This is a genomic window from Saccharomonospora sp. CUA-673 (assembly GCF_001942305.1).
Lineage (GTDB): Bacteria > Actinomycetota > Actinomycetes > Mycobacteriales > Pseudonocardiaceae > Prauserella.
This window is the reverse complement of the sequence record NZ_MKKE01000006.1, coordinates 1-115343: the sequence shown is the minus strand read 5'-3', so window position 1 is coordinate 115343 and position 115343 is coordinate 1. Positions and strand designations below refer to the sequence as shown.

Here is a 115343-nt window from a genome sequence, read left to right as displayed (position 1 = left end):
TGGTATCCGCCGCCGATGAAGTGCGCTCTGATCTTGGTGAGTTCGTAGAGATCGACCCAGACGCGGGTGGTGCAGCCCCAGCGGGTGCGGCGCATCATGAGCCAATCCGCCCCTGCCGCGTATGTCGTGACCGTCATCGGAGCGGCCATCAGTAAGGCGCCACCGATGATGATGACCCACATTTGCCAAAATCCTAAGATTTCTACCGGGTTGTTTCCCATTATGATTTGGGCGAACATGAGGCCAGCAATGAGAATTGCAGCGGAGAATGCAATTCTCATGATGCGTCCTCGTGTGCTGGGCATGCGCCAGGCGAGGACGGGGCCGTAGCCGGGTGGCGGTTCGGGTTTGCGGGACAGGCGTGTCTCCCGATTGGGGTCGTGCTCGGGCGCGCCTGTGTCCGGGATTCGAAGAACGACAGGCCGTGGGGAGGGAAAGGCTCTCCCGTCTCACGGTCCGGACGCGGCGGCAGTTCGCTGCTGCCCCGGCCCAACAGCTCGTCCTCGTTGTGATCACTGGTCACGGCTTCTCCGGGATGCTTCCTTCGCGCAGGGCTGCTTACTCTGGAACGATGACATCGACGATCTTCTGCGCGCCGATGCCACCCACTATTGCGCCGGCAGTTCCGGCGATTGCGGCTCCCCATGGCCCTAGCGGTGCTCCGTAGGCCGCGGCCGCGGCAGCAGTCGTCCCCGCCGCACCCAGGGCGCCGCCGGCGAGGGTTCCACTCGTGTCCGCCGCGGCCTTTCCCCAGCTTTGCTCGCCTTGCATCGCACCTGCTGCTTCAGTGCCCACTGTGATGAGGCCGCCCGCCCAGGGCATTCCCCTGAGTATGCTTCGTCCCGTTTTGAGCGCCCGGGAAGAATTGTCGTCCAGGTTGTCCAGTTTTCCTTGTCCGGGGTAGCTGGCAATGCTTTCCCGCATGTCAGGCGGGATCTTCGACAGGTACTTCTCGTACTGGGTTGCCTTCATCTCGTATGCCCTGGCGTTCTCGCGGGCATTTCGGGCACCGTAGTCCAGCAGGTCCATCTGTCGACTGTTAATGCTCGGCAGGGTTCCCTTGGAGAAGCTGGAGAAGATTGCTCCTTCTGCCCTCATTATCGCGGCTTTCCTCATGTTTTCTGCGAAATTATCGGCGTGGACGTGCCGCATTTCGCTGATGAAGCTGACCGCTGCGGACGCGGTCGTGCCCGCGATGCTGATGACGTCGAGCGACTCGTCGTCGCCCTTCATCGCTTGATGCAGCGCGTCGTGGGCTTCCTCCTCGGTGCTCCGCGCGTCGTCGACCTTCGTTCGGCACTGGTTGAAGACCCGGAGCTTCCGGTTGTACTCCTCGACGCGGGCGTTGTAGGCCTGGATGTCGCCGCCGTGGGTACCCACGACCTCGGCGCCGTTCTCCGGGGTGCAGACCTCCCGTGGCGTACCCGGCTTCGGGCCGGTGACCGGCTCGGGCGGCATGATGAACGGTCCCTCGACCTCGAGGCCGCCCTCGGCGGCGTCCTCGCGGGTCTCGTTCATGCGGCGGACGACGTCGTCGAGCGCCGAGGCGAAGTCCCGGAGCCCCTCCTTCATCCGTTTGGCGCGTTCGGCGACGGTGTCGGCGACCGTGTCGGTGTCGGCGGTGGCCTTGCGGAACGCCGTCGCGGCCGGACCTTCCCAGCCCTCGTTGTTCCGCGCCTTGGCGGCTGCGTCCGCCGCCTCCTCGGCACCGTTGGCCAATCCGGCCAGCCAGTCAGCGGCCTGATCGCACGTGCCGGAGCTGCCGTTGACGTTCGTGTTCAGCGTGGAGGGCATCAGTTCCTCCGGTTCCGGTGGCCGCCGGTCCGCTCGGGTCCGCTCTCCATCTCCTGGCGCTGATAGTCGATCTTGCCCTTGTGGTCGTTCTCGATGTCCTCGTAGGAGCCTTGCGCGATGTTGACGTTCTCGGCGGCGTTGGACATCGTCGCGGACACGACCGTCGCCAGCTCGAGGACGTCCTTGAGTGCCTGGCCGACCACATCCGACGTGACGCCGGCGTCGACCGGCCCGAGTTCCTTGTCCGTCGCGCTGTTGATGTCCTCGGACCCGTTGTTGAGCTGCCGGACGATCGCATCGAGCGCGCCCTCGTCGGCGTGCCAGTCGTCGCTGTGGCCGTGACGCCTGTTGCGGCCCATGATTACCCCTCCCCGGTAACGAGTTACCACCGAGCGCCGGCGGCGCGGATCGGTGCCTGGTATCGCGCGGCTTCCTCCAGGTGCGGGTTGACCAGCACACCCGCCGCCCCGGACTCGCGGACGACGTCGGCGAGGTCCTCGGTGCGCACCGACACGTACGGCTGATGCGGCCCGCATCCCGCGTGCAACATCTCCGGCGACGTGAAGACCGGTGCGATGAGCTGCGCCTGATACCGGCGCAGCTCGAGGTCCACGCGTTGCTGGCCACGTCGCGCCGGCTTGGACGGGAGGTAGGCGAGCCCGTTCGGCTCGAGCGGCTGCGGCTCCGGCGCATGTCCGGACCCGCCTCCGGGTAGCGCGGCTCGATCGGCAGGTCCATGTCGAGCGCGACCACGCGGACGTCCTCCTGGTGGCACACGCGAATCAGAACGTCGGCGGGGACGCGCATCCACGGTTGACCACTGCCGCACGCCCGCACGAGCCCCTCGATCGAGGTATAGGCGCCGAGCATCGGCTCATTGCGTTCGGACTGCCAGCGTTCGAGCCCTTCGCGGCCGTTCTCGTAAGCCGTCAGAACCAGCACCGTGTCCGGCAATTCACGCTCGAGGTTCTCGCGTCGGACCTCGCGAGGTTCCGAATCGTCGGCTGTATGACGCATGTCCTCGCCCCCCTCTGCAACGGTATGCGGCGCCCACGATGGTAGTCAGTCCGATACATTCCGCTACCGGAGGAACATGATCAAAACGTGAGTTGAGTCATGTTGTTACATTCATGTTTCGTGTCCGAATGATGCTGGCCGAGGGGTCGTCCGCGGATTCGACGGTCGCGTCGTGGAGCGCCTTGTCGTGGAGAATTGGTTGCGGGGCAACGTTTTCCGGAGATGTGGGCAACGGTCGATCGGAAATGCGCGGCGGGTATCGAGCGCCGAAAGACAAAATCGTTCGCCCGGGTCGGGGATGGCGTCTACGGTGCCGGCATGCCGACGATGCGGGTGCACCTCCGTGCCGCCGACCGGGAGGACGCGCGGCGCGTGCTCGACCATTACCTCGCGGGGGGACACGATCCACTGTGGGACGACGCCGTCCTCGAGGAGGTGCGCAGGCTCGGCCGGACGCCCTCCGGCGCGCCGCGGTGCGTCGGCATGACGAACGGCCGACCGGTGGACCTGATGTTCGACGTCGAGGTCTACGCCGAGATCTCCCGCTGAGCGGGGCGCGGGTCAGGCGGTCAGGTCGATCGTGGTGCGTTCGGCGGTGCGGTGGGCGTCGAGTTTCGCCGGGTTCGACACCTGCACCACGTGCGCGCCCACCGACAGCGGGGCCACGAACGCGTCGAGGACGCCGCCCGGCAGCGTCCACTCGCGGGTCGACAGCACACGGTCGCCCGCGCCGACGCCCAGTTCCTCGGCACGCGCCCGCGCGGCGGTCAGCATGTCGTCGGCCGACCGCCCCAGCAGCGCCGGCGTGTCACCCGGCACCGGGATCAGCGGCGTGAAGTCGTCACCGGCCGTGCGCGCATCCGACAGGTAGTCGAACGCCCCATCCGGTGCGCCCTGCGGGCCCAACCCACGACCCAGTGGATCGAGCGCCACCACGGCCGTGTCGTCGGCCACGCCGGTCGCCCCGCCGGGCCCGGTGAACGACACCCGCGCGCCCTCGGCCTCGGCCACCACGTGCCCGCCGCACCACCACGTGCCCAGCAGGACCCCGGCCGTCTGCCAGTGCGCGGGCAGCTCGACGTGCACCGGGTCGCCCGGTTCGACGTCGAACTCCTCGACCAGCCAGTTCGCCGTCTTCGCCGCCCAGTTCGCCAGCGTCGCCACCGACAGCTCGACCCGGCTGCCCACCGCGTCGTCGTAGTGCGTCACCGCCGGGCGGGCCGACGAGGACAGCAACGGGCGCAGCAACCGATCCGTAAGACTCACGCCCGCGATTCTCCTAGTTCACACACGGCACCTGAGCGGGGGCCTGCGCCGGCACGCCGACACCCTGCACTGCGGCACCGCCGCCCTGGGGAGCGCTGCCACCGCCGGTGGGCCGCTCGTCGGCCTGACCGCCGCCCTGGCCACCGCCCTGGTCGCCCTGACCGCCACCGCGGGCGAGGCCGCGGATGAACGACCGGACCTCCTCGAGGTCGACCGTCACGATGCTCTGCCCGTCGTCGCTGCGCGCGGCGACCTGCTCCACCGGGATCGTCTTGAACTCGACACCGCCGCCGACCAACTCGTGCGCCTGCTGGGCGAAGCCGAGCACGTCGAGGTCGGGGTCGAGCACCAGCGACTTGCGGACCGTCTCGATCAGGTCGGACAGCTTCTGCTGGTCGGTCAACGTGCCCGTCGACAGGGTCTTCTTCAGCGCGGACGTCAGGAACGTGTGCTGGCGGACGATCCGGTCGAGGTCGCCGTTGGGCAGGTTCTTGCGCTGCCGCACGAACGAGAGCGCGTCGCCGCCGGACACGGTCTGCACCCCCGCCTCGAAGTCGGCGCCGGAGTCCTTGTCCTGAGTCGGGGCGTTCAGGCACACCTCGACGCCGCCGATCGACTCGGTGAGCATGTAGAACCCGAGCAGATTCACCTCGGCGTAGTGGTCGATGTGCACGCGCGTGAAGTCCTGCAACGTGCGCACCAGCGCCCGCCGGCCGGCCTGGTTCGACTCGCGTTCCAGCTGGGCACGGTCGGTCACGCCCTCGCTCTGGAGCCGGCCCCACGCCTTGTTCTTCGCGGTGCCGTACACCGAGTTGATCTTGTCCTTGCCGCCGCTCGGCACGTCGACCCACGTGTCCCGAGGGATCGACACGCCCACCGGATCGCTCCCGTCGTGCGGGATGCGCAGGATGATCATCGTGTCGGTGTTGAGGTTCTCGGTGCTCTCCGTGCGCAACGCGCGCAGCACGTCCAACGGCAGTGGGTTGCCCTGCATGTCGGTGCGGGCGTCCGAGCCGACCAGCAGGATGTCCGTCGCGTCGTCCTCCTCGGGCGGGGCGGGCGGCAGCTCGTCGTCGCCCTCGCTGCTGTACCCCCACTCGTCGAGCGCGTCGGTCGTCTCGAGCGCGTCGTGCAGCTGGTCGAGTCGCGCATACGCGTAACCCGTGACCACCAGCGCGATCACCGACAGCAACGTCACCAGCGTGCGGGCCGCGGCGCGCCCCGTCCTGCGCATCCGGCTCGGCCGCTTCGGCGCCGGGATCGGCTTCGGCGTCGCCGCCGACGCGCGCGGGACCGGCGACGGACGCCGGCCGCCCGACGGCTGCGGCAACGGCGGCAGCTCCCCGGAGGTGCTGCCCTCGTCCGGTGCGGTGCCCTCGTCGGGACCGGTGTCCTCAGGAGGAGACGCCCCCTGCGGAGCCTCCTCGTCCGGGGGCCCTGCGTCCCCCTGTTCGCGCTCGTCCACGCGGCCCCTCCCCGTCCGACATGTGCCGTGGCGATTCTAGTTGACGCAGGGGATGTCACCTGCGGTGATGGGTTCCTCCGGCGTAGTGGACTCCTCCGTCTGCCCGTCGGAGCCGTCGGACTCGGTGGTGCTCGGCGACTGCGCCGGTTCGACCAGCGCGGCGGGCGCCACCGACGGACCGGCGCCGGCCTCGGCGCCCGACCCGTCGCCGCCGGACTCGCCGGGGGAGAAGCCGGGGCCCACGTAGACGTCGATCTGCCCCTGCGGCACCTCCGGGGACTCCTGGACCTCCACGTCGCCGCCGAGCGTGTCGGCGGCCGCCTCGGCGGCGTCCTCGTCACCGGGCGCGTGGCGGACGACGGTGCCGAGCGAACCGTCCACCCCGGCCGAACCCTCGCCCTGGAACCCCGTGTCCGCCAGCAGGTTCCGCACCGTGTCGCCCATGGCCGGATCGGCGGATCCGTTGTAGACGTACGCGGTGTACTCGCTCGCGTCCACGTCGGACTCGTCGTCGTCCGCGCGCGGCGAGCCGACCACGTCGTCGACGAACGAACGCACCTCGTCGACGTCGAGCTCGATGGCGAGCGCGTTGCCGAACCAGGCGTTGCCCTCCACGGGAATGGTGCGGAACTCGACGTTGCCGCCCGACAGATTGCGCATCTGCGCGGCGAACTGCATCAGGTCCCAGTCCTCCGACAGAACCACCGAACGCTGCACCGATTGCACCACGTCGCGGATCGAGCCGGGGTCGAACAGCACGTCCGACGACAGCATCTTCTGCACCAGGCCCGACAGGAACGCCTGCTGCCGGGCGATCCGGTCGAGGTCGCCGTTGGGCAGTCCGTAGCGCTGCCGTACGAACCCCAACGCCTCCGCGCCCTCCAGGGTGTGCTCGCCCGCGCTGAGGTCGACGCCCGAGCGCCGGTCGTGCACGTCGTCGTTGAGGCAGACGTCGACGCCGCCGAGAGCCGAGGTGATCTCGTAGAAGCTCGCCAGGTTGACCTCGGCGTACCGGTCGATCATGCCCGGCCGGTCGACCAGCTTCTCGACGGCGTTGATCAGGTTCTTGCGGCCCGCGACCGTGGCCCGCTCGTCGATCTCGTCCTCGTCGACGTCGCCGTCCTGGCGCAATTCGCCGGCCGTGTGGTTGTAGGCGGCGCCGAACGCGCTGTTGAGCCGGTTCTCGCCGTAGCCGTCGGGCAGCTCCACCCACGCGTCCCGGGGGAACGAGATCGCCACGGCGCCCCGCCCGTCCTGCGGGATGTGCACCAGGATCATCGTGTCGGTCTGCTGCTCACCGTCGTCATCGCCCGCGTGCAACTTGTCGAGTACCTCGCGGGGCAGCGGGTTGCCCTGCGCGTCGGTGCGACTGTCCTGGCCCACCAGGAGGATGTCGATCGCGCCGTCGAGCGGTTCGGCCGCCACCGTGTCGTCGCCGAACACGTCCGTGGTGGTCAGCCCCGAATTGACGTCGCCGATGAACTGCCAGCCGTACCACGACAGGGTGAGCACGACGACCGAGGCCAGAGCGATGACGGACTTGCCACCACGCCTCGCCCACGTCGCCGCTCCGGCACGATGGCCGCTGCGACCGGCGCCGTCGGCCTCCTCGGACCTCGATCGGCGCTTGTTCCGCTGACGACGCTGTCGGCGGGAGCCGGCCACGACCGCTGTCCCCGGCCAGTCGGTCACCTGTCGCTCCTCCCGGATGGCTGCCTCTTGTCACAGTACTGATCTCCATGTGTAACGCTTGTTTCCGGCACACAGCGTTGCAGCGTTGTTGCGTTTTTCCCTCCGCGTCGGAGGGATGCGATCCGCCGATCGGGCGGCACGGGAGGAAACATGCGGGTGCTCGTCACGGGCGGTGCCGGATTCATCGGCTCGCACTTCGTCCGGCAGACGCTCGGCGGTGCGTATCCGGCACTGGCCGACGCCGAGGTCGTCGTGCTCGACAAGCTGACCTACGCGGGCAACAAGGCCAATCTCGACCCGGTGGCCGACAGTCCCCGGCTGCGGTTCGTCCACGGCGACATCTGCGATGCGGGCGTCGTCATCGACGTCATGCGTGGTGTGGACCTCGTGGTGCACTTCGCCGCCGAGTCCCATGTGGATCGCTCCATCGCCGGCTCGGCCGACTTCGTGCTCACCAACGTCGTGGGCACGCAGACCCTGCTGCAGGCCGCACTCGACGCCGACGTCGCGAAGTTCGTGCACGTCTCCACCGACGAGGTCTACGGCTCGATCGACGAGGGCTCCTGGTCCGAGGACCACGTGCTCGAGCCCAACTCGCCGTACTCCGCCTCGAAGGCCTCGTCCGACCTGATCGCCCGCTCGTTCCACCGCACCTACGGCCTCGACGTGTGCGTCACCCGGTGCTCCAACAACTACGGTCCGTATCAGTTTCCCGAGAAGGTCGTCCCGCTGTTCGTGACGAACCTGCTCGACGGGCTGGACGTGCCGCTCTACGGCGACGGACTGAACGTGCGCGACTGGCTGCACGTCGACGACCACTGCCACGGCATCGCGCTCGTGGCCGCCGGCGGGCGCGCCGGCGAGATCTACAACATCGGCGGCGGAACCGAACTCACCAACAAGGAACTGACCGGGCGCCTGCTCACCGCGCTCGGCGCCGACTGGGACCGCGTACGGCCCGTCGAGGACCGCAAGGGTCACGATCGCAGATACTCGGTCGACATCACCAAAATCAGCGACGAACTGGGTTATCGTCCTCGCGTCGACTTCGAGACCGGCCTCGCCGACACCGTGCGCTGGTACGCCGACAACCGCCACTGGTGGGAACCGCTCAAGCAGCGGTGACGTGCGCCGGGCGGATCGGTTCTCGCGGTCTCGGATGTCGGCGCTGTCGTTGTGACCGTCGTAGTCCGTGGCCGGCACGGATGACGTTGTGGCTGATGAGGTGATCGGATGAGCCGCCTCGCCGTGCTCGTTCCCGGCGGATCGGGCCAGCTGGGCCAGGACCTGAAGGCCGTCGGTGCCGAGCGGGACGTGGCGGTACGGGCCACGTCGTCGGCCGAGCTCGACGTCACCAAGGTGGGCGCCGTGCTCGAAGGCGTCACGGAACTGGTCGAGACCGCCCGCGCCGAGGACCGCACGCCCGTCGTCATCAACGCCGCTGCCTACACGGCCGTCGACGCCGCCGAGGACGACGAACAGCGCGCCTTCGCCGTCAACGCCGACGGCCCCCGCGTCCTCGCCGCCATGTGCTCCTCGCGGCGCGTACCGCTCATCCACGTGTCCACCGATTACGTGTTCGCAGGCGACGCCACGGCGCCCTACGAACCCGACGACCCGCTCGGCCCGCGCAGCGCCTACGGCCGCACCAAAGCCGCCGCGAGGACGCCGTCCTCGGCTCCGGCGCCCACGCCTGGATCGTCCGCACCGCCTGGGTCTACGGTGCCGGCGGCTCGAACTTCGTGAAGACCATGGCGCGGTTGGCGGCGCAGGGTGTCGATCCGTCCGTTGTGGACGACCAGCGGGGGAGCCCCACCTGGACCGTCGACCTCGCCGGAGGGTTGCTCGACCTTGCCGCCGTCATCGCCGACGGGGCCGGGCCGTCGCGGCGGGCACTGCACTGCACCGGGGGTGGGGAGACGACCTGGTACGGGTTCGCCCGCGCCGTGTTCGAGGAGCTCGGGGCCGATCCTTCTCGGGTCTCCCCGTGCACCACCGACGAGTTTCCTCGGCCTGCGCCTCGGCCTGCTTACTCCGTGTTGTCCGATGCTGCTTGGCGGGACGCGGGGTTGACGCCCCTGCGGGATTGGCGGGAGGCCCTTCGGGTGTTTGTCGCCGAGCACCGGGACGCCTTGGGCGCCTGACCCGGCGCGGTGCGGTTTGGCGCGCCGTGTCAGCACCTCACGTCGCCGTGTCAGCAACCCACGTCGTCGTGTCAGCACTTCGCGTCGGGCGTGTCAGCAGTCTGCGTCGTTGTGTTGTTGCTTTGGGGGCGGGGATGCCTCGCCGGCGGGCAGGTCTCCGGGATGTTGGGCGGATTTGCCGCCGGGGAAGTGTCATCCCGTCGACCTCGCGTTTGGGGTATCACACTGCAGTCAGGGCGCAAGGTTTTGGTTCTTGGTTCCTGTGTGGGGGTTGGTTGCGCCCCGACTGCAGTGTGATGGTTCGGTTTTAGGTCGACGGGATGACACTTCGGTGGCGGATTTGTGGGGTTTCTGGGGTGGCGGGTTTGGCCTTGCTTCGCTTCGGCGGTGGCGTTCTTTGGGTGGCGGTGGTGGGTTACTTTTCGTGGTGGTTTTTCGTCATGCTTGTGGATGTTTATGGTCGATCAATTGTTCGGTATCGTTTGTTGCGTGAGAGCTGCTGGAGAGATCGTCGACGAAGCCCGTTCGGTGCTTGCCTTGCGGGCTCGGGCTGATGCTGCTGAGGTGGAGTTTTTTGCCTCGGCGGATGGTGGATCGTCGTCTGACTCACTGGAGCGGCGGTCGTTGGCTGAGGCGTTGGCGCCTGAGCTTCGGCTGTCGCCGCAGGGGGTTTTGGATCGGATTCATACCGCGCTGGCCCTGACTCACCGGATGCCTCGACTGTTGCAGTCGATGCGCGAGGGTCAGGTGGATCGGTATTGCGCCGAGCGTGTGCTGAATGCTGTTTCGCCGGTTTCCGATTCTGATGCTCTTGAGGTTGATCGGCTGCTTGCGGAGAAGCTTTCTCGGTTGTCGCTGACGGCGTGGCAGCCTCGGAACATGGCTTGGCATGCTTCGCAGATCGTGAAGCAGGTTGATCCTGGTGCCGAGACCGCCGCCGCTCGCATGGCTCATGAGGGTCGCAAGGTCACGTTGGATCACGGGGTACACGCGCAGTCGCGGATCTCGGTTGACCTGCCCTCCGACGTTGCCTCGGCCGCGTACGCCCGGGTCGATGCCATGGCTCGCAAGCTTCGACTCTCCGACTCCTCACGAAATCTCGACCAGCTGCGAGCCGACGTCTTCGCTGACCTGCTCCTTGGCAACGATCCGGGAGCACAGGTTCCCCAGTCGGCCGCGATCGTCTATCTCCACATGCCGATCGACACCGCGCTCTCCATGTCCGAGACCGGGGCGTCCATCGACGGCATCGGACCAGTTCCCGCCACCTACGCGCGGGAGATCATGACCAACCCCAAGTCCGTCTGGCGCAAGGTCCTCTGCGATCCCGCCACCGGCAACCCTGTTGACCTGGGGCGATCGTCGTATCGTCCGAACTCGACGATCCGCAAGGTCGTCGAAGTCCGCGACCGGATGTGCATCGTGCCGTGGTGCCGACGTCCGGCCCGGCACTGCGACTTCGACCACCAGCAACAGTGGGCCAAGGACCACGGCTCGACCTCCACCGGCAACGCGGCGCCCCGCTGCCGCAAGCATCACCGGCTCAAGAACGCCCCCGGCTGGATCCACTCCTACGACCCGGTCCACGGCACCTCGTCGATCACCACGCCCCTCGGCGTCACCTACACCGACAAACGCGAAACCGTCCTGCCACCGCGATCGTCGGACCCCGACGAACCGCCGCCGTTCTGAGCGGCGCTACCCAGCAGCCGTGCGGTACGCCTGCAGAGTCGTCTCCGCGCAGCGCAACCACGTGAAGTTACCCGCGTGCCGCCGCCGCGCCGCCGCCGTCGACGCCGCGTTCGGCTCCTCGACCGCCGCGCGCAGCTCGCGCGTCAACACGTCGACCTCGCCGTACGGCACGAGGTGCGCGAGGCCGCCCGACACCTCGCGCAATGCCGGAACATCCGTGCATACCACCGGGGTGTCGCAGGCCATGGCCTCCAGCACCGGCAAACCGAAACCCTCGTCGCGCGACGGCAACACCAACGCCGACGCGCCCGCGACCACGCGCTGGAGGTCGACATCGGACAGGTAACCGACATGGCGCCGGCGCTCGCCGCGCGGGAACGAACCAGGACCGGCGAACACCAACGAAGGCAGATCCGGATCGGCGGCGTGAGCGCGCAACAACCAATCCAAACCCTTCCGCGGCCCCGGCGCACCCGCGAACAACAAATACCGCTGAGGCAACCCGAGTCGCTGCCGGGTGCGGGGGCTCGGCGGGCGACCCGTGAACCAACCCGCATCCAAACCCAACGGCGTCACATCGATCTTGCCGCGATCCACATCCAAACGCTCCGCCACCGCATCGGCCACCGCCGTCGTCGGCGTGCAGATCACATGCGCCTTCGCCGCACCGCGGCGAACCAACTGCGGCAGATCCGCATCACCCGGCGGAAGCTCGTCCGGCGCATCCAGAAACGCCAGATCATGAATCGTCAACACACCCGCGCGCCGCTTGCTCGCCGGCAACACGAAATTCGTTCCGTGCACCACATCGTAACCACCCGCGAACAACCCGACGGGCGGAAACGACGATCGCAACCACGTCTTCCGCAACGCCCGCGCCGACACGGGCATCCCACGAGCCGCGACCCCATGCGGCAACACCGTGCGCAGCTTCCGCCACCCACGCAACGTGAACGCCACCGCCCGCAGATCGACCTCATCCGGCATCATCGACGCCAACTGCTCCGACAACGACGCGGTGTACCTGCCGATACCCGTGCGATGACCGAGCAACGGCGTGCCGTCCAACAGAACCCGGAGCGGCCGATTCCCGCGGTCAGCCACGGCGCAACCTCATCCGCACGACCTTCCGTACCCGGCCGGCCGCCCGCCGCGACAACTCCACCGGACCACCGTCCGCCAGATACTCCTTCACCAACGCCGCATCACGGCGCAACTTCTGCACCCGATTCAACGGCGGCTCCGCCGTCAACGGCGCCGAACCGACCAGACGATCGGCCGCAGGGCGCGGATCACGGCAGAACCGCACCAACGGCTCCAACACGTTCGGCCACGTGTAGCGCTCCGCCACCGCTACCATCCGCTCCCGACAACCGCCGGCGAACTCCGTGTCGTACAAGCACTTCTCGAGCGCATCGGCCAACGCGTCGACATCCTCGGCCGGCACGACCACGCCCAGCCGCTCCTCACGCACCAGATCGGCGAACGCATCGCCGTCCGTCGTGATGATCGCAACCCAGCCCACAGGTAGTCCAACACGCGCGTGCGGAACGCGAACGTCGTCTCGATGTGCTCGAAATGCGTCGTCACACCGCAATCCGAGTCCAACAGCCAATTCTGCCGCTCGTCGTACGGCACCCACTGCTCGTTGAAGAACACGTGCTTGCCGGTCAACCCCAACGAATCCGCGAGCCGCATCGTCCGCGCGCCGATGTCCATCTCGGCCACCTCGGGATTCGGATGCTTCATCCCGAGAAACACCAGCCGCGTGTCGTCGTGCCGCACGCTCAACCGCTCGACCGCACGGACCAACGTCAGCGGATCGAACCAGCTGTACACCCCACCGGCCCACAACACGACCCGGTCGCTCGCCGCCAACCCCAGCGAGGCGCGCAACCCCGGACCGGTGCGCCGCGGCTCCCGCGCCGACAGTCCGAACGGGACGACCGACAACAACGACTGCATCGTCGGATCCGCGTCGTACAACCGCGGCGTGAGCCGACCCGTCGCCGCCAGATGCCCCAGCCACAGGTGCCGCTGCCGCTCCGAGGCGCACAGGAAGAAATCACCGCGCTGCAACTGGGCGTCCAACACGCGCGTGACGCCCTCGAGGTCCGCAGCGCGCCGGTCGTCGGGCACATCCTTCGTCTGCTCCAACAACTCCAGATGCATCGGGTCGTAGAGATCGCAGACGACGATCTTGTGCGCGTACTCGGACTGCAACGCCGGCGCCATCTCCAGCACGTGCCCCTGCAGAACGACGATGTCGGCCCACTCGACCGGCTCCGACAGATCGTGCCGCCGTGCCGCGCTCACCGGGAACGGCGCAGGCGGCGGATCGGCCAGTGGATTCACCGTGACCAGGCGGACATCGTGCTCACCGGACAGCACCTCGGCGATGTTCCACGCCCGGATCGCCGGCCCCGCCATGCGCTCGGTGATCGCGTCCCCGGTCAACACCAACACCCTGCGGCGGCGGCCGAACGACCGCTCGATGCCGAACGCCTCCACGAGAATGTCGTGCGCCGCGAGATAGCTCGGCAGCGGATACGCCGGTTCCAACGCGTTGCGCAGCAACGGAAGCAGATCCGCATCCGTGCGCACGCGGGCGGCTTGCTCGGTGGCACGTGCCTCGGCCAGCGAGGGCAGCAGCTCGACGAACCGGTCGATCGCCAACACACCCGCGAGCGTGCTGCGCGGCACGGACACCGGCGACGTGTCCGCCGGACCGGTGCCGTGTTCCAGATCCAACTGGTTCGGGTCGAGCTCGCCGCGGGCGGTCGCACGGCGGACCGTCAACGCGAGCGCGGCCGGCAGCGCCTTCGCCAGGGTCTCGTCGGAGGCGTTCTTGTACAACGCGCACAACGCGTTGCGCTCCAACAGGAACGTCTCGCGCCCGCTGTCCGGCGTGTCCACTTCGGACATCGTCGCGTGGTGGCGGTGGTAGGTCAGCGACTCCGGCACGTACCGCACGCGCCAGCCGCGCAGATTCAACCGCCAGCCGAGGTCGACGTCCTCGTAGAACATGAAGAAGCGCTCGTCGAACCCGTCGAGCTCGGCGAACACCGACGCGCGCACGAACATGGCCGAACCGGTCGCGAACAGGACGTCCTTGGCGACCTCGTGCTCACCCGGCGGGACGTCGGCGATCGGACCGCCCGCGTGCCGCTTGTAGCCCATGCCGAACCACGTCAGCCCGGCGTCGACGAAATCGGTGCCCGTGCCCTCCCAGTCGAGCACCTTGCTGGCCACGGCGCCCACGGTCGGTTCGGCGCGCAACGTCGCGACCGCCGCCTCGACCCAGCCGGGAGCGGGGCGCGCATCGTTGTTGAGGAACGCCAGCACCGTGCCGCTCGCGGCCCGCGCGCCCAGATTGCAGCCGCCCGCGAACCCGCGGTTCGTGTCCGAGGTGACCAGCTGGACGTCGGGTGCGGCCTCCCGGATGCGCGCGACATCCTCGCCACCGGACGCGTTGTCGACGCAGATGATCTCGAGGCGCGGGTAGTCGAGCGCGGCGAGCTCGCGCAGGCAGGTGATCGTGTCGTCGGCCCCGCGGTAGTTCACCACGATGACCGAGACCAGCGGCTGCGACGAGGCCGGCTGACTCACGGGCGCGCTCCTTCCCCTCAGTGGCCTCAGCTTATCCCGCGGCCCACCGCCGCCAGAGCGCGCCTCGACTCACCGACGACCGTCGGGTAACCAGGCGGCGCGTGCGGTATACCCAGGCAGGCGGCGTGCGACCGCGGTCAGTACTCCCAGCCGCAGGCGGGGGTCGAAGTTGGCGGCGGCCGGGCGGGTGCGCCGCAGCGGCAGAACCGCGGTGATCGCGGCGAAGCGGACGAGCTCGCGCACCGCGACACCCGCCGGTGCGCAGCGCAACAGCATGAGCAAACGGTTGCGCTCGTTCCATCGGTGGAACGCAGCCGAACCGGGCCGGGTGCTCGCGCCGTGCAGGTGGTGGACGCTGCTCGGCGCGCTCACGACGTCCCACCCGGCCAGGCGCAGCCGCCACGACGTGTCGGTGTCCTCGTAGTAGCAGAAGAACTCGGCCGGGACCCCGCCGACGTCGCGCAGGACCTGCGTACGCAGCAGGGCCGCGCCGCCGCAGAAACCGAACGGGGCGGTGTCGGTGTCGGTCGGCTCGGCGGTGGTGTCGGCGCCGTGGCCGTCAGGGGTGAGGACGACACCGGTGGACTGCACCGTGCCGTCCGGGCGGACCAGGCGGGACGTGACCGCGGCGGTGGGTCCAGGGGCGTCGGGGTCGGGTTCGAGGGCGGTCTCGAGGACGGCGAGCCAGTCGGGTGGGGGGACGGCGTCGTCGTTGAGCCAGGCGACGAACTCGGTGTCGACGTGGGGGAGCGCGGCGGCGATGCCACCCGCGTAACCGGTGTTGACGTCGAGCCGCAGGACGTCCGGCCGGCTCGGGTGCTCGGCGAGGACGCGGTCGGTGCCGTCGTCGGAGGCGTTGTCGACCACGAGCGTCCGATGTGGACGTGTCTGCGTGGCCAGCCCGCCGAGGCACGCGGCGAGGTGGTCGGCACCACGCCACGTCACGACGACGACCGTCGTGGCAGGCGCGGAGTCGGACATGCGCCGAACATACCGCCGAGGTGCTCCCGAGGGCCCCATAGTCGCATCGAGCGCAGCCGCGCGTCAGCGCGTCATTGGGGGGTGGCGGTCGGGCGACGGGTGGGCGCGACCAATCTTCCCTTCGCCGGGGGCGAGCGTCCACACGGCAGAATGGCGGCCGTGCGGGAGTTGACGGTGGTCGCGGAGCAGTTGCTGGCGCCCGTGCCGGGCGGGACGGGCCGGTACACGGCGGAACTGCTGCGCGCCCTGGCCGCGACCGCCCCCGACGGGTGGCGTGTGCGCGGCGTCGTCGCCCGCCACCACCGGACACAGCTCACCGCCGCCCTCGACAACGCCCTTGACAACGCCCTCGACAACGCCGCCGGTCCGCGGGTGTTGCCGGTGCCGCGGCGGGTGCTCGCCGAACTGTGGCGCCGGGGTCTGCCGTGGTGGCCGGGCGGCGACGCCGTCCACGCGCCGACCCCCCTCGCGCCGCCGCGCGCGCCCCGCGGGCGGACCCTGTCGGTCACGGTGCACGACACGGTCCCGTGGTCCCACCCGGAGACGCTCACCCGGCGCGGTGTCGCCTGGCACCGCGCGGCGATCGCCACCGCCGCGCGGCACGCGGACGCCCTCGTCGTCCCGACCCGGGCCGTCGCCGACGAGCTCGCCGCCCACGTCACCGGGCCCGCACCGGTCCACGTCATCGGCCACGGCCCCACCACCTGGCCGACCGCAGAGCCCACCGCAGGGCCCACCGCCGCCGGAGGACCGTTCGTCCCCGCCCGGTACGTCCTCGCGACCGGCACGATCGAGCCGCGCAAGGGCATCGACCTGCTGGTCCGGGCCATGGTCGACGTGCCGGATGCGGCGCTCGTCCTGGTCGGACAGTCCGGTTGGGGTGGTGTGGACGTCCGGGACCTCGCCGACCGCGCCGGACTGCCCGCCGACCGTCTCCACCTGCTCGGCCACATCCCCGACGCGCAGCTGGCGACCGTGCTGCGGGGCGCCGACGTCGTCGCCGTGCCGAGCCTCGCCGAGGGCTTCGGTCTGCCCGTGCTGGAGGCGATGGCCGAGGGCGTTCCCGTGGTGCATTCCGACGCCCCTGCGCTGACCGAGGTCGCGGGTGGGGCGGGGGTGCGCGTCCCGCGGGGTGATGTCGCGGCGTTGACCGCCGCCCTGTGCGACGTCCTGACCAGCGCCGACCGCCGTGCCGCCCTCGGCGACGCGGGACGGCGCCGTGCCGCCGCGTTCAGTTGGACGCGCGCGGCCGAGGCCGTGTGGCGGCTGCACAGTGGCTGAACGGATCGCCTGACCGGGGTGTGACGTTTCGCGAAGTTCGGGGAACCCGCACCACGAACCCGCGCGGAGTCGTACCCTGCTCGGGTGGCCGATCCCGGAGTTCTGATCGACGCCACCGCTGTGCCCGTCGACCGCGGTGGCGTGGGTCGGTATGTCGACTCGCTGGTCGCCGCCCTCGACGCCGACGGCGCCGCGCCGTCGGTCGTGTGCCAGCCGCGGGACGTCGAGCTGTACTCCGACCTCGCCCCGCACGCCCGGATCGTGCCCGCCGCCGACTCCACCGCCACCCGAACGGCCAGGCTGACGTGGGAACAGACCACGCTGCCGCGGCTCGTGCGCAGGCTCGGGGTCGACGTCGTCCACTCGCCGCACTACACGATGCCGCTGGCCAGCCGGGCCGCGTCCGTGGTGACCCTGCACGACGCGACGTTCTTCACCGACCCCGTGCTGCACTCGTCGGTGAAGGCCCGCTTCTTCCGCACGTGGACACAGACCGCGCTGCGACGCGCCGACGTGTGCATCGTCCCCAGCGACGCGACCGCCCACGAACTGGAACGCGTGGCCCAGACCGGTTCCGCCCACATCGAGGTCGTCCGGCACGGCGTCGACGACGAACGGTTCCACGTGCCCTCGCCCGAGGAACGGCAGGCGGCGCGGGACGCCATCGGCATCGGCTCGACGCCGTACGTCGCGTTCCTCGGCGCGCTCGAACCACGCAAGAACGTGCCCGCGCTCATCCGCGGGTTCGCCCACGCCGTCGCCGACCTGCCCGACCCGCCCGCACTCGTGCTCGCGGGCCAGCCCGGGTGGGACCGTCAGGTGGAGTCGGCACTCGAATCCGTGCCGTACCGGCTGCGGGTGGTCCGGGCCGGTTACCTGCCGTTCGACACGTTGGCCGGATTCCTCGGCGGCAGCGAACTCGTGGCGTACCCGAGCCTGGGGGAGGGCTTCGGACTGCCGGTGCTCGAGGCGATGGCGTCGGGCGCGTGCGTGCTGACGACGCGTCGACTGGCGCTGCCCGAGGTCGGCGGGGACGCCGTGGCCTACTGCGGCGTCGGGGCCGGTGACGTGGCCGCCGCGCTGCGCGAACTGCTCGACGACCCGGCCCGGCGGGCCCGGTTGGCGTCCGCCGCGCAGCAGCGGGCGAAGGAGTTCTCGTGGTGCTCCACCGCCGAGCGGCACCGCGAGGCCTACGCCAAGGCAGCCCACGCCGCCCGCGTCGCCGCCTGACCCGCGCCGCGGCGCCACGGCGCCACGCGCGAAGGGAACATTGGTCGCGTTCAATGCACCCGACGGCCCCATGGCTGCGTTCAACGCGACCATGGGGCCCTCGGGGGCTTCGCCGGGGCGGGTGCAGAATGACCGCGTGACCGAGCCGAAGACCTACGGTGACGGTGTCGCCGTGGTGACCGTGACCTACTCCCCGGGTGCGACTCTCGAGCGATTCCTCGACACGCTCGCCGCCGCGAGCGAGCGGGACGTGCCCGTCGTCCTGGCCGACAACGGATCCGTCGACGGCGCCCCGGAGAAGGCCGCCGAACGCGCCGGCGTGACGCTCGTGCCCACCGGCGGCAACCTCGGCTACGGCGGGGGCGCCAACCGCGGCGTCGCGGCGCTCGGCGACGACATCGGCTGGGTCGTCATCGCCAACCCCGACCTCGAATGGGACCCGGGTTCGCTCGATGAGCTCCTCGCCGTCGCCCGCCGCCGGCCCCAGGGCGGTGCGTTCGGCCCGTTGATCCGCGAACCCGACGGCTCGGTGTACCCGTCCGCGCGGCTGCTGCCCTCGCCGGGCCGCGGCATCGGCCACGCCGTGTTCGGCAAGATCTGGCCCGGCAACCCGTGGACCCGCGCCTACCGGCAGGAGACCGGCGAACCCACCGAGCGCACCGCCGGGTGGCTGTCCGGGTCGTGTCAGCTGATCCGCCGCGAGGCGTTCGACGCGGTCGGCGGTTTCGACGAGCGCTATTTCATGTATTTCGAGGACGTCGACCTCGGTGACCGCATCGCCCGGGCGGGCTGGCAGAACGTGTACGCCCCGTCGGCGGCGGTGATGCACATCGGCGGCGAGTCGACGTCGAAGGCGTCGGCCACGATGCTCGCCGCCCACCACGACAGCGCCTACCGGTACCTGGCCGACCGCCACCGCGGGCTCGTGTGGAAGCCGTTCCTGGCCGTGGTGAAACTCGGCTTGAAACTGCGCCTCGCACTCGAGACCCGCGGTGGCTGATTCCCCTTCACCGGCCCCCGACGACCGGCTCCTCCGATCACCACACCCCCGATCACCGCACGCCGTTCGCTACTCCCACTTGAACAGGCGTGCCGACACCGCTCCCGCGACGACCGTGGTGACGACCAGCGCCGCGAGCTGACCCGCGTCGACGGCCTGTCCCGTCCACGCGGCCAGCATCGACTGCAGCCCCGCGCCGAACGGCAGGTACCCGCCGGCCGTCGAGAGCCAGCTCGGCAGGCTCTCGGCGTTGCCGAACCCGCCGCCGAGCGCCATGATCGCGAAGAACCCGATGAGGCCGATCGCGAGCGCCGCGTTCGGCGTCGGCGACACGGCCGCCACGAGCATGCCGAGCGCGAACATCGCCGTGGTCATCAGCGCGAACACGCCCACCAGCGTCAGCGGTCCGGCGGGCGGGGCGACGTCGAACATCAATGCGGCGACCACGAGCAGCAGCGCGATCCCTGCGAGGGCCTGCACCAGGCCCACGACCATCTGCGCGACGAGCACCATCATCGGGCTCGCGGGCGTCACCGACAGCCTGCGGAGCATCTTGTACCGCCGATAGGTCGCCAGGAACGACGGCACGTTGATCACGCCGATCATCGCGACCACCATCGTGATCGCCATCGGCAGCAGGAACGCCATCTGCTGGCTCATGCCGGCCATGCCCGGCACCGCATCGGACTCGCCGCCGCCGCTCATCACGAGGATCAGCAGCGGCATGCCGAGCGGGAACAGCAGGCCTGCCGTGTCCCGCCGGACCATCCGTGCCTCGTGGGCCGTCAACGCGGCCCAGCCGCGCCACCCCGGGCCCGTGCGGGGAATCGCCGTGGTCGCTGTGTTCGCCGTGCCCGTCATCGCCCTGCCTCCACATCGAACTCGTCCTCGAAGTCCTCGAAGTCCCCGAAGTCCCCGAAGTCCTCGGTGTCCTCGGTGTCCTCGGTCATGGCGAGGAACGACTCGTCGAGCGAGGCGTTGCCGTCGCCGTGGGTGCGCGCGATGAGTCCCTCCGGGGTGTCCAACGCGGCGATCCGGCCGCGGTCGAACACCGCGATGCGGTCGCACAACCGTTGCGCCTCGTCCATGAAGTGCGTGACGAGCAGGATCGTCACGCCCGCCGAGCGCACCTGCTCGACCAGCTGCCAGGTGTTCCGCCTGCCCCGCGGGTCGAGCCCGGTGGTCAGCTCGTCGAGGATCGCCACCCGCGGTTTGCCGACGAGCGCGAGCGCGATCGACAGCCGCTGCAGCTGCCCGCCGGAGAGGTTCTCGACGCGGGTGCCCCGCTTGTCCTCCAGGCCCAGGTCGGCCAGCAGCCGCTCCGGGTCGTCACCGTCGGCGTAGAACGAGCGGTACAGCCGGATCATCTCGGTGACCGTCGCGTTGTCCGGCAGCATGCCCTCCTGCAGCTGCACGCCGAGGACGTTGCGTACGGCCTTGCGGTCGCGCATCGGGTCGAGCCCGAGTACGCGGACCGTCCCCGAATCCGGTTTCCGCAGTCCGGAGATGATCTCCACGGTCGTCGTCTTGCCCGCCCCGTTCCGGCCGAGCACGCCGAAGATCTCGCCCTGTTCCACCGTGAAACTGACGCCGTCCACGGCGGTCGTGTCGCCGTAGCGCTTGCGTACGTCGTCGACCTCGATGACGCCCATGTCCCGGTCCTTTCCCCTGCTGATCCCTGTTTGAGAAGCAAGGTAGGGAGCGGGGCGGGTCCGGCGCTTCTGCCGAACGTCACGATCGCGGGGCATGACTTCCGGCAGGTGCCGCGGGCAGTGCGGCGCTTCTAGACTTTGCGGATGCGGACCGAACGCCTCGAGCAGTGGGCAGGCCTGGCCGGGCTGGCGGTCTATCTCGTCATCGGCGTGCCGACGGTGTACCTCGAGATCGTCGTCGGCGACGTGACGCGCGGGCCGTTCTGGGTGTGGCTGCTGTGCTACGTCGGTTACGCCGCCGCGATGCTGGCGGCGTGGACGTCGGGTGCCGGCAGCCGGATCAACCCCGGCGTCCACGTGACGGTGATGATGGGCTGCGGTGCGGCGACCGTGCTGCTCACGGGAAACCACGGCGTGACACCGATCCTGCTCGTGTTCGTGGCCGCGGTGGCCGCCCAGACCATGTCGGTGCGCTTCGCCGTCGGCGTCGCCATCGGCAACACCGCCGTCGTGGCGGTGTCGGTGTTGTCCCACGGGCTGGGCTGGATGGAGCTGCTGCTCAGCACGGCGCTGTACGCGGTGCTGCAGGCGATGTACCTGTTCACCGCCTGGAACGACCAGCGCGAACGCATCGCCAACGAGAACCTCGCCGTCGCCCACGCCGAACTGCGCAGCGCCTCGGCGTTGCTGGCCGAGTCGAGCCAGGCGCAGGAACGGCTGCGCATCGCGCGCGAACTGCACGACCAGGTGGGGCACAAGCTGTCGGCGTTGGCGCTGAACCTCGAGACGGCCTCGCACCGGGTCCGCGGGCAGGGGGCCGCCGACGACGTCGAGCGGTCGCGGCTGCTGGCCAAGGACCTGCTGGCCGACGTGCGGGCCGCCGTCGGCAACCTGCGCTCCCGCCCGCCCGAGTTGCGCACGGCGCTCGACATGATCGTCCGCGACCTGCCCCGGCCGCGCGGGCACCTGACCGTCGCCGACGACGTCGAGGTCGACGAACGCCGCATCACGGTGCTGATCCGCTGCGTGCAGGAGATCGTCACCAACGCCATTCGGCACTCCGCGGCGGCGAACCTGTGGATCGAGGTGCGGGCCGCCGACGACGGCGGCATCGTGCTCGACGCCCGCGACGACGGCCGCGGCACCGCCGCCTTGCGGCTCGGCAACGGCCTCACCGGCCTGCGCGAGCGCGCCGAGGAACAGGGCGGGACCGTGTCGTTCGACGGCCGGGACGGGTTCGCGGTGCACCTCGAACTGCCGCCTGCCGAACAGTCGACCGTCCAGGCGCCGGTGCAGGTGGGCGCCGGATGATCCGCGTGTGCGTGGTCGACGACCAGACGTTGGTGCGCCAGGGAGTGCTCAGCCTGCTCGGCCTCGCCGACGACGTCACGGTCGTGGCCGAGGCCGCCGACGGCGACGAGGCGCTCGACGTCCTCGCGCGCGAGGACCTCGACGTGGTGCTGCTGGACCTGCGGATGCCCGGCCGCGACGGCATCGCGACCCTCGAGGCCATGCGCGAGCGGGGGATCGACATCCCGGTGCTCGTGCTCACGACGTTCGACGACGACGAGCTCGTCCTCAAGGCGCTGCGCGCCGCGCCCGCGGCTACCTGCTCAAGGACGTCACGCTCGAGCAGCTCGTGCACGCCATCCGCACCCTGGCCGGCGGCGGATCACTCGTCCAGCCCGCGTTGACCGAGCGGCTCGTGCGCGCCGTCGACGCGGCCGACGAGGTGCCCGAGTTCGACGACCTGCCCCCGCCCGAACCGCTGACCGATCGGGAACTCGACGTCCTGCGGCTGCTCGCGGGCGGATTCAACAACCGGGAGATCGCCGACGCCGTGTACCTCGCCGAGGGCACCGTGAAGAACCACGTGTCGAGCGTGCTGATGAAACTCCACGTCCGTGACCGCACTCGGGCCGTGCTCCGCGCGCTCCACCTCGGGCTGCTGCACCGGCAGGGGAGCTGATCCGGATCTGCGTCCGCCGAGTCAGAGTCCCTCGAGGCGGCGGGACAGCTCGGACTGGCCGGTGGCCTGCACCTTCGTCGTCGGCACGAACCCGTCGGACGCCGGTTCCGAGGAACCCGACTCCTGCTCCGCGGCCGCCGCGTCCTGGGGGCCGGGAGTCTGCACCGGCTGGGTGGGCTGCTGGTGCGGGCCCTGCTGGTTGGCGCCCTGCGCCGCGGCCGGTTTCTGGACCGGAGCGCCGGTGAACGTCATGTCCGGGGGCACGTTCGGGGTGTCGAGCGGCTGCGTGCGTCCGCTCTCGGCGAGCGCGGGCGCCGGAGCGTGGGGAGCGGCCGCGCCGGGAGCGGCGGCGCCGGCGGCCTGCGGCGTGGCCAGGGGAACGGTGGGGGTCGCGTTCGACAGGTGGTGTCGCTCGTCGTTGCGCTCGATGACCGACGACGGCACCTTCGCCGTGACCGCCGGGTCCTGTTCGGCGCCCGCCACCACGGACGACGGGATGACCTGCGTATCGGCGGAGTCCATGGGCGACTCCATGTTGTCCGGCGTCACCACGCCCCTGCGCTGCTGCGCGCGAGCGAGTACGGCGTCCGCCCGATCGCGGGGATCCATGCCCACTGTCCTCCCCGATACTTGCCCCGGCCCTCTCCCGGAAGAGGGCCGCCCGATTCTGCGTCTAGGGTAGGCCCTCCGGTCCGATACCGTCAGTGTTTCCCCCGGTTTGTCGCCGGCAGGGCCATGAGAAAGGGTAGGTGCTCGGAGAATGGCGTCCTCGTCCGGAGGCGGTGCAGTCGGTGCCACGGCGGGTGCCGGGGTCGACGCCGTGGTGCTCGTCGGTGGTCGCGGCACCAGGTTGCGCCCGTTGACGCTCTCCGCGCCGAAACCGATGCTGCCCACCGCGGGCGTGCCGTTCCTGGCGCACCTGCTCTCGCGGATCCGCGCCGCGGGCATCGAGCACGTGGTGCTCGGCACCTCCTACCAGGCCGAGGTCTTCGAGGAGCACTTCGGCGACGGGTCCGCGTTCGGCCTGGACCTCGAGTACGTCGTGGAGGACGAGCCGCTCGACACCGGCGGCGCGATCCGCAACGTGCACGAGCGCCTGCGCGCCGACGACGTGGTGATCTTCAACGGCGACATCCTGTCCGGCACCGACATCGGCGCCCTGCTCGACACGCACCGCACGTCGGGCGCCGACGTCACGCTGCACCTGCAGAAGGTCGCGACCCGAGCCGGTTCGGCTCCGTGCCCACCGACGCGACGGGCGGGTCACGGCGTTCCTGGAGAAGACGCCGAACCCGCCGACCGACCAGGTCAACGCCGGCTGCTACGTCTTCCGCCGCTCGGTCGTCGGCGACATCCCCGCGGGCAGGCGCGTGTCGGTGGAGCGGGAGACGTTCCCCGGGCTGCTCGAGGCGGGCGCGCACGTGCAGGGCTTCGTCGACGACTCGTACTGGCTCGACGTCGGCACGCCGCAGACGTTCGTCCGCGGCAGCGCGGACCTCGTGCAGGGCATCGCCCCGACGTCGGCGCTCGCGGGCGACGTGGGCCCGGCGCTGCTGCTCGGCGGCGCGTCCGTGGCCGGCGACGCCGAGGTCACCGGCGGCACGACCATCGGTGCGGACGCGTCGTGCACGCGGGCGCGCGCGTCGACGGCTCGGTGCTGTTCGACGGCGCGACCGTCGAGGCCGATGCCGTCGTCGAACGGTCCGTGCTGGGCGCAGGCGCGCGGATCGGCGCGGGTGCCGTCCTGCGCGACGTGGTCGTCGGCGACGGCGCGAGCGTCGGCGCCGGTTGCGAACTGCTCGACGGGGCGCGCGTGTGGCCCAAGGTCGACCTGCCACCCGGGGCGATCCGGTTCTCGAGCGATGCGTGAACGCCGCTGGCGGCCCGGATTCGAGGTCGACGTCGACGCGGTGCTCGCACCGCTGCGCCGCGGCAGCGCCGATCCGTGCTTCCAGCGGTCCGGCGGGCTCTGGCTGACGGCCTCGACGCCGGCCGGGCCGGGGACGCTGCGCGTGACGCGGAGCGGGGGTGACGTGGTCGGCGCCGCGTGGGGCGACGGGGCCGACGTGCTGCTCGACGGGCTGCCCGCACTGCTGGGCGCCGACGATGACGACACCGGATTCGTCGCCCACCACGACGCCGTCGCGCGGGCGCGGCGGAACCTGCCCGCGGTGCGGCTCGGCGCGACCGGCCGCGTGTGGGACGTCCTGATTCCCGCTGTGTTGGAACAGAAGGTGACCGGCTACGAGGCGCGGCGATCCTGGCGGGAGCTGTGCCGATGGTTCGGCGAACCCGCACCGGGGCCTGCGCCCGACGGCATGCGCGTGCCGCCCACCCCCGACGCGATCTTGTCCATTGTGGATTGGAACTGGCACCGTGCAGGCGTCGATCTCGCGCGGCGGCGGGCGTTGCGGGCCGCCGCGACGGTCGCGTCCCGGCTGGAGACGGCCGCGACGCTGCGCGGGGTGGAGGGCAGGCGGCTGCTGCGCACCGTGCCCGGCATCGGCGTGTGGACCGCCGCCGAGATCGCCCAGCGCGCCTGGGGCGACCCCGACGCCGTCAGCTTCGGCGACTTCCACATCCCCGCCGTCGTCGGGCACGCGCTCCTCGGGCGGGAACTCGACGACGCGGGCATGCACGAGGTCCTCGCGCCGTACGCCCCGCATCGGCACCGCGCCGTCCGGTACCTCGAGGCCGCCGGGCACAGCCGGCCCCGCTACGGGCCCCGCCACCCGATCCGCGACTACCGGGCCATCTGAGGCGCTAGAAGGCGTCGAGGAGTTGGCGTTCGGCGTCGGTGAGATAGGCCTCGAGGGCGCGGGTGGCCGCGTCCACCTCGCCCGCGGCGAGCTGGGTCGCGATCTCGCGGTTCCGGGCGATGTAGGGCTCGTGGAACGGGCGCGGCTCCGGCTTGGCGTGGAACGCCAACCGGAGCTCGGCGGTGAGCTGCCGCATGATCTCGTCGGTGCGCGGACTGCCCGCCAGCGCGACGATCGCCTGGTGGAAACGCATGTTCGCGGTGCCGACGTCGAGCCAGCGTTCGTCGGCGGCCGCCTGTTCGGCGTCGGCGACGGCCTCCTCGATCGCCGCGAGGCCGCCACGTCGGGTGGCCGAGGACCCGCGGAGCGCGCCCGTTTCGAGGAGCCGGCGGGTGCGGTACAGGTCGGTCACGTCGTCGGCGCCCAGCACCCGCACGTAGACGCCGCGATGGAACTCGTGCACCAGCAGACGTTCGTGCACGAGCAGGCGGAACGCCTCGCGCAGCGTGTTGCGGGACACGGCGAGCGCCTTGCCCGCGCTCTGCTCCGACAGCCGGGTTCCGGGTAGCAGCCGCCCGTCGATGATCAGCTGCCGCAGCGCGTCGGCGACCCGTTCGGCGGTGCTCGTGCGGTCGAGCAGGGCGTGGTCCTCGGCGAGCAGGTCGGGCCACGGATCGGGCTGGGCGCCGGTGGGAGCGCTGTCGCGTGCAGTGGGGCCGGCCATCGGCGGCGTCGCCCTCCGTTCTCGAGTGCTGTCCGCAGCGTAACAAGTGCCGGGGCCTCTTGTCGGATTGTTGAACAACTCGATACCGTCGTGCGACACCCACGACCCCGGGAGGCCGACGTGGCCGACGACGCACGCCCCCAGCGCGACGCGCCCCCGCCGAAGACCGCACTCGCCGGTGCGACCAAGCGCGGCGCACTGGCCGGCGCGATCTTCCTGATGGCCACCAGCGCCATCGGCCCCGGCTTCATCACCCAGACCACCGAGTTCACCGCGCAGCTCGGTGCCGCGTTCGCCTTCGCGATCGTCATCTCGATCCTCGTCGACATCGCGGTGCAGTTGAACGTCTGGCGCGTCATCGGCATCTCCGGTCTGCGCGCGCAGGAACTCGGCAACAAGGTGCTGCCCGGTGTCGGCTACCTGATGGCCGCGCTCGTCGTGCTCGGCGGACTGGTGTTCAACATCGGCAACGTCGCGGGCACCTCGCTCGGCCTCGACGCCCTGTTCGGCCTCGACGTGCAGCTCGGCGGCGCGTTGTCGGCCGCCATCGCCATCGCGATCTTCGTGAGCAAGAAGGCAGGCGTGGCGATGGACCGCCTCGTCGTCGCGCTCGGCTTCCTGATGATCGCGCTGACGACGTACGTCGCGATCGTGTCCGCCCCGCCCGTGGGCGAGGCGATGACCCAGGCGGTGGTGCCCGACACCATCGACGTCCTGGTCATCACCACGCTGATCGGCGGCACCGTCGGCGGCTACATCACGTACGCCGGCGCGCACCGGCTCATCGACTCCGGGGTCAGCGGGCCCGACGAGGTTGCGCGCGTGTCGCGCAGCTCGGTGGTGGCGCTGCTGGTCACGGGCGTCATGCGGGTGGTGCTGTTCCTCGCGATCCTCGGCGTCGTCGCCGGCGGGGTCTCGTTGACCGGCGGGAACCCCACCGCCGAGGCGTTCGGTCACGCCGCGGGCGAGGTCGGCATGCGGCTGTTCGGCATGGTGCTGTGGGCCGCGGGCATCACGTCGGTGATCGGCGCGTCCTACACGTCGGTCTCGTTCGTCGTGTCGTTCTCGCCCGCGCTGAAGCGCAGGCAGAACTGGCTCGTCGCCGGGTTCATCGTCATCTCGGCGCTCTGCTTCGTCGTGCTCAACCAGGCGCGACGACGCTGCTGATCCTCGCCGGTGCGCTCAACGGGCTGATCCTGCCGGTCGGCTTCGGCGTGTTGATGTGGGTCGCCGCACGCCGCAGCGACCTGATGGGCGGTTACCGGTATCCGCGGTGGCTGATCGTGATCGGCGTCGCCGCGTGGCTGCTCACGCTGTACCTCGGCTGGAACTCGTTGAGCGGCATCGCCGACCTGTGGCAGTGAACGACCGGCGGTGAGTGAGATGGGAGACCGGGCAGGATCGGCCGGGCTGCGGGCATTGCCGTGCGGCGACGCCGGCGTGCTGTTCGAACTGTCCGGATTGGACGAGGTGCTGGCGCTGCACGCGGCGCTCGAGGCGCGGCCGCCCTCCGGTGTCGTCGACGTGGTTCCCGCGGCGCGCACGTTGCTCGTGCGGTTCGACCCCCGGCGCACCGGACCCGACGACGTCGAACGGGACGTGCGCGGCACCGAACCCGTCAGCGTGTCGCGGCAGCCGGGCCAGGTGCTGGAGGTCCCGGTCGTCTACGACGGCCCGGACCTGGCCGACGTCGCCGAGCTCACCGGCCGGCCCGAACGCGACGTCATCGCCGAGCACACGGCGACCGAGTGGACCGTCGCGTTCGGAGGGTTCGCACCCGGATTCGGGTACCTCACCGGCCAAGGCTGGCCCCTCGACGTGCCGCGCCGCGCCGAGTCGCGTACCCGCGTGCCCGTCGGGTCGGTCGGGCTCGCGGGCACGTTCAGCGGCGTCTACCCCCGGTCGTCGCCGGGTGGTTGGCAGTTGATCGGGCGCACCGAGCTGCCGATGTGGGACGTCGACCGCGACCCGCCCGCGTTGCTGCGGCCCGGTGTGCGGGTGCGGTTCGTCGAGGTCGCGTCGTGATTGCCGCGGGGAGCCCGCGGGCGCTCGAGGTGACCGCGACGGGTCCACTGTCGACGGTGCAGGACCTCGGACGGCCCGGCAACGCGGGGATCGGCGTCGGCGTCTCCGGGGCCGCGGACCGCGGCTCGCTGCGGTTGGCCAACCGGCTCGTCGGCAACGCCGAGGACGCCGCGTGCGTCGAGGTCACCCTCGGCGGCTTCGCCGCGCGGGCCCGCGGGTCGCTGACGATCGCGGTCACCGGCGCCCCGTGTCCGATCACCGTCGACGGCAGGTCCGCCGCCCCGGCCGCCGTCATCCGAGTGCCGGCGGGGGCCGAGGTCCGCCTCGGCACGGCGGAACGCGGGCTGCGCAGTTACGTCGCGGTGCGCGGCGGGGTGGACGTCGAACCCGTGCTGGGTTCGCGGTCGACGGACCTGCTGTCCGGGCTCGGGCCCGAGATCCTGCGTCCCGAGGCGGTGCTGCCGGTGGGCCCGCCGCCCGCGGAGTTCCCCGTCGTCGACAGCGCTCCGGTGCGTCCGCCTGCCGAGGGCACGGTGTCGCTGCGGATCGTGCGCGGGCCCCGCGACGACTGGTTCACCGCCGCCGCACTCGACACCCTGCTCGGCGAGCCGTACACGGTGACGACGGAATGCGACCGGGTCGCGCGCGTCTCGACGGCCCGCAGCTCGCGCGCGCCGCGGTGGGCGAGCTGCCCAGCGAGGGCATGGTGCCGGGCGCCCTGCAGGTCCCGCCCACGGGCAGACCGACGCTGTTCCTTGCAGACCACCCCGTCACCGGCGGGTATCCGGTGATCGCCGTGGTCGTCGGCCAGGATGTCGACAAAGCGGCCCAGGCGCGCCCGGGAATGCGGGTTCGGTTCACGGAGGTCGGGAGGTAGCGATGCCGGTAGCGGTGTTCGACGATCCGGGGCAGGCGCGGGCCGCTTTTCGAGCGGGCACGGTGACGCCCACGGCCGGGCACTGTCCGGGATGGACACAGGCGAACCTGATCGCGTTGCCGGGGGAGTACGCCGACGACTTCGCCCGCTTCGCCGAACGCAACCCGCAGTCGTGCCCCGTGCTCGGCGTGGGCGGACCGGGCGCGACGTCGCTGCAGATCTTCGGCGGTGACCTGCGCACCGACCTGCCCGCCTACCGCGTCTACCGCGACGGGGAGCTCGTCGCCGAACCCACCGACGTCACCGACCTGTGGCGCGGCGATCTGGTGGCGTTCCTGATCGGCTGCAGCTTCACGTTCGAGGCGGCGTTGCAGGTCGCGGGCGTGCCGGTGCGGCACATCGACGACGGGTCGAACGTGCCGATGTATCGCACGTCGGTGGAATGCCGGCCCGCCGGACGCATGTCCGGGCTGCTGGTGGTGTCGATGCGGCCGATGCCGGCCGACCAGGTCGAACGCGCCGTGCGGATCACGGCCCGATACCCGCGGGTGCACGGCGCGCCGGTCCACATCGGGTCCCCCGAGCTGATCGGCATCGCCGACCTCGCCCGCCCCGACTTCGGTGACCCCGTGCGCATCGAACCGGGCGAGGTGCCGGTGTTCTGGGCCTGCGGCGTCACCCCGCAGGCCGCGGTGATGCGCTCGCGACCCCCACTGGCCATCGCCCACGCCCCGGGCCACATGGCGATCACCGACACGAGAGACACCGACCACCACACCCCGTAAGGGTGGCTTTTCGGACCCCGTGAAGGTATAGTTTCTAGCCCTGACAGGGTATGGGCTGTGGACTTCGAATTCGATGCCCGCAAGAGCGAGCTGAATCGGGACAAACATGGCATCGACTTTGTGGCTGCGCAGGAGCTGTGGGAGGACCCGGGCTACATCGAGGTGCCGGCTCGCGGCGTAGACGAGCCGCGCTGGTTGGTGATCGGACGACTCGATGGAAAACATTGGTCGGCGGTTGTGACCTACCGTGGCGCGCGGACACGGATCATCTCCGTGCGCCGAGCCAGAGACGTGGAGGTGGCCATCTATGAAGGCTGAAGAGTTCGACGAACGCTTCGACAACGGCGAGGACGTGACGGCTCACCTCGACCTGTCGAAGGCGCGGCGTCCCCATGCGGAACAGCGCCGGGTGAATGTGGACTTTCCGTCGTGGATGGTCGAGGCGTTGGACCTCGAGGCCCGGCGGCTCGGCGTGACGCGTCAGTCGATCATCAAGGTCTGGATCGCCGACAGGCTCGAGCGGAGGGACCACCACGCGGCGTGAGGGCTTGTGTGGCTGACCGGCCGTAAGGGTGCGCCGGGGAGGGGTTACGTGCCGGGTAGGGGGCCGGTGGCGCGGGCCTGAGGTACTCGGCGACGTCGTCGAGTCCGGTGTGGATTCGTCCGTAGACGCGTGGGTTGAGCAGGCGGGTGCCGTCGAAATCCCCCGCCGAGGCGAAGACGGCGACGGGCACGGTGTGTGCCTGGAAGAAACCGAACAGCGGGCGCAGGGCGTGTTCGAGGACGAGGGCGTGGTGCTCGCCCCCGCCGGTCGCGGCGAGCAGGACCGGTTTGTTGGCCAGTGCGTACTGGCGACGAGGTCGAAGAAGTGTTTGAACAGCCCGGGGTACGAGCCGCGGAACACCGGTACGGCAGCGATCAACAGGTCGGCGTCCTCGGCCAGGCGCAGCGTGGCCTCGAGTTCGGGAGCGACGTCGTCCTGCTCGCGGTCGACCGTGGAGGTGAAGGGCGTGCCGAGGGAGTAGACGTCGATGCGGGACGTGTCGACCGGCACGATCCCCGACAGTGTCTCGACGATGACGTCGACGAGCCCCATCGTCTTCGAGGTCCGGTGGGGACTGCCGTTGACGACGACGACCCGCAGCGACGCCTGCCCTGCGTCGCTGCCGGTCGGTCCCGCGTCGGTGCCCGGGGCGGTGGTTCCTGGTGTGGTGGTGTCGGGGGCGGTGGTGCTCATGCGGCACTCGTCCCCTTCGAGCTCGCCTCACGGCGCACGACGGGCGCGACCTCGGTCCCGAGCCGTTCGATCGTCGCGAGATGCTCCTTCTGCGGCATGCCACCGAAACCCGTCTGGATCAGGGCCCGGTTCAGCCCGTAGAGCTCGTGATAGGTCAACAGCTTGTCGATGACCTCCTGCGTGCTGCCCACCAGCAGGCCGGCATTCGGCGTCGCCTGTGCGTCGAACGCCGGGCGGGGCAGCCGCATGCCGCGGCCGCGTTGATGGTTGTTGTCCATCATTCCCTTGGCGAAGTAGGGATACATCGTGTCCCGCGCTTCCTGGCTGGTGCTGCCCACGTACCCGTGGGTGTTGATGCTGATGGGCAGCGCCGCGACGTCATGGCCCGCCTGTTCGGCCGCCTGACGGTAGAGCTCGACCGTCTGCTCGTGCTGCGTGATCGGTCCCATCAGCAGGGCGAGTGCCATCGGCAGTCCGAGCGTGCCGGTACTGATCGCGGACGCGGGTGTCCCGCCGACGCCACCCAGATCGGGATGGTGTCGCCGTCGGCGCGCGGAGCGATGTCCGCCTCGACCAGCGGTGCGCGGAAACGTCCCGACCAGGTGAGCGGATTGCCCGCGCGGATCCGGAGCAGCAGGTCGAGTTTCTCCCGGAACAGGTCGGCGTAGTCCTGGAGGTCGTAGCCGAACAGCGGGAACGACTCGGTGTACGAGCCGCGTCCGGCGATGATCTCCGCGCGTCCGGACGAGAGCAGGTCGAGGGTCGCGAACTGCTCCCACACCCGCACCGGGTCCTCCGAACCGAGCACGGTGACAGAACTGGTCAATCGGATCCGATCGGTCGCCTGGGCCGCGCCCGCCAGCAGGATCGGCGGTGCCGACCCGACGAAGTCACCCCGGTGGTGCTCCCCGACCCCGAACACGTCGAGTCCGACCTGGTCGGCCACCGTGGCCTGCTCGATCGTGTCGCGGACGCGCTGCCGAGGGGAGGGGAGGGTGCCGGTCGCGAGGTCCTCGGAGAGTTCCCCGAATGTCATGATTCCGATGTCGAAGGTCATGGTCGGCTGCTCCTCAGTGTGCGGCGGGCGCGGCGAAACCCGCGGCCAGTGCGGTGGCGATGTCGACGGCGCGATGGGCCTGGTACCGCGCCGCTTCCAGTTCGGTGTCGCCGGGGAAGCTGCCCCCTCCGGACACGTGCGATGCGCCGTAGGGATTACCGGACCGGAACTGGACGGGGTCGGTGAATCCCGGGGGAACCACGATGCCGCCCCAGTGGTAGAAGGTCGTGTAGAGCGACAGCAGCGTGGACTCCTGGCCGCCGTGCGGCGTCTGGCTGGACGTGAATGCCGTGTAGACCTTGTTGGCCAGCTTGCCCTCCGCCCAGACCGGGCCGGTGAGATCGAGGAACTGCTGGAACTGCGAGGCGACGTTGCCGTAGCGCGTCGGCGCACCGAAGATCACCACATCGGCCCATGTCAGGTCGTCCAGTTGGGCCGTCGACACGTCGGTCGTGGCTTCGACGTGGGCATTCCAGGAGTCGTTGGCCGAGATGGCGTGGTCCGGTGCGAGCTCCCGCACCTTGCGCAGCCGGGTTTCCGAGCCCGCCTTCCGTGCGCCCTCGATCGCGGCCTCGGCCAGTCGATGGACGTTTCCCGTTGCGCTGTAGTAGATGACGGCGGTCCTGGTCGGCTCGTGCATGTGTCGTCCGTTCATGTCTCGCGCGTGCCGGGGCGTCGGCGCGCCGGACACGATTGGGTTGATACGTCAACTCAGTGTAGGCACAGTTGAGTTGATACATCAACCCGAATGTGGCCGGCGAGGTCCGGGCCGCAGTTCGACTACGGGCCGGTTTCGAGGTGCTCGAGAACGATGTCCGCGAGCTCGGCGAACTGATCCAGCTGTTCAGGCGACAGGCGGTTCACGAACAGGTGCCGCACCTCCCGGGCGTGGCTCGGCGCCGCTTCCTCGATCGCCGCCCATCCCGTTGTGGTCAGTACCGCGTCGACACCACGCGAACCGCACCGCTCGCGGTCGACCAGACCGCGGTCGCCCATCCGCTTGAGCTGATGATGGAGGCGGCTCTTCTCCCAGTTCGCCGCCTTGCCCAACTCGTAGACCCGCATCCGCCCGTCCGGTGCGTCGGACAACAGGGACAGCACGGTGTAATCGGCGAACGAGAGGCCGCTGCCGGCCTGCAGCTGCTGCTCCAGGCGCGTGCGCAACAGTTCCAGCATGCGGATCGACGTCCGCCACGCCTGGAGCTCGCGCTCGGTCAGTCTGTCGTCCGCCATCGCGTCATCGTAGCCGCCGGCATCGCATCCGCAGGTGCCGTCAGCGCCGTCGCGGCCGGACGGCCGCCGGGCGGAAGCGGGCGTCAGTGGGCGTGGACGGCGGCGGTGACGATGGCGATCGCCTCGTCGTCGGCGAGGCCGAGTTTGCGGACCGTTTCGGCGTAGCGCTGGGCTGCTTCGCGCGCCTGCTGGCGGGTGTGGTCGCCGGTCGAGGCGACGAACGTGCCCGAACGGCCCTTGGTCTCGATCAGTCCGGCTTCCTCGAGCTCACGGTAGGCGCGGGCGATGGTGTTGGCCGCGATGCCGACGTCGGCCGCAAGTCCGCGCACGGTCGGCAGTTTCGTGCCGACGGCCAGCTCGCCGTCGTTGATCTTGCGCGCCAGTTCCGCCCGTACCTGCTCGTACGGGGGCACCTTCGCCGCTGGATCGACGCTCACCACCGGTTCCGTGTCGCTCATTGCGACGAACCCTCGCACAATCCGGTTGAGGAGGGCAAACGTCAGGTTCGCTCCAGGGCGGCCGCGATGACCTCGGTGAGGTCCTCCGTGTCGGGCGGCAGCGCGTGCACCGGCCACCAGCGCAGGTCGTCGGACTCGTCGCTCGCCACCGGCTCGGCACCCTCCGGCGCGCGGACCAGGAACTGCACGTCGAAATGCCGCGTCGGCACGCCGAGCGAGCAGGTGATCGGGTGGACGTCGAGCCGCAGCGGATCCTCGTCGATCGTCAGCCCGCTCATCCCGGACTCCTCGGTGGCCTCCCGCAGCGCGGCGCCCGGCAGCGACGTGTCCTCGGGCTCGCAGTGCCCGCCCAACTGCAGCCATCGGCCGACGCGCGGGTGCAACGTCAGCAGGACGTGCTCGGCCGCGGCGTCCAGCACCACCGCCGAGGCCGTGACGTGGCCGGGTTCGCACGAACGCGCGCACGCGTCGGGTCTGCCCCCGACGAAGCCGAGATAGGCCTGGCGCAGGGATTCCTGCCCGGGTGCCGACGGCTTCCAAGAGTCTAGTGTGGACAGTGCCGACGCGTGGAGGGTGTCGCTCACAGCTCGATGAGTCCTTCGTCGAGATCACGGGGCGGGCGCGGCTGCGCCGGTTCGGACGGGTGGCCGACGGCGACCGCGCCGAGCGGCTGCCACGACGGGTCGATCTGCAGTTCCTTGCGCACGACGTCGGCGGCGAAGATCGTCGAGCCGATCCAGCACGAACCGAGACCCTCGGCGGCCAGCGACACCAGCAGTCCCTGCACGGCTGCGCCGCCGGCGACCGTGAACATCGTGGACTCGCAGGCGTTCCGGCGTTCGTCCGGATAGGTGTGCGCGCCGTCGGGCACGAGGAACGGCACGACGACCTCGGGGGCGTCGAACAGGATGTCCCCGCGCCGCAGGCGTTTCGCGATCTGCTCGGCGGTGAACCCGTCGGCGGCCAGGTCGGCGCGCCACGCCTCGCGCATCGCCTCGAGCAGCGCCGTCCGCTGCGCGCGGTCGCGCAACCACACGAACCGCACCGGACGCGTGTGATGCGGGGCGGGCGCGGTCAGGGCGGCCCCGCCGGCACGGCGCAGCACGTCCGGGTCGACGGCCTCGTCGGTGAACGTGCGCACCGAACGCCGCAACAGCACCGCCTCGCGCCGGCCCTGCTCGATCGCCTCGTTCGTGCCGAGGCGGAACAGGTCGAACTCGACCGGACGCACCAGGTCGGCCGCCGTCGACGGCTCGTTCTCCCGCGCGCCGATCTCGAGTCCGCGCACGACGGCCACCGGCAGTCCACCGAGCTTGCCCTTGACCAGATCGGCCGCGCCCGCGATCTCGTCGGCCACCGCGATCTCGGTGACGGCGAGCTCGTTGCCGTGGTCGTCGACCTGGCCCTCGTAGCCGTGCAGCACGCGCAGGCCGGACGCGCCGATCGTCTCGTCGGTCTGCCCGTTGCGCCACGCGCGGCCCATCGTGTCGGTGATCAACACGGCCACCTCGACGCCCAGTCGCTCGCGCAGTCCGTTGCGCAGCGCCAGCGCCGAGGCGTCCGGGTCGTAGGGCAGCAGCGCGATCTCGTCGAGCTCCACATTGGACGCGTCGACGCCCGCGGCCGCCTGGACGATGCCGTTGCGGTTCTGCGTGATCAGCGTGCGGCCGATGCGGGCGAGGACCCGTTCGGACTCCTCGTCGATCAGCCTGCGGCGGGCGGCGTCGCGTTCCTTCGGGTCGGAGGGGACGCGGATCAGCCTGCCCTCCGCCTTGGACACGACCTTGCTCGTCACCACGACGATGTCGCCCGAGCGCAACCACGGCGCGGCGGTGGCGATCCGCCCGGTGAGGTCGTCGCCGGGGCGGAACTCCGGCAGTCCCTCGACGGGGAGGATCTCGACGCGCGTGGCCGCGTGGTCAGTCAAGGTGTGCCCCTGCGAGTTCGAGCGCGTCCCTCGCCATCTGCGCCGTGGTGTCCACATCGGACATCATGATCGGGACGGAGCGCACGGCGACACCGGGCACGTCCACGCGCTCGCCCGAGTGCACCAGCCAACCGTCGAGCAGCCCCTCGTCGGACGTCTGCCGCGAGCCGTAGTGCGCGCCGACCGCCTCGGCGGAGGTCTCCACGCCGATCGCCGACAGGCACGCATCGCCCATGCCGCGCAGCACCTTGCCGCCGATGATCGGCGAGATGCCGACGACGCCCGCCTCGGTCTTGCGCAGCGCATCCCGCACACCGGGCACCGACAGCACCGACCCGACCGACACCACCGGGTTCGACGGCGCGAACAACACCGCGTCGGCCTCGGCGATCGCCTCGAGCACGCCGGGCGCCGGTTCGGCCTCCTCCGCGCCGACCGGCACGATCGAGTGCGCCGGCAGCTCCGCGCGGTGGCGCACCCACCACTCCTGGAAGTGGATGGCCTTGCGCTTCTCCGGCGCCTCCGGGTCGTCGACGACCACATGCGTCTCGACGCGGTCGTCCGACATCGGCAGCAGGCGCACCCCGGGCTGCCAGCGGTTGCACAGCGCCTCGGTGACGGCCGACAGCGGATAGCCCGCCCGGATCATCCGCGAGCGCACCAGATGCGTGGCGATGTCCTTGTCGCCGAGCGAGAACCACGTCGGATCGGCGTTGTAGGCCTCGAGCTCGGTCTTCACCGACCACGTCTCGTCGGCGTGCCCCCAGCCGCGTTCGGTGTCGACGCCACCACCGAGCGTGTACATGCAGGTGTCCAGATCGGGGCAGATCCGCAGACCGTGCATCCACACGTCGTCCCCGGTGTTGACCACCGCGGTGATCTCGTGCTCCGAGCCGGTGTCCGGAGCCCCCGTCGGCGGCAGTCCCAGCGCGGCTTTGACCCCCAGCAGGAAGCGGGCTCCGCCCACTCCGCCGACCACGACCACGACCTTCACGTTCGCCCGCCTCTTCTTCTCGTCCGCCCCTCGCTGCCTTGCCTCGTCCGATCCTCGCACGGGGGCCGGCGCCGGCAGCGCCGGTGTGTGCCGATGACCGGGCGCATGACCGGGGCGGTGCGTGGAGGATCGTCGGCGACGGGGCAGTGGTGGCATGGTGGTGGGAGAAGTCACAGGCCCGTGGTGCTGCCACAGCCTGTGCGCCTCGCGTCGGGCTGATCGCCACTAGATTGGGGCCCGGACAGCCGAAAGGAGCGCCCGTGAACATCTCGCGCAGGGACGACCGTCACAACGCCGACCTCGCCAAGGAGATCTCCGACAGCTTCAACCGCGCCATCGGCGCGAAGCAGGCCACCGAGAAACCGCAGGACGAGCAGGACAAGCAGGACAGCGGCCCGCAGCCGGACGAACAGCCCCCGTCGCCGCAGTTCGTGGTCACCGGGGACAAGCGCGATACCGGATCGAGACGTCGCCGGTGAGCGTTGTTCGTCACCACCACGGGAGGACGATCAGGGGTCAGATAAGGGTGGCCTCAGCATAGGATGTGAGGCGACACCGCGTAATGTCCGACAGCGTCCGCCACCGTGCGGTCCGGCCGACGGGCCAGAGGAACACAGCAACAGCAGGAGAGCGCAGTGACCTACGTGATCGCCGAGCCGTGCGTCGACTTGCTCGACAAGGCATGCATCGACGAATGCCCCGTCGACTGCATCTACGAGGGCGAGCGGATGCTCTACATCCACCCCGACGAGTGCGTCGACTGTGGTGCCTGTGAGCCGGTCTGCCCCGTGGAAGCGATCTACTACGAGGACGACGTTCCAGACGAGTGGGTCGGCTACACCAAGGCCAACGTGGACTTCTTCGACGAGCTCGGCTCGCCGGGCGGTGCGTCGAAGGTGGGCAAGACCGCCCACGACCCGCAGTGGATCAAGGACCTGCCCCCGCAACAGCACGGCGAATGACCCGGCTCCAGCTTCCCGGTTTTCCCTGGGACACGCTGGCCGGTCCGACCGCGCGGGCGAAGGAGCACCCCGACGGCATCGTCGACCTGTCGGTCGGCACCCCCGTCGACCCGGTCCCCGAGGCCGTGCGGGACGCGCTCGCGTCCGTGTCCGACATCCCCGGCTACCCGACGACGCACGGCACCGCCGAGCTGCGGGAGGCCGCCGTCGGCGCGCTCGCGCGCAGGCACGGCGTGCCGGACGTCCCGGTGGACGCCGTGCTGCCCACGATCGGGTCGAAGGAACTCGTCGCCTGGCTGCCGACGTTGCTCGGTGCCGGTGACGGGGACGACGTCGTCATCCCCGAGCTGTCGTACCCGACCTATGAGGTCGGCGCGCTGATCGCCGGTGCGAAGGCCGTCCGCGCCGACAGCACCGTCGCGCTCGGGCCGTCGCGGCCGCGGATGCTCTGGCTGAACTCGCCGTCCAACCCGACCGGTCGCGTGCTCGGCGTCGACCACCTGCGCAAGGTCGTCGACTGGGCGCGGGAACGCGACGTCGTGGTCGTGTCCGACGAGTGCTACCTCGCGCTCGGCTGGGACGCCGAACCCGTGTCGATCCTGCACCCCGACGTCAGCGGCGGCAGCCACGACGGCCTGCTCGCCGTGCACTCGCTGTCGAAGTCGGCCAACCTCGCCGGCTACCGCGCGGGCTTCGTCACCGGAGACCCCGCGCTGGTCGCCGACCTGCTGGCCGTGCGCAAGCACGCCGGCATGATCGTGCCGCGGCCCGTGCAGGAGGCGATGCGCGTCGCGCTCGCCGACGACGCACTGCTGCACCGCCAGCGCGAGCTCTACGCCGCGCGCCGGGAGACGTTGCGCCCGGCGCTCACCGCTGCGGGCTTCCGCATCGACCACTCCGAGGCCGGGCTGTACCTCTGGGCGACCCGCGACGAACCCGCCGACGCCACCGTGGCGTGGCTCGCCGAGCGGGGCATCCTCGTCGCCCCCGGCACGTTCTACGGCCCTCCGGCGGTTCCCACGTCCGCGTGGCCCTCACCGCCACCGACGAACGAGTAGCCGCCGCCGCCCACCGCCTGACCCCGTAACCACGCCTCGCCTCCGCGCGCTCCGCGCGGCGAGGCGAGGTGCGTGGGCGTGGCGGGACGCCGTGTCAGCACCCCACGTCGCTGTGTCAGCAATCCACGTCGTCGTGTCAGCAATTCGCGTCGCCGTGTTGTGGGCTCGGGTGCAGATCTCGCGGCTCTGAAGGCAGATCCCGTGTTGCTGGCTGCAGATCTCGTGCATGAACTGCCAACACGGCGACGCGAGGTGCCAACACGGCGACGCGAGGTGCCAACACGGCGACGCCAGGTGCCAACACGGCGACGCGAGGTGCCAACACGGCGACGCCAGGTGCTGACACGGCCGCGCGAGGTGCTGACACGGCCGCGCGAGGTGCTGACACGGCGGGGCGGGGCCGGGCGCGGATGCGCCCGGCCCCACACCGTCAGTCGTTGGCGTGCAGGGCTTCGTTGAGTTCGACGCCCGTGCCCGCGCGCGGGACGACCTCGACCGCGCCGGTCGAGGAGTTGCGGCGGAACAGCACGTTCGAGATGCCCGACAGCTCGCCCGCCTTGAGGGACTTGCCGTCGACGAGCACCTTCGTGCCCGCGGTGACGTACAGCCCGGCCTCGACGACGGAGTCGTCGCCGAGCGAGATGCCCACACCGCCGTTGGCGCCGATCAGGCAGCGTTCGCCGACGGAGATGACCTCCTTGCCGCCACCGGACAGCGTGCCCATGATCGACGCGCCGCCGCCGACGTCCGAGCCGTCGCCCACGACGACACCGGCCGAGATGCGGCCCTCGACCATCGACGCGCCCAGCGTGCCGGCGTTGAAGTTGACGAAGCCCTCGTGCATGACGGTCGTGCCGCTGGCGAGGTGGGCGCCGAGGCGCACCCGGTCGGCGTCACCGATGCGCACGCCGCTCGGCGTCACGTAGTCGACCATGCGCGGGAACTTGTCGACGCTGTACACGGTCACCGGGCCGCGGGCGCGCAACCGCATGCGCGCCGCCTCGAAGCCCTCCACCGGGCACGGACCGTGGTTGGTCCACACGACGTTCGACAGGTAGCCGAACTGTCCGTCGAGGCTGACGCCGTGCGGGCGCACCAGCCGGTGCGAGAGCAGGTGCAGGCGCAGGTAGACGTCGTGGGCGTCGGCGGGCGGCGTCGCGAGGGTCGCCAGGGACGTGCGGACGGCCACGACCTCGACACCGCGCGCCTCGTCCACGCCCAGCAGCGCGGAGACCTCGGAGCCGAGCGACTCGGCGGCCTCCTCGGCCGACAGCGTCACGGTTCCGGGTTCGGCGACCGGCTCGGTCAGCCGCGGGTTCGGGAACCACGTGTCCAGCACGGTCCCGGTCGTCGAGACGGTGGCCAGGCCGACGCCGACGGCACCGGTCGTTTCGGGATCAGGGGTCTGCTCAGTCACGCCGTAACGGTAACCCGCGGCGCCCGCAGAAGCCGGACGCCTCCGGCCGGACGGCCTCCGACCGGACGGCCGACCGCACCGCGGGCCGGACCGCCGCTAGCCGGACTGCTCGGCCATGTCCTCGACGTCGCCCTCGACGTCCTCGAGGGCCTCGGCGATGTCCTGCAGGCTCTGCGTGCAGGCCTCGACGTCGCTCTGCTCGTCGATGCACCGGCCGTTGTTGTACGAGTCGATCGCGGTGCGCAGGGCCCGTGCGGACTCGACGGCGTCGGGGTGCTGGGGCGCCTCGAACGTCGCGTAGTGGTGCGTCTGCCCGGGGACGCTGTTGAGCTGGGTGATGTACTTCTGGCACTCGGACGGGTCGACGTCGCCGGGCGAGCGGTAACACACGTCCTGGGTGATCGCGCGCAGCTTCGTCGCGAGTGCGGGCGGGCCCGGGTCCTCGCCGCCGCCGGTCGGTGTCGGCCCCGCTTCCTGCGAGCACGCCGACAACGCCATCATCAACACGCCTGCCACGGCCACCAGCAATGTCCGAATACGCACGTTCTCACCGTACGCAAGACCCGGCCAGGACGTGCCACCCCCTGCGCTTAGTGTTGTGGTCATGACCTCGCTCGATCTCCGTGCCGACCCCGTCGACCTGACCGCCGCGCTGGTGGACATCCCGTCCGAGTCGCGCCACGAGCAGGCGATCGCCGGCGCCGTGGAGGCGGCGCTGCGCAGCCAGGCCCCGCACCTCGAGGTCACGCGTAACGGCGACGCCGTGCTGGCCAGGACGAACCTCGGCCGGCCTTCCCGGGTCGTCCTCGCCGGTCACCTGGACACCGTGCCGGAGAACGCGAACCTGCCCGGCAGCCGCAGCGCCGACGGCGAGGTGCTCCGCGGTCTGGGCACCGTGGACATGAAGGCGGGCGACGCGGTGTTCCTGCACCTCGCGGCGACGCTGGCCGAGCCGAACCGCGACATCACGTTCGTCTTCTACGACTGCGAGGAGATCGACGCGAGCCTCAACGGCCTCGGCCGCATCCAGCGGGAGCTGCCCGAATGGCTGCGCGGCGACCTCGCGATCGTCGGCGAGCCGTCCAACGGCGTGATCGAGGCGGGCTGCCAGGGCACGATGCGCATCGAGATCGCCACGAAGGGCGCCCGCGCGCACACCGCCCGCGCGTGGATGGGCGTCAACGCCATCCACGCCCTCGCCGAACCGCTGCGCCGGCTCGAGGCCTACGAACCGCGGGTCGTCGACATCGACGGGTTGACCTACCGCGAGGGGCTGCAGGCGATCCGCATCGGCGGCGGCGTCGCGGGCAACGTCGTGCCGGACGAGGCCGTGCTCGGTGTCAACCACCGGTTCGCGCCCGACCGCGACGTCGAGACCGCCGAGGCGCACCTGCGCGAGGTGTTCGACGGGTTCGACGTCACCGTCGTCGACGCCTCGCCCAGCGCCCGCCCCGGACTGTCCGAACCGGCCGCGAAGGAGCTCGTCGCGGCGGCGGGCGGCACGGCGACGGCCAAGCTCGGCTGGACAGACGTCGCCCGGTTCACCGCGCTCGGCATGCCCGCCGTCAACTTCGGACCCGGCGATCCGACGCTCGCCCACACCCAGGGTGAGCAGGTGTCGGTCGCGAGATCCGCCGCGTCGCCGACGCGCTCCGGACGTTCCTCGGCGGCTGAACCGGACAGGGTCGACCTCGGCCGTGCACAGGCCCTGAGTAGGCCCTGTGCAGGGGGTTTGCGCAGGGGTTCGCCCGAACGATGAGCCCACGTCCGACCTCGTAGTCTGACGGCGTGACTGATGGTGTGAACTCCCCGGACGAGCACCCCTCGGAGTCCTTCCGCGGGCCCGTCGTTCTGCGCAGGGAACAGAGGGGCGCCGGCCCCGGCTCGACCACCGACCAGCGACTGCTCGACTCCCGCGGCCCCAGCGACTGGGTCCACACCGACCCGTGGCGCGTGCTGCGCATCCAGGCCGAGTTCGTCGAGGGCTTCGGTGCGCTGGCCGAGGTGCCGCGGGCCGTCACCGTGTTCGGCTCGGCGCGCACGCCCCGCGACTGGGCCGAGTACGCCACGGGTGTCGAGATCGGCGCGGCGCTCGCGCGGTCCGGGTTCGCCTCGATCACCGGCGGCGGTCCCGGTGCGATGGAGGCCGTGAACAAGGGCGCGTCCGAGGCGGGCGGCCTGTCGATCGGCCTCGGTATCGAGCTGCCGTTCGAGCAGGGCCTCAACCCGTGGGTCGACCTGGGCGTCAACTTCCGCTACTTCTTCGCCCGCAAGACGATGTTCGTCAAGTACTCGCAGGCCTTCATCTGCCTGCCCGGCGGGTTCGGCACGCTGGACGAACTGTTCGAGGCGCTCACCCTCGTGCAGACCAAGAAGGTGACCAAGTTCCCGGTGGTGCTGTTCGGCACCGAGTACTGGGGCGGGTTGTACTCGTGGATCCGCGACACCGTGGCGGCCGACGGCAAGATCGGACAGAAGGACCTCGATCTGCTGCACCTGACCGACGACGTCGACGACGCCGTCCAGGTCGTGCTCGAGGCGTACAAGGCATGGGAGGACACGCACTAGTGCTGCGTCGCATCTGCGTCTTCTGCGGGTCGTCGTCCGGCGGCGACCCGGTGCACACCGAGGCCGCGGCCGCGCTGGGCACGTTGCTGGCCGAGCGGGGGATCGGGCTCGTGTACGGCGGCGGCAACGTCGGTCTGATGGGCACCGTCGCCGACGCGGTGCTCGCCGCGGGCGGCGAGGTGATCGGCGTGATCCCCGAGCACCTCGTGCGCGCCGAGGTCGCCCACCACGACGTCACCGAGCTGCGGATCGTCGAGGACATGCACGAGCGCAAGGCCACGATGGCCTCGCTGTCGGACGCGTTCCTCGCGCTGCCCGGCGGCATCGGCACCCTCGAGGAGCTCTTCGAGATCTGGACGTGGGCCCAGCTCGGTCTGCACACCAAACCGGTCGGCGTCATCGACGTCGACGGCTACTACTCCAAGCTCGCCGAGTTCGTCGACCACATGGTGGAGACCGGCTTCCTCAACACCCCGAGCCGGGAGATCGTGCGCATCGACCCCGATCCGGAGAAGCTGCTCGCGGCGTTCGACACCCACGCCGAGGTGCCGATCAACAAATGGGACACCTGACCGCGGTTCGCGAAACGCTGACACGGCGACGTGGGTTGCTGACACGGCGACGTGGGGTGCTGACACGGCGGTGCCGTCAGGCGGCGTCGCTTTCGGGTCGCTTGTGGTACGCGTCGACGTACTCCTGGCCGGACAGTTCGAGGATGGCGTACATGACCTCGTCGGTGACGGCGCGGCGGATCGGCGGCGACGAGGCCAGCCCGTCGTAGCGCGAGAAGTCCAGCGGTGTGCCGAACCGCACCGTGACCCGCACCGGGCGGGGGATCTTCTTGTCGATCGGCAGCAGCCGTTCGGTGCCCTCGAGCGCGACGGGCACGACCGGCGCCTTCGTCTCCAGGGCCAACGCCGCGACGCCGGTGTGGCCGCGGTGCAGCTTGCCGTCCAGCGACCGCGTGCCCTCCGGGTAGATGCCGAACGCGCCGCCCTCGGCGAGCACCTTCTGCGCCGCGCCCAACGCCGCGAGCCCGGCCGCGGCGTTCCCGCGCTCCACCGGCACGTAGCCGAGCGCCGACAGGAAACCCGCCCGCAGTCGGTCCTTCACGCTCGAGCCCTCGAAGTACTCGGCCTTGCCGAGGAACGCCACGGGCCGCGGCGCGACGATCGGGATCACGGCCGTGTCGATGGCGGAACGATGGTTCGAGGCGATGATGAGGGGACCGTCGGCGGGCACGTTCTCGGCGCCCAGCACCGTCGGACGCCACAGCGTTCTGGCCAAGGGTGCGAGTCCCCGGCGGATCAACAGGTGCAGCACCCCCCAAGCATGGCACGCGCGGCCGCGTCGATGTGACGTCCGCGCGGGGCCCGTGGGCCCTGTGCCACGATCGACGTGTGACCACCGCGCTGATCTACCTGCTCGTCGTGCTGCTCGTGGCGGCGGTCGTGTTCCTGCTCGCCTCGCTGGTGTTCGGCAGAGGGGAGGAGCTCGCCCCGCTCCCGCCCGGCAGCTCGCCGACCCGGTTGCCCGCCGACGACCTCACGGGCGCCGACGTCGCCGCGGTGAAGTTCCAGCTCACCGCGCGTGGGTACAAGATGTCCGAGGTCGACTGGGTGATCGCGCGCCTCGGCGGGGAGATCGACGACCTGCGCGGGCGCGTGGCCGAGCTCGAGGCGCGGCTCGAGGGCCGCGCGCAGCAACCGGCGGGCGGTTCGGCGACCGGTGGGCAGGCGCAGTGACCGATGTCGTCGAATCCGTCGACGTCGAGGCGCCGGCGGGCACCGTCTGGTTGGCGCTGACCGACTGGGAACGCCAGGGCGAGTGGATGCTCGGCACGCAGGTGCGCGTCACCGAGGGCAACGGTCGTAGCGTCGGCACCCGACTCGAGGCCGTCACCGGACCGGGCCTCGGGTTCGCGCCCGGTATCGGCGTGACCGATCCGATGGAGATCACCGCGTGGGAACCGCCCGTGCGCTGCACCGTGCGGCATCTCGGGTCGATCGTGCGCGGCACCGGCTCGTTCCACGTCCACCCGCGTGGTCCGCACCGCGCCGTGCTGGTGTGGTCCGAACGTCTGGAGCTGCCGTTCGGACCGCTCGGCAGGCTCGGCTGGCCGGTGGCGAAACTGCCGGTGGCGCTCGGCCTGAAACTGTCGCTGCGCCGGTTCGCGGCGTTCGCGCATACCTACGAGGTGGGTGGATGAGCGAGCTGATCGGCCCCGACGGCGTCGCGCGGTGTTCGTGGGCGAACGGAACACCCGACTACGCCGAGTACCACGACACCGAATGGGGCGTCCCGCTGCGCGGCGTGCCCGAGCTGTTCGAACGGATCTCGCTCGAGGCGTTCCAGTCCGGCCTGTCGTGGCTGACGATCCTGCGCAAGCGGCCGGCGTTCCGCAGCGCGTTCGCGGACTTCGACCCGGCGGCGGTGGCCGCGTTCGGCGACGACGACGTCGCCCGGCTGCTCGCCGACGCCGGCATCGTGCGCAACCGGGCGAAGATCCACGCCACCATCGCCAACGCCAGGGCCGTCGTCGAACTCGACACCCCGCTGGACGATCTGCTGTGGTCGTTCGCGCCCGACGCGCACGTGCGGCCGGTGCGCATGGCCGACGTGCCCGCCGTGACACCCGAGTCGACGGCGATGGCCAAGGCGCTGAAGAAGCGCGGCTTCCGTTTCGTCGGCCCGACCACCTGCTACGCGATGATGCAGGCCACCGGCATGGTCGACGACCACGTCAAGGGGTGCCACCGCGCCCCCTGAAGCTCCCAAGGGCCCCATAGTCGCGTTCAACGCGACCAAGGGGCCCTCGGGAGCACTTGGCGGGGGCTACTTGCCGGTGAAGATGGGCTTGCGCTTGTTGACGAAGGCGTCGACGGCCTCGGTGTGGTCGGACGTGCCACCCAGCACCGACTGGGCCTCGTCCTCGGCGGCCAGGGCGTCGGCGAGCGTGCCCTCGGCGGCCGTGGCCAACGTCGACTTGATCTTGGCGTAGGCCACCGTCGGACCCGCCGCCAGCTTCAGCGCCAGCTCCTGGGCCCGGCCGGCCAGCTCGTCGTCGGCCACGACCTCGCCGACCAGGCCGATCCGCAGCGCCTCGGTCGAGTCGACCGTCCGGGCCAGCATCATCAGCTCCTGGGCCCGGCCGTAGCCGACGAGCCGCTGCAGCGTCCACGACGCGCCGCTGTCCGGGCCGAGCCCGACGTTGGCGAACGCATGAGGAAGTTCGCGACCCGGCTGCGATCCGCAGGTCCGAGGCGTAGGCGAACGCGGCGCCCGCACCGGCGGCCGGCCCGTTCACCGCCGCGATGACCGGTTTCGGCATCGTCGTGATGGCCGTGACGATCGGGTTGTAGTGGTCGGCGACCGTGCGCAGCGGCGCCGGGTCGCCGGCCTGCAACAGGCCGACGTGCTCCTTGAGGTCCTGCCCCGCGCAGAACGCCTTGCCCGCGCCCGTCAGGACCAGCGCGCGCACGCTCTCGTCCTCCGCCGCCTCGGTCAGCGCGGCCAGCAGGCGCTCCTTCAACTCGACGGTCAATGCGTTGTATGCCTTGGGGCGGTTGAGAATCAGCGTTCGCACCCCGCTGCCCTGATCGCCGTCGACCACCTGCAGGACGTCGTCTGTCGTCACGTGAAGCCCTCCGATTCGTTCGTATCGGTCGCCGAGTCTCTCAGGCCCGTGAGGCGCATACCAGCGCCTATGCTCCGACGCTAAGATCGGTCCGGCGTTCGCCGCCAACCGTCGATGGGGGACAATGGACACAGGACCCGGTGTGACGCGCAGGCGAGCCGGGCGCTGGTTGAAGATGGAGGGAGCACGCTATGGCGGCCATGAAGCCCCGGACCGGAGATGGTCCCCTCGAGGTTGCTAAGGAGGGACGGGGCCTCGTGATGCGTGTACCGCTGGAAGGCGGCGGGCGCCTCGTCGTCGAGTTGACGGCTGAGGAGGCCAAGGACCTCGGCGCTGCCCTGCAGGAGGCCACGGGCTAGCGACGTCCCCGGACGTCCCTACGTCCTCCCCGTCCCTGCCGCCGGCCCAGCTGCGCCGTGCCGCTCGTCCCGGCACGAATCGCCGCGGTGCACCGCACGGATCCGACCCGTACGGCTCTGCGTTGCCCTGCACCGCCGTGACCTGTACCGGTCTGTCCTGCTCCAGACCGCGGCGCTGTCGGCCGGCCGAGTTCTCGTGTGCCTGGAGGCCATACACATGGCGCGAGCCGTTCTGCCGCCCGTCCCGAGTCCGCTGGCCGATGTCGAGGTCGGTGGCACCCCCGCCCGCGGTGAGCAGCTCGCCCTCGTCCACGCGGGCCCCGAGGCCCTGGCCGAGGCCGGGTCGCCGCATGCGGAGTTGGCCGAGGAGATGCGCGCCAAGGGCACGGCGGCCGAGACCGTGACCGTGCCCGGTACGCGCTCGGCCGGTACACCCCGCTGGCTGGTGGGCATCGGCGACGGCGAGCCGGCCCGCTACCGCGCCGCGGGCGCCGCGCTCGTGCGCGCCGCGAACGCCTACGCGGAGGCGGAGGCCGATGCCGCCGCGGGCCGCAGGGCCCCGACGCGCATCGCGGTGCGCCTGCCCGAGGGCGTCGACGCTGAGCAGGCGGCGGCGTTCACCACCGGCGTGCTGCTCGGCGGGTACCGCTTCCGCGTGACGGCGGAGAAGGCCCCGCCGGTCGTGACGGCCGTGCGGTTCGACGGCCTGACCGCCGACGCGCTGGGCGCCGACACCGCCCGCGAACTGTCCACGGCCGTCGCCAGGGCCCGCGAGCTCGCCGCGGCGTCGGCGTTCGCCCGCGATCTGGCGAACACCCCGTCGAACGTGAAGAACCCGGCGTGGCTCGGCGACGTCGCCGCCCGCGTGGGCGAGCAGACCCGCGGCCTCACGGTCACCGTGCGCGACGAGACGTGGCTGGCCGAGCAGGCCTTCGGCGGCGTCCTGGCCGTCGGCGGCGGTTCGGCGAGCGCCCCGCGGCTGATCGAACTGGCCTACCGGCCGCGCGGGGCCACGGCCCATCTGCTGCTGGTCGGCAAGGGCATCACGTTCGACACCGGCGGCATCTCCATCAAGCCCGCCGCCGGGATGCACCTGATGCGCACCGACATGGCGGGCGGCGGCGCCGTCATCGCCGCGATGCGCGCGATCGCCGAGCTGCGCCTGCCGGTGAAGGTCACCGCGCTCGTGCCCGCGGCCGAGAACCACGTGTCGGGTTCGGCCTACCGGCCCGGCGACATCGTGCGCCACTACGGCGGACGCACCAGCGAGGTCGGCAACACCGACGCCGAGGGCCGGATGGTCATGGCCGACGCCATCGCCTACGGCATCCAGCGGTTCCGGCCCGACGCGCTCGTCGACGTCGCCACGCTCACCGGTGCCATGAAGGTCGCGCTCGGCCTGCGCACCGGCGGCCTGTTCGCCACCGACGACGCCCTCGCCGACAGCGTCGTCGCCGCCGGCGAGCGGGCCGGCGAGCAGTGGTGGCGGATGCCGCTGCTCGAGGACCACATGGGAGACGTGCGCAGCGAGATCGCCGACGTCAAACAGGCCGCACCCGGGCCGGGCGGCGTGACAGCGGCACTGTTCCTGCGCGAGTTCACCGCGGGCCTGCCGTGGGCGCACCTGGACATCGCCGGCCCCGGGCGGGCCGAGAAGACCTACGACGATGTCGTCCCCGGTGCCACCGGCTTCGCCGCCCGCACCCTGGTCGAACTGGTCGCCTCCTACGCCTGACGGCGAACGCTGCACCCACCCCGCGAGGTCCGCGTTCAGCCGCGTGAGGCGTGCACGAAGTCGCGGAACGCCGCCACGGCGGGGGAGAGGGGACGCCCGCTCGGCCACGTCAGGGCGACCGTGCGGCGCGCGCGGGGACGCAGCGGCACCTCGACGATGCCGGTGGGGGTTCCCGGTTCGAACTTCGGCAGCAGCGACACCCCGAGCCCCGAGGCGACCAGTCCGCGGACGGTGTCCGACTCCTGCCCCTCGAACGCCACCTCCGGGCGGAACCCGGCGCGGGCGCACAGCTCGTCGGTGATCTGCCGCAGGCCGTAGCCGTGCTCGAGCATCACGAACGGCTCGGCGGCCAGGTCGGGCAGGTGCACGTGGTCGGCGCCGGCGAGCGGGTGGCCCTCGGGCACGGCGACGAACAGCTCCTGCTCGGTCAGCGGGAACGAGTCGAGGTCCGGGGTGTCCGGCGGCGGGGCGACGAGGCACAGGTCGATCTCGCCGTGCACGAGCCGGTCGGTGATGTCCTGCAGCGACCCCTGTACGAGCGTGAACCGGGCGCGCGGGTGGTCGGCGCGGAAGTCGCGCAGCAGATTCGGCACGAGGGAGCGGCCGAGCAGGTGCAGGAAGCCGAGGGCGATGTGTCCGCGTTCCGGGTCGACCTCCTCGCGCACCCGGCGGACGCCGTGCTCGAGCTCGGCGCCCGCGCGGTCGGCGGCCTCGGCGAGCAGGCCGCCGGCCCGCGTGAGGCGGATGCCGCGGCCGTCCGGGGTCGTCACGGGCGTGCCGAGCAGGTCGGTGAGCGCGGCGAGCCGGCGGCTGGCGGTGGGTTGCGGGATGCCCAGTTCGGCCGCGGCGCGCGTGAGGTTGCCCGTGACCTTGAGCACGCGCAGCAGGGCGACCGCCGGCGCCAGGTCGGCCGCGACCCGCACGTTCTCGGAATCATCCACCATGGCATCGATTGTCGCCCATCGGTGTATTAGACGTATCGGTTCGTGAGTACTTAGCGTCAGTAACCATGTCTACTGAACAGGTGCCGGTCCGGCGCGTCACGCTCGCGATCGCCGCCGCGGGCATCTGCTCGTTCGCCCTGCTGTACGCGCCGCAACCGCTGTTGCCGCAGCTGGCCGAGCAGTACGCGCTCGATGCGGGCAGCGCCTCGCTGGCGATCAGCGTCGCGACCGGTGCCCTGGCCATCGCCGTGCTGCCGCTGGCCGTGCTGTCGGAGATCGTCGGCCGCAAACCGGTGATCGTGGCGTCGGTGCTGGCCTCGGCGGCGCTGGCGCTCGCGCTGCCGTTCGCGCCGACCTTCGAGGTGTTCCTGGTGCTCAGGGCGTTGCAGGGCGTGGCGATCGCCGGCTTCCCCGGTGTCGCGTCGGCCTACCTCGCCGAACGGCTCGGCACCGCGGGCGTGGCCGCCGCCGTGGGCGCCATGGTCGCGGGCAACACGATCGGCGGCCTGTCCGGACGGCTGTCGGTGGGCTGGACGACCGACGCGCTCGGTTGGCACGGCGCGCTGGCCGTCATCGGCGCGTTCGGCCTGGTCTGCGCCGTCGTCACGGCCACGACCCTGCCGGGCCTGCCGCCGCGCGCGACGCGTCCGCGGATGGCCGACGTCGGCAGGGGACTGGTCGCCGCCGTACGCGACCGCACGCTGTTGGCCCAGTACGCCGTCGCGCTGCTGGCGATGGGCTCGTTCGTCGCGCTGTACAACGTGGCGACGTTCCGGCTGACCGGGGAGCTCGGCCTGAGCCCGGCGTTGGCGTCGCTGGTGTTCCTGGCCTACGCGGGCGGGGCGATCGCCTCGACCCGCGCCGGCAGGCTCGTCGCCCGGTTCGGCCGGGTCCGGTCCGCGAGCGCGGCACTGGCGCTCACGATCGTGGGCGCGCTGCTGACCCTGCCCGACTCGATCACGCTGATCTCGGTGGGCTTCGCCGTGCTCACGGTGGCCTTCTTCACCGCCCACTCCGTGGCGGGCGGCTGGGCGGCGGCCGAAGCGCCCGCCGAGGGCCGCGGCCAGGTCGGCGGGCTCTACAACGCCGCGTACTACCTGGGCAGCAGTATCGGCGGCTCGATCGGGGCGTACGTCTACACCCACGCGGGCTGGGGTGCGCTCGTCGCGACCGTCTCCGGCTGGCTCGCGCTCGGCATCGCCGCCGTGTTGCTGACGCGGACCCGCGCCCGCCCGGTGGCTGCCGAACCTGCCGAACCTGCCGAGCCGGTGTCAGGCGGGCTCGGGGGCGACCGCGCCGGCGAGCAGACCGCCGCCCAGAGGCAACACGGCCGGGTGTAACCGGTCGTCGTCGCGCATGGCCCTGGCGACGTCGCGCAGCGCCAGCAGCCTCGGGTCGCGCTGGGCGTGGTCGCCGATGCGGCCGTCGGCCAGGACGTTGTGGAACACGATCACCCCGCCGGGCCGCAGCAGCTGCACGCCCTGGGCGAAGTAGCCCGGGTACTCGACGAGCGTCGCGTCGGCGAACACCAGGTCGTAGCCGCCCGAGGTGAGCCGGGACAGCACGTCGAGCGCGCGCCCGGTGATCGTGCGCACCCGCCCCGGCGGGTAGCCGGCCGCGCCGAACACGCGCCGGGCCGAACGGTGGAACTCCGGCTCCCAGTCGATCGTGGTCAGGATCCCGTCGGGGGCCATCCCGCGCAGCAGGTGCAGCCCGCTGACGCCGGTGCCCGTTCCGATCTCGACGACCGCCCTGGCCTGCACCGTCGTGGCCAGCAGCGCCAGTGCCGCGCCCGTCGCGGGTGACACCGCACCACAGCCCAGCTCCTCCGCGCGCGCCCGCGCGCCGAGGAGCGCGTCGTCCTCGGCCGCGAAGCCGCTGACGAACGCGTCGAACCCGCCGACACCGTCGGCGAGCGCCGCGGCCGGGTCTGTTTCGGATGTCACGCGCAGAAGGTTAGCGCGCCGGGGTGGGTGTCCCCGGTCACCACGCCCCTGACGCCGAACGCCCGCCCGCGCGGTGACCAGCGGACATGTGATCCGAGACTCTCAGGCCGCTCTCAGCCGCACCTCATGGAATCCGTAAGGAGAGCGGCAAGACTGCGTCTCACGTGGGGAACACGGATCGGCCGGGAACATGAACTCCCGTGCCGACGTTGAACGGCTAAGAAGGGGACCAGTCCGATGGAGGTGCCTCCGCTGTCACAGAGTGCCGCGACGCCGACGGTGCAGCCCACCGACAACCAGCCGGGCCCGGCCGAGACCGCCGTGCCTGTGCAGACGACCGTGCAGGACGCGGGGCAGCAGTCTGCCGTGTCCGAGCACGCCTCGTCCGAGCACGCCGCGATCGCCGGTGGCGCCGAGACGTGGACGCCGCCCACGTGGGACGAGGTGGTTCGCGAGCACGCCGACCGCGTCTACCGGCTGGCCTACCGGCTCTCCGGCAACGCCCACGACGCCGAGGACCTCACGCAGGAGACGTTCATCCGCGTGTTCCGGTCGCTGGCCTCGTACAAGCCCGGCACCTTCGAGGGCTGGTTGCACCGCATCACCACGAACCTGTTCCTCGACATGGCCCGGCGCCGCTCGCGCGTGCGCATGGAGGGCCTGCCCGAGGACACCGACCGCATCGTGGGCGACGACCCGAGCCCCGAGCAGGTCTACTCCGAGACCCATCTCGACCCCGATCTGCAGACCGCGCTCGACGAGCTGCCGCCCGAGTTCCGCGCCGCCGTCGTGCTGTGTGACGTCGAAGGACTGTCGTACGAGGAGATCGGCGCGACCCTCGACGTAAGCTCGGCACCGTACGCAGCAGGATCCACCGCGGCCGGCAGGCGCTGAAGGCGTCGCTCGAACGGGCCGCGGCCGCACGAAGTCGGGAGGCGCTCGGATGAGCCGTCAGCTGGGGTTCGGCCTTCCGGAGTCGCATCTCCTGCCGGACGCGGTGGTGGCGTTCGTGGACAACGAGATGTCCCCGGCGGCCACCGAGCGCGCGGCCGAGCACGTGGCCCACTGCCCGTGGTGCGCGGCCGATGTCGACGCCCAGCGTCAGGTGCGGGCCGCGGTGCAGGACGCGCGGGAGCCGTCGATGTCGGCGGGCTTCCTGGCCAGCTGCGGTCCATTCCGCAGGACACCGACGTCGACGCCACCCCGGACAACCTCGCGGTCACCGAGGACGGCCAGCTCGTCGCCGTGCAGCGGCCGGGCCGGATCGCCGGACTACGCGGACGGGCCGTCGGCGGGGTGACGCCGTTGGGAGGATCCGAGCCCCTCGGTCGGTCGGCACTGGGCCGGTCGGCACTGGGGCGATCGGGGGCGGCGCGGTCGGCACTGGGGCGGATGAGCCTGGGCCGGACGGCCCCGATCGGCCGATCCGCTCCCACCGTGGGCTCCGACAGCCCCGTCGCCGAGGATGGTCAGGACGCGGCCGACACCACCGATTCCGGCGACGGTGACGGACAGGGCGGCGGTCAGGGCAAGCGCCGCGCAGCCCAGGCGCCGGTGTCGTGGTGTCCGGACTCGTGCTGAGCGCGCTGGCGATCGTCGGCACCACCGTGGCGCCGATCGGCGAGAGCCACCGCACGCAGACCGGCGGCGACCAGCCGAACACCAACGTCCTGCGGGCGCAGTTCGGCAACTCCAACTCCGCGAAGGCCGGCGCCTCCGAACCGGCTGGCACGTCGAAGGCTGCGGTGCCGTCGCCGTCGCGGGATGCCGATGACGCCGCGACGACCCCGGCCACGACGTCCGGCACGGCACCGGCCGTGAGCTCGGCCGCCAAGGTGCCTGTGGCGACCACCGCGGCGGTGGCCCCCGGCGCACCGTCCCCACACCGCTGAGTTCCCACGCCGCCGAGTCCCCGCCGGCCGCGGCGCCCCGCCGCTGACCGGCGGCGCGCGGCCCACGCCGACTTCACCGCCCACGCGCCATGATCGGTTCGGATGCTCCCGGGGCGCTGTGCGTCCCCGGCGGCACACGTAGTCTCCGTCCGAGTCACGAGCACGCGACGAACCGTTTGTCAGGGGAAGATGAGCCAGCCACCGAACTCGTCCCAGGAGGGCCACCACGACGACGGCCACGCCGGCCAGAACGGCCAGGGCGGTCAGGCCGGTCACAGCGGTCAGGGTGGCGGAGTCGGTCCGGACCAGGCCGGTCGGGAGAGCGGGGAGCCGCGGCTGCGCCCACGGCCCATCGCGCGACCCGCGGTCGACCCGTCCGCGGCTGCGACGTTCGGCAGGCCCCGCGGTGTCGACGGCTCGTTCGACGAACTGCCCGCCCGCGGCTCCGACCACGCGCCCGCGGTGTCGGCCCCGCCCGCACCCGAATCGCTCGTCGAGGCCTTCAGTCGTCCGCCCGGCGCCGAGGACGTCATCCTGCAGCGTCCCTACGGTGACCAGGCAACGTCAATCAGCAGGGCAGCGGCGACGGGGACGAACCGCTGTGGGCCTCCGAGGGCGACCCGTGGCGTGACCCGGGCGCGGCGCCATGCTCAGCACCCCCGCCGTCAGCACCGCCGAGGACGAACCCGACGACGACACCGAGAAGAAACCCGGCGCGCAGCTGAGCGTGCCGGAACTGCTGTTCGGCAGGCGCGTCAAACCGACCGCACTGGCGCTGCTCGCCGTCGTGGCGCTGGCCGTCGGCGCGGTCGGCGGCGTCGTCGGCTGGGCCGTCGGCACCACCGGTGACGAGCTGCGCGGCGAACTCAACCTCGCCGAGGCCGAGGCGGCCAAGGAACGCCCGGCCGACTCGATCGCCGGCATCGCCCAGCGCGTCGCACCCGCGGTCGTGTCGATCGAGGTCACCTCGGGCCAGAACGGCGGCGTGGGCTCGGGTGTCGTCATCGACGGCGAGGGCTACGTGCTCACCAACCACCACGTCATCTCCCAGGCCGTCGACTCCGAGGGCACCGAGATCTCCACCGTCTTCACCGACGGCACGCGCGTGCAGGCACAGGTCGTCGGCAGCGACCCGCACACCGACCTGGCCGTGCTCAAGGTCAACGTCGACGATCCGGTCGTCATCGAGGTCGGCCGTTCGTCCGAACTCGCGCCGGGCGACGGGGTCGTCGCCGTCGGCTCGCCGTTCGGCCTGGAGAACACCGTGACCGAGGGCATCGTCAGTGCCGTCGACCGGCCCGTCACGGCGCTGGGGGAGAACGGCCAGCCCAACGTCACCTACGACGCCATCCAGACCGACGCCGCGATCAACCCCGGCAACTCCGGCGGCGCGCTCGTCGACGCCCGCGGCGCGCTGGTGGGCATCAACTCGATGATCCGCACCGGCGGTGAGGGCGAGGGCGGCAGCATCGGCCTCGGCTTCGCCATCCCCGTCGACCAGGCGATGCGCATCGCGGAAGCGCTGATCCGCGACGGCGAGGTCACGCACGCCGACATGGGCGTCAACGCGGCGTCGGTGTCGGCGAACACCTCCGAGGGTGCCCAGGTGCAGAACGTGCGAGGTCAGGGGCCCGCGGACCGGGCGGGTATCCGCGAGGGCGACGTGATCACCCGCATCGGCGAGCGGCAGGTGCGCAACGCGGCCGAGCTGACCGTCGCGGTCCGCGAACACGACGTCGACGAGACCGTGCCGGTGCGGCTCGTGCGTGACGGCAGGGCACTTACTGTCGATGTCACCCTGGGTTCAGACTGACCTTGTAGGCTGACCCCCGAGCGGTCGAAGACGCGGAGGTTACCCAGGTGTTCGAGAGCATTGGCTGGAGCGAGATTCTCATTCTCCTCGTGGCGGCACTGTTCATCCTGGGCCCGGAACGGCTGCCCGAGGCCGCATCGTGGCTGGGCAAGTCCATGCGGAAGGTGCGCGACTTCGCGACCGGCGCGCGGCAGCAGCTCAAGAACGAAATGGGCACGGAGTACGAGGAGTTCCGCAAGCCCATCGAGGACCTGCGCGGACTGCGCAACTTCGACCCGAAGCGCGCCGTCACCCAGCATCTGTTCGACGGCGACCCCGACCCGGTCGGCCTCAACGACATCAATGCCACCCGCCCCGTCGGGGGCGACGGCCCGCGCAGCAACGGTTCCGCAGGCTCGGCGGGCGCCGCGGGTGCGAACGGTTCGGCGGCGGTCGGCGGCGGAGGCGCGACCCGCGGTGGCGACCCCCTCAAGCCCGGCGAGAACCCCCCGGTGGACCCGGACGCCACGTAACCCCCGGCCCCCGCGGCCGTGTCAGCAACACACGTCGCCGTGTTGGCATCTCGCGCGGCCGTGTCAGCATCTCGCGCGGCCGTGTCAGCATCTCGCGCGGCCGTGTCAGCGTTCTACGTCGCCGTGTCAGCGTTTCGCGTCACGGTGTTGCCTACGCGCGGCGCCGCGTTGTGAGACGTAGACCCTACTTTCGTCGTATTCCGGCAACCCCACGATGCCGTGATGCGTAACCCTGGTGCCGGGGATCTTCGACCGGCGCTTTTCCGCAGGGGACGGGCTCGTCATGCCCGCGGAGGAGGACCCGAGGCACCCGAAACTGGGGGTGAGTGCCTCGGGTCCTCGGTCCCAACTCACAACACGGCGACGCGAGACGCCAACACCGCGTCGCGAAGTGCTGACACGGCGACGCGAAGTGCTGACACGGCGACGCCAACTCACAACACGGCGACGCGAGGTGCTGACACGGCGGCGTTCGTTAGTTGCCGGCGGGGGAGACGTTGAGCATCATGCCGGCGAGCCCGCGGGCCCGGACCGACAGCTTCTCCGCGGCCGAACGCAGCACCTCGGACGCGCCCGACTCGGGGTCGGACAGCACGAGGGGCGTACCGGCGTCGCCCTGTTCCCGCAGCTTCGTCTCGAGCGGCACCTGGCCGAGCAGCGGCACCTCGGAGCCGACGGACTTCGACAGCGAGTCGGCGACGGTCTGCCCGCCGCCGGAGCCGAAGATCTCCATCCGCGACCCGTCGGGGCCTTCGAACCACGACATGTTCTCGATCACGCCCGCGATGCGCTGACGCGTCTGCAGCGCGATCGCGCCGGCGCGCTCGGCCACCTCGGCGGCGGCCTGCTGCGGCGTGGTGACGACGAGGATCTCGGCGTTTGGGATCAGCTGCGCGACGGAGATCGCGATGTCGCCGGTGCCCGGGGGCAGGTCGAGCAGCAGGATGTCGAGGTCGCCCCAGAACACGTCCGCGAGGAACTGCTGGAGCGCGCGGTGCAGCATCGGCCCGCGCCACACCACGGGCGTGTTGCCGGGCGTGAACATGCCGATGGAGATGACCTTCACGCCGTGCGCCTGCGGCGGCATGATCATCGACTCGACCTTGGTGGGCTTCTCGTCGGCACCCAGCATGCGAGGCACGGAGTGGCCGTAGATGTCGGCGTCGACGACGCCCACCTTGAGGCCGCGCTCGGCCATCGCCGCGGCCAGGTTGACGGTGACGCTGGACTTGCCGACGCCGCCCTTGCCGGACGCGACGCAGTACACGCGGGTCATCGAGCCGGGCTGGGCGAACGGGATCACCGGCTCCTCGGCGTCGCCGCGGAGCTGTTTGCGCAGCTCGGTGCGCTGCTCGTCGCTCATGACGTCGAGTTCGACCTGCACGTCGGTGACGCCGGACAGCTCGCTGACGGCGGCCTTCGTGTCCTTGGTGATCGTGTCCTTCATGGGGCACCCGGCCACCGTGAGGTACACCCCGACCGTCACGACGCCGTCGTCGCCCACGGTGATGTCCTTGACCATGCCGAGTTCGGTGATCGGTTTGTGGATCTCCGGGTCCTGCACCGAGTTCAGTGCTGTGCGGACGGTCTCGACACTGGGCTTGTCTTGCATGGTGGTCACTGCTCGGGCACCGACCTTCTGTCGCTGGCGGTTGCTTGTGCTCCTTTCATGCTACGTGTCCACTCCGCCCTGGTGAGCCCGTACTCGACATCACCGTGCTCGGCGCCCTCCAGTGGTTCGTCCCAGACGGGGAAGAACGTGCGGACCAGCCGCAGTCCGCATTTCTCGAGGACGCGGCGGCTGGCGGTGTTGACGGCCATCGTCGTCGCGACCACCCGGTCGGCGCCTGCCTCCGTGAACGCGGCGTGGACGAGGGCGCGGGCGCCTTCGGTGGCGTAGCCGTGGCCCCAGGCGGCGCGGGCCAGGCGGTAGCCGAGTTCGAGGGACGCGGGGGAGCGGCGCGGTAGCAGTGGCGAGTCGGTCACCGGGCGCAGCAGGAACCAGCCGAGGAACCGCCCGCCGTCCCGGGTCTCGGCGGCGAGGTAGTGGGGCAGTTGCCGCCGCCCGTCCGGGTCGGTGTGATTCGTGCCCGCGGCGACCATGCGCGGTACCTCCTCGCGGGCGACCACGTCGGTGGCGGACCCGCTTTGCGCGGGCGGGCCGAGGTGGCGCATCACGTCGGGGTCGGTGTGCAGCGCGACGATGTGGGCGGTGTCGCCGCTGGTCAGGGGCCGCAGAAGAAGGCGGTCGGTGCGTAGCAGCGGCGGGGCGGGCACCGGGGACGTCCCGGACACGGGGGCCATGCGCCCAGCATGGTGCGCCCGGCCCCGGGTCACCACCGGTTTCGCCCTGTGCGGCCTGCGGGGCGGTGGTCGAGGCGCGTAGGTATCCGGTGATCCGGACATCCTCCTGGAGTCCGTATTGTTGTCTCTAAGGTTGTTGTCGCTACGTATCGCCCGGGCAGGCAGTGCGGGCGTGGCAGGCGACTCGACAACACGGAGAGGTCGAAGGCACAGGTGATGATGGTGACCGGTCCACTTTCGCCAGGACCAGGACGACAGGCGCCGGGGCTGCCGAAGCTGCCGACGCCGCCCACCGGCTGGCCGATCGGCTCGTACAACACCTACGAAGAGGCGCAGCGCGCCGTCGATTACCTGGCCGACAGCGATTTCAAGGTGCAGGACGTGACGATCGTCGGCGTCGACCTGATGCTCGTCGAGCGGGTCATCGGCAGGTTGTCGTGGGGGCGCGTGCTCGGTACGGGTGCGGCGTCGGGCGCGTGGTTCGGTCTGTTCGTGGGCCTGCTGCTGAGCATGTTCAGCGCCGGCGAGGGCATGGCGTTGGCGCCGATCGGCATCGGTCTGGTCGTCGGTGTCGGCTTCGGCATGGCGTTCGCGGCGGTGAGCTACGCCTCGACGCGGGGGCGGCGGGACTTCTCGTCGTCGAGCCAGCTCGTGGCGGGCCGCTACGACGTGCTCTGCCAGCCGCGCAACGCCGAGCAGGGCCGCGATCTGCTCGCGAAGCTGAGCATGGGCATGCACGGCTGACCCGCCCGAACGGACCCACTGCCGGCACCGCAGCCGGCACCCAGAGTTGATCAGCGGACGGCACGCGCCGTCCGCTGATTGCGTTTCGCGGTCTTTTCGTCGCGTTTCCCGGCCTGCGCGTCCCCGAATCGTTACAGTGTGTGCTTGCCCTGCGGGCCCGCGGGGAATACTTTCCCGAGCTGATCACCCGAGCGGCGGAATCACCCCGTTCGGAGCACTGTGTTCTGAGCCCATGCACGACGGCGTGCGGAGGACCACCTCCTTCGGCGGCCGCGTGTACGGCGTGGAGGAGGAGGAGATGGCGATACCGCGGACGCGACCTCGCCGGCACCGGCCGCCCGTACGGGCGCTGGCGTCGGCCTGCACGCTCCTGACCGGCGCGAGCGTGCTCACCGCGTGCGGCACCGGCGACAGCACGGCGATCAACGTCTATTACGCGCCCGAGGACAACTTCCAGACCGTCGTCGACAACTGCAACGAGGAGGCCGACGGCCGGTACCGGATCGTCTACAACCGACTGCCGCGCGACGCGGACGGCCAGCGGGAGCAGATGGTCCGCAGGCTCGCGGCCGACGACGAGACGATGGACGTGCTGGGCCTCGACGTCACGTGGGTGCCCGAGTTCGCCGAGGCCGGCTGGATCGAGGAGTGGACCGGCGAGCACAAGGCCGAGGCCGAACGCGACGTCCTGCCCGGACCGCTGCGCACCGCGCAGTGGGACGACAAGCTCTGGGCCGCGCCGAAGAACACCAACGTCCAGCTGCTCTGGTACGACCAGCGCATCACGCCCGAACCGCCGGCGACGTGGGAGGAGATGATGCAGACCTCCCGTGAGCTCGAGCAGCAGGGCGATCCGCATCAGATCCTGTTCACCGGCGCCCAGTACGAGGGCCTGGTCGTCGTGTTCAACTCGATCGTCGAGTCGGCGGGCGGGCGGATCCTGTCGGACGACGGGCAGCGCGTGGTCGTCGACGAGGGCGCGGTGGAGGCGTTGCGCATCCTCAAGGAGGTCAGCAGCACCGGACTGACCGACCCGTCGCTGACGAACCAGCAGGAGGACGAGGTCCGGTTGACGATGCAGCAGGGACGCGGGGCGTTCCAGCTGAACTGGCCGTTCGTCTACGCCTCCTACGCGGCGGAGCAGCCCGAGGAACTCGAGCACTTCCAGTGGGCGCCGTATCCGGGCGTCGTCGAGGGCGAACCGGGCCGCAGCACCATCGGCGGTTACGACCTGGCCGTGTCGTCGGCGTCGCAGCAGAAACCGGAGGCGTTCGAGGCGGCGTTGTGCCTGCGCAGCGCCGAGCACCAGAAGTTCTCCGCGCTGCGCGACGGTGTTCCGCCGACCATCTCCTCGGTCTACGACGACACCGAGCCGCTCGACCCGTCGCGGCCGGCCGATCCCGAGGACAACCCGAGCATGGCGACCGAGTACCCGATGCGCGAGGACATCCGCGAGGCGCTCGAGACCGCCGCGGTCCGCCCGCTCACCCCGGCGTACCAGAACCTGTCGACCGTGATGGCGAAGGTGCTCTCGCCGCCGTCCGAGATCGATCCCGAACGCACGGCGGAGCGGCTGCGCGACGAGCTGACCGACGCGCTCGACTCGAAGGGCGTGATCCCATGAGCGACACCGTGACCGAGTCGGCAGGCGCGCCGGAACGCGCCGAACCGCCCGCGCCGAAGGCGAAACTGAGCGAGGGCAAGAAGGCCGAGCGCAGGCTCGGCTGGCTGCTGTGCGCCCCGGCCGCGATCGTGATGCTCGCCGTCACCGGCTACCCGATCCTCTACTCGATCTGGTTGTCGATGCAGCGGTACGACCTGCGGTTCCCCGACGAGCGCGAGTTCGTGTGGTTCGAGAACTACGCGGCCGTGCTCACCAACTCGTACTGGTGGACCTCGTTCGGCACCACGATGCTGATCACGGTCGTCACGGTCGCGATCGAGCTCGTGCTCGGCATGGGACTGGCGCTGGTCATGCACCGGACCCTCGTCGGTCGCGGTCTGGTTCGGACGGTAGCGCTGATCCCGTACGGCATCGTGACGGTGGCCGCGGCGTTCTCGTGGTACTACGCCTGGACACCGGGAACCGGCTACCTGGCCAACGCGCTCGCCGACGGTGGCGCGCCGTTGACCGAGTACGGCTCGTCCCTGATGATCATCATGCTGGCGGAGATCTGGAAGACCACACCGTTCATGGCGCTGCTGTTGATGGCGGGCCTGGCGCTGGTCCCGGACGATCTGATGCGGGCGGCGTCGATGGACGGCGCCAACGCGTGGCAACGGTTCATCAAGGTGATGGTGCCGGTGATGAAACCGGCGATCCTGGTGGCGTTGCTGTTCCGCACGTTGGACGCGTTCCGGATCTTCGACAACATCTTCGTGCTGACCGGCGGGGCCAACGACACCTCGTCGGTGTCGATGCAGACGTACAACAACCTCATCAAGGGGTTGAACCTCGGTATCGGATCCGCCATGGCCGTGCTCATCTTCCTGACGGTCGCGCTCATCGCGTTCGTCTTCGTGAAGGGCTTCGGCACGGCGGCACCGGGCAGCGACGACGGAGGTAAGCGCTGATGGTCATGCAGACTGCCACCGTGGGGCGCAAGGCACGTTGGGTGCTGCTCGACATCATCGTGGTGGCGTACGCACTCGTCCCCGTGCTGTGGATCGCGTCGCTGTCGTTCAAGACGCCCGCGACGCTCGGCGACGGGCACTTCATCCCTCGCGAATGGACACTCGAGAACTATCGCGACATCTTCGCGATGGGCGAGTTCATCCGGCCGTTGATCAACTCGATCGGCATCTCGCTGATCTCCACGCTGATCGCGGTGATCCTCGGCATGATGGCGGCGTACGCGATCGCGCGGCTCGACTTCCCCGGCAAGAAGGCACTGATCGGGGTGTCGTTGCTGATCGCGATGTTCCCGCAGATCTCGTTGGTGACGCCGCTGTTCAACATCGAGCGTCAGCTCGGACTGTTCGACACGTGGCCGGGGCTGATCCTGCCGTACATCACGTTCGCCCTGCCGTTGGCGATCTACACGCTGTCGTCGTTCTTCCGGGAGATCCCGTGGGAACTGGAGAAGGCGGCCAAGATGGACGGTGCCAGCCCGGCGCAGGCGTTCCGCAAGGTGATCGCCCCGCTGGCGGCGCCCGGTGTGTTCACCACGGCGATCCTGGTGTTCATCCTGTGCTGGAACGACTTCCTGTTCGCGATCTCGTTGACCTCCACCGAGGCCTCGCGCACCGTTCCGGCGGCCCTGTCGTTCTTCACCGGCGCCTCGCAGTTCGAGGATCCGACGGGGACGATCTCCGCGGCCGCGTGGTGATCACCATCCCGATCATTCTGTTCGTGTTGTTCTTCCAGCGCCGCATCGTCGCGGGGCTGACGTCCGGTGCCGTGAAGGGGTAAGGCAATGGCAGAGATCGTGCTCGACAAGGTGACCAAGCGCTACCCCGACGGAGCGCTCGCCGTGTCCGAGATGAACATCGAGATCGCCGACGGCGAGTTCATCATCCTGGTCGGCCCGTCCGGCTGCGGGAAGTCGACCGCGCTGAACATGATCGCCGGCCTGGAGGACATCTCCGGCGGAGAGCTGCGCATCGACGGGCAGCGCGCCAACGAGAAGTCGCCGAAGGACCGCGACATCGCGATGGTGTTCCAGTCGTACGCGCTCTACCCGCACATGAGCGTGCGGGAGAACATGGCGTTCCCGCTGCGGCTGGCGAAGGTCGACGACGCGACCGTCGAGTCCAAGGTGGACGAGGCGGCGCAGATCCTCGACCTGACCCAGCATCTGGACCGCAAACCGGCCAACCTGTCCGGTGGTCAGCGGCAGCGGGTTGCGATGGGCAGGGCGATCGTGCGGAGCCCGAAGGCGTTCCTGATGGACGAACCGCTGTCCAACCTGGACGCCAAGCTGCGCGGGCAGATGCGGACGTCGGTGTCGAAGCTGCAGAAGCAGCTCGGCACGACCACCGTGTACGTCACGCACGACCAGACCGAGGCGATGACCCTCGGCGACCGGGTCGTGGTGCTGCGCAGCGGGCACGTGCAGCAGATCGGGTCGCCGCAGTTCCTCTACGACCAGCCGGCGAACCTGTTCGTCGCCGGGTTCATCGGCTCGCCGTCGATGAACTTCGTCCCGGCCTCGCTCGAGGACGGCGTGCTGAAGAGCCCGCTGGGCGACGTGCCGCTGACCGACCGCATCCGCGGCCTGGTCGAGGCGTCGGGAGCGGGCCGTGAGGTCGTGATGGGCATCCGGCCCGAGCACTTCGAGGACGCCGCGCTCGTGGACGACAAGCACCGCGCCTCCGGTGCCTCGTTCCGGTCCACCGTGGACGTGCTCGAGTCGATGGGTGCCGAGAAGTACGCCTACTTCTCGGCCGACTCCTCGCTCGCGCAGACCGCGGAACTGGCGGAACTGGCCGCTGACGCCGGATCGGCCGACGTCCCGGGCACGGGCGCGACGATCGTGACCCGACTCGACGCGGCCTCGGCCGCCACCGAGGGGGTCACGATGGACGTCTGGTTCGACCCGGACCGCATCCAGCTGTTCGACCCGAAGTCCGGCCGGAACATCACGTTCGAGGGCTGAGTTCCGGTTCGGGGGCTCGCCGGGCGGCACCGGCGGGCCCCCGACCACCGGGTCGTGGTCGGGTGTTCAGCGTCGGCGGGTGCGGATGGTCTCGATGATGTCGTCGTCCCAGTCGTGGCTGCGCATCAGGTGGTAGCGCTCGCCCGCCACCCACAGGTACGCCTCGGCCTCCGTGCGCGTGCCCATGAGATCGGCCTGGCGCAGCATCCGCACCACCGGTTGGTACTCGTCGGCATACCAGCGCGCGGCGACGCTCGTGCGGTCGAGGAACCGGTCCTCGTCCTGCATCAGGCGGAACCCCCACGCCTCGACGTGCTCGCCGAGCTCGGCGTAGTCCCACGGGTCGGTGACCACGACCGAGGCGCGCGCCTCGCCGGTCAGCGGCACGCGTTCGAGGAACAGCCTGCGGTAGTCCTTGACGATCAGGTCGCCGCGATGCCGAATGCCCGCCGGGTCCAGTTTGGTCCGCACCTCGGTGACGTAGGCGTCGATCGTGTCGAGTCCGAGCGCGTGCGCCACCGACACCCGGTGGTGGCCGTCGATGACGAAGTGCAGTTCCCCCACGCGGTAGACCTCGATGGGCGGCACCGACTCGCCGCGCCTGCTGGCGAGGGCGAGCCGTTCCCAGCGTTGCCGCACGCGGCCCGACGTCGGGCGGAACCGGCGGTCGAAATCGGCCTCCCGGTTGACGCTGCCGACGATCGAGCTCAACTTCACCACGCGCAGCCCGATGCGGCGTTCGCCGGCCCAACCGAGTGCGGCGACCACCTCGTCGAACGGCAGGGTGATGTTGACGTCGTCCGGTTCGCCGCGCAGCCACGTCGACAGCCGCGACAGGACCTGCTTGCGCCGGGCGCGCAGGAAGTCGTGCTCGGCGTCGGCGCGGGGGAAGCCGGTGTCGCGACCCATCAGGAGTCCATTCGGGATTCCGCTCGGGGTCGTGGGGAATCGGCGGGGGAGCCGAGGTCGAGCACGTGCGCGCCGACGACGTTGCGCACGATCGTTCCGGTGCCGTCGGGCCCGGGGATCAGCCGGTCGGGCGCGGGCTCGCCGTACGGGTGGATGTGACCGTGCAGCAGCCAGCGCGGGCGCAGCAGCCGTACCGTCCGGTGTAGACAGTCGAAACCGTGGTGCGGCGGATCCTCGCGGTCGCCGAGTCCGCGCGGCGGACTGTGCGTGAGCAGCACGTCGACGGGCTTGCGGCCGGCCCGCCACGTCAGCAGACGTGCGCGGCGCGCCGCGGCCGACTGGGTCCACTGGTTCGGACCACCGCTGTAGCGCACGGAACCGCCGAGCCCGGCGATACGCAGGCCCGCGACGGTGACGACGCGGCCGTCGGCGTCGACTCCGCCCGCCGGACCCGGCCACACGGCCGGCATCCCGGCGCGGAGCGCGAGCCCGCGGTGCCGGGTGAAGCCCGACAGGTCCGGATCGTGGTTGCCGGGGACGAACACCAGCGGCGCGTCCAGCACGTCGGCCAGCTGCTCCAGGTAGGCGAACGGCAGGTCGCCCGCGCCGAGCACGACGTCGACGTCCAGGCCGAACCCGCGCTGCCCACACCACAGCGTCTCGTCGACCTCGTCGGCGACCACCAGCGCTCGCACCATGGCGACAGAATACGCGCGACATCGACGTCGCGGCCGGTCAAGCGGGTGGGTTCACACCGGCGCAGGCAGAGCTCAGTGGGTCACGGCGGCGGCGTCGGGGTTGAGGGCGATGAACGCGACGACGCCCACCACCCAGACGATGCTCAGCGTCAGGGCCCAGAACTTCAGATCGGTCAGTTTGCGGATCATGATGTGTCCCCATCGAGGGTGGTCGAACGAAGATTCCTCGGAAGCGGCCGGTGGCCGGCCTTCAGAGCCAGCCGTTCTTCCGGAATATCCGATAGAGCAGCAGACACGTGCCGAGAATGACCGCGAGCACGGCCGGATAGCCGTACTTGAAACCCAGCTCCGGCATGTAGTCGAAGTTCATGCCGTAGATCCCGGCCATCGCCGTCGGGGTGGCGATGATCGCCGCCCACGAGGTGATCTTGCGCATGTCGGAGTTCATCTTGCGCATATCGGTGTTGAGCTGGAGCGTCAGCTTCCCGATCGTCGCGTCCACGAGGGTCGTCAGCAGCTCGTCGAACCCTTCGACGCGCTCGGCCACCGTCGTCACGTGGTCGTGCACGTTGCGGAAGTACGAGCGCACCTCCTCGGGCACCAGCCGCGGATACCCCTCCGACAGGCGCAGCAGCGGTGTCCCGAGCGGGGAGACCGCCCGCCGCAGTTCGAGGACCTCGCGTTTGAACAGGTAGATCTGCTCCGAGGTGACCCGCGTGCGCGGGGCGAACACCTCGGTCTCCATCTCGTCGATGTCGTCCTCGATGCGGTCGGTGACCTCGAGGAAATGGTCGACGACGTGGTCGGCGATCGCGTGCAACACCGCGTAGGGACCGTGGGCCAGCTGTTCGGGATCGGCGTCGAGCTCCCGTCTCAGCCGGGCGAGGCCGGCCATGGTGCCGTGCCGGACGGTGATGATGAAGTCGCGGCCGACGAACGTCATGAGCTCGCCGGACTCGACGATCTCGTTGGCGGTCGTGGGCGATTCGTGCTCCACGTAGCGCACGGTGCGGAACACCATGAACAGCGTGTCGTCGTAGCGTTCGAGCTTCGGCCGCTGGTGTGCGTGCACCGCGTCCTCGACGGCGAGCTCGTGCAGGCCGAACGTGTCGGCGATGCCCTGGATCTGTTCCTCGGTGGGTTCGTGCAGTCCGATCCAGACGAATCCGTCGCCCCGTCGGCGCACCTCGTGGACGGCCTCGTCGTGCGTCCACGTGCCCTCCTGGCGGACGCGTCGACGTACACGCCGCAGTCGACCACCGCCGCGGACAGGGGCGGACCGGTGCCGCCCGGCGGCGGGACGGCCGAACGCGGGCGGTGGTTGTCGCGGCTGACGTCACGGCCACGGCCCTTGCCGAGGCCTTTCGGGCCACGGCCGCGCAGGCCGCCGAACGAGGGAATCTAAGGCATCGGATCTCCAGGAGACGGAAAGCTCGTGGACCGCTTCCGTGCCGGAGGCCGAATGCCGGGGGATCAGCTGTCGATCACGCGGAATCGGAACGGCGGGAGGAAACGGCGGGAGTGCGTAAGAGACGTACTTCCGGAAGCCGGACTGAGCGGATTGTCGTCATTGGGCATCTGCGTTCCTCACCTCCTCCGATGAGTGCGTGGCGTGACTCGCGTTGACGCGCTGTGCGCCGATGGTCAAGGGTACTCGTAGAGGGCGTCTCGTCGTCGGGGGATGGACGGGAACGGCCCTGACGTGCGATGAGGCGTCCCGATCGGACGCGTCGACGCGCGCGAGGCGGTGTTGTCGGTGACACAGAGAGGCTCGGGTCCTATGGGCGGTCAGATGGGCGAGGTCAACCCGGTGCACGCCGCGCAGGAGCGTCTGCGGAGATTCGCCGACCACGAGGCCGCGGGGATCTCGCCGCTGTACGCGCATCTGGCGTCCCACGCGGCCGACGACGACGAGATCGCGGGTCTGCTCGCCGAGGCCGGCGCCGACGGCGACGCGCACCCGACGTTGTTGTTGGCCGCGGCGCACCGGCTGATCCAGGCCGAGCCGATCCACCCGCTGTCGCGGTACTACCCGTCGCTCGGCGGGATGGACGGCGTCGACGGTGCGACGTGGTCGGAGTTCCGCGCCTTCCTGCTGGACCGCGCCGACAAGGTGCGCGAGCTCGTGCGCACCCGCTTCACCCAGACCAACGAGGTCAACCGGGCCGCCGTGCTGTATCCGGCGGTGGCGCGCGCCGCCAAGCAGGCCAAGGGCAAGGTCGGCCTGCTCGAGGTGGGCTGCAGCGCCGGCCTGCTGTTGGGCATGGACCGGTTCGCCTACCAGTACCGGCTGCCCGGCGGGGAGCAGGTGGCCGCCGGTCCGAAGAAGACGCCCGTCGGGTTGCACTGCGCGGTCGAGCTCGCCGACGGCGCCGAGCCGCCGAAGGTGCCGGCGAAACTGAACGTCGGCGCGAAGGTCGGCCTCGACCGGCACCCGGTCGACGCGCAGGACGACGAGGAGCTCGCCTGGCTCGAGGCGTGCGTGTGGGCCGATCAGCCGGACCGCATCCGCATGCTGCGCACGGCCGCGGCCGCGCAGGCCAAGGACACGCCCGCGCTGGTCGAGGGTGACGCCGTGGAGGGGCTGGCGCGCGCGGCGGAGCAGGTTCCCGAGGAGCTGCCGCTGGTGGTGTTCAGCAGCCACGTGCTGATTTACATGGACACCGACCAGAGGGAGGCATTCGTCACTGCCCTGGGTGAACTCGCCGCGCGTCGGCCGCTCTGGTGGGCCTCGCTCGAATCGTACGAAGCGGGCCTGGGCCTGGTGCTTCCCGAACGGGACGAATTGGACTACGCGACGACCGCGCGGCCCACGCTCGGCCTGGTGACCTGGGACGACGGCAAGGCCACCGGCGAGGCACTCGCGCTGGCCGACCCGCACGGCCAGCGCATGACATGGCTCGGTGCGTAACGGTCCGTGAACAGCGGATGGCCTCAGTCCGCACCGCGGGGCAGCGCGTTCCATGCACGCAATGTGTCCACCAGTCCCTCGACCAGACGCCCGGTGTCTGCCATCAGAGTGAACGCCTCGGCGTCGAGCCACCGGGCGTCCGAGGCGTCGTCGCCCGCGGCCAGTCGGCCGCCCCGAACGCGACATGCGTAGTCGTGGATGACGAACGGTTCCCGCAGGACAGTGCCCGTGTACGGCCCCGGTTCGACGTCGAGGCCGGTTTCCTCGGCGAGTTCACGCACCACAGCGGCGTGGTCGGTCTCGCCGGGCTCGACCCGTCCGCCCGGCAGCGACCACAGGCCCCGGCCGGGGTCGTGTGCCCTGCGGATGAGCAGCAGGCGGCCGTCGTCGTCGTGGACGATGCCGCCCACGCAGCGCACCCGATCCACCTCGACCCACCCCACAGTCACAATCAGTAGCAGTCGAGCTACGATCTTCGCGCGCACTGCCCCAAGGGCAGGACTTACCTGCCGTAACGGCAGGCGGTGCGGTACAAACTTAGTGGCACCTGAGTCGGCTGGTTCGTGCAGGCTCCACGCAGGCCAGGTCCACGAGGTCGGTTCGCCAACCAGCTCCAACAACGGTCTTGCACTCGAGAGACGGGATTGATCGCCGTGAACGCGAAGAAGCTTGCAGGATTTGCCGCTATCGCGTTGATTCTGTTCTTCGTGATCGCTCAGCCAGGCCAAGCTGCGGGTCTTGTCAACAACCTCATCGGCTTCCTGCGCGACGCGGCCGAGGCCGTGATCACGTTCGTCAGCAACATCTTCACCTGACGGGCGCTACGCTCGACGTATGTTCGCGCCACGCGACCCAGACGAGTACCTGCTCGACACCGAGCGCCGGGTGATTCGCATCCGGCGGCATTGGGCGTGCCTCGGATGGAACATGTTCGAGGCCATCGCCATGCTCGCGATCTGCGTGATGATCTCGTACGTGCTCCCGCCCGCGGCGTGGGTGCTGCAGAACATCCTGTGGTACGTCGCGCTCGGCGTCGTCCTGTGGTTCACGTACAAGGTCATGGAGTGGTGGGTCGAACGGCTGGTCGTGACCGACAAGCGGTTCATCATGACCAAGGGCGTCTGGACCACCCAGGTGCTGATGATGCCGATCACGAAGGTCACCGACCTCACCTACGAGCGCACCTTCGGCGGCCGCATCTTCGGGTACGGCACGACCATCATCGAGTCGGCCGGTCAGATCCAGGCGTTGAACCGGATCCACTACCTGCCCAACCCCGAGGAGTTCTACGACAACATCTCGGAGCTGGTGTTCGGGGACAAGCAGAAGCAGGCCGAACGGTTCTCGATGATCAAGGCGCAGCGCGCCGCGCGCGGCAACAGGAAGGCCGCCAAGAAGTAGGTCGCCGAGTCGCGTTGCGCCGCGGCGTTGTCGCAGCGCACGGCGCCGTCGGCGCGTGCGGCCGTGTACCGGCGGGTCCGGGTGTCGGTGCCGTGTTGGACAATGGTCGTCGTGCGCATCGACCTGCATACCCATTCGACGGCCTCCGACGGAACGGACGGTCCGGCCGAGCTCGTCTCCGTGGCGGCGGCCGCGGGGCTCGACGTCATCGCCCTGACCGACCACGACACGACGGCCGGCTGGCGCCCTGCCGCCGAGGCCCTGCCGTCCGGGATGCGCCTGGTGCCCGGTGCGGAGCTGTCCTGCGAATGTGCCGACGGCGAGGGCGGTCGGGTCAGTGTGCACCTGTTGGCGTACCTGTTCGACCCGGAGGCGCCGGCGATCGTCGCCGAGCAGCGCCGGTTGCGGGACGAACGGCGGACGCGGTTGCGCGCGATCGCCGACCGGATGGCCGCCGACGGGCTGCCGGTCGACGCCGACGAGATCCTCGACCGCCTGGGCCCGGACGCGACGGCGGGCCGGCCGCACGTCGCGCAGGCGTTGGTGCGGGCCGGACTGTGCGCCACCGTCGACGAGGCGTTCGCCGGCTACCTCGCGGGTGGGCGCGGGTACTACGTGCCGCGCACGGACACCCCGGTCACCGACGCCATCGAGATGATCTCCGCGGCGGGCGGGGTGACCGTGCTGGCACATCCGTTCGCGTTCGGCCGCCGTCCGACCGTGCCGCCGGAGGTCATCGCCGAACTGGCGCAGCGTGGACTGACCGGGATCGAGGTGGACCATCCGAACCACGAGCCGGACGCGCGGGACGAACTGCGCGCGCTCGCGAAGGATCTGGGATTGGTGCGGACCGGGTCGAGCGACTACCACGGCACGAACAAGACGATCCGGATCGGACAGGAGACGACGGCCGTCGAGGAGTTCGAGGCCCTGGTCGCGCAGTCCACGGGCGCGCCGGTCGAGGTCGGCTGAACCGTGGACTACTTCGATCTGACGATCTTCATCGAGGCCACGATCACGCTGATGGTGATCATGGACCCGCCGGGCACGGTTCCGGTGTTCCTGAGCCTGGTCGGGCGCAAGTCGCCGTCGGCGCGGGCACGCGCGGCGTTCCAGGCGGTGCTCGTGTCGCTGCTGGTGGTGTCGCTGTTCGCGGTGGCGGGGCAGGCGATCCTGGCCTACCTGGGCATCGGCATCCCGGCGCTGCAGGGCGCGGGCGGTCTGTTGCTGCTGCTGGTGGCGCTGGAACTGCTGACCACCAAGCGCAGCAGCGAACCGGAGGCCGCCGACGACGTCAACGTCGCGCTCGTGCCGTTGGGCACGCCGCTGTTGGCGGGGCCGGGCGCGATCGCCGCGACGATCGTGTTCGTGCGCGCCGCCGAGGGCGAGCTGGCCGGCTACATCGCGCTGGGCTGCGCGATCGTCACGGTGCACGTGATCCTGTGGGCGTGCATGCGCTACTCGGGTGTGCTGATCCGGGTGCTCAAGGAAAGCGGCATCACGCTGCTGGCGAAGATCGCGGGTCTGCTGTTGGCGGCGATCGCGGTGCAGCTGGTGGCCGACGCCGTACGCGGATTCGTGGCGGGCGGGTGACGTTACGCTGCCGCCGATGGAGCAACTGGGGTTCGACTTCGGGGTGGAGCCGCGCCGCCTGATGAAGGTCTCGCCGGCGCGGCTGTCGACGTTCGACGACTGCCCGCGGCGGTACCGGCTGGCGTACGTGGACCGTCCGAGTCCGCAGCGCACCGGCCCGTGGGCGCACAGCACGCTGGGCGCGGTGGTGCACAACGCGCTGCGGGAGCTGTTCGACTTGCCGGCGGCCGAGCGCACCCCGGCGCGGGCGGCCGCGCTGGTGGGCAAGCACTGGAAGGACGCGGGTTTCGCCGACGAGGAACAGTCCGCCCGGTACCGGCGCGAGGCGCAGGAGTGGGTCGAGGAGTACGTCGAGTCCCACGACGTGACCGGCGATCCGCGTGGTCTGGAGCGGTGGGTGTCCGCGCCGGTGTCGGGATCGGGGCCGGACACCGATTCCGGTCCGGCGTCGATGATCGTCGAGGGTCGGGCCGACCGGATCGACGAACGCGACGGCGAACTGGTGATCGTCGACTACAAGACGGGCCGCCGTGAACCGGACGAACAGCAGGCGCGCTCGTCGCAGGCGTTGGCGTTGTACGCGGTGGCCGCGGCGCGCACCCTGCGGACCCCGTGCCGCAGGGTCGAGTTGCACCACGTGCCCACAGGCACGGTCGCGGCGGCTGAGCACGACGAGGCGAGTCTGCGCCGCCATCTCACCCGCGCCGAGGAGACGGCGAGGGATGTGCAGGATGCGACGGATAAGCTGACCGTGGGCGGCGACAGGGACGCGCTGTTCCCCGCCGAACCCGGTCGTCGTTGTGCGTGGTGCGATTTCCGTCCGAGTTGTGCGGTGGGGCAGGAGGCTGCCCCGGCGGCGCGGTCGTGGGATCTGCTGGCGCCGCCACGTCGGGAGACGTGAGCAGGACGAGGATGAGCGTTGATCGAACCGAATCGCTGGAGCGGCGCGTGAATGAGCTGGACGGTGTCGGCGCGCCGGGACGTCTGTGGCGTGGACTGACGGGTTCGGTGGCGGTCGGCCTGGCGGCGTTGGCGGCGGTCGTCGCCGTGGCGTCGGTGGTGTCCGACGAGGGCGGCCCGGGCGCGGCGTCCGTGATCTGGCACGCCGTGGGTGCGGTGTCGGCGCTGGTCGTCCAGGCCGTGCTGGTGGACCGCCGCCGTGGCGGCGCGGCCGGGATCGCCGGCCTCGGCGTGTTGGCCATCGCGGGCACCGTCCTGTGGACGTGCTGGTGGTCCTGACCGCCCGTCACCTCGGCCCGGGGCCCGTCAGCCCACATCCTTGACCACCCGCGCCGGAACTCCCGCAACGAGCACCCCGGCAGGAACGTCCCGCGTGACCACCGCTCCGGCGGCGATCACGCGCCCGCGCCGACGGTCACCCCCTGCGTGATGACGGCGGCAGCCCCGACCCAGACGTCGTCCTCGAGGGTGATGGGGGCGAAGGACAGGTACTCGCGCCGTTCCGTCGTCGGCAGAGGGTGGCCGCCGGTGATCAGGCTGACCTTGGGGCCGATCATGACGCTGTCGCCGATGTGGACACCGCCCTTGTCCATGAACGTGCATCCCTGGTTGACGAAGACGTTCTCGCCGAACGTCGTGTTGAGCCCGTGCTCGGTGTGGAACGGCGGGTAGATGGTCACCGACGCCGGAAGCCGGCCACCGAACACAACCGACAGTAGTTCGGATCGCCCCTCGGTGTCGCCGAACGGCAGCACGTTCAGCCGGCTCGTCGCGTCGGTCACCTCCGCGATTCGTTCCGCGTGGCGGGCGAACTCGGGAGTGTTCACATACATGATCTGCTCTGTGCGGGTCGACATGCGCCGATCCCACCACCGGGCGGAACGCGGATTCAAACAACGGCACGCCGCACGGTTCACAACCAATCGTTGTGAACCTAGGGTGCCGTTGTGGATATCGAAGCGGTCCGGACCTTCGCGGCCGTCGCCGACACCGGCCACTTCCAGGCGGCGGCGGACGAGCTGCGGATCAGCCAACAGGCCGTGTCCAAGCGGGTTGCGGCCCTGGAGCGGCACCTCGGGGTCACGCTCCTCGTGCGGACGCCGCGCGGGTCACGGCTGAGCCCGGACGGGCAGGTCTTCCTGCCGCACGCGAGGAAAGCCCTCACGGCTCTCGACCGGGCCGAACACGCAGTACGACCGGGGAGCAGGCCCCTGCGCGTCGATGTCCTGAACCGGCGGATCGCTCCGGCGCAACTGGTCTACCGGTTCTACCGCGCGCACGCCGACCTGGACCTGGACGTGGTCACGTTGAGCCACGACAACGCCGCGCAGGCCGCCAACGCCGTACTGGACGGAGCCGTCGACGCCTCCTTCCGGGCCATTGCGGCCGACCGGGTTCCGGCCGGGATCCGCGCGGAACGGCTTCTCGACGTGCCGTTGGAGCTGCTGGTCGGCCCCGGCCATCCGTTGGCCGACGCGGACCGGGTCCGCCCCGGCGACCTGGTGGGCCACCGCATCTGGATTCCCGGGATCGAACCGGGCGCGGAATGGGCGGCGTTCTATGCCGCGTTGTCCGTGGCCTTCGGCCTGAGTATCGACGCGCTCGGTCCGCACTTCGGGGACGACGCGTTGATGGACACCCTGGCCGACACCGCCTCCCTGGCCACTCTCATCGGCAGCGGGGACCGGTACCTGTGGCCCGAGCGCCACGACCTGCGGCGCATCCCGGTCTGCGACCCGACCCCGATCTATCCACACGTGCTGCTGTCCCGTGCCGACGACCGGCACCCCACGCTGGCCGCATTGCGCGACCATCTGCGGAGCGCGGCGGCAGGGTTCGCGGCCCGGCGGGTCGCGGATGACGTGTGGGCACCGCCGTGGACCGTCGCGGAGTCCCCGAAACGCTGACACGGCGACGTGGATTGCTGACACGGCCGCGTGGGGTGCTGACACGGCGGTTTGGTTACCAGGCTCGCCATTCGGCCAGGAGGACGTCGAGGAGGCCGGCCGGGTTCTCGACGTTGGGGGCGTGGGCGGCGCGGGGGATGACGGCGAAGCCGGCGGCCAGGCGCCGGGCCATGTCCTTCTGCTGATCGACGCTCCACGCGTCGTCGCCCTCGCCGGTGGCCACGAACGCGGGCCGGTCGCCGAGCGCGGCCGTCAACTCGTCGACGCGATCGGGCTCGTGCCGCAAACCGTGCGCCATGCCGAGCAGCCCTGCGGCCGAGGAGCTGACGAACCGCTCCCGCAGGAACGCCCGCAGCTGCGCGTTCGCCGGCGCGCCGAGCTGCTCCCGGATCGCGTAGACGGCCTCGAGGCCCTGTTCGCGCAGCAGCGGCTCGGCCGCCTCGAGGGTCTGGGTGCGCAGGCCGTGCGGGAGCTTCTCGGGGCCGCTGTCGAGCAACGTCAACCCGGCGACCGGTGCGCCCGCGAGGGCGGCACCGCGGCAGACGAGGCCGCCGTACGAGTGGCCGAGCAGGATCACCGGCCGGTCGAACGTCGCCGCCAGGTCGGCGACCAGCTCGGCGACCCGTTCGCCGAGCGGCGCGGGCAGGTAGGCGGCCTCGTCATCGGGGCCCGGTGACTCGTACTGGCCGGGCAGGTCGATCGCGACGGGGTGGAAACCACCGTCGGACAACCCGTCCAGCAGCGGCGCGAAGTCCTCTTTGGACCCGGTGTAGCCGGGAACGAGCAGCACGACGGCCGTGGTGCCGACGTCGGAGGCCGGCACCGGGCCGGACAACGCGGCGATGTCGCCGAGCAGCGTCACGCGCTGCGCACCGTTCGGGGAGAGTTGAGCCGACGTCGTCACTGCATGCCCTTTCGTCTCACTGCAGTGCCACGAGCGTGTCGCCGCGGCGTTCGAGCAGGGTCGGTCCGGCGGCGCCCAGTTCGATCGGTCCGCGGTAGTCGCCGCGGGGCAGGGCGATCGTGTGCTCGGTGCGCCCGTCCGCCGGGTCGAGCACGGCCAGACCGCCGCCGATCGGCGTCACGTACTTACCCGCGTAGGCCACGCCCGCCCCGTGGGTGTTGTGCACCGTCCACCGCGGCGCCAGATCCTCTGTGGATAGTGCGATGGTGCGGGATCCGGTGTACCAATACACGTTCTGCGGTCCCCGTACGGTCGGCATGACGCCGTCGTCGGGTTCGGCGTCCAGATCGGACCGCGGCAGGTCGAGCGGATAACGCATCCGTTCCCGGCCGTCGGCGTTGTAGAGCACCAGTTCCCCGGCCTGGGGAAGCAGCACGGCCGCCCCGCCCGGCACCATCGCCACGAGCTTCGCGTCGCGTTCGGGCAGCGAGACGGAGAACTCCTCCTCCGGCTGGTCCGATTCCTCCGGTGCCGCCTTGAGCGCCGTGAAGCGGGTGCCGCCGCCCGCCTCGTCGTCGGGGCAGCGTTCGATCACGCCGACCCGGCCCGCGGCGACGGCGACCGTGCCGTACTCGCACTGCGGCCGCGGCTGGTAACCGGCGTTGACCTGCGCGTACACCCGGCCGAACTCCATGCTCCGCACCAGGTCGTCGCGCCATGTGTTGAGCAGTCGATCGCCGGTGGTGGTGAGGTAGCTGCCGTCGCCGATCAGCCGGGTGCCCCGTTCGGCGTCGCCGTTGCGCTGCGCGGTCCGTTGGCCGGTGGCCGCGTCGAGCTGGGTCACCTCGCTGCAGCCCTCGGACTTGCGGTAGACGGCGAGCACGCGGTCCCATTCGGAACTCACGGTGCACAGCGGCAGATCGCGCGCGTAGCGCCACCGCTGCTCGCCGGTCTCGGCGTCGCGGCCGACGACCTCGCCGCCCGACGCCGTGACGACGGTGCCCGCGGCCGTCACCGGCACGGGCGTGGCCTCGCTGGGGGCACGCCACGCCTCGGCCAGCGTCGACGGGACCTCGGCGGGTTGCGCGGGCGTGTCCGGGGGTGGGGGAGCGGTCTCGCTGACCGTGGCCCTGCTGTCGCTGCCCACCCACACGACGAGCCCCGCGACCACCGCACCGACGGCCAACAACGCGGCCGTGACGCGGTCGCGCCGCCGGTTCCACGGGCGGCGGCCCCGCACCAGCGTGGGTGCGGGCCGCCGTCGGTGGTGTCGTTCGACGACCCGGTGTCCTCGGGAACGGCGTCGTCGGACGCGGATGATTCGGTGGAGCTCACGAACGTCAGTCTGCCGCGGCGGACGTTTCGCTCGTGTTGGTGGCCGGGTTGGTGGCGTGGTGCCCTCGGCCTGGTTCTGGCCGGAGCCCGAGCCGCGGCCGCGGCCACCGCGGCGGCGCCTGCGTCGCGGACGGTCGCCGCCGTCGGCCTGGCCGTCGGCGGACGCGGCCTTCTCGGTGCTGGCGTGGCTCTCGGTGGCGGGCTTGGAGCCGCTGCCGGCGCCGCGCGTGCGGCGACGCGAGCGCGACCGGCCGGAACCGGACTCCGCACCGCCGTCGGACGAGGCCTCGCCCTCGGGGCCGTTCGCCTCGGCCGAACCGGACTGCCCGCCCCGCGTGCGCTTGCGCGGCTTGCGGGTGCGCGAGCGCGTCGCCTCGGCGTCACCGGAGTTCGAGGACCGGCCGCGGCGCTTGCCGCCCAGGTCCTCCTCGTCCTCGGCGGACAGGCCCGCGCGGGTGCGCTTGCTCAGCGGCAGGCGACCCGTGGCGTCCTCGGGGATGCCGAGGTCGGTGAAGATGTGCTTGGACGTCGAGTACGTCTCCACCGGCTCGGGCTGGTCGAGGCCCAGCTCGTCGGAGATGAGCTTCCAGCGCGGGATCTCGTCCCAGTCGACCAGCGTCACCGCGACACCGGTCTTGCCGGCGCGACCGGTACGGCCGATGCGGTGCACGTAGGTCTTCTCGTCCTCGGGCATCTGGTAGTTGATGACGTGGGTGACGTCGTCGACGTCGATGCCGCGGGCGGCCACGTCGGTGGCCACGAGCACGTCGACCTTGCCGGAACGGAACGCGCGCAGCGCCTGCTCCCGCGCTCCCTGGCCGAGGTCGCCGTGCACGGCGGCCGCGGCGAACCCGCGCTCGCCGAGCTCGTCGGCGACCTTCTGCGCGGTGCGCTTGGTGCGCGTGAAGATCATCGTCAGGCCCCGCTCGGAGGCCTGGAGCACCTTGGCGACCAGCTGGGGCTTGTCCAGCGAGTGCGCCCGGTAGACGAACTGCGTGGTGCGCTCGTGCACGGCGCCCGCGTCGTTCTCCTCGGCGCGGATGTGCGTCGGCTGGGTCAGGAACGTCCTGGCCAGGTTGATGATCGGGCCCGGCATGGTCGCCGAGAACAGCATCGTCTGCCGCTCGTCGGGCACCATTCGCAGGATGCGCTCGATGTCGGGCAGGAAGCCCAGGTCGAGCATCTCGTCGGCCTCGTCGAGCACCAGCGAGCGGATCTTGCCGAGCACCAGGTGACGCTGCTCGGCCAGGTCCAGCAGGCGGCCCGGTGTGCCGACGACGATGTCGACGCCCTTGCGCAGCGCCTCGATCTGCGGCTCGTACGGCCGGCCGCCGTAGATGGCCTCGACCGTGATGCCGAGCTTGGAGCCCGCCTCCGAGAGGTCCTTGGTGACCTGCACGCACAGCTCGCGCGTCGGGACGACGATCAGCGCCTGCGGCGTGCCGTCACCGGGCGTCTCGAGCCGCTGCAGCAGCGGGACACCGAAGCCCAGCGTCTTGCCCATGCCGGTCCGGGCCTGCCCGATGACGTCGTCGCCCTTGAGGGCCAGCGGCAGGGTCAGGGCCTGGATGGCGAAGGTGCGGTGTTTGCCGGACGCCTCGAGCGCCGCCACGATCTCCGGTCGAATGCCGAATTCGGCGAACGTCGGGGTGGCGGCCTCGGCCGCCGCCTGCGACACGTCCGGCCGCACGTCGGTCTCCGGCGACTCCGCCGGTGTTGTCGTCTGATTTTGAGTGATTTCGGATCGCCTCTCTCATACCGGCGCGCAAGCCAGGCATTACCGCGATGGCTCGACCACACTCACAACGGCGACTTTCGCGTTTTCGGTCAGCGAAAATCTCGTGTGGGAACATCGCCGAGGCGTGCACGCACATTGCCTCTCACCTGCGTGTTCTCCGGCGCCAACCGGGTTGGTCACCCGTCTGCGTCGGCTGCTTCGGCGGTTGCGCCGCCTCCGGAACACTGGTGGTGAGAATCGCTCTCGCCTTCAGAGTGTACAGAGAGCGACCCGTATATCGAGACAGCCGTAGCGATCTCGATCACGTGTCGTTGGTAACGCCCGGTCGGATTCGGGTACCGGATCCACCGGCGCGTGTCCTCCACTACGGTGAACCGCGTGACGGAGGCGCAAGGGGAAATCGGTACCGGGGTCGTCGACCTGCTCGGCGTGTTGGCGTACGGGCAGTTGTCGGCGTTCGATCGACTCGCCGAGGACGCACGGTCGGCGCCGACGCTGGCGGGCAGGGCCGCGCTGGCGTCCATGGCGGCGGCCGAGATCGGCCACTACGAGATGTTGTCGGAATACCTGCGGGCCCGCGGTGCGTCGATCGAGGACGCGATGCAGCCGTTCCACTCGCACATCGACGCGTTCCAGCAGTCGACGGCGCCCCGCACCTGGCACGAATCGCTGGTCAAGGCCTACGTCGTCGACAACCTCGCCGCCGACCTGTACCGCGAGCTGGCGGCCGTGCTCGACGACGACGTGCGCGAGCTCGTGCTCAGCGTGCTGGCCGACACCGGACACTCCGCGTTCGCCGAACGCGAGGTCGCCGCGGCCATCGCGGCCGACAGCACCCAGCGCGACCGGCTGGCCCTGTGGTCGCGGCGGCTGCTGGGGGAGGCGCTGACCCAGGCCCAGTACGTCGTGGCCGAACGGGACGGCCTCGCCGAACTCATCGTCGCCGGCTCGGTCGACCTCACGGGCATCGCCGCGCTGTTCCGCAGGCTCCAGCAGGCCCACGCGAAACGCATGCAGGTCCTCGGCCTGGGCTGAGCGCCTGCCGAGGGTGTGGCATCGGCGGGCCTGGGGTCGTTGCGGGCGGCGGCGCGCTAGCCTGGAGGGTGAACGAGCAGGTCACTTTTGGCAGCGGAGGTTGCACGTGGAGGTCAAGATCGGCATCAAGGACACCCCGCGGGAACTGGTGGTGTCCAGCGGCCAGACGGCCGAGGAGGTCGAGAAGCTGGTTGCCGACGCACTCGGGGCCTCCGACGGCCTGTTCAGCCTGACCGATGAGAAGGGCCGCAAGTACCTCGTCCCGTCCGACCGGATCGCCTACGTGGAGATCGCCCCGTCGGACGCCCGCCGAGTCGGCTTCGCCGTAGGCAGCTGACCCCGGCTTTCGGAGCTCCCAAGGGCCCCATAGTTGCGTTCAACGCGACCATAGGGCCCTTGGGGGCTTTTTCGTGCCTAGGCGGGTGGGGTTTCGACGGCTTCCAGGGTTGTGGGGACCGTGAACGGGGGCGTGCTGGTGCCCGTGATGCGGTAGCGCTCCCAGGGGTCGGGGTCGGAGATCGTGCCGTCGGCACTGCCCTCGGGCGTGCTCAGCCGCACCGACTTCTTTCGCCCACCGGCCAGCTCCATCAGCTCGTCGTGCCGGGTGATCCGGCCGTACCAGTGGTAGTAGCCGTCGATCGGCTGGAAGTGGCCACGCAGGTCCACCTCGATCTCCAGTTCCCGGTCCTCGACGGTCAGCGTCGCCGCACCCCGGTAACCGTCGTGGTCGGGGTGGTCATGGTTGTCGTCGACGCCGTTGTCTCCGCCTGCCATGTCGCCTCCGTTGTCGTTATGCCTCGCCGGTTCTGGCCATACCCCCGCCGTCCCCGTGGACGCCGGTCGAGTCGCTGCGGGCGTCGTCCTCGCCGAGCTCGTCGGCACGGCTGAACTGGACGATCTTGTTGGCGTCGACGGGCCGGTCGGGGTCTATCTCGAGGCCGTGCTGACGGGCCAGTCCGTCGATGGCGGCCCAGATGATCTGCGTCAGGTACTCCACGACGGCGTCGCGGCTCATGCTGCGCTTGGCCAGCCACCATTCGCCCGTGTTGTGGACCATGCCGACGACGCCGTGCGCCCACGGCTCGGCGCGCCGGAGTCGACGTTGAACATCCGCAGGTAGTCGCCGAGCAGGGCGGTGACGGCGTTGGCGATGAGTGCCTTGTCCTGGGCGACGACGTCGGTGACGTCGCCGTCGAGCGGACGGTCGGCGAACCGCCTGCGCGCCAGCAGGCGGTAGAGGTTGGGGTGCTCCTCGAGCACGGTGAAGAACGCGTCGAGCGCCATCCGCACGCGGGGGACGGGCGCCAGCTCGGTGTTGATGGCCGGCATGAGGCGTTCGAAGAGGATCTCGGTGCCGCGGTCGCCCAGTGCGAGGTAGAGGTCGGCCTTGTCCTCGAAGTGCCGGTACAGCACGGGCTTGGTGACGCCTGCCGCGGCGGCGACGTGCTCCATGCCGAGATCCGGTCCGTGTTCTTCCAGCGCATCCAGGGTCGCGTCGACGAATTCGGCCCTGCGAGCGATGCGGTGTTTCCGCCAGCGGTCCTTCCGGGCGTCGCCACTTTCGGGTGATCCCTTGCCGGGTGTACCGCCGGTCCTCTTGACGTTGCGCTGGTTGACACGGTCGACCATGCCCCGCATGCTACCAGAGGTAACTGTTACCGGAGGTTACAGAAAAGTTCGGCGGCAGTAAGTGGCGGAAGGTGGTGGGCCGCAATGACGCGGACCCGTGGCAACGCCCAGGGCAGCTCCAGCGCAGAAATCGACCCGGAAGCCGGGCGGGAACGGACCGCGGAGCGGCTCCTGACGTCGTCGGCGAACAAATTCTACGACCCCGACGTCGACATCGACTGGGGCGCGCCCCTCGTCGAGGGCAAGCATTTCGTGCTCGAGGAGCGTTCGAGCCTCTACGGCACCGACCTGTGGCAGCGGCTGACGCCCGAGCAGCGTATCGAGCTGGGCAAGCACGAGATGGCCAGCATCGCCACGAACGGCATCTGGTTCGAGGTCATCCTCATGCAGTTGCTGCTCAAGGAGGTGCACGACGGCGATCCCACGACGAATCACGCGCAGTACGCGCTGACCGAGATCGCCGACGAGTGTCGGCACTCCACGATGTTCGCGCGCATGTCGAACGCCTTCGGCTGCCCGTACTACGGCCCGGTGGAATGGCGTCGCCGATTCGCCAAGCTCCTGCCGATCATCGGCTACGGCCCGGCGCTGTACGGCTCGATCCTGATCGCCGAGGAGATCCTCGACCGGCTGCAGCGCGAGCAGATGAACTCCCCCGACATCCAGCCGCTGGTGCGCATGGTCAACCGCATCCACGTGCTGGAGGAGGCGCGGCACGTCACGTTCGCGCGCGAGGAGGTCGTCCGCCGGATCGAGGGCATGGGCAAGGCCGAGCTGGCGTATCAGCGGTGGATGGTCGCCTACACCGCCTGGCACATCTGCCGCAGTCTGATCCACCCCTACGTCTACGCGTCCGTCGGGATCCGCCCGCGGGACGGTTACCGCGCGGCGCTGGCCAACCCCCATTGGCGGGCCACGTTGCTGTTCGCGGGCGAGAAGATCATGCCCTTCCTCGACCGGGTCGGTCTGGTCGGCGCACCGGGCATGCGGTTGTGGCGCAGGGCGGGACTGCTGCCGGAGAAATGAGGATGGCGACGTGCAGGTGATCACCTCGGACGGGACGCGGCTGCATGCCGAGACTCGCGGTCTCGGCAGCACCGACGAGCCCGGAGCGGAGACGCGACCGACGATCGTGCTGGTCCACGGCTGGACCCAGGATCTGCGGACCTGGGACCGCGTGGTCGCGGGGTTGGTGAGGCGGTCGCCGTCGACGCGCCTCGTGCGGTTCGACCTGCGGGGCCACGGCGTTTCGGACCCGGCGGCGCCGGGCACGGCCACGATCGAGCAGTTGGCCGACGACCTGGCCGAGGTGATCGCGCAGACCGTGCCGTCGGGTCCGCTGGTGCTGGCGGGTCATTCGATGGGCGGGATGACGATGATGGCGCTGGCCGATCGGCATCCGGACCTGGTGCGTACGCGCGTCGTCGGCGCGGCGTTCGTGGCGACGTCCTCGGGGAACATGGACCGCGTCACCCTCGGACTCCCCGGCGCGCTGGGCAGGGGCGCAGCGCGACTGGAGCGCCGGCTCGCGACCATGTTGCTCGCGTACCGGCGGGAGCGGTTGCCGGTCGGCGGTCCGCCGGCCCGGCTGGGTGCACGGCTGATGGTGTTCGGGAAGAAGCCGCATCCCGGCGACGTCGCGTGCGTCGCCGATCAGTTGCGCAAGGCTCATCCCCGCAGCGTGGGCGGGTTCCAGAACGCCATCGCCCTGCACAACCGCCCAACGGCGTTGGCTGCGTTGCGCACCGTCCCCACGGTGGTGTTGGTGGGCGAGGCCGACCGGCTCACGCCCGTCAAGCACGCCGAGGCGATCGCGAAGGAACTGCCGGACGCCCGCATGTGGATCTTCCCCGGCGCGGGACACATGATCACCCAGGAGCGGCACGCCGGCGTCACCGACGCGATCGTCGACCTCGTGGCCGAGGCGACCGAGGCCACCGAGGCCACCGAGACCGCGGCGGCTACTGGGGGTTCTGCAGGGGAAAGCCCGCGCCGATCCCACGCCACGCCAGCGTAGCGGTGAGGCGCACGGCGTCGTCGCGGCTGACCTCGGCGTCCTGGTCGAGCCAGTAGCGCGCGCTGACCTGGCTCATGCCCACGAGGCCGACGGCCAGCAGGCGCGCGCGTTCGGCGTCGAGCCCGGCGTCGGACATGATCGTCTTGGCGATCGCGTCGACGGTGGCCGTGGTGGCGCGGTCGACGGCGCGCTGGACGTCGGGTTCGCCGCGCAGGTCCGATTCGAAGACCATGCGGAACGCGCCGACGTCGCCGTTGACGAAGTCGAAGAACGCCCCGACGGCGTTGTGCACGCGCTCCTTGTTGTCCGTGGTGGAGGCGAGTGCTTCCTCCACGGCGCGGACCAGGGTGTCGACGTGGCTCTCGAGCAACGCGATGTAGAGGTCGAGCTTGCCGGGGAAGTGTTGGTACAACACCGGCTTGCTCACCCCGGCCTGTTCGGCGATGTCGTCCATGGCTGCCGAGTGGTAGCCGTTGCGGGCGAACACCTGCTGCGCCGCTGCTAGCAGTTGGGCACGTCGTTCCGTGCGGGGCAACCGCACGCCCCTGCCGTGCGCCGTGTCAGTCATCTCGCCTCCATATCCTCGTGCACATTACGCGGCAGTAGGTAGGGAACGCCAAACATCGAGTTCATGCGGCATCCTGGATGTCGTGACCGAGACCGTGACCCCGATTCCGACCGCAGTGCCGGCCCGGGACGCCGCTCCCGGCCGTGCCCCGCTGACGCACGTGCCGTTGTCGCGGACGCCGTTGCCCGCCTACGACCCGACAGTGCCCCCGTGGAAGGGCTCCTGGGAACCCGTCGCGCCCGGTGCCGCCGACGACGCCGCCGGTGCCGGGAATGCCGCCGATACCGCCGGTTCCGGTGCGCGTGCCGAGCTGCACGTGCGGCGGACGCCGGCGCCGACGGGCAGACGGTGGTCTACGTGCACGGGTTGGGTGGTTCGTCGACGAACTGGACCGACCTGGCCGCCCAACTCGCGCCGCACGCCACAGGTATCGCGGTGGATCTGCCCGGTTTCGGCTTCTCCCAACCCTCCGACGGCTTCGGCTACGCCCTCGACGAGCACGCCGACGTGCTGGTGCGCTACCTGGACACGCTCGACGGCCCGGTGCACCTGGTGGGCAACTCGATGGGCGGGGCGATCGCGATGCTCGTGGCTGCCCGCAGGCCCGAGCTGGTGCGCACGTTGGCGCTGATCTCGCCCGCGATGCCCGATCTGCGCCCGGATCCGCGCCGGTTGTCCGATCCGAGGATGGTGCTGGCGTACATGCCGGTGGTGGGCCGTTCGGTGCGGCGCAGCTTCGCGCGGATGACGCCGGAGGAACGGGCGATGCAGACGATCCGGCTCGTCTTCGCCGACGCCGAACGCTTCCCGAAGCACCGCATCGCCGAACAGGCCGAGGAGTTCTCCGCGCGCGCCTCGCACAAGTGGGCCGCGCCGGCGCTGGCCCGCAGCACGCTGCAGATCTTCCGCACGTGGTTCACGCCGGGCAGTCGGTCGCTGTGGTCGGTCGCGCCGCGGATCACCGTGCCGACGCTGGTGGTGTGGGGCACCGACGACAAGGTCATCTCGGTGCGCCGCGCCAAACCGACCGCCGAGGCCATCCCGGCGGCGCGGCTGCTGGTGCTGCCGAGCACCGGCCACGTCCCCCAGATGGAACGCCCGGTCACGGTCGCCAAGGCCGTCCTCGGCATGTGGGAGTACGTAGCCGAAAACCGCTGGTAGCCGTCGCAGCCGTAGGGTGTGACCCTTCTCGGGAACTACTGACAAGGTCCCCGGGGCCGCAGTAGCGTCGACGGAGTGGAGGGGAGCAGTAGCGGCCGTGGGCGGCCTGGTCGACCGCCCACGGTGAACCCTACGGTCGTCCGGACCCTGCAGAATCGGCTCGCGGACGGCGGCCTCGACACGCATACCGACCGAGTCGCCGAGCTGGTGGACGAACTCGTGGTCGTGCGTACGCAGCGGCAGCTGTCGGAGACGACGATCCGCAGTCGGATGGGCGGAAACAGCACGAGCGTCGACCGGGTCGAGCTGCGGCGCGAGGCACGCAAGTTCGCCACCATCCTGCGTTACGCGCACGCTGTTGGCGCCCGTGTGCACGTCACCGTCACGACCCGCGACGGGGCCGAGGCTCCCGAGACCGTGACGCGGGTCGACGAATCGACTCACCTGTCCCAGATCCAGGCCGCGCTGGTGGCGATCCGGGAGGAACAAGGCCTCGACCACGTGCACATCGCGAAGGCATTGGGTTGGACGGCGAAGGACATCCGCCGGACGGAAGAGCGGGACGATCTGCTGATGTCGACGCTGTGTCGGCATGCGGTCGTTCTCGGTGCGGATCTCACGTTCTCGGTGCACGTCGCGGCGCGCACCTACATGCAGAACCTCGGTCAGTGGTCGCGTACCAACTCGGAGCAGGCCCAGCTTGCCTCGGAAGGTGTCTACGGCCAGGCGAACGCTGCCGAGACGGCGAAGAACTCGATGCCCGAGCCGGTGGAGACGCACGGGCTGATGGGTGACTTCGGTACGGCGATGAAGTCCAACCCGGTGAACCCGATCGGCGCGTTCCAGGAGGCCATGGAGAAGCGCGAGCAGGCTGACGCCGCGCACCAGGAGGCCGCACGGGTCATGACGACCTACGACAAGAACCTCTACGAAGTTGCCTCGAAGCAGCCCGCGTTCTCTCCGCCCCCGGAGTTCGCCGGTGGGAATGGTGGAGACGGTGGCGGGTTCCCCGGCACCGGCGTGGTCAACATTCCCGGTGACGCGAATACGACCAGTGCGTCCGGTTACGGCGGTGGCCCGGCCGGCGGTGCGCCGGTGGTTCCGGGCGGTGGCGGTCCCGGCAACGTGAGCGGTCCGGCCGGTGGTAATCCCGGCGTCATGCCGACGCCGACCCCGATGCCCGGCAACTCGACCGGCCAGGGTCAGGTCGGCACCGGCCCGGGTGGCGCGAATGCTCCGGCGGCGCGGATGCCCACGGGTACTCCGGGCGCCGGTGCTGGTTTCGGTGGCATGGGCCCCGTCGGCCCCGTGGCCGGTGGTGGCGCGGCCGGTGGCAATACGCCGTACAACTCGAAGCTCGGCCGTCCCGCGGCAGCGGGTGGTTTCGGTCCGACCGGTAGCGGCAGTGGTTCGGCCGCGGGTGCGGCGAAGGGCGCTGCTGGTGCTGCCGGTGGCGCGCCGGGTGCCGGTTCGGGGTCGGGTGCGGCGAAGCCCGGTATGGGCGGCGCCGGTGCAGGCCCGGGTGCGGCGGCAGCGGCCGGTGGCGGTGCCCGCGGTGCGGGCGGTGCCGGAATGATGGGCGGCGCCGGCGCACGTCCGAACCAGCAAGGCGGCGACGAGGAAGAACACCAGCGCCCGTCGTGGCTTGTGGAGGCCGACCCGGACAGCTTGTTCGGCACTGACCAGCGGACGGCCCCGCCGGTCATCGGCGAGTAACGACCAACCGGACATCAAGGGGAGAAGACATGACCGGTGCATTCGGTGACAGCCCGATCGGCTCTGGCGGCGGTGCCGGTGCTGCGGGCGGTGCCCAGGTGGGAAGTGCTATCGGCGCTGGCCAGGTAGGCGGCTTCCTTCAGGGCGTGGAAAGCATGCGCAGCGGCGCGGAGCGCATGATCGAAGCTGCGCAGTCCGGTGGATTTCGTAGCAGCCCGGAAGGGGTGAAGCAGGTCGTCGGGGTCTGCGATCGGATGCTTGACGCTATCGAGGGGAAGCGGTATCTCTTCGACCGGCTTGCACAGGAGCCCATGCTCGGCAGCGGTCCTTACGCCGAACAGGTAGCGAAGCATGTGCGACTGTCTGCGGATGGTCCACAAGGTGTCGTGCCACAGCTGGACGCGTTGCAGAAGACGGTGTTGGCGTTGAAGGAAGCGTTGCATCGGGCCGCAGGCCAGTACGCCGAAGCCGAGGAAGTATCAAGGTCCCGCTTCGCTTAACTGGTTGAATCTATCGAGAGTGTTGGAAAGTTGGATACTGCGCGCGTGGTGGCGGCCACTGTCGTCGGCATGTTTGCCTTTTTGGGGGCAGGATGCTCGCCGGACGAAGAGGGGTCTGCACGGCCCGAGGGAACGGCATCGCCCGCTCCTTCGGCGCCGTCATCGCCTCAAGGTGGCGATGCGGGAGAAGCCCTGGCCGGTCTTGAGCCCTGCCAGCTGATCGGTGCTGATCAGCTCGCTGAGTTCGGAGACATGGCACCTGGTCAGCCGGAGAACGTCGGCACGGCGCGTGACTGTCGCTTCGACCTGGCCAACAGGGAGTCCACAGAACGCACCTTGCTGATCAGTGTGGGAATCCGGGATCAACAAGGTATTAGCGATGCTCAGGATCGTGGGAACGGCATCGATCACGGAGAAGTTGACGGGCGTCAGTTCGCACGCATCCCGAGTACCGGGAGCTGCACCGTTGCCATCGGTGTGACCGAGAGCTCGAGGGTCGACGTCTACGCGGGCACCACGGACGGCACGGAAGAAGCTTGTCGCATTGCGGATGAAGTCGCTGCAATGGTCGAACCCGAACTGCCGCAGGGTTGACTCGACCCGGAAGAGGGCGGGCCTACCGGTGGGGCAGTGGGAGTAGGGCGGTGTCCTTCGGACGGGTGATGCACGTGTCGTCCGGGCGGCCGTCGTCGGCCTGGGCGGTCACCCGCCGCGAGCGTCACATCCCCGGATCCGGGGTGGCGTGCGTACCGCCCACCGTGTGGCAGTCTTGACGACGTGGACAGGGTGTCGTACGAACCGCGGCGAGAGGGCTCGCGGACCGGTCAGGCCGGCCGCGCCGGTGGTCGCGACGGGCGCGGCCGATACGCCCGTTCGCGTCCCCTCGACGAGCGGTACGGCTCCGCGGCCCGGGGCGAACCCTTGCGCGCGTCCTGGCGGCCCCACGAGGCCCCTCGGCCCGCCGACGCCGACCCCGACGCCGCCGACGACCACATCGACGACGCCTACGACGACGACCCCGACACCGGCGGAGACCTCGACGATCCCGACAGTTCCGACAACACGGGCCGGCGCGGCAAGGGCCGCAAGACCCGTAAGGCCGCCGCGGAGTCCGAGGCCGAGGACAAGCCGAAGAAGCCCTCGCGCCTGCGCAAGGCCCTCGCCACGTACGGCTGGCGCGTCTACGCCATCCCGGTGCTGCTCGTCGTGACGGCCCTCGTCGTGGTCGACACGACCCAGAACGGCTCGGGCGACCCCGAGTCCGGCTCCGGCGGCTCGGCCTCCGGTGCCCCGTTCGGCGAGGCCGAGGGCGGTCCCGGCGTCAGCGAGATCCCCGCCGAGGCCCAGGACCTCAACATCCCCACGGCCGAACTGCCCGAAGGCCCCAGCTACACCGAGGCCGGCGAGGGTTCGTGGCACGTCGTGCCCGGCAGCAGCGATCTGATGGGCGATTCCGGCCAGGAGTACAACTACGTCGTCGACGTCGAGGACGGCATCGACCCGTCGAGCTTCGCCGGCGAGGACAGCTTCGCCCAGACCGTCGAAGGTGTGCTCTCCGACACCGAACGCGGCTGGGTCAGCACCGGCGAGGTGCGGCTGCGGCGCGTCGACGCCAGCGGCCCCTCACCCGACTTCCACGTGAGCCTCACCACCCCCGAGACCGCCAAGGAGATCTGCGGGGACGCCATTCCGTACCCGGTGTCGTGCTACCGCAGCGACCTCGACCGCGTCGTCATCAACCTGGCACGGTGGGTGCGCGGGGCGAAGGCGTTCAGCGCCGACCTCACCGGATACCGCTTCTACGCCGTGAACCACGAGGTCGGACACGCCTTCGGCAACGGCCACGTGGGCTGCGAGACCGAGGGCGCCGCGGCCCCGGTGATGATGCAGCAGAGCTTCGGCGTCGCCAACGACTACGTCGCCCGCCTCAACGACACCGAGGGCGGCGACTACGGCACCGTGCCCGCCGACGGCAAGACCTGCACCCCCAACGCCTACCCCAACCCCCAGGCGCAGTGACGCCCCGCGGTGTCCACATCGTGGACGCCGGGAAGGTTTCCTTCGCCGGAGCGGTTAAAACTGTAGGGACCGCGACAAGCGCGATATGGAGGACGTGATGTCGACTGCGCTGCCGCCGCTCGTCGAGCCGGCTGCCGAGCTCACCAAGGATGAGGTGGCTCGCTACAGCAGGCACCTGATCATCCCGGATGTCGGAATGGACGGGCAGAAGCGGCTGAAGAACGCCAGGGTGCTCGTGATCGGCGCGGGCGGGCTGGGCAGCCCGGCGCTGCTGTACCTCGCCGCCGCAGGCGTGGGCACCCTCGGTGTGATCGACTTCGACGTCGTGGACGAGTCCAACCTGCAGCGTCAGGTGATCCACGGTCAGTCGGACATCGACAAGCCGAAGGCCGTCTCGGCCAAGGAGTCCGTCGCGGAGGTCAACCCGTACGTCAACGTCGTGCTCCACCAGGAGCAGCTGACCAACGACAACGCGCTCGACATCTTCGCCGGCTACGACCTGATCCTCGACGGCACCGACAACTTCGCCACGCGCTACCTGGTGAACGACGCCGCCGTGATCCTCGGCAAGCCGTACGTGTGGGGCTCGATCTTCCGGTTCGAGGGCCAGGTCAGCGTCTTCTGGGAGGACGCGCCGAACGGCAGGGGCCTGAACTACCGCGACCTCTACCCCGAGCCGCCGCCCCCCGGCATGGTCCCCTCGTGCGCCGAGGGTGGCGTGCTGGGCGTGCTGTGCGCCTCGATCGGCTCGATCATGGTCACCGAGGCCGTCAAGCTGCTCACCGGCATCGGCGAACCGCTGCTGGGCCGGCTGATCAGCTACGACGCGCTCGAGATGAAGTACCGCGAGGTCAAGATCCGCAAGGATCCCGAGACCCCGAAGATCACCGAGCTGATCGACTACGAGTCGTTCTGCGGTGTCGTGTCCGACGACGCGCAGCAGGCCGCCTCCGACAGCACGATCACGCCCGCCGAGCTCAAGGCCAAGTTCGACGCCGGCGAGAACTTCGCCCTCATCGACGTCCGCGAGCAGCACGAGTACGAGATCGTCAACATCAAGGGCGCCACGCTGATCCCGAAGGACCGGATCCTGTCCGGCGAGGCGCTCGCCGAACTGCCGCAGGACAAGCCGATCGTGCTGCACTGCAAGTCGGGACAGCGCAGTGCCGAGGCGCTCGCCGCCCTGCACAAGGCCGGTTTCTCGAGTGCGACGCACCTCGGCGGCGGCGTTTTGGCATGGGCGAAGCAGATCGACACGAGCCTGCCTACATACTGATAGGCGACAACCTCGGTGCGCGGCTCGCGTGGCCGAGCCCGCCGGAGGTGTCGTCTGCGGTTGCCGGCTGAGACTTGCTCAGGCCATCTGGCCGGTTGCAGGGTGCGGCGGAGGCTCCGGATCGGAGAACCCGATCCGGGGCCTTCGTCTTTCTCGGGCCCGCCCGTCCGGGCACGCCGCTCTCGTCCTGTCACGGCCGCTCGGCTGTTCCGGGGACGCCGTGTCCCCCATCCGCCGCAGCGGGCCGCCGGCGGCTCCGGCGTGGCCCGTGACCAGCGTGTGACCTGGTGGGGGCGGCGCATCGGCCGTGCCGTGACGGCGGTAACGTCGGTGTCGTGGTGCCTGAACCCGAACGTCCACCGGAGCACGTGCGCGGCGCGTTCGGTCTCGGCGCGTTCGGCGAATCCGACCTCGAGCGGCTGCCGGGCTCGGGTGGCTGGCGCGTCGGCGACGTCGTGCTGCGCAAGGTCGCCGACCGCGCGCATGCCCTGTGGCTCGCCCGCACGTTCAGCGTCCTCGAGGTCCCCGGCCTGCGCATCGCGCGGCCCGTGAACACCACCGACGGCCGCTGGGTCATCGGCGGCTGGGCCGCCAGCCGCTACGTGGCGGGCCGCCCGGAGAGCCGCGCCGACGACACGGTGCACGCCGCCGTGCGCCTGCACCGCGCCACCGTCGACCTGCCGAAACCCGACTTCCTCACCGGCCGGCAGGGCATCGCCGCCGACGCCGAACGCATGGCGTGGGGCGAGCTGCCCGCCGACATCGACGAGGCGGGCGGCGGCCGCTGGTTCGAGATCCTCGCGCCCGCGCGCAAACCGCTCGCCGCGCCCGACCAGCTCGTGCACGCCGAACTGTTCGGCACGCTGCTGTTCGACGGCGACGCACCGCCCGCGCTCGTCGACTTCGTGCCGCACTTCCGGCCCGCCGAATGGGGCGCCGCGGTCGCCGCGATCGACGTCGTCGCCTGGGGCGGGGCCGACCTGTCGGTGCTCCAACGGTGGTCGCATCTGCCCGACTGGTCGCAGCTCTTGTTACGCGCGACGCTCTACCGGCTCGCGTACCACGCGCTGCACCCCGGCGCCGCCGACGTCGAGACCAGCCGCCTGCGCGCCGCCGCGGCGCAGGTCAGCGAACTGCTGTGACGTATCCCGCGTTCCTCACCGCCCGGTCGGCGGGCATGCGGAGCAACGTCAAACGCCTGAAACATCAGCGCATTTCCGAGTAACACGCGCTTCCTACCGTCGTCGGTAACCGGCGATTCGTAGGAGGTGCCCGTTGACGCTGACTGCCGTCACGCCCACAGAACCGAGCACCGAGACCGGTACCGCGACCCACTGTCCGTACTGCGCCCTGCAGTGCGGCATGGCCATCACCACCGAAGCGTCCGCGCCCGCCGAGCCGGTTTCGGCTCGGGTGGCGCCGCGCGAGTTCCCCGCCAACGGCGGCGGGTTGTGCCAGAAGGGCTGGACGTCGGCCTCGCTGCTCGACTCGCCCGCCCGCCTCACGACGCCGCTCATCCGCACCGACGGCGAACTCCGCCCCGCGAGCTGGGACGAGGCGCTCGACCTGATCGCCGACCGGCTCACCGCGCTGCAGGCCGAACACGGCGCCGACGCGGTCGGCATCTTCGGCGGCGGCGGGCTCACCAACGAGAAGTGCTACCTGCTCGGCAAGTTCGCGCGCGTGGCGCTCGGGACCTCGCAGATCGACTACAACGGCCGGTTCTGCATGTCCTCGGCCGCGGCGGGCGGCATGAAGGCCTTCGGCGTCGACCGGGGCATGCCCTTCCCGATGACGGACCTGGCCGAGGCCGACGTGATCGTGCTCGTCGGGTCGAACCCCGCCGAGACGATGCCGCCGTTCCTGCGTCACCTGCAGGGCGCGGCCGCCAAGGGCGGGCTCGTCGTCGTCGACCCGCGCCGGACGCCGACCGCGGAGCAGGCGAGCGTCCACCTCGCGCCCGCGCCCGGCACCGACCTGGCGTTGGCGCTCGGCGTGCTGCACGCCACCGTCGCCGACGGCCTGCTCGACGACCCCTACGTCCGCGACCGCACGTCCGGTTTCGACGAGACGTGGCGCATCGTCGCCGGGTACTGGCCCGAGCACGTCGAACGCATCACCGGCGTCAGCGCGGCCGACCAGCGCCGGCTCGCGCACCTGCTCGCGGGCGCGCGAAACGCCTACGTGCTCACCGCGCGGGGCGCCGAACAGCACGCCACCGGCGTCGAGACCGTCAGCGCGTGGATCAACCTCGCCCTCGCCCACGGCCTGCCCGGACGTGCAGGCTCCGGGTACGGCTGCCTCACCGGACAGGGCAACGGCCAGGGCGGGCGCGAACACGGCCAGAAGGCCGACCAGCTGCCCGGCTACCGCAAACTCACCGACCCCGCCGCCCGCGAGCACGTCGCCGGGGTGTGGGGCGTCGACCCGGACTCCCTGCCCGCGCCGGGCCGTTCGGCCTACGAGCTGCTCGACGCGCTCGGCGAACCGGACGGGCCGAAGGGGCTGTTGGTGTTCGGCAGCAACGTCGTGGTGTCGGCGCCGCGTTCGCAGCACGTCGCCGACCGACTGGCGTCCCTGGACTTCCTGGTGACCGCCGACCTCGTGCTGTCCGAGACCTCGGCGATGGCCGACGTCGTCCTTCCGGTCACGCAGTGGGCCGAGGAGGACGGCACGATGACCAATCTGGAGGGTCGGGTTCTGTTGCGCCGCAAGGCGATCGACCCGCCCGACGGCGTCCGCAGCGATCTCGACGTACTCGCAGGGCTGGCCGAACGACTGGGCCAGCCGGCGGGCAGGTTCTCCACCGACGCCGAGACCGTGTTCGACGAACTGCGCCTCGCCTCGGCGGGCGGGCCCGCCGACTACGCCGGCGTCAGCTACGACCGGCTGCGCGCCGGCGAGGCGCTGTTCTGGCCCGTGCCCGACACCGAGCACCCCGGCACGCCGCGGATGTTCCTCGACGCCTTCGCTCACCCCGACGGCCGCGCGCGGTTCGTGCCCGCCCGGCACACCGGACCGGCCGAGCCTCCGGACGCCGAGTTCCCGCTGCTGGCCACGACGGGCCGGGTGCTGCAGCACTACCAGTCCGGCGCGCAGACGCGGGTCGTGGCCGAGCTGGTCGACGCCGTGCCCGAGGCCTACGTCGAGGTGCACCCCGAGACCGCCGAGCGGGCGGGACTGGCCGAGGGCCAGCTCGCGGCCGTCGAATCGCGGCGCGGTCTTGTGACCGCCCGCATCCGCTGCGTGCCGTCGCTGCGGCCGGACGTCGTGTTCGTGCCGTTCCACTTCCCCGACGGGCAGCGGGCGAACCTGATCACCAACCCCGCACTCGACCCGACCAGCAGGATGCCCGAGTTCAAGGTGTGCGCCGCCCGGATCGTCCCGGCGGCCGAGTCCGAGAAGGACGGTGAGTCGTGAACCCTCGCAGAGTGCTCGTGCTCGGATACGGCATGGCGGGCGCGCGGCTCGCCGACGAGATCCGCCGCCGCGACCCCGACGGCGAGCGCGTCGCGTTGACCGTCGTCGGCGCCGAACCGCACGCCGCCTACAACCGCGTGCTGCTGTCGGCCGTCGTGGCGGGAACCATGCGACCGGAGAGCGTGCGGCTGCACGACGAGGACTGGGCGGTCCGGCAGCACGTCGATCTGCGCCTCGGCGCGGGCGCACGACGCATCGACCGTCCGAACCGGACGGTCGAGCTGACCGACGGCACCACGGTGCCCTACGACTCGCTCGTGCTCGCCACGGGCAGCAGGCCGTGGCTCCCTCCGGTGGAGGGCCTGCTCGCCGACGACGGCGACCTCGCCGAGGGCGCCATGACGTTCCGCACCCTCGACGACTGCGACCGCATCCTCGACGCGGCCGCCGTCGGCGCCCCGGTGGCCGTGCTCGGCGGCGGGCTGCTCGGACTCGAGGCTGCCCGCGGCCTGGCCGGTCGGGGCAACCGAGTCACCGTGGTGCACCCGGCCGGGCACGTCATGGAACGCCAACTCGACCGCGGCGCCGGCCGCGTGCTGACCAAGACCCTGCAGTCCGCGGGCATCGATTTCCGGCTCGGCCGCACCGCCGCCCGCTACCTGCCGGGCGACGGGCTGAAACTCGACGACGGCAGCCACGTCGACGCCGACCTGCTCGTCGTGTCGACGGGCGTGCGGGCCGAATCGGACCTGGCCTCCGACGCGGGGCTGGACGTCGACCGCGGCATCGTCGTCGACGACGCCCTGCGCACCAGCGACGGCCGCATTCACGCCCTCGGCGACTGCGCCCGGCATCGCGGCGCCCCCGGCGGGCTCGTGCAGCCCGCGTGGGAGCAGGCGTCCGTGCTCGCCGACCTGCTCACCGGCACCGACACGGCCGCGCGCTACCGCGGCACGTCCGTGGTGACCAGGCTGAAGGCGAAGGGCGTCGACCTGGCGGCCCTGGGCGAGATCGACCCGCCGGAGCCGGACGACGCCGATGCCGGTTCCGCCGACGAGACCGAGGTGGTCTGCGTCGACGACCCGTCCCGCGGGCGCTACGCCAAGCTCGTCGTCCGCGACGACAAGATCGCCGGGGCGATCGTGCTCGGCGTCCCCGACGCGGCCGCGACGATCACCCAGCTCTACGACCGGGGCGTGGCGGTGCCGCAGGACCGGTTGGCGCTGCTGCTCGGCAGGTCGCTGCCACCCGCGGCGGCGCCCGCCGCGAGCCCGGCCGACCTGCCCGGTTCGGCGATCGTCTGCCGCTGCAACTCGGTCAGCAAGTCCAAGATCATCGAGGCGTTCCGGGGTGGTGCGTCCACAGCGGACGAGATCGCCTCGGCGACCAGGGCCAGCACCGGTTGCGGCAGCTGCCGGGACGCGGTGTGCGGCATCGCCGACTGGCTCGCCAGCACCGGCTGACCCGGGTGCCGGCGTCCGCCTCGATACCCGAGAAGCCCGCAGGCGCCGATCTCACAGACCTACAGATCTCACAGACCGACAGCGGCGCGGTGAGAAGACGTTAGCGCGCACGCGATCCGCGACGAGTCCCGGTGAAATCCGCCGACCCTAGTTTCGGTTCACACACGCCGGCCGACGGCCACCGCGAGGAGGAACCCCACGATGTCCACACCCACCAGGCGCGGAAAGCGCTGGATCGAACACTGGGATCCCGAGGACGAACAGTTCTGGGAGGCCAAGGGCAAGACGATCGCCCGGCGCAACCTGTGGATCTCGATCTTCAGTGAGCACATCGGATTCTCGATCTGGACCCTGTGGTCGGTGCTCGTGCTGTTCATGGGCGACGAGTACGGCCTGTCGGCCGCCGACAAGTTCCTGCTCGTGTCGACGCCGTCGCTCGTCGGCTCGTTCCTGCGCATTCCCTACACGCTCGCCGTCGCCAAGTTCGGCGGTCGAAACTGGACGATCATCAGCGCCGCGTTGCTGTTGATCCCGACGATCCTGGCCGGTCTGGTCATGCAGCCGGGCACCCCGCTGTGGGTGTTCATGCTCGTCGCCGTCATCGGCGGTGTCGGCGGCGGCAACTTCGCCTCGTCGATGACGAACATCAACTCGTTCTTCCCGGAACGGCTCAAGGGTGCCGCCCTGGGCATCAACGCCGGTGGCGGAAACCTCGGTGTCGCGGCGATCCAGATCATCGGTCTGCTGGTGATCAGCACGGCCGGGCCGAACGCGCCGCAGATCATCTTCTTCATCTACATCCCGCTGATCGTGGTGGCCGTGGCGACGGCGGCGCTGTACATGGACAACCTGGCGAACGTGACCCGCGAGGGCAACGCGATGCGCGAGGTGATGCGGGACAAGCACTCGTACGTCATGTCGTTCCTGTACATCGGCACGTTCGGCTCGTTCATCGGTTACAGCTTCGCGTTCGGGCTCGTGCTGCAGACCCAGTTCGAGCGGACCCCGTTGCAGGCCGCGCAGGTGACGTTCATCGGCGCGCTGCTCGGCTCGCTGATCCGTCCCGTGGGCGGCTGGCTCGCCGACAAGATCGGCGGAGCGTCGGTGACACTGTGGACGTTCCTCGGACTGGCGGGCGGCACCGTGGTGTGCATCGTGGCCTCCAACGCCGATTCGCTCGCACTGTTCATGGCCGGCTTCATCGCCCTGTTCGTCATGTCGGGCATCGGCAACGGCTCGACCTACAAGATGATCCCGGCGATCTTCCACAAGCAGGCGCTGGATGCGATGAACTCCGGCGAGGCGCGCGACACGGCACTGGCGCGGTCCCGGCGACTGTCCGGTGCGCTGATCGGTATCGCCGGCGCCGTGGGCGCGATCGGCGGCCTGCTGATCAACCTGGCGTTCCGCGAGTCGTTCGCCGCGACGGGCGGCGGGGTTCCGGCGTTCCTGTCGTTCCTCGCCTTCTACGGCGTGTGCTTCGTCGTCACCTGGATCGTCTACATGCGCGGCGACGCGCTGAAGATGCCGCAGGCGCCGAAGCCCGACAAGCAGACCGAGTCCGAGGGTGCCGAACTCGCCACGGCCAAGGTCTGAGGCGAGAGCGGCGTTCGGACGAACTCCTCTCGCCTCGGGCGGAAGGCGGTGTGGGTTGGGGTGGCTGGACCCACACCGCCTTCCACCTGCGGAGGGAGTTCTTGGTAACGCCGTGGAAACAGCCGGGAAGCGTGCCGGATACGACGTCCGGTGACGATGGCAGCAGTACAGGTTAGGGGTGGCACATGAGTCGAACGTTGGTGGTCGCCGGGCACGGCATGGTGGCCCACCGCCTGGTGGAGGCACTGCGCGGCGACGACGTCGACGGAACGTGGCGGATCGTCGTCTTCGGCGAGGAGACCCGTCCCGCGTACGACCGCGTGGCACTGACCTCCTATGTGGACACGTGGAACCCGGACGACCTCGCGTTGGACGGTGCCGAGTACGCGGCCGACGACAACGTCGAACTGGTCCTCGGCGACCTGGTCACCTCGATCGACCGGGAGGCGAAGCAAGTCACGACCGCCAGTGGCCGGGTGCAGTCCTACGACGCGCTCGTGCTGGCGACCGGCTCGCGTCCGTTCGTGCCGCCGGTGCCGGGCAAGGACCTGCCGGGCGTGTTCGTCTACCGCACCATCGAGGATCTGGACGCGATCCGCTCCGCGGTGGAGCACGCACAGGAGCGCCGTGGCCGGCCCTCGGCGGCCGTGGTCGGCGGCGGCCTGCTCGGCCTCGAGGCCGCGAAGGCGTTGCGGGACATGGGGTTGTCCCCGCACGTCGTCGAGATGGCGCCCCGACTCATGCCGCTGCAGGTGGACGAGGGCGGTGGCGCGCTGCTGAACCGGCTCATCACCGACCTCGACGTCACCGTCCACACCGGAACGTCGACCACTGCGATCGAGCTGGACGGGGACCGGTTGCAGGCCAAGCTCGGCAACGGCACCGAGTTGGACGTCGACCTGCTCGTGTTCTCGGCCGGCATCCGGCCGCGGGACGACCTGGCCCGCGAGGCAGGCCTCGAGATCGGTGAACGCGGCGGCGTGCTGACCGACGAGACCTGCCGCACCAGCGATCCGGACATCTTCGCGATCGGCGAGTGCGCCGCGCTCGACGGCCGGGTCTACGGTCTCGTCGCCCCCGGCTACTCGATGGCCGAGGTCGCGGCCGCGACGCTGATGGGCAAGCAGGCCTCGTTCCCCGGCGCCGACACCTCGACCAAGCTCAAGCTGATGGGCGTCGACGTCGCCAGCTTCGGCGATGCGCACGCCGTGACCGAGGGCTCGCTCGAGGTCGTGGTGGGCGACGCCGTCAACGGCTCGTACAAGAAGCTGGTCGTCTCCGACGATGCGAAGATGCTGCTGGGCGGCGTGCTCGTCGGCGACGCCGAGGAGTACAACCTGCTGCGCCCGTTGGTCGGCAGCGAACTGCCCGGCGAACCGGCCGCGCTGATCGGCCCGGCCGGCGGCGGGGACAACGCCGTGGGCGTCGAGGCCCTGCCCGACGGTGCGCAGGTCTGCTCCTGCAACGCCGTCACCAAGGGCGACATCAACGCCGCGATCCACGACGAGGGCTGCGACAGCGTCGGCTCGCTGAAGAACTGCACCCGCGCGGGCACCTCGTGCGGGTCGTGCGTGCCGATGCTCGGCAAGCTGCTGGCCGCCGGCGGGATCGAGCAGTCCAAGGCGCTGTGCGAGCACTTCTCCCAGTCGCGGGCCGAACTGTTCGAGATCGTGCAGGCCACGCGGATCACGACGTTCAGCGAGCTGGTCTCGCGCTACGGCAGCGGTGCGGGCTGCGCGATCTGCAAGCCCGCCGTCGCGTCCATCCTGGCCACCCTCGGCAACGGTCACGTCCTCGGCGGGGAGCAGGCCGCGTTGCAGGACACCAACGACCGGTTCCTGGCCAATATGCAGCGCAACGGGACCTACTCGGTCGTGCCGCGGGTGCCGGGCGGGGAGATCACACCGGAGAAGCTGATCGTGATCGGCGAGGTCGCCAAGGAGTTCGGCCTCTACACCAAGATCACCGGTGGGCAGCGGATCGACATGTTCGGCGCGACCGTCGACCAGCTGCCGCAGATCTGGCGGCGGCTCGTGGACGCCGGGTTCGAATCCGGCCACGCGTACGGCAAGGCGCTGCGCACCGTGAAGTCCTGCGTCGGCTCCACGTGGTGCCGCTACGGCCAGCAGGACAGCGTCGGCCTGGCCGTCGAGCTCGAACTGCGGTACCGCGGGTTGCGCTCGCCGCACAAGCTGAAGTCGGGCGTGTCCGGATGTCAGCGCGAATGCGCCGAGGCACGCGCCAAGGACTTCGGCATCATCGCGACCGAGGACGGTTGGAACCTCTACGTCGGCGGCAACGGCGGCGCCATCCCGCGCCACGCGGACCTTTTGGTGTCCGGTGTGGACACCGAGGAGCTGATCCGGATCATCGACCGGTTCCTCATGTTCTACATCCGCACCGCCGACCGGTTGCAGCGCACCGCCGCGTGGCTCGACGAACTCGAGGGCGGCCTCGACCACCTGCGGGCGGTCGTCGTCGACGACAGCCTCGGCATCTGCGCCGACCTCGAGGCCGCCATGGCCGAGCACGTCTCCGGCTACCGCGACGAATGGCGCGGCGTGCTCGAGGACCCGGAGAAGCTCGCCAGGTTCACCACGTTCGTCAACGCCCCGGAGACGCCGGACCCGACGATCTCCTTCGAAACCGAACGTGAGCAGCCCGTTCCCGTGCTGCTGGGTGTCCCGGAGGTGGCAGGCCGATGACCATCCTGTCCGCGAACAACACCGAAACCGCCGGGGAGGCCGTCACCTGGACGGCCGTGTGCGAGACGAGTCGCATCCCGCGCGCCTTCGGCGTTGCGGCGCTGCTGGACGGCGACGTCCAGGTGGCGGTCTTCCGCACCGACGACGACGAGTACTTCGGACTGTCCAACATGGACCCGTTCTCCGGGGCGGCCGTGCTGTCGCGGGGGATCGTCGGCGACATCGGCGGGGCTCCCGTCGTCGCCTCGCCGGTCTACAAGCAGAACTTCGACCTGCGCACCGGTTCGTGTCTCGACGACGAGACCGTGCGGATCGACGTCTACCCGGTGCGCGTCGTCGAAGGCGTCGTCGAGGTCGGGGTCGCCGAGGTCAGGGTGAGATGACCGACGTCCTGCCGCTCGCCGGGTACGCCATCGGCATCACCGCAGCGCGCCGAGCCGACGAGCTCGGTGCGCTGCTGGTGCGCAAGGGCGCCACGGTGCGGTACGGACCCGCGATCCGGATCGTCCCGCTCGCGGACGACTCGGAGCTCTACGCCGCGACGAAGCTGCTGCTCGAACAGCCCGTGGACGCCGTCGTGGCCACCACGGGCATCGGGTTCCGCGGCTGGGTGGAGGCCGCCGAGGGGTGGGGGATGGGCGACGAGCTCATCGAACGCCTCGCCGCCACGAACATGCTGACCCGCGGGCCGAAGGCCAAGGGCGCCGTGCGCGCCGCGGGACTGTCCGAGGTGTACTCGCCTGCCTCGGAGAGCAACGCCGAGGTGCTGCAGCACCTGCTGGAGTCCGGGGTGGACGGACAGCGGATCGCGGTGCAGTTGCACGGCGAGCCGTTGCCGTACTTCGTGGACTCGCTGCGGGCGGCGGGCGCGGAGGTCGTCGAGGTGCCGGTGTACCGATGGGTCGGCCCCGCCGATCCTGCGCCGCTGGACCGGCTCATCGACTCGGTGCTCGACGGCGCGGTCGACGCGATGCCGTTCACGAGCGCCCCCGCCGCGGCGAGCATGCTGGCCATGGCGGCGCGCACCGGAAGGCACGCGGGTCTGGTCGACGCCCTGACCAAGCGGGTGCTCGTCACCTGCGTCGGCCCGATCACCGCCGGTCCGCTGGCGGCGGTCGGCATTCCGACGACCCAGCCGCAGCGCGCGCGGATCGGGGCGCTCGCCCGCACGCTCGCCGACGCGCTGGTGGAGCGTTCGCCCCGGTTGCACGCCGCGGGCCGCGACGTCGAACTGCGCGGCCAGGCGGCCATTGTGGACGGCGAGCTGCGCGAGGTCGCACCGGCGCCCATGGCGGTGCTGCGGGCGTTGGCCGAGCAGCCGGGCAAGGTCGTGTCCCGGCGCGAACTGACGACGGCCCTGCCGAGCGGCGGTGAGGAACACGCCGTGGAGACCGCGATCGGCCGGCTGCGGACCTCCCTCGGCGAGGGCCGCCTGGTGCAAACGGTCGTGAAGCGGGGGTACCGCCTCGCAGTCGCTACGGCATCGGAGGACGTGTGAACGACAATGCGGAGCTTGCGGAGCTGCGTTCACTAAGGCCGACCGGGTGCGGGTGTCCCGCAAGACACAGGGAGGCGTCGTGATCGTTCTGGTGGCTCATGGCACCCGTGACCCTGCGGGCGGTGAGGTGATCGACGCGCTGGCCGCGCGGGTGCGTGCCCGTGGGGAGGCGGTGACGGTGGCCTACGCGGACGTACGCGGACCCGACGTCACCGAGGCCCTCGACGGGCTCGCGACCTCCGAGCACGGTGCGGACGACACGGACACGGTCGTCGTCCCGGCGTTCCTCGCGGCCGGGTATCACGTGCGCACCGACATCCCGGAGCAGATCGCGGCGAGCACGCGGCCCGGGGTGGTCGTGGCCGATGCGTTCGGCCCGGCGCCCGAGCTGATCGACGTGCTGGCCGACCGGGTGGCGCAGGCGGGATTCCGGCCGGGCGACACGGTGGTGCTGGCGGCGGCCGGGTCGAGTGATCCGCGGGCGCTCGACGAGGTCGGCGTCGCGGCGCGGGCGCTGGCCGGCCGGCTGCGTACGCCCGTGCGCGTGGGCTACGCGGCGACGGCCGAACCCACGATCGCCGAGGCCGTCGCGGAGGCACGTGCCGACGGCGGCGGTGATCACCGGGTGATCGTCGCGTCGTGGCTGCTGGCGCCGGGCCTGTTCCAGCGCCGCCTGACCGAATCCGGGGCGGACGTCGTCAGCGATCCGCTGGGCACCCACCCGGGCGTGGCCGACCTGATCCTGCGCCGCGCCGCCGAAACCCGAACCGCCCTCCGCCGAGCGCACCGAACCCCGGCCTGAAACGACCGTGTCAGCACCCCACGTCGCCGTGTCAGCACTTCGCGCGGGCGTGTCAGCACCCCACGTCGCCGTGTTGGCGTTCCATGCACGGGGGAGCCGCGTCGAGCCGTGAACACGGCGTTGCCTCGTCGTCATCCGCGGGGCACGGGACGCGGGTTATCGTGGGCGTTCCGGCAGCCGGGGAGAGCGGAGAGATATGGCAGACCTCGACGGTGCCGTCATCGGGATCACCGCCGAGCGGCGGGCGGACGAGTTCATCGACGCGTTGAACCGACGTGGGGCGACGGTGTGGCACGGGCCGACGTTGCACATCGTGCCGCTGCCCGACGACGTCCGCCTGCGCGCCGCGACCGACGAGGTCATCACCCGCGGGGTCGACGTCGTGGCAGTGACGACCGGTGCGGGGTTCCGCGGCTGGCTGTCGGCGGCCGACGACTGGGGCACCTCCGACGCGCTGCTGGACCGACTCGCCGACGCACGACTGTTCGTCCGCGGTCCGAAGGCCACCGGTGCGGTGCGCGGCCGCGGGCTGACCGAGGAGTGGTCGGCGCCGGAGGAGAGCAACCGGCAGCTGTTCGCCCACATCGGCGAACAGGGCGTCGCCGGCAGTCGCGTCGCGGTGCAGCTGCACGGGCAGGCGCTGCCCGAGTTCACCGACCCGCTGCGTGAGGCCGGTGCGCAGGTCGTGGAGGTGCAGCCGTACCGGTGGCAGTGGCCCGCCGACCTGTCGCCGGCACGCCGCCTCGTCGACGGCGTGCTGTCGGGTGAGGTCGACGCGTTGGCGTTCACGAGCGCGCCCGCGGCGGCGAACCTGCTGCGCCTCGCCCGCGACGACGGACGTTACGACGCGCTGCTGGGCAAGCTCGGCGGCGACGTGTTGTGCGCGTGCGTCGGACCGGTGACCGCGGCACCGCTCGTCGAGGCCGGCGTGCGCGTCGTGCAGCCCGAGCGACAACGCCTCGGCGCCCTCGTCAAGCTCCTCGCGGCCGAGCTCGGCGCGGCCTCCGTCGACGACCCGGCGTGACCGGCGCTGTCGTCACCCGCGTGGCTCAGCCGGCCGCGGCGAGGCTCGCCCGGCCGACCTCCTCCTCGGAACGCCCCTTGCGCCAGTACCCGGTGAACGCGATGGCCCGCTTGTCGACGCCGCGTTCGCGGACGAGGTGGCGGCGGGCGAACTTGACCATGTCGGCCTCGCCGGCGAGCCACGCGTACGGCGTGCCCTCGGGCAGCGCGGCCGCGCGGACCTCGTCGAGCACCGCGTCGCCGTAGCCGTCGCGGCGCGTGACCCACCGGACGTCGACATCGCCCGCGGCGGAGGCGAGGTCGAGGCGGTCGCGCTGGTCGGCGACCTCGATGAACACCCGCGCGCACGTGCCGGCCGGGAGCTGTTCGAGGATCGCCGCGATCGCGGGCACGGCCGATTCGTCGCCGACGAGCAACTGCCACGTCGCGTGCTCGGGGACGGCGTAGATGCCGTGCGGACCCATGAGCGCGACCTCGGCGCCCGGCGTCGCCTGCGTCGCCCACGTCGAGGCGGGGCCGCCGTCGGGGTGCAGCACGAAGTCGATGTCCAGTTCGGCGGCGTCCGGGCGGTAGGCGCGGACCGTGTAGGTGCGCATCGGCGGGCGCACGTCGTCCGGCATGGCCAGGTAGGTGCGGTACCAGGACGTCACGTCGCCGCCGATGTCCTCGACGGGCGGCGGCAGCTGCGGACTCCGGTGGCCGGCGCGGGGGAAGAACACCTTGACGTACTGATCGGGCGCGCACGGGGTGAATCCCCGCAGATCGTCACCGGTGAACGTGACGCGCACCAGGCTCGGGGTGAGCGGCCGGACCGCGCTGACGGTCAGTCGGCGGTAGGTGAGGCGGGGTGCCTGCTCGATCTCCTGCGCGACGCTCATTAGGCAAGGCTAACCGAATGCTGTGCGCTGGGAACAGGGTTACGCGGGTCTCACTCGGGCCGCCACCGGTGGGCCTTCAGATCGACCCGCTGCCCGTCGGCGAGCACGCCTTCCGCGCGGAGCAGTTCGAGCTGCCGGTGCACCAGATGCGGGGCGGGGATGCCGCTCGCACGCAGCACGCGATGCCACGGCAGGTCCGCGCCGTCCTCGGCCAGTACTCGTCCGACGAGCCGCGGGGTCGACGCCCCCGCCACGGCCGCGACGTCGCCGTACGTCGCGACCGTGCCCCGCGGGATCGCCCGCACGACGTCCCGGATCCGCTCGTGCATCGCCTCGTCCATGAGCGGAAACTACCCAACACGCCCGACGCGGATCGACAACATGGCGACGCAGGATGCTGACACGGCGACGTGGGGTGCTGACACGGCGTGGGGTGCGGGTGTGTCGGGGTGACGTGGTTCCATCGGTGCTGTGAGCGGTAGGAGCGGTCTCAACGCCCGGCTGGTGCGGACCTCCGTGCCCGCCGCGCCCGCCCACGTCTGGGAGCCGGCCGCGGCGGAGCTGCTCGCCGCGCCGCGCGGGTTCGTCCGCGTGCTCGGCGGGCCCGGCACCGGCAAGACGACGCTGCTGTCGGCCCTCGCCTCCGAGCGCATCCGCAGCGGCTCCGATCCGGAGAACCTGCTCGTGCTCACCGCCTCGCGCAAGGCCGCCAACGCCATGCGCGCCGACATCACCCGCCGCATCACCGCAGGCGACACCACCGACACCCCGGCCGGCACGGCGGGGGAGCATCCGGCGGGGCGGACCGTGCGGGAGCCGGTCGTCCGCACGGTGCACTCGTACGCGTTCGCGGTGCTGCGGTTGCAGGCCAACCTCACCGGGCAGCCGGAGCCGCGGCTGATGGCCGGGGCCGAGCAGGACGTCGTCGTGCGGGAGCTGCTCGCGGGTGACCTCGAGGAGCGCGGCGCCCCCGACTGGCCGGAGCGGCTCCGCCCCGCGCTCGGGATCGCCGGGTTCGCCGAGGAACTGCGCGATCTCGTCCTGCGCGCCGCGGAACGTGGTCTGGGACCGGAGGACCTGGTCAAGCTCGGCCGGCACGAGGGCCGCGAGGAATGGGTGGCGGCCGGGCACTTCTGGCGACAGTACGAGGAGGTCACGCTCCTGCACGGCTCCGGGGGCAACGCGCTGGGCACGCCCGCCGCGCCCGCGCTCGACGCCGCCGAGCTCGTCGCCGGGGCGCTCGTGGAGCTCGAGGGCGATCCGGAGCTGTTGCAGCGTGAACAGCAGCGCGTGCGGCACATCCTCGTCGACGACGCCCAGCACCTCGACCCGCTGCAGATGCGGCTGGTGCGGTTGCTCGGCGGCACCGCCGACGACTGCGTGCTCGCCGGGGATCCCGATCAGTCCGTGTTCTCCTTCCGTGGCGCGGACCCGAGGTTGTTGAGCGATGCCGAGGCCGACGACACGATCACCCTGACGCGCAGCCACCGGATGTCCGGCGCGGTGCACGAGGCGGTCAGCCGGATCGCGCGGGGACTTGCCGGGTCGGCGCGGTCGCGCGAGACCGAACCGGCCGCAGAGGGCGGTGCCGTGCATCCGCGGCTGTTCCCGACGCCGGCGGCCGAGGCGTCGTGGATCGCCGACCGGCTCCGCCGCGCGCACCTGCTGGACGAGGTGCCGTGGGAGGAGATGGCCGTGCTGGTGCGCTCGCCGACGCGCTCGATGCCGGTGCTGCAACGCGCGCTCGCCGCGGCCGGGGTGCCCATCGCGTCGGCGGCCGAGGAGGTGCCGCTCGCGCGCCAGCCCGGGGTTCGGCCGCTGCTGGCCGTGCTGCGCCTGGCCGCCGAGCCGGACGCCCTCACCCCCGACGTCGCCGAGATGCTGCTCGCCTCGCCGCTCGGCGGGGCGGATCCGTTGGCGTTGCGCCGACTCCGGCGCGGGCTGCGCAGGCTCGAGCTCGCCGGCGGCGGGGAACGTTCCAGCGACGAACTGCTCGTCGAGGCGCTGCGCGAGGGCGACGTCCTGGCCGGGCTCGCCGACGCCGAGGCCGGGCCGGTCCGCCGGGTCGGCGGGCTGCTGGCGACCGCGCGGGAGGCCTCCGAGCAGGGCCTCGACGTCGAGAACGTGTTGTGGCGCGTGTGGCAGGCCAGTGGTCTGGAGAAGCGGCTGCTGGGGCAGATCAAGCGCGGCGGGTCGCTCGCCGTGCAGGCCGATCGTGACCTCGACGCCGTCGTGGCCCTGTTCGACGCGGCGGGTCGGTATGTCGACAGGTTGCCCAGGGCGAGCGTGGCCGGGTTCGCGGAGTACCTGACGTCGCAGCACATCGCCGGGGACAGCCTCGCCCCGGTCGCCGCACGCGGCGGCGGCGTCGCGTTGGTGACGGCGCATGCGGCGGCCGGTCGCGAGTGGACGGTCGTCGCCGTCGTGGGGGCGCAGGAGGGCAGTTGGCCGGATCTGCGGCCGCGCGGAACGCTGCTCGGGGTGGAGCGTCTGGTCGACCTGCTGTCCGGGGTGGACGACGACACCGTGTCGATCACCGCGCCGCTGCTGGCCGAGGAGCGCAGACTGTTCTACCTCGCCGCGAGCCGCGCCCGGTCGACGCTGCTGGTCACGGCCGTCCAGGGGGAGGACGGGCAGCCGTCCCGGTTCGTCGAGGAACTGCTGGCCCACGGCGAGGACGCCGCCGACGCGGGTCCGGACGTGCGCGTGTACCCGCGCGAACGGTCGCTCGTGCTCTCCGAACTGGTCGGCGAACTGCGGTCGGTGGTGTGCTCGGCCGACGAGGACCCCGACCGCAAGCGCCGGGCGGTGACGCAGTTGGCGCGGCTCGCGCGGGCCGGCGTGCCCGGCGCGCACCCCGACCAGTGGTACGGCCTGCACGAGCCGAGCACCGACGAACCGCTGCGCAAACCGGGCGATCCGGTGCGGGTGTCGCCGTCCACGGTGGAGATCCTCGCGAAGTGCCCGCTGCGGTGGCTGATCGAACGGCACGGCGGGGCCGACCCGTCGCAGCTGGCCGCGGTCACCGGCACGCTCGTGCACGCGCTCGCCCAGGCGGCCGCCTCCGGCGCCGACGCCGACGAGATCCGGTCCGAATTGGATCGGGCGTGGGCCAAGGTGGACGCGGGCGCCCCATGGTTCTCGCGCCGCGAGCGCACCCGCGTCGAGCAGATGGTGCAGAACTTCCTCACCTGGCTGCGGCAGAGCCGGTCGGAACTGACCCAGGTGGCCGTCGAGCAGGAGATGTCCGTCGAGCTCCCACCCGAGACCGACTCCGACGAGACCGACGAGACCGACGAGACCGACGCGGGGTTGCGCGTCACACTCACCGGCCGGGTCGACCGGCTGGAGGTCGACGGCGAGGGCAGGCCCGTCGTGGTCGACCTGAAGACCGGCAAGACGGCCGTGAGCGCCAAGGACGCCGAACAGCATCCGCAGCTCGCCGCCTACCAGCTCGCCGTCCTGCTCGGCGCCTTCGAGCAGCAACAAGCCGGTCAGGCGCGGACCCCCGGCGGCGCGCGACTGGTGTACGTCGCGAAATCGAACACCAAGACCGGGGCGGGGGAGCGCGAGCAACCACCGCTCGACGCCGACGGCCAGGTGCACTGGCTGCGGCTCGTGCGGGACGCGGCCACCGCGACCGCCGGACCGGCGTACCAGGCGAAGGAGAACGCCGACTGCGACCGCTGCCCCGCGCGGTCCTCGTGCCCGGCACGTCCCGAGGGCAGGCAGGTGACCGGACCGTGAACGAACCGGCCACCACCCTGGTCAGTCCGGCCGAGGTCGCGAACGCGCTCGGACTGCCGACCCCGACCGACGAGCAGGCCGCCGTCGTCGCCGCGCAGCCCGAGCCCTCGCTCGTCGTCGCGGGCGCGGGAGCGGGCAAGACCGAGACGATGGCGGCGCGCGTCGTGTGGCTCGTCGCCAACGGCCTGGTGACGCCGGAACGCGTGCTGGGCCTGACGTTCACGCGCAAGGCCGCGCGTCAGCTCGCCGACCGCGTGCGCGCGCGACTGCGGGTGCTGGCCGGATCGACGTTGCTCGACCGCATCGACCCGGGCGGATCGCGGCGCGCGTCGGTGCTGGCCGGCGAACCGACCGTGCTGACCTACCACGCCTACGCGGGACGGCTGCTCGGCGAGCACGGTCTGCGGTTGCCGGTGCAACCCGGCGCGCGGCTGTTGTCGGAGACGGCGTCGTGGCAGCTGGCGCACCGCGTGGTGTCCACATGGGACCACGACCTCGACACCGACCTCGTGCCGCCGACGGTCACGCAGCACCTGCTCGGCCTGACCGGGGAACTCGGCGAGCATCTCGTCGATCCGGAGCGGCTGCGCGAGTACACCGAGCGGCTGTGCGGCATCGTCGAGAACGCGCCGCGCGCCAAGGGGCAGCGCGCGAACCTGCCCGTCGACCTGACGACCATCCTGCAGCGGCAACGGTTCCGGCTCGCCCTGTTGCCGCTCGTGGAGGCCTACCGGCAGCGCAAACGCGCCGAGGGTGCGCTCGACTTCGCCGACCAGATGTCACTGGCCGCCCGGCTCGCCGCGGGACATCCGGAGGTCGTCGCGGGGGAGCGGGAGCGCTACGGGGCCGTGCTGCTCGACGAGTACCAGGACACCGGGCACGCGCAACGGGTGCTGCTGCGCTCGCTCTTCGGAGGCACGGGAACCGAGTCCGAGACAGTGGGCTCCGCCGGTCCGCTGCCCGTCACGGCGGTGGGCGATCCGGCGCAGGCGATCTACGGCTGGCGCGGGGCGAGCGCGGCGAACCTGCCCCGGTTCACGACCGACTTCCCCCGCCGCTCGGCGGTGACGGGCGAGGCGGTGCCCGCCCGCGAGTACGGCATGCTCACCAGCTTCCGGAATCCGCCGGAGGTGCTCACGCTCGCCAACGCCGTCGCCGAACCGCTCCGCGCGGGCGGGCTCGGCGTGCAGCGGTTGCGTGCCAAGGACGGCGCCCCACCCGCCGACGTCCGATGTGGACTCACCACCGACGTGCGGCAGGAACGCGGCTGGCTGGCCGACGAGCTCGCCGCCATCTGGTACGCCGACCGGGACGCCCACGGCACACCGCCGACCGCGGCCGTGCTCGTGCGCCGCAGGGCCGACATGGCGCCCATCGCGGGCGAGCTGCGGGCGCGCGGCCTGCCCGTCGAGGTCGTCGGACTCGGCGGACTGCTGGAGGAACCCGAGGTCGCCGACCTCGTGGCGACGTTGCGGGTGCTGGCCGAACCGTTGTCCGGAACCGCGTCCGCGCGGCTGTTGACCGGTGCGCGGTGGCGCCTCGCGGCCGCCGACCTCGGCGCGCTGTGGCGCCGGGCGGGCGAACTGTCGGCCGCCGCCGACGAGATCGTCGCCGAACGCGCCGAACAGGCCGGGCTCATCGACGCCCTCGACGACCCCGGCGACGCCTCCCGTTATTCGGCCGAGGGCTACGCGCGGATCACGCGGTTGAGCAAGGAACTGGGCGTGCTGCGCCGCAGGCTCGACCAGCCGCTGCCGGAACTGGTCGCCGACGTCGAACGCACGCTGCTGCTCGACGTCGAGGCGATGGCCCGGCCGGGCGGCGCGGGCCGGGCGCATCTCGACGCGTTCGCCGACGTCGTCACCGAGTACGCCGAGAACTCGCCCACCGGGACGCTGCTGTCCTTCGTGGACTACCTGGCCACCGCCGAACACGCCGAGGACGGACTGCCGCCGGGCGAGGTCGAGGTCGCCGCCGACCGGGTGCAGGTGCTCACCGTGCACTCGGCGAAGGGCCTCGAATGGCAGGTCGTCGCCGTGCCGCACCTGGTCAAGGGGGTGTTCCCCGGCGACCGGCGCACCTCGTCGTGGCTGCGGACCGTCACCGACCTGCCCGCCGCGCTGCGCGGCGACAGCCAGGACCTGCCCGAATTGCGCCTGCACGGCGACGAGAACCGCAAGGAGATCGTCGAGGCCTGCAAGGAGCACGAGGCCGCGTTCGCCGAACGGCACGCCGAGGAGGAACGCCGCCTCTGCTACGTCGCCCTGACCCGCAGCGAACGGCATCTGCTGCTGTCCGCGCACTGGTGGGGCGAGAGCGGCACGAAACCGAAGGGCCCCTCCGAGTTCTTCACCGAGGTCGTCGAGACGATCGGCGCCGCCGAGGAGACAGGCGAGCAGATCGGCACGGTCACCACGTGGGCCGAGCAACCCGACGAGGACGCCGAGAACCCGCTCGTCGGCGACGGCGCGGGCGAGGCTCCCGTGCAGTGGCCCGCCGACCCGCTGGGCGGGCGCCGGGACGCCGTCGACGAGGGCGCGCGGGCCGTGCTCGCCGAGATCGCCAGGCCCGTGGCGGCCGGTCCCGAGTCCGACCAGCTCGCGCTGCCCCTCGGCGGCGAACCGGTCGAGCCCGCCGAGCCCGCCGAGCCCGTCGACCCGGATGCCCCCGACGCGGATGACCCGGACGCCGCCGACCCGGATCCCGAGGGGTGGGCGGCCGACACCGACGTCCTGCTGGCCGAACGGGAACGCGCGTCGGGACGCACCGAGGACATCCCGCTGCCGGGGCAGCTGTCGGTCAGCCAACTGGTCGAACTGGCCGGCCGTCCCGCCGAACTGGCCCGCAGGCTGCGTCGTCCGCTGCCGTTCCCGCCGAACGCCTACGCCCGGCGCGGCACGGCCTTCCACGGCTGGCTGGAACGCCGGTTCGCCGGACAACGGCTGCTCGAGATCGACGACCTGCCCGGCGCCGCCGACGTCGGCGAGGCACCCGACGCCGAACTGGACGCGCTGCAGGAGGCGTTCGAACGCAGCGAATGGGCCCACCGCACGCCCCACGACGTCGAGGTGCCCTTCTCCACGGTCATCGACGGCGTCACCGTGCGGGGCCGCATGGACGCCGTGTTCGCCGAACCCGACGGCAGCTGGACCGTCGTCGACTGGAAGACCGGAGCGGTCCCCGACGACGGCGCCATGACGTCGCTGTCGGTGCAGCTCGCCGCCTACCGCCTGGCGTGGGCGGGGCTCACCGGCGCGCCGCTCGAGCGCGTGCGGGCGGCGTTCCACTACGTGCGCCACGACCACACCGCCCGACCGGTCGACCTGCTCGACGCCGCCGGACTGCGCGCGTTGCTGCGATCGGTGGAGTCGAACGGCTAGGGTTTCCCAGCGTGATCAAGGGACTGCTGCGGCAGCGGCCGTTGCCCGACCAACCGGCCCACGCACTCGTCGGCGTCCTCCGGATGCCGGAATCGAAGATCAGCCGCTGCGGGCGATCAGCCGACGCATCCTGGGTGCGCTGTTCTTCCTGTTCGCGGCCGTGGTCATCGTGTACCTCGGCCGCGACGGCTACACCGACTCGACCGGCGGCGAGATCTCGTTCCTCGACGCCGCCTACTACGCGACGGTGTCGCTGTCGACGACCGGATACGGCGACATCGCCCCGGTCACCGACACCGCACGGCTGGTGAACGTCGTCGTCATCACGCCGCTGCGGGTGGCGTTCCTGATCGTCCTGGTCGGCACCACACTGGAGGTGCTGACCGAACGTTCCCGGCAGGCGCTGCGGATCGAGAAGTGGAGGAACAAGGTGCGCGATCATGTGGTGGTCGTCGGCTACGGCACCAAGGGTCGGTCGGCGATCAACGCCCTGATGGCCGAGCAGGAGGTGCCGGCGAACCAGGTGGTGGTCGTCGACACCGACCAGCAGTCGCTCGACGCGGCCAGCGCGCTGGGGCTGATCACCGTGCACGGCAGCGCCACCCGCGCCGACGTGCTGCGGGTCGCCGGCGTGCCGCGGGCCAAATCGGTGGTGATCGCGCCGAACCGCGACGACACGGCCGTGCTGGTCACCCTCACCGCACGCGAACTCGCCCCGAAGGCCGTCATCCTCGCCTCCGTCCGCGAGGCGGAGAACGTGCACCTGCTCAAACAGTCCGGCGCCGACCAGGTCGTCGTCTCGAGCGAGACGGCGGGGCGGCTGCTCGGCATGGCCACCCGGACCCCGCTCGTGGTCGACATGGTCGAGGACCTGCTCACCCCCGAGACCGGACTGGCGATCGCCGAACGGCCCGTCACCCGCGCGGAGGAGGGCGGCTCGCCGCGGCACCTGCCCGACACCGTCCTCGGCCTCGTCCGTGCGGGGCACCTCTATCGGGTGGATGCGCCCGAGGCCGATGCGATCGAACCCGGCGACCGGATCCTGTACGTCCGGCACACGGGACGAGCGGACGACGAGGACTGACGAGGACTGACGCCGGGCGGCCCTGCGGCCGGAGATTCGGGCCGAGATCACTGTTCGGGTGCACTTCGGAAGCACTGTGATGTTGGCTTCCGCCGGTTATCTGGGCCGGTGCCGACAGACCTGGCACGATTGGTTCCGTGCGGCGAGAAGCAGAATCGGACAGACGGGTGTTCGTGGTCGGATGGAAGGCCATCGGCGTGGCCGGTGCGGTCGGCATCCTGATCACGGCCCTGGTGTGGCTCTGGGGTCCGTCGCTGTTCGCCACGTCCGGCGGCGCCGAGGAACGTAACGTGCAGGCCACCGTCACCGTGCCCGCCGACTGCACCAACCCGAACGCCGAGCAGACCGTGCAGTTCCGCGCCGACGGCGCCACCCACGAGGGCACCCTCAGCGGCTGCGGCTACGACCAGGGTGAGCAGGTGGAGATCACCGTGCCCGCCGAGATCCCCGAGGGACCGCTGGACGTGCAACTCGCCGCCACCCACACCGGCATGGGCGACCTGGGCAGGCCGCTCGGCATGGCGTTGCTCGTGCTCAGCTGCGCCGCAGGCGGCGTCTACTCGTTCCTGGTGGTCCGAGGCCCCCGCATCGCCGTCTGACACATGCCCTCGGGAGCTCTACGAGACGGCGGAGGGTTTCGCGGAGAAGGTGTCGCAGTCGACGATGCGGTTCGACTCGGCGCCCGCTCGCCACCACGACGCGTAGTTGGCATTGGAGCCGTGGTCGGTGGTGCCCGACGTGTCGTCGCCGCGGGTGTCCTGGTCGTACCAGGCGGTGTCGAACATCTGCTGCGTGACGCCGTTCGGACCGCTGCGCTCGGTGTGCGCGCCCATGAACATGCCCGAGAAGCACTGGGCCTGCAGCTCACGGCGGCGGGAGAGCTCCTGACCCTCGTCGGTGCCCTCGCCCGCGGCGTTGATGTGCTCCCACACCGCGTCCATGATCCCCGCGACCTCCTGCACGTGGTGGCCGTACTCGTGCGCGATCACCGCGAGGTAGATGCCCGGCTGGTCGCCGTAGTACTCGGTCTGCAGTCCGGAGAACGGCACGTACAGGTTGTCGTTGCAGTAGTACGCCGCGGTCGTGACGTCGACGCGGATGTCGCCGCACGGCGTCCGGAACGCCTGGCCGTCGGGGAAGTGCAGCGTCGGCTCGCGGAACGGCAGGTCGTACTGGCGCAGGAACGGCTCCCACGCGCGGTTCAGACACTCCGTGGCCGCGGTGAAGAACAGCTCGGCACCCTCGGGGTTGCTGCGCCACGGCGGCAGTGAACACGGAACGGCCTGCAACCCGGCGTCCGGGTCGCGCATCAACGGCCGGTCGCCGATCGCCCGGACGTCGTCGGGCACGGTCTCGGTCGTCGTCGGCGACTGCGGCGTGCCACCGCCCGCCGACGCGCCGCCCTCGTTGTTCTGCGCAGGCGGGGTCAGCAGGCTCACGACCAGCACGCCCGCCAGGCCGATCAGGGCGAACCCGGCCAGCGCGAAGATCGTCGCGGGCGCGCTCGACCGTGCCCGGCGCGGGGCCGGGCCGCCGGTGTCGGCAGCCTCGTCGCCGTCGGGGCCGGAACCGCCGGTCTCGTCGGCCGGGTCCTGCGGGGATGGGGTCATGTCGCCTACGAACCTCGCTGCTGGGGCCCGCTCAGCATAGCGACGCCCGCCGCGGGCCCGGCACCCTCAGCAACCCGCACCCCGGCAACCCGGCCGGTCAGGACACGCTGCCCTCGTCGGCGTTCCACGTGTTGCACTGCTGGAGGCGGTTGTCGCGGCTGCCCTGCTGCCACCAGGCCGAGTAGTTGGCGTTGGACCCGTGGTCGGTGGTGCCGGACGTGCCGTCGCCGCGGGTCTCCTGGTCGTACCAGGCCTGGTCGAGCATCGTCTGGTTCACGCCGTTCGGGCCGCTGCGCCCGACGTGCGAGCCCATGAACATGCCGGAGAAGCACTGGGCCTGCAGCTCGAGCCGCCGCGACACGGCGTCGGCGCCGGGGCTGCCCTGGCCGCCCGCCTCGTTCATCCGGTGCCAGGCGGCCTCGAAGATGCCCGCCACGTACTGCACGTGGTGGCCGTACTCGTGGGCCAGCAGCGCCAGGTACACGCCCGGCCGGTCGCCGTACCGGTCTGCCTGCAGCCCCTGGTACGGCATGTAGAGGTTGTTCGCGCAGTACAGCGCCGCCTTCGCCATGCTGACCTCGTGGGTGCCGCAGGTCGTCGTCTCGTACGAGGTGCCCGCGGGGAAGTGCAGGTTCGGTTCCTCGAACGGCAGGTCGTGGGAGCGCAGCAGGGTGCCCCACGCGTCGTTCAGGCAGTCGGTGGCCGCCGTCAGGAAGGCCTCGGCCGCCTGCGGGTTGCTCTGCCACCCCGGCAGCGAGCACTGCACCGCCCGCAACCCGCTGTCCGGGTTCTGCAGCAGCGGGTGGTCGGCGAGCCGGTAGATCTTCTCGCCGCCCGACGTCGGGGCCTCACCGCCGCCCGGGCCCTCGGTGAAGGTGATGATGCTCGGCTCGACGGTCTCCGACGTCTCACTCGATGTGGTGGTCTCGGACGTGCTGGTCGTCGTGCTCGGGGAGGACGTGATCGACGTGTCGGTGGCCGGTGGGACGGGTGCGCCGCCCTCGCGGTCGGCCGTGTTCCGCGGATCGCCGCCCACCAGGGTCGCCGTGAGGATCGCGACCAGCACCACGACGCCGAACCCGCCGAGCGCGGCCGCCACGACCGGTGCGTTCGACTTCGGCGGCCGCCGCGGGCCGCCCGGACCGACAGGAGCGCCGTGACCGCCGTGCCAGGGCGTGCCCGGAGGCTGTCCGGGCGGAGGTCCCGGCCGACCGGACCACGGTGGCGGGGGCGGCTGGGAACCCGGAGGACCCGGAGGACCCGGAGGACCCGGAGGCCCGGCGGGCGGTGGTGGCCCGCCTGCCGGCCCCTGCGAGCCCGGCCCGTGCGGCCCGGGGCCCTGTTGGCCGGGCCCGTACTGGCCGGGACCGTGCTGCCCATGGGGCCCGGGCCCGTGCGGAGGTCGGGTCATGTGGCGTGGCTCCCCCTGCTGCTGGTGTATCGCGGTGAGCATAGCGACCGCGCGGGCCGCCCCGTCGGGTTCGCGGCAGGATTGGATGGCAGGATTTCGGTTATGAGCGATTCGGACCTGCCCCGTTATCCGTCGCAGGGCGGCGGCTTCCAGGGCGAGCAGCCCGGCGTGATCCCGCTGCGTCCGCTGGGGCTCGGCGAGATCTTCGAAGGCGCCTGGAACACGATGCGCCGGTACGCGGGCGTCGTGTTCGGCACGTCCGCCGCGGTGGCGTTCGTCGGCGCGGTGGCCATGTTCCTGGCCAACCTGTACCTGCTGCCGGACGTGCAGCAGATCGACCCCAACGCCTCCGTCGAGCAGCAGGCCGAGCAGGCGCAGCAGATGCTCGCCGACACGCTGCCGGCCAACGGGACGCTCCTGCTGGTGTCGCTGCTGACGCAGACGCTGGTGACCGGCCTGCTCGTGGTCATCATCGGCCGCGCGGTGCTCGGCAAGCCGATCACGTTCGCCGAGGCGTGGGCCGAGTTCCAGCCGCGCCTGCCCGCCGTGCTCGGGCTGACGGTGCTCGTCTCGCTCATCACGATGGTCGGCACGTTCCTGCTGATCATCCCGGGCATCGTGGCCTACGTGTTCCTCGCGCTGGCCACGCCGGCACTGGTACTGGAACGCGGCACGATCGGCGCCGCGATGAAACGCTCGTTCAACCTCGTCAGCGGCTCGTGGTGGCGCGTGTTCGGCATCCTGCTGCTCGCGCTGGTGATCACGACGGTCGTCGGCATGTTCATCCAGATGTTCTTCACGATGATGCTGCCGGCCGACGGCGAGCTGTCGACGGGCCAGCAGTTCATGAGCGAGCTGGGCTACGGCATCGCGCAGGCGGTCACCGTGCCGTTCGCCGCGGGCGTCGCCGCCATCCTCTACATGGACCAGCGCATCCGCCGCGAGAACCTCGGCGAGGAACTCAAGCGCGCCGCCCAACTCCCCGACTGACCCGGCCAGAAGCTCCCGAGGGCCCCATGGTCGCGCCCGCCCGTCGCCCGGCCACCACCCCCCAACGACGCGCTGACGCGCGGCTGCGCTCGATGCGACCAT

The 115343-nt window shown here is 71.0% G+C and carries 100 protein-coding genes and 20 pseudogenes (1 of these 120 running past the window's edge); 75 read left to right on the top strand and 45 right to left on the bottom strand.

The genetic code is table 11. From position 1 onward, the window contains the following. Window positions 1–281 carry the 5' portion of a hypothetical protein gene (locus BJF85_RS04060; RefSeq protein ID WP_139320445.1) on the bottom strand. The gene continues 208 nt to the left of window position 1, outside the view, so only the first 281 of its 489 coding nucleotides appear in the window; it begins with the start codon at window positions 279–281; its stop codon lies beyond the left edge, outside the window. A 779-nt stretch (window positions 282–1060) separates the two neighbouring features. On the opposite strand from BJF85_RS04060, the gene BJF85_RS31075 reads away from it, so the two are divergent. Together BJF85_RS31075 and BJF85_RS31070 are read left to right on the top strand one after the other, a co-directional pair. After that, a complete protein-coding gene (locus tag BJF85_RS31075) occupies window positions 1061–1240 on the top strand; it encodes a hypothetical protein (RefSeq protein ID WP_369822068.1) in 180 nt (59 codons plus the stop codon). 117 nt (window positions 1241–1357) lie between these two features. Then, window positions 1358–1744, top strand: coding sequence for a hypothetical protein (locus BJF85_RS31070; RefSeq protein WP_369822067.1), 387 nt, complete (start codon window positions 1358–1360; stop codon window positions 1742–1744). Between the two features lie 49 nt (window positions 1745–1793). Here BJF85_RS31070 and BJF85_RS04050 read toward each other — a convergent pair whose 3' ends face one another. From BJF85_RS04050 to BJF85_RS31065, 3 genes and pseudogenes are all read right to left on the bottom strand, one after another. After that, window positions 1794–2153: a hypothetical protein gene (locus tag BJF85_RS04050; RefSeq protein WP_075845813.1), complete on the bottom strand. Its 360-nt coding sequence runs from the start codon at window positions 2151–2153 to the stop codon at window positions 1794–1796. 23 nt (window positions 2154–2176) lie between these two features. Further along, a complete protein-coding gene (locus BJF85_RS04045) occupies window positions 2177–2407 on the bottom strand; it encodes an SAV_915 family protein (protein WP_075845812.1) in 231 nt (76 codons plus the stop codon). Window positions 2408–2535: 128 nt separating this feature from the next. Beyond that, window positions 2536–2811, bottom strand: a pseudogene (locus BJF85_RS31065) (SAV_915 family protein); the annotation flags it as partial. A gap of 318 nt (window positions 2812–3129) precedes the next feature. Here BJF85_RS31065 and BJF85_RS04040 point away from each other — a divergent pair. Beyond that, window positions 3130–3360 carry a hypothetical protein gene (locus BJF85_RS04040; RefSeq protein WP_075845836.1) on the top strand — a complete coding sequence of 77 codons (231 nt, stop codon included), beginning with the start codon at window positions 3130–3132 and terminating at the stop codon, window positions 3358–3360. 12 nt (window positions 3361–3372) lie between these two features. Here the strand turns inward: BJF85_RS04040 and BJF85_RS04035 are convergent, their stop codons facing one another. Genes BJF85_RS04035 through BJF85_RS04025 form a run of 3 tightly spaced genes read right to left on the bottom strand, consistent with a single transcriptional unit; the run spans window position 3373 to window position 7234 of the window. Beyond that, on the bottom strand, window positions 3373–4077 hold the full coding sequence (locus BJF85_RS04035; protein WP_075845811.1) for a TIGR03089 family protein: 705 nt from the start codon (window positions 4075–4077) through the stop codon (window positions 3373–3375). Between the two features lie 13 nt (window positions 4078–4090). Next, a complete protein-coding gene (locus tag BJF85_RS04030; protein WP_075845810.1) occupies window positions 4091–5542 on the bottom strand; it encodes an LCP family protein in 1452 nt (483 codons plus the stop codon). Between the two features lie 36 nt (window positions 5543–5578). Further along, entirely contained in the window at window positions 5579–7234 is a 1656-nt protein-coding gene (locus BJF85_RS04025) for an LCP family protein (protein ID WP_255375369.1), read from the bottom strand. Window positions 7235–7384: 150 nt separating this feature from the next. On the opposite strand from BJF85_RS04025, the gene rfbB reads away from it, so the two are divergent. The 3 genes and pseudogenes from rfbB to BJF85_RS04010 all read left to right on the top strand — a co-directional run bounded on the left by rfbB (window position 7385) and on the right by BJF85_RS04010 (window position 11070). Beyond that, window positions 7385–8359, top strand: coding sequence for a dTDP-glucose 4,6-dehydratase (rfbB, locus tag BJF85_RS04020; protein WP_075845809.1), 975 nt, complete (start codon window positions 7385–7387; stop codon window positions 8357–8359). Between the two features lie 108 nt (window positions 8360–8467). Continuing rightward, a pseudogene (gene rfbD, locus BJF85_RS04015) lies at window positions 8468–9378 on the top strand (dTDP-4-dehydrorhamnose reductase). A gap of 342 nt (window positions 9379–9720) precedes the next feature. Further along, window positions 9721–11070, top strand: coding sequence for an HNH endonuclease signature motif containing protein (locus BJF85_RS04010; RefSeq protein WP_139320444.1), 1350 nt, complete (start codon window positions 9721–9723; stop codon window positions 11068–11070). 6 nt (window positions 11071–11076) lie between these two features. Here BJF85_RS04010 and BJF85_RS04005 read toward each other — a convergent pair whose 3' ends face one another. From BJF85_RS04005 to BJF85_RS03995, 3 genes and pseudogenes are all read right to left on the bottom strand, one after another. After that, window positions 11077–12174, bottom strand: coding sequence for a glycosyltransferase family 1 protein (locus BJF85_RS04005; RefSeq protein WP_075845808.1), 1098 nt, complete (start codon window positions 12172–12174; stop codon window positions 11077–11079). Beyond that, a pseudogene (locus BJF85_RS04000) lies at window positions 12167–14679 on the bottom strand (glycosyltransferase). Before BJF85_RS04000 ends, BJF85_RS04005 begins: the two are co-directional and overlap by 8 nt. Window positions 14680–14710: 31 nt before the next feature. Then, window positions 14711–15660: pseudogene (locus tag BJF85_RS03995) on the bottom strand (glycosyltransferase family 2 protein). Between the two features lie 159 nt (window positions 15661–15819). Between BJF85_RS03995 and BJF85_RS03990 the strand changes: the two are divergent. From BJF85_RS03990 to BJF85_RS03980, 3 genes are all read left to right on the top strand, one after another. Further along, entirely contained in the window at window positions 15820–16941 is a 1122-nt protein-coding gene (locus tag BJF85_RS03990) for a glycosyltransferase family 1 protein (protein ID WP_075845833.1), read from the top strand. An 84-nt stretch (window positions 16942–17025) separates the two neighbouring features. Beyond that, window positions 17026–18171, top strand: a complete 1146-nt coding sequence (locus BJF85_RS03985) for a glycosyltransferase family 1 protein (protein ID WP_075845807.1) — start codon at window positions 17026–17028, stop codon at window positions 18169–18171. Between the two features lie 136 nt (window positions 18172–18307). Then, entirely contained in the window at window positions 18308–19171 is an 864-nt protein-coding gene (locus BJF85_RS03980; protein ID WP_255375368.1) for a glycosyltransferase family 2 protein, read from the top strand. Window positions 19172–19240: 69 nt separating this feature from the next. On the opposite strand, the gene BJF85_RS03975 is transcribed toward BJF85_RS03980, so the two are convergent. Continuing rightward, window positions 19241–20032: an ABC transporter permease gene (locus tag BJF85_RS03975; RefSeq protein ID WP_075845805.1), complete on the bottom strand. Its 792-nt coding sequence runs from the start codon at window positions 20030–20032 to the stop codon at window positions 19241–19243. After that, the gene (locus BJF85_RS03970; RefSeq protein ID WP_083665897.1) at window positions 20029–20823 is read right to left on the bottom strand and encodes an ABC transporter ATP-binding protein; all 795 of its coding nucleotides are present in this window, start codon (window positions 20821–20823) and stop codon (window positions 20029–20031) included. The genes BJF85_RS03975 and BJF85_RS03970 overlap by 4 nt, the downstream gene beginning before the upstream one ends. Before the next feature lie 144 nt (window positions 20824–20967). Here BJF85_RS03970 and BJF85_RS03965 point away from each other — a divergent pair, with 144 nt between their 5' ends. From BJF85_RS03965 to BJF85_RS29555, 3 genes are read left to right on the top strand one after another with little or no spacing between them, the layout of a single operon-like run. Next, window positions 20968–22134, top strand: a complete 1167-nt coding sequence (locus tag BJF85_RS03965; RefSeq protein ID WP_075845804.1) for a sensor histidine kinase — start codon at window positions 20968–20970, stop codon at window positions 22132–22134. Next, window positions 22131–22517 carry a response regulator transcription factor gene (locus tag BJF85_RS29560; protein ID WP_255375367.1) on the top strand — a complete coding sequence of 129 codons (387 nt, stop codon included), beginning with the start codon at window positions 22131–22133 and terminating at the stop codon, window positions 22515–22517. Before BJF85_RS03965 ends, BJF85_RS29560 begins: the two co-directional genes overlap by 4 nt. Continuing rightward, a complete protein-coding gene (locus tag BJF85_RS29555; protein ID WP_255375371.1) occupies window positions 22514–22792 on the top strand; it encodes a response regulator transcription factor in 279 nt (92 codons plus the stop codon). Before BJF85_RS29560 ends, BJF85_RS29555 begins: the two co-directional genes overlap by 4 nt. A 21-nt stretch (window positions 22793–22813) precedes the next feature. On the opposite strand, the gene BJF85_RS03955 is transcribed toward BJF85_RS29555, so the two are convergent. After that, the gene (locus BJF85_RS03955; protein ID WP_075845803.1) at window positions 22814–23401 is read right to left on the bottom strand and encodes a hypothetical protein; all 588 of its coding nucleotides are present in this window, start codon (window positions 23399–23401) and stop codon (window positions 22814–22816) included. 151 nt (window positions 23402–23552) lie between these two features. Between BJF85_RS03955 and BJF85_RS03950 the strand changes: the two are divergent. Both BJF85_RS03950 and BJF85_RS03945 read left to right on the top strand, forming a co-directional pair. Continuing rightward, a pseudogene (locus BJF85_RS03950) lies at window positions 23553–24662 on the top strand (sugar phosphate nucleotidyltransferase). Beyond that, complete coding sequence (locus tag BJF85_RS03945) at window positions 24655–25551, top strand: DNA-3-methyladenine glycosylase (protein WP_075845802.1); 897 nt, start codon at window positions 24655–24657, stop codon at window positions 25549–25551. Before BJF85_RS03950 ends, BJF85_RS03945 begins: the two are co-directional and overlap by 8 nt. 4 nt (window positions 25552–25555) lie before the next feature. On the opposite strand, the gene BJF85_RS03940 is transcribed toward BJF85_RS03945, so the two are convergent. After that, window positions 25556–26275 carry a GntR family transcriptional regulator gene (locus BJF85_RS03940; RefSeq protein ID WP_075845801.1) on the bottom strand — a complete coding sequence of 240 codons (720 nt, stop codon included), beginning with the start codon at window positions 26273–26275 and terminating at the stop codon, window positions 25556–25558. Window positions 26276–26473: 198 nt separating this feature from the next. On the opposite strand from BJF85_RS03940, the pseudogene BJF85_RS03935 reads away from it, so the two are divergent. From BJF85_RS03935 to brnA, 6 genes and pseudogenes are all read left to right on the top strand, one after another. Next, window positions 26474–27639 (top strand): annotated as a pseudogene (locus BJF85_RS03935) (NRAMP family divalent metal transporter). A 46-nt stretch (window positions 27640–27685) separates the two neighbouring features. Continuing rightward, window positions 27686–28300 (top strand): 5-oxoprolinase subunit PxpB, encoded by a 615-nt coding sequence (gene pxpB, locus BJF85_RS03930; RefSeq protein WP_075845832.1) that lies wholly within the window; start codon window positions 27686–27688, stop codon window positions 28298–28300. After that, window positions 28297–29177: pseudogene (locus BJF85_RS03925) on the top strand (biotin-dependent carboxyltransferase family protein). The gene pxpB and the pseudogene BJF85_RS03925 overlap by 4 nt, the downstream one beginning before the upstream one ends. Before the next feature lie 2 nt (window positions 29178–29179). After that, entirely contained in the window at window positions 29180–29962 is a 783-nt protein-coding gene (locus BJF85_RS03920) for a putative hydro-lyase (protein WP_075845800.1), read from the top strand. A gap of 57 nt (window positions 29963–30019) precedes the next feature. Then, window positions 30020–30280 carry a BrnT family toxin gene (locus BJF85_RS03915; RefSeq protein WP_075845799.1) on the top strand — a complete coding sequence of 87 codons (261 nt, stop codon included), beginning with the start codon at window positions 30020–30022 and terminating at the stop codon, window positions 30278–30280. Then, window positions 30270–30506, top strand: coding sequence for a type II toxin-antitoxin system BrnA family antitoxin (gene brnA, locus BJF85_RS03910; protein ID WP_075845798.1), 237 nt, complete (start codon window positions 30270–30272; stop codon window positions 30504–30506). The genes BJF85_RS03915 and brnA overlap by 11 nt, the downstream gene beginning before the upstream one ends. Here brnA and BJF85_RS31060 read toward each other — a convergent pair. The 8 genes and pseudogenes from BJF85_RS31060 to cofD form a co-directional block, all read right to left on the bottom strand. Next, window positions 30454–31058: pseudogene (locus tag BJF85_RS31060) on the bottom strand (NAD(P)H-dependent oxidoreductase). The gene brnA and the pseudogene BJF85_RS31060 sit on opposite strands and share 53 nt — an antisense overlap. A gap of 137 nt (window positions 31059–31195) precedes the next feature. Next, a pseudogene (locus BJF85_RS03900) lies at window positions 31196–32235 on the bottom strand (LLM class flavin-dependent oxidoreductase). Window positions 32236–32269: 34 nt separating this feature from the next. Next, on the bottom strand, window positions 32270–32896 hold the full coding sequence (gene wrbA, locus BJF85_RS03895) for an NAD(P)H:quinone oxidoreductase (protein WP_075845796.1): 627 nt from the start codon (window positions 32894–32896) through the stop codon (window positions 32270–32272). A 140-nt stretch (window positions 32897–33036) separates the two neighbouring features. Beyond that, a complete protein-coding gene (locus BJF85_RS03890) occupies window positions 33037–33489 on the bottom strand; it encodes a MarR family winged helix-turn-helix transcriptional regulator (protein WP_075845795.1) in 453 nt (150 codons plus the stop codon). An 83-nt stretch (window positions 33490–33572) separates the two neighbouring features. Further along, window positions 33573–33947 (bottom strand): GntR family transcriptional regulator, encoded by a 375-nt coding sequence (locus BJF85_RS03885; RefSeq protein WP_075845794.1) that lies wholly within the window; start codon window positions 33945–33947, stop codon window positions 33573–33575. 41 nt (window positions 33948–33988) lie between these two features. Next, window positions 33989–34531 carry an NUDIX hydrolase gene (locus BJF85_RS03880; protein WP_075845793.1) on the bottom strand — a complete coding sequence of 181 codons (543 nt, stop codon included), beginning with the start codon at window positions 34529–34531 and terminating at the stop codon, window positions 33989–33991. Then, complete coding sequence (locus BJF85_RS03875; protein ID WP_075845792.1) at window positions 34528–35874, bottom strand: coenzyme F420-0:L-glutamate ligase; 1347 nt, start codon at window positions 35872–35874, stop codon at window positions 34528–34530. The genes BJF85_RS03880 and BJF85_RS03875 overlap by 4 nt, the downstream gene beginning before the upstream one ends. Beyond that, window positions 35867–36868, bottom strand: a complete 1002-nt coding sequence (gene cofD, locus BJF85_RS03870; RefSeq protein WP_075845791.1) for a 2-phospho-L-lactate transferase — start codon at window positions 36866–36868, stop codon at window positions 35867–35869. The genes BJF85_RS03875 and cofD overlap by 8 nt, the downstream gene beginning before the upstream one ends. 260 nt (window positions 36869–37128) lie before the next feature. On the opposite strand from cofD, the gene BJF85_RS03865 reads away from it, so the two are divergent. The 3 genes and pseudogenes from BJF85_RS03865 to dapC all read left to right on the top strand — a co-directional run bounded on the left by BJF85_RS03865 (window position 37129) and on the right by dapC (window position 38917). Continuing rightward, the gene (locus BJF85_RS03865; RefSeq protein WP_075845790.1) at window positions 37129–37347 is read left to right on the top strand and encodes a hypothetical protein; all 219 of its coding nucleotides are present in this window, start codon (window positions 37129–37131) and stop codon (window positions 37345–37347) included. Between the two features lie 156 nt (window positions 37348–37503). Continuing rightward, entirely contained in the window at window positions 37504–37830 is a 327-nt protein-coding gene (fdxA, locus tag BJF85_RS03860) for a ferredoxin (protein WP_075845789.1), read from the top strand. Next, a pseudogene (dapC, locus tag BJF85_RS03855) lies at window positions 37827–38917 on the top strand (succinyldiaminopimelate transaminase). The gene fdxA and the pseudogene dapC overlap by 4 nt, the downstream one beginning before the upstream one ends. A gap of 401 nt (window positions 38918–39318) precedes the next feature. Here dapC and dapD read toward each other — a convergent pair. Together dapD and BJF85_RS03845 are read right to left on the bottom strand one after the other, a co-directional pair. Next, on the bottom strand, window positions 39319–40305 hold the full coding sequence (dapD, locus tag BJF85_RS03850) for a 2,3,4,5-tetrahydropyridine-2,6-dicarboxylate N-succinyltransferase (RefSeq protein ID WP_075845788.1): 987 nt from the start codon (window positions 40303–40305) through the stop codon (window positions 39319–39321). A 96-nt stretch (window positions 40306–40401) separates the two neighbouring features. Further along, window positions 40402–40848, bottom strand: coding sequence for a hypothetical protein (locus BJF85_RS03845; RefSeq protein WP_255375365.1), 447 nt, complete (start codon window positions 40846–40848; stop codon window positions 40402–40404). Window positions 40849–40909: 61 nt separating this feature from the next. Here BJF85_RS03845 and dapE point away from each other — a divergent pair. From dapE to BJF85_RS03830, 3 genes and pseudogenes are all read left to right on the top strand, one after another. Continuing rightward, a pseudogene (gene dapE, locus BJF85_RS03840) lies at window positions 40910–41979 on the top strand (succinyl-diaminopimelate desuccinylase). Window positions 41980–42093: 114 nt separating this feature from the next. Further along, on the top strand, window positions 42094–42873 hold the full coding sequence (locus BJF85_RS03835; protein WP_075845787.1) for a TIGR00730 family Rossman fold protein: 780 nt from the start codon (window positions 42094–42096) through the stop codon (window positions 42871–42873). A 2-nt stretch (window positions 42874–42875) separates the two neighbouring features. Continuing rightward, entirely contained in the window at window positions 42876–43445 is a 570-nt protein-coding gene (locus BJF85_RS03830) for a TIGR00730 family Rossman fold protein (protein WP_139320451.1), read from the top strand. Between the two features lie 76 nt (window positions 43446–43521). On the opposite strand, the gene BJF85_RS03825 is transcribed toward BJF85_RS03830, so the two are convergent. Beyond that, the gene (locus BJF85_RS03825; protein ID WP_075845785.1) at window positions 43522–44196 is read right to left on the bottom strand and encodes a 1-acyl-sn-glycerol-3-phosphate acyltransferase; all 675 of its coding nucleotides are present in this window, start codon (window positions 44194–44196) and stop codon (window positions 43522–43524) included. 77 nt (window positions 44197–44273) lie between these two features. On the opposite strand from BJF85_RS03825, the gene BJF85_RS03820 reads away from it, so the two are divergent. The 3 genes from BJF85_RS03820 to BJF85_RS03810 are packed head-to-tail and all read left to right on the top strand — an operon-like array spanning window position 44274 to window position 45642. After that, window positions 44274–44618, top strand: coding sequence for a DivIVA domain-containing protein (locus tag BJF85_RS03820; RefSeq protein ID WP_075845784.1), 345 nt, complete (start codon window positions 44274–44276; stop codon window positions 44616–44618). Beyond that, entirely contained in the window at window positions 44615–45082 is a 468-nt protein-coding gene (locus tag BJF85_RS03815) for an SRPBCC family protein (RefSeq protein WP_075845783.1), read from the top strand. The genes BJF85_RS03820 and BJF85_RS03815 overlap by 4 nt, the downstream gene beginning before the upstream one ends. Next, window positions 45079–45642, top strand: a complete 564-nt coding sequence (locus BJF85_RS03810) for a DNA-3-methyladenine glycosylase I (RefSeq protein ID WP_075845782.1) — start codon at window positions 45079–45081, stop codon at window positions 45640–45642. The genes BJF85_RS03815 and BJF85_RS03810 overlap by 4 nt, the downstream gene beginning before the upstream one ends. Window positions 45643–45708: 66 nt before the next feature. Here BJF85_RS03810 and BJF85_RS03805 read toward each other — a convergent pair. After that, window positions 45709–46510: pseudogene (locus tag BJF85_RS03805) on the bottom strand (enoyl-CoA hydratase-related protein). Between the two features lie 191 nt (window positions 46511–46701). On the opposite strand from BJF85_RS03805, the gene BJF85_RS03800 reads away from it, so the two are divergent. Together BJF85_RS03800 and BJF85_RS03795 are read left to right on the top strand one after the other, a co-directional pair. After that, entirely contained in the window at window positions 46702–46869 is a 168-nt protein-coding gene (locus BJF85_RS03800; protein WP_075845781.1) for a DUF3117 domain-containing protein, read from the top strand. A gap of 217 nt (window positions 46870–47086) precedes the next feature. Then, on the top strand, window positions 47087–48604 hold the full coding sequence (locus tag BJF85_RS03795; protein ID WP_075845780.1) for a M17 family metallopeptidase: 1518 nt from the start codon (window positions 47087–47089) through the stop codon (window positions 48602–48604). A gap of 35 nt (window positions 48605–48639) precedes the next feature. Here the strand turns inward: BJF85_RS03795 and BJF85_RS03790 are convergent, their stop codons facing one another. After that, window positions 48640–49548 carry a LysR family transcriptional regulator gene (locus BJF85_RS03790; protein WP_075845779.1) on the bottom strand — a complete coding sequence of 303 codons (909 nt, stop codon included), beginning with the start codon at window positions 49546–49548 and terminating at the stop codon, window positions 48640–48642. Window positions 49549–49613: 65 nt separating this feature from the next. Here BJF85_RS03790 and BJF85_RS03785 point away from each other — a divergent pair, with 65 nt between their 5' ends. Then, window positions 49614–50888 carry an MFS transporter gene (locus tag BJF85_RS03785; protein WP_083665895.1) on the top strand — a complete coding sequence of 425 codons (1275 nt, stop codon included), beginning with the start codon at window positions 49614–49616 and terminating at the stop codon, window positions 50886–50888. Here the strand turns inward: BJF85_RS03785 and BJF85_RS03780 are convergent. Then, a complete protein-coding gene (locus BJF85_RS03780; RefSeq protein WP_075845777.1) occupies window positions 50820–51494 on the bottom strand; it encodes an O-methyltransferase in 675 nt (224 codons plus the stop codon). The genes BJF85_RS03785 and BJF85_RS03780 overlap by 69 nt on opposite strands. A gap of 366 nt (window positions 51495–51860) precedes the next feature. On the opposite strand from BJF85_RS03780, the pseudogene sigE reads away from it, so the two are divergent. The 6 genes and pseudogenes from sigE to tatB all read left to right on the top strand — a co-directional run bounded on the left by sigE (window position 51861) and on the right by tatB (window position 55711). Continuing rightward, a pseudogene (gene sigE / locus BJF85_RS03775) lies at window positions 51861–52441 on the top strand (RNA polymerase sigma factor SigE). Next, on the top strand, window positions 52438–52794 hold the full coding sequence (locus tag BJF85_RS03770) for an anti-sigma factor (protein ID WP_075845776.1): 357 nt from the start codon (window positions 52438–52440) through the stop codon (window positions 52792–52794). The pseudogene sigE and the gene BJF85_RS03770 overlap by 4 nt, the downstream one beginning before the upstream one ends. Before the next feature lie 5 nt (window positions 52795–52799). Then, complete coding sequence (locus tag BJF85_RS31055) at window positions 52800–53075, top strand: hypothetical protein (protein ID WP_187346860.1); 276 nt, start codon at window positions 52800–52802, stop codon at window positions 53073–53075. Then, window positions 53054–53386, top strand: a complete 333-nt coding sequence (locus BJF85_RS28360) for a hypothetical protein (RefSeq protein WP_222844433.1) — start codon at window positions 53054–53056, stop codon at window positions 53384–53386. Before BJF85_RS31055 ends, BJF85_RS28360 begins: the two co-directional genes overlap by 22 nt. 189 nt (window positions 53387–53575) lie before the next feature. Further along, window positions 53576–55199 (top strand): annotated as a pseudogene (locus BJF85_RS03755) (S1C family serine protease). 47 nt (window positions 55200–55246) lie between these two features. Beyond that, on the top strand, window positions 55247–55711 hold the full coding sequence (tatB, locus tag BJF85_RS03750; protein ID WP_075845773.1) for a Sec-independent protein translocase protein TatB: 465 nt from the start codon (window positions 55247–55249) through the stop codon (window positions 55709–55711). Between the two features lie 475 nt (window positions 55712–56186). Here the strand turns inward: tatB and BJF85_RS03745 are convergent, their stop codons facing one another. Continuing rightward, on the bottom strand, window positions 56187–57323 hold the full coding sequence (locus BJF85_RS03745) for an Mrp/NBP35 family ATP-binding protein (protein ID WP_369822071.1): 1137 nt from the start codon (window positions 57321–57323) through the stop codon (window positions 56187–56189). Between the two features lie 5 nt (window positions 57324–57328). Continuing rightward, window positions 57329–58015 carry a GNAT family N-acetyltransferase gene (locus BJF85_RS03740; protein WP_075845771.1) on the bottom strand — a complete coding sequence of 229 codons (687 nt, stop codon included), beginning with the start codon at window positions 58013–58015 and terminating at the stop codon, window positions 57329–57331. A 216-nt stretch (window positions 58016–58231) separates the two neighbouring features. Between BJF85_RS03740 and BJF85_RS03735 the strand changes: the two genes are divergently transcribed. The 5 genes and pseudogenes from BJF85_RS03735 to BJF85_RS03715 all read left to right on the top strand — a co-directional run bounded on the left by BJF85_RS03735 (window position 58232) and on the right by BJF85_RS03715 (window position 63357). Then, window positions 58232–58759: a general stress protein gene (locus tag BJF85_RS03735; protein ID WP_075845830.1), complete on the top strand. Its 528-nt coding sequence runs from the start codon at window positions 58232–58234 to the stop codon at window positions 58757–58759. A gap of 298 nt (window positions 58760–59057) precedes the next feature. Further along, window positions 59058–60383, top strand: a complete 1326-nt coding sequence (locus tag BJF85_RS03730; protein ID WP_075845829.1) for an ABC transporter substrate-binding protein — start codon at window positions 59058–59060, stop codon at window positions 60381–60383. Then, entirely contained in the window at window positions 60380–61333 is a 954-nt protein-coding gene (locus BJF85_RS03725; protein ID WP_075845770.1) for a carbohydrate ABC transporter permease, read from the top strand. Before BJF85_RS03730 ends, BJF85_RS03725 begins: the two co-directional genes overlap by 4 nt. After that, a pseudogene (locus BJF85_RS03720) lies at window positions 61333–62171 on the top strand (carbohydrate ABC transporter permease). The gene BJF85_RS03725 and the pseudogene BJF85_RS03720 overlap by 1 nt, the downstream one beginning before the upstream one ends. 4 nt (window positions 62172–62175) lie before the next feature. Continuing rightward, window positions 62176–63357, top strand: a complete 1182-nt coding sequence (locus BJF85_RS03715; protein ID WP_075845769.1) for an ABC transporter ATP-binding protein — start codon at window positions 62176–62178, stop codon at window positions 63355–63357. Window positions 63358–63423: 66 nt separating this feature from the next. On the opposite strand, the gene BJF85_RS03710 is transcribed toward BJF85_RS03715, so the two are convergent. From BJF85_RS03710 to BJF85_RS03700, 3 genes and pseudogenes are all read right to left on the bottom strand, one after another. Next, window positions 63424–64266 (bottom strand): ParB N-terminal domain-containing protein, encoded by an 843-nt coding sequence (locus BJF85_RS03710; RefSeq protein WP_075845768.1) that lies wholly within the window; start codon window positions 64264–64266, stop codon window positions 63424–63426. Then, entirely contained in the window at window positions 64266–64964 is a 699-nt protein-coding gene (locus tag BJF85_RS03705; RefSeq protein ID WP_075845767.1) for a metallophosphoesterase, read from the bottom strand. The genes BJF85_RS03710 and BJF85_RS03705 overlap by 1 nt, the downstream gene beginning before the upstream one ends. Before the next feature lie 250 nt (window positions 64965–65214). Further along, window positions 65215–66365 (bottom strand): annotated as a pseudogene (locus BJF85_RS03700) (magnesium and cobalt transport protein CorA). 379 nt (window positions 66366–66744) lie between these two features. Here BJF85_RS03700 and BJF85_RS03695 point away from each other — a divergent pair. After that, window positions 66745–67875 (top strand): DUF2332 domain-containing protein, encoded by a 1131-nt coding sequence (locus BJF85_RS03695; protein ID WP_083665894.1) that lies wholly within the window; start codon window positions 66745–66747, stop codon window positions 67873–67875. 23 nt (window positions 67876–67898) lie between these two features. Here the strand turns inward: BJF85_RS03695 and BJF85_RS03690 are convergent, their stop codons facing one another. Then, window positions 67899–68318, bottom strand: coding sequence for an NUDIX hydrolase (locus tag BJF85_RS03690; RefSeq protein ID WP_255375362.1), 420 nt, complete (start codon window positions 68316–68318; stop codon window positions 67899–67901). Window positions 68319–68528: 210 nt separating this feature from the next. On the opposite strand from BJF85_RS03690, the gene BJF85_RS27055 reads away from it, so the two are divergent. From BJF85_RS27055 to BJF85_RS03665, 6 genes are all read left to right on the top strand, one after another. Further along, window positions 68529–68690, top strand: coding sequence for a hypothetical protein (locus tag BJF85_RS27055; protein ID WP_187346858.1), 162 nt, complete (start codon window positions 68529–68531; stop codon window positions 68688–68690). 19 nt (window positions 68691–68709) lie between these two features. Next, window positions 68710–69276: a PH domain-containing protein gene (locus tag BJF85_RS03685; RefSeq protein ID WP_075845766.1), complete on the top strand. Its 567-nt coding sequence runs from the start codon at window positions 68710–68712 to the stop codon at window positions 69274–69276. A 102-nt stretch (window positions 69277–69378) separates the two neighbouring features. Beyond that, complete coding sequence (locus tag BJF85_RS03680) at window positions 69379–70248, top strand: PHP domain-containing protein (RefSeq protein WP_075845765.1); 870 nt, start codon at window positions 69379–69381, stop codon at window positions 70246–70248. 3 nt (window positions 70249–70251) lie between these two features. Next, window positions 70252–70869: a MarC family protein gene (locus BJF85_RS03675; RefSeq protein ID WP_075845764.1), complete on the top strand. Its 618-nt coding sequence runs from the start codon at window positions 70252–70254 to the stop codon at window positions 70867–70869. 16 nt (window positions 70870–70885) lie between these two features. Continuing rightward, entirely contained in the window at window positions 70886–71770 is an 885-nt protein-coding gene (locus tag BJF85_RS03670; protein WP_075845763.1) for a PD-(D/E)XK nuclease family protein, read from the top strand. Between the two features lie 11 nt (window positions 71771–71781). Continuing rightward, entirely contained in the window at window positions 71782–72108 is a 327-nt protein-coding gene (locus tag BJF85_RS03665) for a hypothetical protein (RefSeq protein WP_075845762.1), read from the top strand. 116 nt (window positions 72109–72224) lie between these two features. Here the strand turns inward: BJF85_RS03665 and BJF85_RS03660 are convergent, their stop codons facing one another. Next, window positions 72225–72686 (bottom strand): sugar O-acetyltransferase, encoded by a 462-nt coding sequence (locus tag BJF85_RS03660; protein WP_222844432.1) that lies wholly within the window; start codon window positions 72684–72686, stop codon window positions 72225–72227. 90 nt (window positions 72687–72776) lie between these two features. Between BJF85_RS03660 and BJF85_RS03655 the strand changes: the two genes are divergently transcribed. Then, window positions 72777–73736, top strand: coding sequence for a LysR family transcriptional regulator (locus tag BJF85_RS03655; RefSeq protein ID WP_075845761.1), 960 nt, complete (start codon window positions 72777–72779; stop codon window positions 73734–73736). 55 nt (window positions 73737–73791) lie between these two features. Here BJF85_RS03655 and BJF85_RS03650 read toward each other — a convergent pair whose 3' ends face one another. From BJF85_RS03650 to BJF85_RS31045, 3 genes and pseudogenes are all read right to left on the bottom strand, one after another. Continuing rightward, window positions 73792–74640 (bottom strand): alpha/beta fold hydrolase, encoded by an 849-nt coding sequence (locus BJF85_RS03650; RefSeq protein WP_075845760.1) that lies wholly within the window; start codon window positions 74638–74640, stop codon window positions 73792–73794. 16 nt (window positions 74641–74656) lie between these two features. Then, complete coding sequence (locus BJF85_RS31050; RefSeq protein ID WP_369822070.1) at window positions 74657–75655, bottom strand: PQQ-binding-like beta-propeller repeat protein; 999 nt, start codon at window positions 75653–75655, stop codon at window positions 74657–74659. Window positions 75656–76293: 638 nt separating this feature from the next. Beyond that, window positions 76294–77665, bottom strand: a pseudogene (locus BJF85_RS31045) (DEAD/DEAH box helicase); the annotation flags it as partial. 426 nt (window positions 77666–78091) lie between these two features. Here BJF85_RS31045 and BJF85_RS03635 point away from each other — a divergent pair. Both BJF85_RS03635 and BJF85_RS03630 read left to right on the top strand, forming a co-directional pair. Then, the gene (locus BJF85_RS03635; protein ID WP_075845826.1) at window positions 78092–78748 is read left to right on the top strand and encodes a ferritin-like fold-containing protein; all 657 of its coding nucleotides are present in this window, start codon (window positions 78092–78094) and stop codon (window positions 78746–78748) included. Window positions 78749–78854: 106 nt separating this feature from the next. Then, window positions 78855–79085 carry a DUF3107 domain-containing protein gene (locus BJF85_RS03630; protein ID WP_075845759.1) on the top strand — a complete coding sequence of 77 codons (231 nt, stop codon included), beginning with the start codon at window positions 78855–78857 and terminating at the stop codon, window positions 79083–79085. Between the two features lie 77 nt (window positions 79086–79162). Here the strand turns inward: BJF85_RS03630 and BJF85_RS03625 are convergent, their stop codons facing one another. Both BJF85_RS03625 and BJF85_RS03620 read right to left on the bottom strand, forming a co-directional pair. Beyond that, window positions 79163–79522 carry a DUF4873 domain-containing protein gene (locus tag BJF85_RS03625; RefSeq protein ID WP_075845758.1) on the bottom strand — a complete coding sequence of 120 codons (360 nt, stop codon included), beginning with the start codon at window positions 79520–79522 and terminating at the stop codon, window positions 79163–79165. A 16-nt stretch (window positions 79523–79538) separates the two neighbouring features. Next, window positions 79539–80386, bottom strand: a pseudogene (locus BJF85_RS03620) (TetR/AcrR family transcriptional regulator). Window positions 80387–80461: 75 nt separating this feature from the next. On the opposite strand from BJF85_RS03620, the gene BJF85_RS03615 reads away from it, so the two are divergent. Together BJF85_RS03615 and BJF85_RS03610 are read left to right on the top strand one after the other, a co-directional pair. Further along, on the top strand, window positions 80462–81403 hold the full coding sequence (locus BJF85_RS03615; protein WP_075845757.1) for a diiron oxygenase: 942 nt from the start codon (window positions 80462–80464) through the stop codon (window positions 81401–81403). Window positions 81404–81413: 10 nt separating this feature from the next. Further along, on the top strand, window positions 81414–82394 hold the full coding sequence (locus BJF85_RS03610; protein WP_075845756.1) for an alpha/beta fold hydrolase: 981 nt from the start codon (window positions 81414–81416) through the stop codon (window positions 82392–82394). On the opposite strand, the gene BJF85_RS03605 is transcribed toward BJF85_RS03610, so the two are convergent. Beyond that, window positions 82339–82962: a TetR/AcrR family transcriptional regulator gene (locus BJF85_RS03605; protein WP_075845755.1), complete on the bottom strand. Its 624-nt coding sequence runs from the start codon at window positions 82960–82962 to the stop codon at window positions 82339–82341. The genes BJF85_RS03610 and BJF85_RS03605 overlap by 56 nt on opposite strands. An 82-nt stretch (window positions 82963–83044) precedes the next feature. Here BJF85_RS03605 and BJF85_RS03600 point away from each other — a divergent pair. From BJF85_RS03600 to BJF85_RS03530, 15 genes and pseudogenes are all read left to right on the top strand, one after another. Further along, window positions 83045–84123: pseudogene (locus BJF85_RS03600) on the top strand (alpha/beta fold hydrolase). 123 nt (window positions 84124–84246) lie between these two features. After that, entirely contained in the window at window positions 84247–85839 is a 1593-nt protein-coding gene (locus BJF85_RS27050; RefSeq protein WP_139320442.1) for a hypothetical protein, read from the top strand. 29 nt (window positions 85840–85868) lie between these two features. Beyond that, on the top strand, window positions 85869–86339 hold the full coding sequence (locus tag BJF85_RS03590) for a hypothetical protein (protein WP_075845754.1): 471 nt from the start codon (window positions 85869–85871) through the stop codon (window positions 86337–86339). Between the two features lie 45 nt (window positions 86340–86384). Continuing rightward, the gene (locus BJF85_RS03585; RefSeq protein ID WP_083665892.1) at window positions 86385–86933 is read left to right on the top strand and encodes a DUF3558 family protein; all 549 of its coding nucleotides are present in this window, start codon (window positions 86385–86387) and stop codon (window positions 86931–86933) included. A 192-nt stretch (window positions 86934–87125) separates the two neighbouring features. Beyond that, on the top strand, window positions 87126–88358 hold the full coding sequence (locus tag BJF85_RS03580) for a DUF3152 domain-containing protein (protein WP_255375361.1): 1233 nt from the start codon (window positions 87126–87128) through the stop codon (window positions 88356–88358). A 97-nt stretch (window positions 88359–88455) separates the two neighbouring features. Continuing rightward, window positions 88456–89634: an adenylyltransferase/sulfurtransferase MoeZ gene (gene moeZ / locus BJF85_RS03575; RefSeq protein WP_075845822.1), complete on the top strand. Its 1179-nt coding sequence runs from the start codon at window positions 88456–88458 to the stop codon at window positions 89632–89634. Window positions 89635–89969: 335 nt separating this feature from the next. After that, window positions 89970–90776: a TIGR02569 family protein gene (locus tag BJF85_RS03570; RefSeq protein WP_075845753.1), complete on the top strand. Its 807-nt coding sequence runs from the start codon at window positions 89970–89972 to the stop codon at window positions 90774–90776. A gap of 133 nt (window positions 90777–90909) precedes the next feature. Further along, on the top strand, window positions 90910–93054 hold the full coding sequence (locus BJF85_RS03565; RefSeq protein WP_075845752.1) for a molybdopterin oxidoreductase family protein: 2145 nt from the start codon (window positions 90910–90912) through the stop codon (window positions 93052–93054). Beyond that, window positions 93051–94517, top strand: coding sequence for an FAD-dependent oxidoreductase (locus BJF85_RS03560; protein WP_075845751.1), 1467 nt, complete (start codon window positions 93051–93053; stop codon window positions 94515–94517). The genes BJF85_RS03565 and BJF85_RS03560 overlap by 4 nt, the downstream gene beginning before the upstream one ends. 201 nt (window positions 94518–94718) lie before the next feature. Next, on the top strand, window positions 94719–96113 hold the full coding sequence (locus BJF85_RS03555; RefSeq protein ID WP_075845750.1) for a NarK/NasA family nitrate transporter: 1395 nt from the start codon (window positions 94719–94721) through the stop codon (window positions 96111–96113). 185 nt (window positions 96114–96298) lie between these two features. Next, a complete protein-coding gene (gene nirB / locus BJF85_RS03550) occupies window positions 96299–98818 on the top strand; it encodes a nitrite reductase large subunit NirB (RefSeq protein WP_075845749.1) in 2520 nt (839 codons plus the stop codon). Next, on the top strand, window positions 98815–99201 hold the full coding sequence (gene nirD / locus BJF85_RS03545) for a nitrite reductase small subunit NirD (RefSeq protein WP_075845748.1): 387 nt from the start codon (window positions 98815–98817) through the stop codon (window positions 99199–99201). The genes nirB and nirD overlap by 4 nt, the downstream gene beginning before the upstream one ends. After that, window positions 99198–100316: a uroporphyrinogen-III synthase gene (locus tag BJF85_RS03540; RefSeq protein WP_075845747.1), complete on the top strand. Its 1119-nt coding sequence runs from the start codon at window positions 99198–99200 to the stop codon at window positions 100314–100316. The genes nirD and BJF85_RS03540 overlap by 4 nt, the downstream gene beginning before the upstream one ends. Window positions 100317–100395: 79 nt before the next feature. Then, window positions 100396–101118 carry a sirohydrochlorin chelatase gene (locus tag BJF85_RS03535; protein ID WP_075845821.1) on the top strand — a complete coding sequence of 241 codons (723 nt, stop codon included), beginning with the start codon at window positions 100396–100398 and terminating at the stop codon, window positions 101116–101118. Between the two features lie 196 nt (window positions 101119–101314). Beyond that, a complete protein-coding gene (locus tag BJF85_RS03530) occupies window positions 101315–102142 on the top strand; it encodes a uroporphyrinogen-III synthase (RefSeq protein ID WP_075845746.1) in 828 nt (275 codons plus the stop codon). 25 nt (window positions 102143–102167) lie between these two features. Here the strand turns inward: BJF85_RS03530 and BJF85_RS03525 are convergent, their stop codons facing one another. After that, a complete protein-coding gene (locus BJF85_RS03525; protein WP_075845745.1) occupies window positions 102168–103019 on the bottom strand; it encodes a siderophore-interacting protein in 852 nt (283 codons plus the stop codon). A gap of 50 nt (window positions 103020–103069) precedes the next feature. Next, entirely contained in the window at window positions 103070–103360 is a 291-nt protein-coding gene (locus BJF85_RS03520; protein WP_075845744.1) for an MGMT family protein, read from the bottom strand. Between the two features lie 130 nt (window positions 103361–103490). On the opposite strand from BJF85_RS03520, the gene BJF85_RS03515 reads away from it, so the two are divergent. The 4 genes and pseudogenes from BJF85_RS03515 (at window position 103491) to BJF85_RS03500 (ending at window position 111829) form a co-directional block, all read left to right on the top strand. After that, the gene (locus tag BJF85_RS03515) at window positions 103491–106766 is read left to right on the top strand and encodes an ATP-dependent DNA helicase (protein WP_075845743.1); all 3276 of its coding nucleotides are present in this window, start codon (window positions 103491–103493) and stop codon (window positions 106764–106766) included. Next, window positions 106763–110146: an ATP-dependent DNA helicase gene (locus BJF85_RS03510; protein WP_075845820.1), complete on the top strand. Its 3384-nt coding sequence runs from the start codon at window positions 106763–106765 to the stop codon at window positions 110144–110146. The genes BJF85_RS03515 and BJF85_RS03510 overlap by 4 nt, the downstream gene beginning before the upstream one ends. Window positions 110147–110229: 83 nt before the next feature. Further along, window positions 110230–111230: pseudogene (locus BJF85_RS03505) on the top strand (TrkA family potassium uptake protein). Window positions 111231–111397: 167 nt separating this feature from the next. Next, window positions 111398–111829, top strand: coding sequence for a hypothetical protein (locus tag BJF85_RS03500; protein ID WP_075845742.1), 432 nt, complete (start codon window positions 111398–111400; stop codon window positions 111827–111829). Between the two features lie 18 nt (window positions 111830–111847). Here BJF85_RS03500 and BJF85_RS03495 read toward each other — a convergent pair whose 3' ends face one another. Beyond that, on the bottom strand, window positions 111848–112840 hold the full coding sequence (locus BJF85_RS03495; RefSeq protein WP_083665890.1) for a neutral zinc metallopeptidase: 993 nt from the start codon (window positions 112838–112840) through the stop codon (window positions 111848–111850). Window positions 112841–112937: 97 nt separating this feature from the next. Next, window positions 112938–113939, bottom strand: coding sequence for a neutral zinc metallopeptidase (locus BJF85_RS03490; protein ID WP_075845741.1), 1002 nt, complete (start codon window positions 113937–113939; stop codon window positions 112938–112940). A gap of 414 nt (window positions 113940–114353) precedes the next feature. On the opposite strand from BJF85_RS03490, the gene BJF85_RS03480 reads away from it, so the two are divergent. Next, window positions 114354–115241 carry a YciC family protein gene (locus BJF85_RS03480; RefSeq protein WP_075845739.1) on the top strand — a complete coding sequence of 296 codons (888 nt, stop codon included), beginning with the start codon at window positions 114354–114356 and terminating at the stop codon, window positions 115239–115241. Window positions 115242–115343 lie beyond the last annotated feature (102 nt).

Bases quoted from the DNA above. Each gene is read 5' to 3' on its own strand.
- BJF85_RS29560 (WP_255375367.1), top strand. From the start codon at position 22,131: ATGATCCGCGTGTGCGTGGTCGACGACCAGACGTTGGTGCGCCAGGGA.
- BJF85_RS03670 (WP_075845763.1), top strand. From the start codon at position 70,886: ATGGAGCAACTGGGGTTCGACTTCGGGGTGGAGCCGCGCCGCCTGATG.
- BJF85_RS03695 (WP_083665894.1), top strand. From the start codon at position 66,745: ATGGGCGGTCAGATGGGCGAGGTCAACCCGGTGCACGCCGCGCAGGAG.
- BJF85_RS03715 (WP_075845769.1), top strand. From the start codon at position 62,176: ATGGCAGAGATCGTGCTCGACAAGGTGACCAAGCGCTACCCCGACGGA.
- nirB (WP_075845749.1), top strand. From the start codon at position 96,299: ATGAGTCGAACGTTGGTGGTCGCCGGGCACGGCATGGTGGCCCACCGC.
- nirD (WP_075845748.1), top strand. From the start codon at position 98,815: ATGACCATCCTGTCCGCGAACAACACCGAAACCGCCGGGGAGGCCGTC.
- BJF85_RS03955 (WP_075845803.1), bottom strand. From the start codon at position 23,401: ATGGATCCCCGCGATCGGGCGGACGCCGTACTCGCTCGCGCGCAGCAG.
- BJF85_RS03945 (WP_075845802.1), top strand. From the start codon at position 24,655: ATGCGTGAACGCCGCTGGCGGCCCGGATTCGAGGTCGACGTCGACGCG.
- BJF85_RS03555 (WP_075845750.1), top strand. From the start codon at position 94,719: ATGTCCACACCCACCAGGCGCGGAAAGCGCTGGATCGAACACTGGGAT.
- BJF85_RS03800 (WP_075845781.1), top strand. From the start codon at position 46,702: ATGGCGGCCATGAAGCCCCGGACCGGAGATGGTCCCCTCGAGGTTGCT.
- BJF85_RS03710 (WP_075845768.1), bottom strand. From the start codon at position 64,266: ATGGGTCGCGACACCGGCTTCCCCCGCGCCGACGCCGAGCACGACTTC.
- BJF85_RS03590 (WP_075845754.1), top strand. From the start codon at position 85,869: ATGACCGGTGCATTCGGTGACAGCCCGATCGGCTCTGGCGGCGGTGCC.
- BJF85_RS03725 (WP_075845770.1), top strand. From the start codon at position 60,380: ATGAGCGACACCGTGACCGAGTCGGCAGGCGCGCCGGAACGCGCCGAA.
- BJF85_RS03520 (WP_075845744.1), bottom strand. From the start codon at position 103,360: ATGGACGAGGCGATGCACGAGCGGATCCGGGACGTCGTGCGGGCGATC.
- BJF85_RS03940 (WP_075845801.1), bottom strand. From the start codon at position 26,275: ATGGCCGGCCCCACTGCACGCGACAGCGCTCCCACCGGCGCCCAGCCC.
- BJF85_RS03745 (WP_369822071.1), bottom strand. From the start codon at position 57,323: ATGCAAGACAAGCCCAGTGTCGAGACCGTCCGCACAGCACTGAACTCG.
- rfbB (WP_075845809.1), top strand. From the start codon at position 7,385: ATGCGGGTGCTCGTCACGGGCGGTGCCGGATTCATCGGCTCGCACTTC.
- BJF85_RS03530 (WP_075845746.1), top strand. From the start codon at position 101,315: ATGGCAGACCTCGACGGTGCCGTCATCGGGATCACCGCCGAGCGGCGG.
- BJF85_RS03495 (WP_083665890.1), bottom strand. From the start codon at position 112,840: ATGACCCCATCCCCGCAGGACCCGGCCGACGAGACCGGCGGTTCCGGC.
- BJF85_RS03920 (WP_075845800.1), top strand. From the start codon at position 29,180: ATGCCGGTAGCGGTGTTCGACGATCCGGGGCAGGCGCGGGCCGCTTTT.
- BJF85_RS03740 (WP_075845771.1), bottom strand. From the start codon at position 58,015: ATGGCCCCCGTGTCCGGGACGTCCCCGGTGCCCGCCCCGCCGCTGCTA.
- BJF85_RS03885 (WP_075845794.1), bottom strand. From the start codon at position 33,947: ATGAGCGACACGGAACCGGTGGTGAGCGTCGATCCAGCGGCGAAGGTG.
- BJF85_RS03890 (WP_075845795.1), bottom strand. From the start codon at position 33,489: ATGGCGGACGACAGACTGACCGAGCGCGAGCTCCAGGCGTGGCGGACG.
- BJF85_RS03970 (WP_083665897.1), bottom strand. From the start codon at position 20,823: ATGGGCGTCATCGAGGTCGACGACGTACGCAAGCGCTACGGCGACACG.
- BJF85_RS31070 (WP_369822067.1), top strand. From the start codon at position 1,358: ATGTCGCCGCCGTGGGTACCCACGACCTCGGCGCCGTTCTCCGGGGTG.
- BJF85_RS03480 (WP_075845739.1), top strand. From the start codon at position 114,354: ATGAGCGATTCGGACCTGCCCCGTTATCCGTCGCAGGGCGGCGGCTTC.
- BJF85_RS04050 (WP_075845813.1), bottom strand. From the start codon at position 2,153: ATGGGCCGCAACAGGCGTCACGGCCACAGCGACGACTGGCACGCCGAC.
- BJF85_RS03680 (WP_075845765.1), top strand. From the start codon at position 69,379: ATGGTCGTCGTGCGCATCGACCTGCATACCCATTCGACGGCCTCCGAC.
- BJF85_RS03685 (WP_075845766.1), top strand. From the start codon at position 68,710: ATGTTCGCGCCACGCGACCCAGACGAGTACCTGCTCGACACCGAGCGC.
- BJF85_RS03705 (WP_075845767.1), bottom strand. From the start codon at position 64,964: ATGGTGCGAGCGCTGGTGGTCGCCGACGAGGTCGACGAGACGCTGTGG.
- BJF85_RS03605 (WP_075845755.1), bottom strand. From the start codon at position 82,962: ATGACTGACACGGCGCACGGCAGGGGCGTGCGGTTGCCCCGCACGGAA.
- BJF85_RS03730 (WP_075845829.1), top strand. From the start codon at position 59,058: ATGGCGATACCGCGGACGCGACCTCGCCGGCACCGGCCGCCCGTACGG.
- BJF85_RS03795 (WP_075845780.1), top strand. From the start codon at position 47,087: ATGGCGCGAGCCGTTCTGCCGCCCGTCCCGAGTCCGCTGGCCGATGTC.
- brnA (WP_075845798.1), top strand. From the start codon at position 30,270: ATGAAGGCTGAAGAGTTCGACGAACGCTTCGACAACGGCGAGGACGTG.
- BJF85_RS03615 (WP_075845757.1), top strand. From the start codon at position 80,462: ATGACGCGGACCCGTGGCAACGCCCAGGGCAGCTCCAGCGCAGAAATC.
- wrbA (WP_075845796.1), bottom strand. From the start codon at position 32,896: ATGCACGAGCCGACCAGGACCGCCGTCATCTACTACAGCGCAACGGGA.
- BJF85_RS03975 (WP_075845805.1), bottom strand. From the start codon at position 20,032: ATGACGGGCACGGCGAACACAGCGACCACGGCGATTCCCCGCACGGGC.
- BJF85_RS03540 (WP_075845747.1), top strand. From the start codon at position 99,198: ATGACCGACGTCCTGCCGCTCGCCGGGTACGCCATCGGCATCACCGCA.
- BJF85_RS03660 (WP_222844432.1), bottom strand. From the start codon at position 72,686: ATGTCGACCCGCACAGAGCAGATCATGTATGTGAACACTCCCGAGTTC.
- BJF85_RS03625 (WP_075845758.1), bottom strand. From the start codon at position 79,522: ATGGCAGGCGGAGACAACGGCGTCGACGACAACCATGACCACCCCGAC.
- BJF85_RS03965 (WP_075845804.1), top strand. From the start codon at position 20,968: ATGCGGACCGAACGCCTCGAGCAGTGGGCAGGCCTGGCCGGGCTGGCG.
- BJF85_RS03810 (WP_075845782.1), top strand. From the start codon at position 45,079: ATGAGCGAGCTGATCGGCCCCGACGGCGTCGCGCGGTGTTCGTGGGCG.
- BJF85_RS04040 (WP_075845836.1), top strand. From the start codon at position 3,130: ATGCCGACGATGCGGGTGCACCTCCGTGCCGCCGACCGGGAGGACGCG.
- BJF85_RS03665 (WP_075845762.1), top strand. From the start codon at position 71,782: ATGAGCGTTGATCGAACCGAATCGCTGGAGCGGCGCGTGAATGAGCTG.
- BJF85_RS03770 (WP_075845776.1), top strand. From the start codon at position 52,438: ATGAGCCGTCAGCTGGGGTTCGGCCTTCCGGAGTCGCATCTCCTGCCG.
- BJF85_RS03735 (WP_075845830.1), top strand. From the start codon at position 58,232: ATGATGGTGACCGGTCCACTTTCGCCAGGACCAGGACGACAGGCGCCG.
- BJF85_RS03790 (WP_075845779.1), bottom strand. From the start codon at position 49,548: ATGGTGGATGATTCCGAGAACGTGCGGGTCGCGGCCGACCTGGCGCCG.
- BJF85_RS03525 (WP_075845745.1), bottom strand. From the start codon at position 103,019: ATGAGCGTCGCGCAGGAGATCGAGCAGGCACCCCGCCTCACCTACCGC.
- moeZ (WP_075845822.1), top strand. From the start codon at position 88,456: ATGTCGACTGCGCTGCCGCCGCTCGTCGAGCCGGCTGCCGAGCTCACC.
- BJF85_RS03785 (WP_083665895.1), top strand. From the start codon at position 49,614: ATGTCTACTGAACAGGTGCCGGTCCGGCGCGTCACGCTCGCGATCGCC.